The organism is Aeromonas diversa CDC 2478-85 (genome assembly GCF_000819805.1).
Taxonomy (GTDB): domain Bacteria; phylum Pseudomonadota; class Gammaproteobacteria; order Enterobacterales; family Aeromonadaceae; genus Aeromonas; species Aeromonas diversa.
This window is the reverse complement of sequence record NZ_CDCE01000034.1, coordinates 838-116,180: the sequence shown is the minus strand read 5'-3', so window position 1 is coordinate 116,180 and position 115,343 is coordinate 838. Positions and strand designations below refer to the sequence as shown.

Sequence of the window (115,343 nt, the reverse complement as noted above, 5' to 3'; positions counted from 1 at the left end):
TGGCCTCAGCCAGCGGCAGTGGCCCAGCCCCTCGAGCGGGCAGGGGATGCTCTGGGCCGCCTCGCTGCTGCGCTGGAAAGGGCTGGATCTGATGCTCGATGCCCACCGCCAGCTGCGCGATCCCCTGCCTTTGCATGTCTGCTACCTCACCCCCAAGGAGACGGGCCAACCGGTGAGTACCATTGACCCGACCCGACCCGGTATTCACTGGTATTGCGCCCCGCGGGACCTGGATATCATTCGTGCCCACTGCTCTGTGTTTATCTCGACCAGTCAGCGTGAGCCCTTCGGCCTCTCGCTGCTCGAGGCCATGGCCGCCGGCCTGTGCGTGGTGCTGCCTCGCGATGGGGCCTATTGGGATCGCGAGCTGGAGGAGGGGGTGCACTGCATCAAATACGAGGCCGACTCGCCCGACGATCTTGCCCGCGTCATCGCGGCCCTCTCGGCCGACCCGCAGCAGGCTCGCCTCATCGGGGAGAGGGCGGCACGCCTGGCCAGGGAGCGCTATCGGGCCGAGCAGACCTGGCAGGCCCCCTGCCGTTATCTGCTCCGCTTGATGGAGAGGGGGCTCGCCTGACCGGAAGGGTTATCGAAGGGACAAACGGGGGCACTTGCCCCCGTCTTGGTTTCGCTGGCGGATACGCCAGCCACAGGCGTCAGCGGGCCTACTCGAGATAAACCGAGAGGATCTCCCCCATGCGGCTCTCGATGCTGTAACCCGCCACCACGGTATGGCGCGCCCGGTTTCCCATGAGCAGTCGCGTGGCCTCGTCCAGGCCAAGCCAGTGGTTCAACTGCGCCGCCATGGCCTTGAGATCGCCCGGGGGGAGCAGCCAGCCATTGCGCGTATGATCGATGAGAGAAGGGAGGCCACCCACCGCGAAGCTGCAAAGCGGGATGCCATGGGCCATCGCCTCGAGCGCCGCCAGGGGCAACCCCTCGTAGGCCGAGGTGATGCAGAGCAGATCGATCGCTTGCCAGTGCGTCGACATCTCGCAAAAACCGTGAAACTGGACCCTGTCTGCGTATTGGCGCCTGAGCTCCCCCATCAGGGGCCCGTCACCGTAGAGGTGAAACTCCCCCTGTGGGCAGAGGGCGGCCAGTCGGCAGAAGAGGGCAGGGGATTTCTCCTCGCTCAGGCGACCCACGAAGGCGATGCGCCTTCCCAAGAGCGAGGCCCGCTGGTTGGGTAGTGGCACGAAGTTGGGGATGAGGCGGGCCTGCCCTTTGAGTTTTGCGGCTATCTCGCCGCTCACCGCGATGCATTTTGCAAGGGGAGCGGTCCAGCGATCCAGCCTGCTGTAGAAGGCGAGGCGCCCCTGACCGTCATCACCGCTGTGAAAGGTCGAGACCACGGGCACGCCGCAAAGCGCTCCAAGCAGACGCCCCAGGATCCCCGCCTTGTAGCCGTGGGTATGCAGCAGATCGACACGGCCTGAGCAGAGCAGTGGCAGCAGCCGCCGCCAGTGGGCCAGCACTCGAAACGGCAGACGCTGCTGCTCGAGTCGCCGCCGAAAGGGGCTATGACCATGGTCACCGAGCAGCACGATTTCTGCCTCGAGCCCGTGGCTTATCAGGGCTCGGGTCAGATGACAAACATGGGTCTCGATCCCCCCGACACCACTCGCATCGATCAACTGCCAGACTCGCATAGCGCCTCACTCTCACCGGTTTATCCAGATTGAGCAGAAAACAGGCCAAGTTGGTCGTCGACACGGGAGTGATTGATATACTGTATATCCATACATATACTTATCCTGTTCCCACCCTCAGGAGTCCATCATGGCAGTTGCGATTCAATACGTTGTCGTGCGTGCAGGAGTAGAAAAAATGACCTTTACCAGCAAGAAGGAGGCCGATGCCTACGACAAGCTGCTCGATCTGAGCGACGAGCTGACCGTCTTGCTCGAGCAGGCGCCGGTCGAGCTTGCCGAAATCGACCGCGAGCGGCTTGCCTTCTACCTGGCCAGCCAGCGTGAGGCCCTTGCCGCCCTGCTGCGCGGTGGCAAGGGGGCGCCCGGTGAGGAGAAAGGCAGCAAGAAACCGCTCAAGCAGGTGGCTTGAGCCTGAATTATTCACATATTTGGATATTCAGTCATATCACCCCGATATATACCCGAGAATTTTGAGACAAAAGTGAATGTGGCGTGAATAACACCACACCAACGACGGGGGCTCAGCCCCCATGACCCGCAGTCATGTCGCCGCCGCGGCATGGGGCCAGAGAGAGCCATTCATGAACCCCATCCTTCCCCCCGCCATGCCCCTGTTTGACACCCTTGCCCATCTGGAAGAGGGCAATGCCCAGGTCAATCAATACCTGGCCAGCCTGAGCCTGACCGCCATTCCGGATGCCGGGCTCGTCTATGAGTTGGCCGTGGACTGGCTGCTCGAGCAGCGCCACAGCGAGAATAACTACAAGACCTATCGCAGCGAGCTGACCACCTTCTTGCACTGGTGCTTTGAGCACGTCTGCATCAGCCCAAAGGATCTCACCCGACGCGTTATGATGCGCTATCTGGAGTTCTGTCAGGCGCCGCCACAGGATCTCATCGGTTACTTCAACGTGGCCCAGTTTGTTCAGGACAAGGAGTGGGGTGAGCGGCTCGCCAACCCGGCCTGGCGCCCCTTCCTCGGCAAGAAGGAGGATGGCCTGCCCCAGCCTTATCGCCTGAGCGAACCCGCCATGCGCACCAAGCTCGCCATCCTCTCGGCCTTCTTTCAGTTTCTGATCCAGGAGGAGTACATGGAGAGAAATCCGGCACTGCTGCTGCAACGTAACAAACGGCCGGTGGAGGGGAGTGAGGAGAGTGTGCAGGCCTTCAGCGAGTTGCAGTGGTCCTATGTAATGCAGGCGGCCGAGGAGCTGGCCCATGCCCAGCCCGAGCAGCATGAACGCACCCTGTTTCTCATCCGCCTAATGTATGCCTGTTACCTGCGGATCTCTGAAGTCGCCGCCAGGCCCGGCTTTAGCCCTGTGATGAGTCAGTTTCGCCGTGACAACAAGACGGGCGTCTGGGGCTATCACATTCCCAGCAGCAAGGGAGGAAAGCGGCGCACCGTGGCGGTCTCGGCGGCGTTGCTGCAAGGGCTCGAGCGCTATCGTGGCTTTCTTGGCTTCTCACCCTTGCCCACGCCGGGGGAGAGCACGCCTCTGTTTGTGCGCCACAAGGCGGCAGGACACGGGCGCGAGCGGGGAGAGCTCAACGCCAACTTGGGGATCCGCCAGCTCAGAGATCTGATTGGCAACGTCATCGCAGCCGGAGCCGATCTGGCCGAGCGGGCCGGGCACTGGCAGGATGCGGCCGAGATGCGAACCCTGACGGTACATGCCATTCGTCACACCGGCATCACTCACGACATCAACCTCAATGGTCGCCCGCTCTCCCATGTGCAGGCAGATGCCGGCCACGACAGCATCGAGACCACCTCGCGGTATCTGCATACCAGCCACACCGAGCGCCACGAAAGCGCACGCAGCAAGCCCCTCGATCACCTGGGGCCACTGCGTGAGAGATAACAAGGCGAGCGATAAAGGTCGCAGAGGGGATGAGTTAGTGATTTTCCGCCGTGGTCGCAGCCTTCTTTCGGAAGAAAGAAGGGCAGCGCCACAGCGCAAAAGGGTGCGTCAGGACTCTTCGCTGTAGTCGGTGATACGCTGGGCCGCCTCGAAGATCAGGGCGGCCATATGGGGGGGGAGGTTGGCACTGAGCGCCTGCAGCTGACGGATCAGCTCCTTGTCGCTCATGGCCCAGGGATGATTGGGGGGAAGGCCGGTCACGGCCTGGGTGTGCATCAGCATAGCGAGACTCCGCAAAAAACGCAGGGATGGTACTAAAGGCGAGGGCAGGGTGCCACTGTCATCAACAACAGGGCTGAGGCAGGTGAATGGATGGCTCAGCGCTTGGACAAATCGAGACGCCATAGGCGTATTGTCCCCGCAAATGGGGGTCGAGACTTGGGATGACGACGGCGAGCAGGAGAGGGCATCTCTGGATTGTCTGCTCGAGTAGGTGCATGTGGCGGGAGAGGGGGCTTTGCCGGATCAACCTGCCAGGCTGGCCGACCTCTATGTGGTCAGGCGGCAGGGAGATCGGATGGCGGGGTTGGCCGACTTGGGCGATGACCTGCTCAAGATCGCAGACCAAGAAACTAAGGAGGGCGTTTCACCTTCGACCGATTTACTGCGGGAATTGTATCGCCGTAGATAAACACATGGCGCCGTTATCTCTCACGACAGATGCCGATAAATAGGGTTATCGGCATTTTCATGACATTGGCCACTTGAATCCTTAAGTTCCAACCACCATCTTAACTTTGTCTATTAATCCAGCATGGGGAAGCGCTGAAATGGCATTTAAAGTCGGTGATGTGGTCTATCTGAATAGTGGTAGCCCGTACATGACGGTGACGTACATTAATACTCGGGATGACGATGTAAACTGTAAGTGGTTCTTCAATGGCCAGCCGTGCCATGGTAGCTACCCGACAGCAGCATTAACGTTAAAGCCTGCCGATTCTGAGGAGCAGCTTGAAGCTGGATCGGTTAAGCTATGGGATTGATTTAAAATAAGATTTCTTTCCCGCTATCTGGACCTCAATCCATTTCACTAGGTGACGTGGCATTGGGGTCACACTGTGCCAACAGTTCTTCCAGTGTATAGCTCGGCTGGCCACGCAGTTTGGCGCGAGCACGCTCCACATCATCAAACGCCGCAGTCAGCAGCGCCGGATCACCATCTTCCAGAGCGGCTTGCAGATAGGCAACCATCTCGGCTTCGCTGGTCAGGCTGTCGGCCACATCAAAACGGCTCCAGGACGCTTTCGGCTTCATTCCTTATCCTCCGCATCAGTCACTTCGCATAATATATATTATGTTAAATGCGATATCTCAAATCTCGGTAAACTGCTTTTCTAAAGATCGAACCGTGTATAATGTCAGCATTGTTACGCCCCCAGATGGACAATCATAAGTGGCTGAATTATCACCAGAAGAGCTTAAGCCTGATTTCGACAGTGCCGCGTTTCGCCCTCTTTCAGAACTCGAGCCGCTCACTTTTGCCGACCTGCAACCACGCGCCATCTCCGGCATCCACCGCCTGGCCAACTTCTCTGGCGATTCGCCTGTGATGCTGCTCAACGGCTTTCCCGGCGTGGATTATGAGGCGGTATGCAACCAGCTGATCGACAGCGTCAGCGGCCAGGATTCGGATCTCTTCGATCTCTGCTTTACCGAAAACCTCAACAACCCTTTCAAACCCATCTGGCTGCAGCTGCAACCGGGTACGGGTTACGAATTCTGTGAGATGGTGGCCGAGCTGCTCAAGCTGGCCAACCACCATCTGGATGCGGAGCGTCTGGTGACCCGCATCATGCGAAAGCAGAACGATGACCCCAAGATCGACGATTTTCTCTCGGATCTGACGGCTCACGTGGCTCTTGGGCTGGAATTTCAACATCCGATCCTCATCAATCTGCTGATCCATCACGAGCAGAAAGAGGCCCCCGTCATCTATGGGCGTGACCTCAACTGGGACACCCTGTTTGGCTCCATCAACTACCAGACGGAGCAAGGCTCGGTCTACGCCAACCATCACCTGCTCGAGCCGGGTCTGGTGCGCGAGGCCAACGGCGGCTACTTGCTCCTCCCCCTCGACGAGCTGCTGGCCCAGCCTCACCTCTGGTTCAAGCTCAAGAATGCCATGCAAAAGGGAATGCTGGACTGGAACGCCTTCCAGGAAGGCAAGACCCTTACTCCCTTCTTCTCCCCCGAGCCTACGCCGGTCAGACTCAAGCTCATACTGGTTGGCGATCGCCTCGACGTGGCCGAGTTCCAGCAGCTCGACAGGGACATGAGCGAGCGCATCTTCCTGCGCGCCGAGCTGGTCTCCGAAGTGAGCGTAGAGCTGCAGCTCGAGGAGTTCACCCGCTATCTGGCCGGGCTGATGCAACAGTGGCAACTGCTCGACTTTACGCCGGATGCAGTAGCGGCCCTCTGCCGTCATGCCTCGCGCCTGTGCGATCATCAGGAGTGGCTCTCCCTGGCCGATGTACAGATCAGTGCCCTGATGCGGCTGGCCGATGGCGTGGCCCGCGACGCAGGCGCCCCGCAGATCACCGGAGAGCATATTCGCGAGGCCCTGGGCGAGCAGGATTTTCGCCTGAACTACCTGGTGGAGCAGTCGGATCTCGGGGTCATCGACGGCCAGATCCTGCTACAGACCGACGGCGAAGAGATTGGTCAGATCAACGGCCTTTCGGTGATCCAGGTGGCCGGTCATCCCTACGACTTCGGCGAGCCGGTGCGCCTGACCGCCACCGTGCACATGGGTGACGGTGACGTGGCCGACATCGAGCGCAAGGCCGAGCTGGCCGGTCACATCCATGCCAAGGCGATGATGATCATCCACGGTTACCTCTCCAATAAGTTTGGTGCCGAGAACCCCTCGCCCCTCTCCGCCAATCTGGTGTTCGAGCAGTCGTATCACGAGATAGACGGTGACAGCGCCTCACTCACCGGTCTGTGCGCCCTGCTCTCTGCCCTCGCCCGCCAGCCCATCTATCAGCACTTCGCCGTGACCGGCGCGGTCGATCAATTCGGCAACGTGCAGCCGGTGGGCGGAGTGAACGAGAAGATTGAAGGCTTCTTCCGCGTCTGCCAGATCCACGGACTGACCGGCAAGCAGGGGATCATTTTGCCTGCCACCAACAATCTGCAGCTCAACCTCTCTGATGAGGTGATTGAGGCGGTAGAGACCGGCCAGTTCCATATCCACCCGGTCAGCCACGTGGAAGAGGCGATCGAGCTTCTGACCGGCTGCGTCGCCGGCGAGCCGGATAAGGACGACACCCTGTTTGGGCGCATTCAGGCTCGTCTCGACGAGCTGAACGGTACCCTGCCCCGGCAAGGATTGCTGCGGAGCCTGCTGGGCCGTCTATTCGGGTTGTGAGGCAGTGATCGGAGTTGTTTAGCGAACAGGTGTACGCTAAATTGGCCTCGCACTCAACGCCAACGAGAAGGATTGACCCGTGATCGAAGAAATGACTGCTCCCCGCCTCTCCCTTTGCGAACAGGGCAAAGAGAGCTTTACCCGTGAAGAGCTGCTGGCCTGCAGCCGTGGTGAGCTGTTTGGTGAGGGTAACAGCCAGCTCCCCGCCCCCAACATGCTGATGATGGATCGCATCGTGACCATCACCGACAAGGGGGGGGAACACGGCAAGGGAGAGATCCTGGCCGAGCTGGATATCACCCCTGATCTCTGGTTCTTCGATTGCCACTTCCCGGGGGATCCCGTCATGCCGGGCTGCCTGGGTCTGGATGCCATGTGGCAGCTGGTTGGCTTCTTCCTCGGTTGGAAGGGTGGTCCCGGCAAGGGCCGCGCCCTGGGCGTGGGTGAGGTGAAGTTCACCGGCCAGATCCTGCCCACCGCCAAGAAGGTCAGTTACAAGATCACCATGAAGCGGGTCATCAACCGCAAGCTGGTGATGGGGATCGCCGACGGCGTGGTCGAGGTGGACGGTCGTCCCATCTACAGTGCCACCGATCTGAAGGTGGGCCTGTTCCAGGACACCAGCAGCTTCTGATTGTGAAGCGTTACAATGACTAAGGGGCCCTGCGGGCCCCTCGTCGTTTTATCCTGTCGTTACTTCATGTTCATGAAGAGGCCTGAACCCCGTCCTTCCATGGCATCTCGCCACCCCCCCAGCCAATGGCTTCGGGCATCAAGGCACTGATAGGGACACGCCTCCTTATTCTTGCCGACAACGCCAGCCTGATAACCACGAGCATGTGCTCTTTCCAGACGGTCCCGTTTCTGTCTCTTCATCATTCTTGACCCTCTTTGCGTGGAAAAAAGTCGACCAATTTTGCACCGGTCGACTTTCATCATTATCCCAATCACGAGGGTGGGTCAAACCCAAATTTTCATCATCTCGCCACAATGTGACACAAGCGTTTGAAGTGGGTGAAGTTTCGATGACAGGTTATCAGTCGCCGTTTTTTATACCCTCTAACTCTTCCCAGCGCAGGAAGGCCTCCTCGAGACCGTTCTCGGCGGCGGCCAGGGCTTCGAGCCTGGGTTGGGTCTGTTCGCTCGGCAGAGAGAAGAAGCCCGGGGCATTGATTTCGGCCTGCAGGGTGGCGATCTCGGCCTCCAGCGCCTCGAGACGGGCCGGCAGGGCTTCGAGCTCGAGTTGCAACTTGTAGGAGAGCTTCTTGCTCTTCTTGGCCTCGGGCACTGGGGCTGGCGTCGCCACCGGTGTCGGCGCGCTCTTTTGCGCCGGTGCGGTCAGGCTGGCCTGTTGGCTACGGGTATGCATCATGTCGGCGTAACCGCCCACGTAGTCGCTGATCCGCCCGTCCCCTTCGAAGAACCAGCAGCCGGTCACGGTATTGTCGATAAAACGGCGATCGTGACTCACCAGCAGCAGGGTGCCGGGGTAGTCCGCCAGCAGCTCTTCGAGCAGTTCGAGGGTTTCGACATCGAGATCGTTGGTGGGTTCATCGAGGATCAGCAGGTTGCTTGGTTTGAGGAACAACTTGGCCAGCAACAGCCGGTTCTTCTCGCCGCCCGACAGGGCCCGCACCGGGGTGCGCGCCCGCTTGGGCTCAAACAGGAAGTCCTGCAAGTAGCCGAGGATGTGGCGGGTTCGCCCCCCGACGGTCACCTCCTGCTTGCCTTCCCCCACGTTCTCCATCACGGTCTGCTCGGGGTTGAGCTGCTCGCGGTACTGATCGAAGTAGGCCACCTCGAGGTTGGTGCCGCGGCGCACCGTGCCGTTATCGGGCTCGAGATCCCCGAGCAGCAGCTTGATGAGGGTCGACTTGCCGCAGCCGTTGGGGCCGACCAGGGCAATCTTGTCGCCGCGCTGCACCAACAGCTCCAGATCGGTGAACAGGGTCTTGTCGTCAAACGAGAGGTGCACGCCCTGGGTTTCAAACACCAGCTTGCCGGAGCGGTTCCCCTCCTCCATCTTGAGGCGGGCCTTGCCTTGCAGCTCGCGGCGCTCGCGCCGCTCCATGCGCATCGCCTTGAGGGCACGCACGCGCCCCTCGTTACGGGTGCGGCGGGCCTTGATCCCCTGGCGTACCCAGACTTCTTCCTGGGCCAGCTTGCGATCGAATTCGGCGTTTTGCAGCTCCTCGACCCGCAGCGCCTCCTCCTTGCCGGTGAGGTACTGATCGTAATCCCCGGGCCAGGAGGTGATTTTGCCGCGGTCGAGATCGATGATGCGGGTCGACAGACGGTGGATAAACTCCCGGTCGTGGGAGATGAAGACGATGGCGCCGCGAAAATCTTTCAGGAAGTTCTCGAGCCACTGAATGGCGTCGATATCCAGGTGGTTGGTCGGCTCATCGAGCAGCAGGATGTCGGGATCGCCGGCCAGGGCGCGGGCCAGGGCCACCTTGCGCAGCCAACCGCCGGAGAGGCTGGAGAGCCTCGCCTCCGGGTCGAGCCCGAGCAGTTGCAGCACCTGGTTGATGCGGGTCTCAAACTGCCAGCCCTGGCAGTGATCGAGCTGCTCTTGCAGCCGGCTCATGGTGCGGATGTGCTGATCGCTCGGATCCTTGGCCACCAGGAGCGAGGCCTGGTGGTAGGCCTTGAGCAATTCACCGACCTCGGACAGACCCTCGGCGGCGTAGTCAAACACGCTGTGCTCGCTCGAGGCGGGTGGGTCCTGCTCGAGGCGGGCAATTTTCAAATCCTGCTGGATAATGAGGCGACCGTCGTCCAGGTTCATCTCGCCGGCCAGGATCTTCATCAGGGTGGACTTGCCTGCCCCGTTGCGCCCGACCAGACAGAGGCGCTCGCCACGCTCGATCTGCAGATCGGCCTGATCGAGCAGGGGCGCATCACTAAACGAAAGGCAGGCGCCGTGCAGGGTCAACAGAGCCATCGTGATTCCTTAAGGGTGTATAGCGGTGAAGCGGCGCAGTGCCGCCAGATCGAACGGCCAGCCGAGCTCGCACCCGGCTTCGTCGCGCAGCACAGGGATGCGCACCCGGTAGGCGTCAAGCCAGGCCGGGTCGTCGAGAATGTCGCAGCGCCGGGTGATGCTGGTGAGCCCTGCCGTCTCCAGCAGGGCCCAGGCCTCCTCACAGAGGTGGCAACCGTCGGTGTGAAACAGGGTCAGCATGCGCCCTTCGCGTGGTGGATCAGCCAGCAGTTGTGGATCTGCGGGTTACGCTCGAAGTCTTTGGGCAGGGTCTGCTTGCTGATGTTTTGCACCTCGAGGCCCAGATCGGCGACGCCCTCCATGTCCATCTTGAAGTGGCGCTTGTTGTTGGAGAAGACCAGGGTCCCTTCCGGCGCCAGCAGGCGCTTGAGGTGGCCGAGCAGGATCAGATGATCGCGCTGCACGTCGAAGGTCGACTCCATCCGCTTGGAGTTGGAGAAGGTGGGCGGGTCGATGAAGATGAGATCGTACTGCCCCTGTGCCTCGCTCAGCCACTGCAGGCAATCTTCCTGCACAAACTGGTGCTGACGACCGGTCAGGCCGTTCAGACGCATGTTGTCCTGGGCCCAGTTCAGGTAGGTGCGCGACATGTCGACCGTGGTGGTCTCGCGGGCACCGCCCAGCGCCGCGTGCACGGTGGCGCTGCCGGTGTAGGCAAAGAGGTTGAGGAAACGGGTTCCCTTGGCCATCTCGCCGAGCTTGCGGCGGGTGGTGCGGTGATCGAGGAAGAGCCCGGTATCGAGGTAGTCGTGCAGGTTGACCCAAAGCTTGGCACCGTACTCGCTCACCTCGAAGCGCTGCTTCTCTTCGGCCAGCTTCTGGTACTGCTGCTTGCCTTCCTGACGCTCGCGCACCTTGAGCACCACCTTCTCCCCATCCACACCGGTAACGGCGATGGCGGCCTGCACCATATCGAGCAGGCGCTGGCGGGTCTTCTGGGCCGGGATGTCCTTGGGCGCGGCATACTCCTGCACGACCAGCCAGTCGCGGTAGCGATCGATGGCGGCGTTGTATTCGGGCAAGTCCGCATCATAGAGGCGATAGCACTCGATCCCCTCCTTCTGGGCCCACTTCTCGAGCCCCTTGAGGTTCTTCTTCAGGCGGTTGACGAAATCTTCCGCCACCTGCTTGCTCGAGGCGACCGAGTCGAGGGCGATCTGGTAGTTGCGCAGCTGGCACTCGATGCCGCCGTTAAACAGGCGGTACTGCTTGTCGGCACGCAGGCGCAGGCAGCTCAGCAGCTCCGGCGAGGCCGAGAGGATGGAGACCTTCCAGCCCTGGAACTCGCGGCGCAGGGCATCGCCAAGCGCCTGGTGCACCTCGATGAGGGCCGGGAACTCGCCCAGACGCTCGCCGTAGGGCGGGTTACAGATGAGCATGCCCACCTCGTCGGTCCCCTTGAGGGGATTGGAGAGGTTGACGGCGTCGCCGGCGGCGAACTGGATCAGGTGCCCTACCCCGGCCGCCTTGGCGTTGGCACGGGCCTTGGCCAGCACCCGTTCATCGCTGTCGCGCCCCAGGATCTTGCCACCGACGCGGCCGAGGCCGCGCTTGGCACGCACCTGGGCTTCCATCATCAGACTCTGCCACAGCTCGGGATCGTGGCCGAGCCACTTCTCGAAGCCCCAGCGCGGGCGGTTGAGGCCCGGCGCCACGTCGGCGGCCATGAAGGCGGCCTCGATGAGCAGGGTGCCCGAGCCGCACATGGGATCGAGCAGGGCCTCACCGGCCCAGCCGCTACGCAGCAGCATGGCGGCGGCCAGGTTTTCCTTGAGCGGCGCCTCGCCGGTGCCCTGGCGGTAGGCGCGCTGGTGCAGCGCAGAGCCCGACAGATCCAGGGTGATGTTCACCTTACCCTTGCCGAGGTGGCCGAGGATGCGGATGTCCGGTTGTTTCTTGTCCACATCGGGACGGGCGCTGCTGCGCTTTTGGAAGCGGTCGACGATGGCATCCTTGACCTTGAGCGCGCCGTACTGGGTGTTACGAATGGTTGAGCTGGTACCGGTGAAGTCCACCGCGATCGACGAGGTGGCCGGGAAGTGTTGCTCCCACGGCAGGGTGTGGACGCCCAGGTAGAGATCGAGATCGTCCTTGACCGCGAATTCGGCCAGCACCAACACGATACGGGAGGCGAGACGGCTCCAGAGACAGGCCTTGTAGGCCTGCTCGAGCTCGCCCTTGAAGTGGACACCGGCGACGGTCTCGCGCACGTCGGTCGCGCCAAGACCAGTCAGCTCTTCGGCCAGCAGGCCTTCCAGCCCCTTGGGGCAGGTTGCAAAAAATTGTTTCATCACGCTCACGGGGATGCCATAAAAGGGCAGCATTATACCCTATTGCCTTCTCTACACACAGACTATGCGAGCGTCGAGGGCAATTAAGGGTGGCTTGGGGTGACCACTGTGGTGTGGCCGAATGGAGTAGCGGGATTAACCCGCCTGCAGATAGCTCTGCGGTTGCCGATGACGACGACGCATCCGGTTGTTCATCACCTTGATGACCCCAAAGTGGGGCAGCGACTTGCTGGTCGTCAGTACCAGATCATCGCTCAGACAGAGACAGACGCTCGCCTGCTCGCCGGCCTCGATGACGAGAAACTCGCCGCTGGCGTGCGCAGTGACCATCTCGACCAGCTCGCCCGCCTCCGGCATATACCCTGCCAGCTCAGAAAAAAACCAGCTTTGCGGCATCAAGGGCTTATAGAAGCGGGTCACGGCAATCGCGTTGAGGACGAGTTGCACCTGATGGGGGGCCGACCAGTTCAACTCCTGGGTACGCTCCATCAAGTGGTAATAGAGTGCCGCATCGTCGACACAGAAAGGGGCATGATTAAACGCGGCGGGGACCAGTTGCTTGCCACAATACTCGGTCGCAAACAACATTTGCTCGGATAAATCGAGCATCAGACGATCCGCCTGATGGTCATAATGCCAGTGCCAGTGATCGTTTGGTGCAATGATCATGGGCGCCCCTTAAACTCGAAAATTGACTCAATATCCATTTTATGCAGAGAGTCGTGATAATTTCAATTAGCGGGGCGCCCCTTGCTTAAATATTGGTCACAATATCTTTGATTAACTCGGGTCCCTTGTAAATAAACCCGCTGTATATTTGGACCAGACTGGCTCCTGCCGCCATTTTTTCGCGGGCCGCCATGGCACTGTCAATCCCACCGACCCCGATAATCGGCATGGCCCCTTTCAGATAACCGCTCAGTTGACGGATCACCTCGGTGCTGCGCGGCTGTAATGGACGGCCGGAAAGTCCCCCCGCCTCCTGGGCATGGGGCATGTCGTAAATCATGTCACGGGCCAGGGTCGTATTGGTCGCAATCACCCCGTCCAACTTGTGACGCATAAAACAGTCGGCCACTTGCTCAATTTCTGTATCGCTTAAATCCGGGGCAATCTTCACCGTGACGGGGACATACTTCTTGTAACGCTCGGCTAATTCTTGCTGACGATGTTTCAACGATCCCAGCAGATCGTCGAGGGCATCACCATATTGCAGTTGACGTAGTCCCGGTGTGTTGGGTGAGGAAATATTGACGGCAATATAACCGGCATGGTCATACACCTTATCCATGCAGATCAGGTAATCGTCCTTGCCATGCTCAAGGGGGGTATCCTTGTTCTTGCCGATGTTGATCCCGATGATCCCCTGATAGCGCGCCCGCTTCACGTTCTCGACCAGGTGATCCACGCCCTTGTTGTTAAAGCCCATGCGGTTGATGATCCCCTCCCCCGGAATCACCCGAAACAACCTCGGTTTGTCATTGCCGGACTGGGGGCGCGGTGTCACCGTGCCCACCTCAACAAAGCCAAACCCCATGGCGCCGAAAGCGTCGATGCACTCGCCATCCTTGTCCAGACCGGCGGCAAGCCCGACCGGATTGGCAAAATTAAGCCCCATGACAGTGACGGGGCGCGGTAACAGGGTCTGACGAAAGAGGCGATCCAGGGGGGTATTTTGAAGGCGGGAGAGCTGCTTGATGGAGAGTTCGTGGGCCACTTCGGGATCGAGTTTGAACAGGAAGTGCCTGGCGAGGGGATAGTACATCGTTGCTCCTTAAAAAAGCCCCGGCATAGGCCGGGGCTTGTTCGTCTTATGCCGAGGTTCGGCAATTCAACTGGAGCAGGTTCAACTCCCGCAAGGCCACCGAGAACTTGGCGAACTCGTGTGTGCTGGTGGTCTTGAAGTCGGCCAGCATGTGGGTCCAACGGGACAGGAGTTGCTCATGCTCCGAAATCCAGTCGGCCAGTATGGTACCGCATTCCCCCTGATTTTTGCACCCTTCAAACACCACGGCGGTAAGCGCCCGTTGCTGCCAGTCGAGATCCTCACGGAAGGCGGCGCGGGCCATGGCCTGCCAATGGTTGCCCACCGGCTGGTGGTTGATCTGGGCCAGGAACCAGTGCAGCTCGAGACGGGCACCGAGGCGGTAATAGACATCGGCTACCCGCAGCACGTCGACCTGTTGCTCGGCCGCCACCTGTGCCAGATCCAGGCTGGAGAAGAGGCTGCTCATGTGCGCCAACTGACGGGCGATAGGCTCGGGCACCCCCTCACCGACCAGACGGGCAACCCCATCCTTGTGCTCCACCACCTCGCTCTCTTCCATCACCTCATAGAGGTGCTCGGAGAGCTTGAGGAAGGCCGGACGGAAGAAGGCGACGGTCTCTTCGATGCTCCAGTTGCGGTTGCGGGCACGCAGGAACCAACGGGTCGCCCGGCGCAGGATACGGCGGCTGTAGAACATCATCTCGAGTTGGGTCTCGGCGCTGACCCGGTTATCGAGACCCTCGATGCCACGCCATAGGGCATCGAAGCCGAACACCTCGCGCGCCATGGCAAAGCAGACGGCCACCTCGGCCACGCCGGCACCGGTCTCGTCGCGCAGACGATAGGCGAAGTTGAGGCCCATGTCGTTGACCAGCATGTTGGCCACGCGGGTTGCGATGATCTCGCGGCGCAGGGGGTGCTGCTGCATCGCCTCGCCGAAGCGCTGCTGCAGCTGGGTCGGGAAGCTCTTGATCAACATACGGGCGAGGAAAGGATCCTCGGTCACCTCAGGGGTATTGAGCTGATCTTTGAGCACCATCTTGCCATAGGCGACCAGTACCGCCAGCTCGGGACGGGTCAGCCCCTGCCCCGCGGCCATACGCTCGGAGAGCTCCTCATCGCTCGGCAGATGCTCGAGGGCACGATCCAGCTTGCCTTCACGCTCCAGGGCTTGAATGAAACGCTGCTGCTCCTTGAGCTGCTCGTCACCACGATAGCGAGTGACCGAGAGGGACTGGGACTGGCGATAGGCGTTGGTCAGCACTATCTGGGCCACCTCGTCGGTCATCTCATAGAGCATCTGGTTGCGCTGTTTGACGGTGAGATCGCCGGCATCGACCAGCTGGTTGAGCAGGATCTTGATGTTCACCTCGTTGTCGGAGCAATCCACGCCCCCGACGTTGTCGGTGAAGTCGGTGTTGAGACGGCCACCGTTCATGGCGTACTCGATGCGCCCCTGCTGGGTGAAGCCGAGGTTGCCGCCTTCGCCCACGATACGCGCCTTGAGCTCACCGCCGTTGACACGCAGGGCATCGTTGCTGCGATCCCCCACCTCGGCGTGGCTCTCCTTGCGGCTCTTGACATAGGTGCCGATGCCACCGTTCCACAGCAGATCCACATCGAGGCAGAGCAGCGCCTTGATGAGCTCGTTGGGGGTCATGGTGTCACGCTCGGTGTGCAGCAGGCTCTTCATCTCGGGGCTGAGCTTGATGGACTTGGCAGAGCGCAGGAAGATGCCGCCCCCTTGGGAGATGAGCGACTTGTCGTAGTCATCCCAGGTGGAGGTGGGCAGATCGAACAGTCGCTTGCGCTCGGCAAAGCTCTTGGCCGCATCCGGCGCCGGGTCGACGAAGATGTGCATGTGGTTGAAGGCGCCCACCAAGCGGGTGTGCTCGGACAGCAGCATGCCATTGCCAAAGACGTCACCCGCCATGTCACCGATCCCGACACAGGTGAAGTCGGTGGTCTGGCAGTCGACCCCCATCTCGCGGAAGTGGCGCTTGACCGATTCCCAGGCGCCGCGGGCTGTGATGCCCATCTTCTTGTGGTCGTAGCCGACCGAGCCGCCGGAGGCGAACGCATCACCCAGCCAGTGGCCATACTCGAGGCTGATCTCGTTGGCGATGTCGGAGAAGGTGGCAGTGCCCTTGTCAGCCGCGACCACCAGGTAGTAGTCGTCCTCGTCGTGACGCACCACATCCTTGGGCGGGATCACCTCGCCCTTGATGATGTTGTCGGTCACATCCAAGAGACCGCGGATGAAGAGGCGATAGCAGGCCTTGCCCTCTTCCTGAATGGCGGCGCGGTTGGCGCCAACCGGCATCTGTTTGCAATAGAAGCCGCCCTTGGCACCGACCGGCACGATGACGGTGTTCTTCACCTGCTGCGCCTTGACCAGACCCAGTACCTCGGTGCGGAAGTCTTCCTTGCGATCAGACCAGCGCAGGCCACCACGGGCCACCTTGCCCCAACGCAGGTGAACCCCCTCGACGCGAGGCGAGTAGACGAAGATCTCAAACTTGGGCAGCGGCAGCGGCATGTCGGTGATCGACGCCGGGGCCATCTTGAAGGAGATGTAGGGCTTCTCTTGGCCGGCTCCGTCTTTTTGGTAGAAGTTGGTGCGAAGGGTCGCCTCGATCATCTCCATGAAGCGACGGATGATGCGATCGTCATCCAGGTTCGCGACCTGATCCAGTCGATGGATAAGATCTCCGAGCAGCTTATCAAGAGCCTGCTCGTTGCGGGCGATGGCCGGGTTCATCCGTTGCTCGAACAAGTCGAACAGGCGCCGGGCGATCTCGGGATAACGATTGAGGGTCTCTTCGATGTAGGCCTGGCTGAAGGTCACGCCGGTCTGGCGCATGTACTTCGCATAGGAACGCAGCACCGAGACCTGGCGACCGCTGAGCCCGGCCCCCAGCACCAGACGGTTGAAGCCGTCGTCTTCGAGGCGCTTCTCCCACACGGCGGCAAAGGCCTCCTGGAAGCGAGTCTGACACTCCTCCAGATCGAGTACCTTGCCGGTGAAGGTCATGGCAAAGTCGAGGATCCAGAACACCTCACCGGCACCGTTGCGCACCTGGTAGGGGGTCTCACCGATCACTCTCAGCCCCATGTTCTCGAGCATGGGGAGCACATCGGAGAGGTGAATGGGCTCGTGGCGATGGAACAGCTTGAGGCGCACCTTATGGCTGTCACTCTCCTCCTGGGGACGGTAGAAGAGCATGCCGAGAGGCGTCTCCTCCGAGAGGGACTCGAGCTGAATGATATCGGCGACGGCAGAGCCGGGCAGCACGTCCTCTTTATAGGCGCGCGGGAAGGCGGCGCTGAAACGGCGGCGCAGGGCATTGCCACGGGTCTCGCCAAAGTGGGAGAGCAATACGGTATCGAGGCGATCGTCCCAGCTGCGGGCCGCCTCGATGAGGTTGGTCTGGATCTCGTTCACATCCACATCCACGTTGTTATTGTTGACGCGCACTATGTAGTGGGTGCGGGCCAGCACCCCTTCGGTGAAGTAGACGTTGAACTCCACCTCTTCCTCGCTGCCGAAGTACTGCTGCAACACCTGCTGTGTCTTGACCCGCAAGGCGGTGTTGTAGCGCTCCTTGGTCACATAGACCATGCAGGAGAAGAAGCGGCCATAGACGTCGCGACGCACAAACAGGCGCAGCATGTCGCGCTCTTGCATCTCGAGCACCCCGAGACCGGTATCGAGCAACTCCTCATCGCTGGCCTGGATCAGCTCATCGCGCGGATAGGTCTCGAGGACGTTGAGCAGCGCCTTGTAGGCATGAGAGCCCTTCTCGAAACCCGAGGCTCCCATGATGCGCTCCACCTTGTGGCTGATGAGCGGGATCTGGGTGGCACTGGTGTTGTAGATAGAGGAGGCGTAGAGACCGATGAAGCGATCCTCGCCCACCACCTTGCCGTGCTCGTCGAAACGCTTGATGCCGATATAGTCGATATAGGCGGGGCGATGGACCCGGGACTTGCTGTTGGACTTGGTGAGGATCAGCAGATCTTGGCTCAGGGCCGCATGACGGGCGCTGGCCGGCATGGCGCCAAGACGCATGCCGCCCTCCTTGATGGAGTTCTTCATCAGCCCGAGGCTGGAGCCTTCCACTGGGGTGATCTCGTGATCCCCCTCGATCGCCTTCACGTCATAGCGGCGATAGCCCATCAGGGTGAAGTTATGGGCAGCAACCCACTTGAGGAAAGTCACCGCAGTATCACGCTGCGCCTTGGTGTGCGGCGACGGGCGTTTGGGCAGTTCGTCGATGATGGCTTGCAGACGCTCTTGCATGGGGAGCCAATCCCCGACCGCCAGCGCCACTTCCCCGGCGACCGAGTGGAGCTCGGCACTGAGCGCCTCCATTTGGGCTTCATCGGTCAGGTGATCGATCTCGATGAGGAAGGCGGTCTCGACTGACGTCTGTCCATCGGTATTGTCGATCCCCAGGATATCGCTGATCTCGCCATCCTTGCCGCGAACCAAGTGCAGCGGCTGATGAAGCATCATGTGAGCGGTGATCCCGAGGCGCTTGAGGGCCATGCGGAAAGAGTCCACCAGGAAGGGACTGTCTTGCACTATCATCTCGACGATGGTGTGGGGAGACTGCCAGCCATGACGTGTCAGCTCGGGGTTATAGACCCGGATATGGGGGCTTGTCTCCTTGCGACGGTTGAGGGCGTTCCAGAGGCTGATGGCAGCCCCGTAGAGATCGCTGTCGTTGCGATCGACCAGGTCGTCGCTGCCCATGTTGCCATAGAACTTGGCGACGAAGCGCTCGACCAGGGTGGCACTCTTGTTGGGCAGTTTCTGATTAACGAGTTGGATGACGTTTTCGAGCAGGACGGAAACGGGTGCGTCTTTCAAAGCCATTTGTTGTTTTCCTTAGCGGACTTCACACCGCAAACGGCAGCTGGTGCCGCGCTGGGTACAAGGGTCAGCGCGAGTGTAATCCCAAGCATGTAACAAGGCGAGTCGAGGTGATAACAACTTGTTAAAAATTAGGGCGAGATCACGGCGTCGTTCGTCAGATATGCTGCCATGAGCGTTAACTGACAGGAAAAGCAACTGGCCAAACCACACTTTCGCCGCAGGGGTGTCGGCAGGAGTGGGCAAAATGTGAGCAGAGTGTTAAGAGAGACGTTCCAGGCTGAGGAAGCGGTGATCATCCTGGGTCTTGAGCAGAAAGCGACCGTAGACGCCACTCTGATTGACGAAGGGCCTGAGCTTGTCGGCGGCAAGCTCGAGCACCAAGCCCTGCTCGCTGCGCACCACCAGTTTACGGACCTCACCCCGATAGAGGCGCAAGATCTCGTCGGCGGAGAGGCTGAGGCGAAAGGTGTACTGTTTCATGGCGACTCCTGAAAAGAGCGGGCGACTGGCGCCCGCTGCATGTTCTCTTACATCTTGAGCGCTTTATCTATCTTCTCGAACAGATCCGCTGCCAGATTGGGCAGGGCGGCGAGCCGCTCCAGCTCGGCACGCACCAGGGCCTTGCGCCCCTCATCGAGCCGCTTGAACTGGATAAGCGGCGTGATCATGCGCGATGCCGTCTGCGGATTGACCTCATTGAGCACCACCAATTGATCGGCCAGGAAGCGATATCCGCTACCGTCTTTGGCGTGGAACTGCACCGGGTTACCGGCTGCGAAGCTGCCGATCAACGCTCGCACCCGGTTCGGGTTACGAATGCTGAACGTCGGGTGCGCCATGGCGCCGCGGATCTCGGCCAGCACATCGTCCGCAGGCTTGGTGCCCACCAGGCGCAGCCAGTTGTCGAGCACCAGGCCGTCGTGGGCCCACTTGGCCTCAAATTGCGCCAGCAAACGCGTCCTGCATGGCAGCAGGAAGCCATTGGCCACCTGCAGCGCCGCCAGCAGGTCGGTCATGTTGTCGCTCTGATCGGCCTGGGCCGCCACCAGGTCATCGGCCTTGTCCCCATCGCGGGCAACCCGGTAGCCGAGCAGCACGTTACGCAGAGCACGGCGCGCCGCCGCGACGTGATTGTTCTCGTAACGCTCGGCCTTGAGGGCCTCATGCAGCTCGTCGAGTCGGGAGCCGAAGGCCACCGCCAGAGACTGTTGCAAGGCGCGCCGTACCGTATGAATGGCATCGATATCGGCGGTGTCGAACAGCTCGAGCAGGGTGCCCTCACCCGGCAGGGTCAACAACTCGGCCTTGAAGGCGGGCTCGAGGGTCTCATCACCGAGCACGGCGACGAAGGCTGAGAGCAGGGTCGGCGAGAACGCGATCCCCTCCCCTCGCCCCACGCTGGCCGCATTGGTCATCACGGCCTGATTGATCAGGGTCTGGGCTGCGTCCCAACGGGCAAACTCATTGCGCGCATGGGCGATGAGGAATGCCAACGTCTCTTCCGTATAGGGATAATCGAGTCGCACCGGCGCCGAGAAGTCGCTCAGCAGGGAGAGCACGGGGCGCTGCGTCAGACCATCAAATACAAAGGTCTGTTCGCTCTCGAGCACATTCAGCACCGAATGGAGGGGCTGACCGGCCCGTTGCAACGGCAGCACGTTCCCGTCCTGATCATAGAGCTCGATTGCCAGCGGAATGTGCAAAGGGAGCTTCTCGGCCTGATCCAGCGTGGCCGGGGTATGCTGGGAGACGTGCAGGCGATATTCACCGCTGGCGGCATCGAACTCGTCGCACACGGTCAACTCAGGCGTCCCCGATTGACTGTACCAGCGACGGAAACGGCCGAGATCGACCCCAGATGCCTCTTCCATGGCGCAGACGAAGTCTTCACAGGTGGCAGCAGTACCATCATGGCGCTCGAAATAGAGACGCATCCCGGCCTGGAACTTCTCCTCGCCGAGCAGGGTGTGCATCATGCGGATCACCTCTGAGCCTTTCTCATAGACGGTCAGGGTGTAGAAGTTGTTCATCTCGATCACCACATCGGGGCGGATCGGGTGGGCCATGGGGCCTGCATCCTCGGCAAACTGGGGGCCACGGATGGTGCGAACGTTATTGATGCGATTGACCGGACGGGAGCCGACATCGGAGGAAAACTCCTGATCGCGGAACACGGTCAAGCCTTCTTTGAGGCTGAGCTGGAACCAGTCACGACAGGTCACCCGGTTACCGGTCCAGTTATGGAAATACTCGTGTGCGATGACACGCTCGATGCCGTGGTAGTCAAGATCGGTGGCGGTGGCCGGGTTGGCCAGCACAAATTTGGAGTTGAAGATGTTCAGCCCCTTGTTTTCCATCGCCCCCATGTTGAAGAAATCGACCGCGACTATCATGTAGATGTCGAGGTCGTATTCGAGACCGAAGCGCTCCTCATCCCACTTCATCGCCTTCTTCAGGCTCTCCATGGCGAAGTCGGCACGCTCGAGATTTCCTTTGTCGACGAAGATCTCGAGGGCAACCTCGCGCCCAGAGCGCGTCACGTAATGATCGCGCAGCACATCGAAATCCCCGGCAACCAGGGCAAACAGGTAGCTGGGTTTGGGGAAGGGATCTTGCCACTGAACGAAGTGACGCCCTCCCTCGAGGTCACCGCTGGCCACCTTGTTACCGTTTGAGAGCAGATACGGATACTTGCCCTTGTCGGCCGTGATCCGGGTGCTGTACCGCGCCAGGATGTCGGGGCGATCGAGATAATAGGTAATGCGCCTGAATCCTTCCGCTTCACACTGGGTACAGAAGGCATCTCCGGACTTGTAGAGCCCCTCCAGCGCCGTATTGGCGGCAGGATCGATATCGGTCTCTATGGTCAGCACAAACTCGGCCGGCAGGTTGGCCAGCTCGAGCCCGCCCGGAAGCAGGCGATAATCCCCAAAGGGACGCCCGTCGATGGCGACGGTGATGAGCTCCATTTCATCACCGTCGAGCCGCAACGGCTCGTTGTGCTCGCCATTGCGACGAACACGGGAGATGGCGGTTACCCGGGTCTTCTCTTCCCCCAGTTGAACATCCAGATCGATGGTGTCGATCAGATAATGGGGTGCCTGGTAATCCAGACGGTACTTGGCCGCAACGGCCTCACTGGTGTGTGTCATTATTGTTTGCTTCCACGCCTATAGTTGACCGCCAAAGGCTGTCACAGCCACCCCGCCCCGGTCAACGGTTTCCTCCCCTAACAGACTGCCCAACCGGGTGGTCGATGAATCAATGGAATGTTTCGTCAGTCCATGTCGGTGATTTTTTGTTTTTTATAATATTAGTGTGATGGCATATCCTGGGTTGCTCTTAAGAATATCTACCTTAGTCGTGGCCAGCAGCGCTAATAGCGCCTTATGGCGCTACGATTTGCGCCTTGGGAGCGAAGTGATAGATCCAGCCGTCATCCATACCCGCCACGGGAGCCACCAGCTTGGGTAATGCCTCACAAGCACCGGTACTGGCATGCTGTAGCGCCATCAAGGCGCACAGCGCCGCATCGTAGGGATCCGTGCCGGGGATAAGGTGTTGAGGTAGATGAGCTTGCAATTCGGGTAAGGCCACGCTCGCCCTTCCAGCCTCCTTGGCGAGCGCCGGGTAGACTTCAATCGTCGACACCCCCTCCCCCTGAGTCAGAGCCGGCAACATCGCCATGGCCAGGGTCGCGTTATTCCCCAGTCGGTCAAAGCTTGCCGAGAGCGGCTTCTTTGCATATTGACGATAGATCCAGCGATCGCAATCCCGATATGCATAGGGATTGTCTATTTCCCGCTCAGGAATACGACTCGGGCCACGACCCGAGCGTAGCAGCTCGACAAAGGCCGACGGAAACGTAAGCGGCGCATCAATGCCCAGACTCACGCTAGGATGTGCAAGCACGCGCGCGAGCATCTTGGGATCGGTCAAGGCCGGAGCCAGGAGTGCACGCAAATCTGGCTCACGGCGAGAGCTCAACCGAAAGAGCGGCGAAATACCCAGCCAACTGAGTGGGCGACCCGGTGTCCAGCCAACCACGGCAACCGCCTGGGCCTTGCTCTGCCAACCCCGCACATCCCAGCCAATACCGATGGCTTGCCACTCGTCGTCTCGTTCTCTCATACCCTCTCCCCCGTCAAGAGCGGGAAGGGTAGCGAAGGGCACGATGCTTTAGAAGGATTTCTTGATATTGACGAGGGGGAGGAGCGGGAAAATACCGTTCTCGGCATAGTTGGCCAACCCAATCTGCACGCCGTCGAGATGCTTGGTTGCATTGATGAATCCAAGCTGGAAAGTCGTGCGTTCGGCATAATTGACAAACCCGACGTTGGCAAGGGCATTCCCCTGAGCGATGTTGACGGCGCCCCAGTTAAGTCCCTGCACATTATTGGTCAAGTTAACAAAGCCAATATTAACCCCGCTATCTTGCCCTTCATGCCAGTTGGCGAGGGTCAATGCCACCCCTTTGAAGTCGTGTCGCACGCGCGCCGCACCGAAAAACAGGCCAAGTTGCACCCCGGCAAAGCTATCGGTGTCAGATAGCCCGATGAAGGAGAGATCCACCCCTTTAACCTGGCTGGTACGACCGTAAAGAGCGGAGATCCTCCCCCCCTCAACCCGACTGTCTGAAGGCAGATTGACGCCTGGCAGCGAGACCTGAATGGGAGTGGTGGCGAGTGCGGGTAGCGGTGCCAACAGGGGAAGCAGAGTCCAGAGGGCTTTCATCGGGTGATCCTGATAATGATGGGGCCCTTACTTTAATGGGATTACCGTCAAAACCAAGAGGCCGACAATCCGGTCACGACAGCAACCGTCCTATTTGAAAGTGACACCACAGAGGCCTAAAATGGCGCGCTTTGTACTCACTCGGATAGAAAAAATGGAAACGTTCAACCTTGAAGGCCACCCTCACGTCGAGCTCTGCGATCTGCTCAAGCATCTGGGTTGGGCTGACAGTGGCGGCCAGGCCAAACAACTTATCGCCGAAGGCCTGGTCGAGGTAGATGGTCAGGTCGATACCCGTAAACGGGGCAAGATCCGCGCCGAACAGGTCGTCAACTTCAATGGTATGAAGGTGGTGATCAAGCCGTGATCAGGCAGCTTTGAGCGACAACACCAGCTCGAAGCGCGCCATCGGCTCATCGCCGTCCCGCTCCGGACAGGTGGCCACCACCTCGATGGGGCGGTTGATCCTCTGCCCCGTCGCGATGGACTCCTCGATCATGGCATCGATCTGTTCACCCGCGGCGCTGTAAAATCGCACATCCGCCTCGGGGCGGCGAATAAACTCCCCCGCCACGCTCTTGAAGGCGAAATGCACCTTGCGCTTGCGCTGCTTCCCCTTCTCCATGACCAGCAAGCCTCCGGCCAGATCGGCTCCGGTGGCGAGCGCGCCAAAATACATGCTGCCCAGATGGTTACGCGTGCGCCATCCGAGAGGAATTCGGATCGCCAGCTCCTTGGCATTCAGGGTTTCTATGATCGGGGCGCAAAAACCGATGAGCGGAATGTAGCGCCACACGAAGAGGCGTAAGGCCAGATTGGCCTTGAAACGTTGCAGGTCCATGGCAACTGATCCGATGAGTTGATGTTATGGAGATGTTGCCTGTATCCAATCGCGAATGCAAGCCGCCATCCATGGCGGCTGTTCACATCAGGCGCGCCGTTCTACCTGCTCACGCCAGGCCCCCTGACTCTGCATATCGAACAGATGAGCGTAGTGCCCTCCCCTTGCCATCAAGGCCGCGTGAGAGCCTCTCTCTTGCACGTGGCCGCGTGAGAGCAGCAGGATCTCGTCGGCATCGACAATAGTTGAGAGACGGTGCGCCACGGCTATCGTGGTACGTCCGCGCCGGGCATTTACCAACGCCATCGAGAGGGCGGCTTCGGTCTGGGAGTCGACGCTGGCCGTGGCCTCATCGAGGATGAGGATACGCGGGTTACAGGCCAGAGCCCTTGCAAACGAGAGCAGCTGCCGCTGGCCGGCCGAGAGATTCTTGCCCCCTTCGTCGAGCTCGCTCTCGAGCCCGTTGGGCAAGCTGCGCACAAAGTCGGCCAGCTGCACCTCGGAAAGCACCTGCCAGAGACGCGCCTCATCAATACCCTCGCGCCCCAAGCGAATGTTCTCGGCCAGGGTACCGGCGAAGATAAAGGGATCTTGTTGCACCAACCCCATCTCGCTTCGCAGGCTCCCCAGTGCCAGGTCTTCAAGCCCATGGCCATCAAACAGAATGCGCCCGGCGCCTAACGGGTAATAGCCCATCAGCAGGCTGATGATGGTGCTCTTACCGCTTCCGGTATGCCCGACCAACGCCAGCATCTGGCCCGTCTTGACCTCAAAGTCGATATCGGTCAGCACGGGTTGCTCCCCGTCATAGGAGAAGCTCACACTCTCGAATCGCACGTGCCCGGCCAAAGGGATACGTTGTCCCGCCGTCGGTTCACGGGTCTCATCCAACAGTTCGAAGACACGCTCACCGGCGACCATGGATTGTTGCAACTGCCCCAGCTGGTTGGTGATCTCGATGATGGGCTCGATCATGCGTCCCAGATAACTGATGAAGGCATACAGTACCCCGACCTGTACGGCGCCGCTGCCCTGCCCTTCCCAGGCAAACAGGCTGAGCAGTCCCACCAACACCAGCATGTAGAGCAGGTCAATGAGCGGGCGCAGCAGCAGGCCGTTGATCTTCAGACCCCGCAGACGCGCCTTCTGGTGCTCGCCGTTAAGCTCGGAAAAGGCCGCGGCAAAACGACGCTCCTGCACCAGCGTCTGGATCACTGTCATCCCCTGCAAGGATTCATTGAGACGGCTGTTGATATCCGAGAGGAGGCTGCGAGTCGCACGCACCACAGGCACGCTCCAGCGCTGATAGAGCCACATGATGGCGGCCACCGCAGGAACCAGCGCGGCACAGACCAGCATCAGTCGCAGATCGAGCAAGGCCATGGAGCAGAGAATGGCAAACAGCAGCACCAGCTTTTGTACAAACTGACCGATCACTTGCACATAGAGGTTCATGATCGCCTCGGTATCGTTAGTGATACGCGAGATCAGCGCGCCGGAGCGATGCTTGTCAAAGTAGGTGGCAGGCAGCCGGATCGCCGTGGAGAACACCTGCTCGCGCAGACGCTGAACCACGGCTTGGGCAATGTGATTAAAGTGGAGTGACTGTCGATAAAAACCCAGTGCCGATAACAGTTGCAGCGACAGATAGCCCACCGCCAGTGTCACCAGCGCCGAAGCCACCAGCTGACGTGGCGCCAGGTAGTCATCGATAAACAGCTTGATAAGCAATGGGCCTGCGACCTCGGCCGCGGTGGCCAGCAATAACCATCCCAGACCACGAATGAGCCATCCTTTGTGATCCAGGGCATAGCCAAGTAGACGCCTAACGGTTGAATTCATACTTCTTCCTCTTCCAGCCGCTGATAGCGCACCATCTCGGCATACCACCCCCCTTCCGCCATCAAGGCATCGTGAGTACCACGCTGTATCACCCGCCCTTCATCCAACACCAGGATCTCGTCAGCCTGCTCGACAGCGGTCATGCGGTGAGAGGCGATGAGCAAGGTCCGCTTCTGCTGATGCAGTGCGTGCAGGATGTATTGCTCGGTATGGGCATCCACCGCCGAGAGGGCGTCGTCGAGCAGCAGAATTGGGGCCTCCATCAGCAATGCCCGGGCAATGGAAATACGCTGTTTTTGTCCACCGGAGAGGGTCACCCCCTTCTCCCCGACCTCGGTCTCATACCCCTTGGGAAAACGCAGGATCTCGTCATGGATACAGGCTATCTTCGCCACATTCTCTATCTCTGCGACGGTGGCATCGGGCCGACCCAAGGCAATGTTGGCCCCTATGGTGGTCGAGAAGAGAAAAGGCTCCTGAGGAACATAGGCTATGTGGCGGCGTAACTCGGCCAGGGCCAGCTCGGGTAACGGTAGGGCGTCCATGGTAATGCGCCCCGTGTCGGGGTCAGCCAGACGCAGCAACAAGCGAATGAGTGAACTCTTGCCCGCACCGGTTCGGCCAACCACGCCAATCATGCCTCCCTCATCCAGGGAGAAGTGAACATCATCAAGCAGGATGCGCCCTTCCCGCGTCCAGCCGACCTGCTCCACGGTTAACGGCAAGGCACGGTGAGATGGTTGCGGTGACGCCGGCTCACCAATTGCCCCTTGCTCGGCCAGCAGCGTCTCGATGCGGCTGTAGGCGGCGCTGCCACGCTCTATGATGTTGAACAGCCAGGCAATCGCGAACATCGGCCAGATCAATTGACCTAGGTACATGGTAAAACTCGTCAACTCACCCAGAGTGAGCCGCTCCTGCACAACCAGATATCCCCCTCCGGCCACAGCCAGAAAATAGGAAGCACCGATACACAGGTAGATGACGGGATCAAATTTGGCATCGATGCGGGCCACCGCCATGTTGCGAAGACCTGCTTGGCGCGTCAGCTCGGCAAAGGCACGATCTTCCAGCGCCTCCACGGCATACGACTTGAGCACTCTGACTCCCGAGAGCGCCTCCTGGGTCTTGTTATTGAGCCGTGAGAAGGCGGCCTGCGCCTCTTTGAACTCACGATAGATCTGCTTGCCAAAGCGATTCATGCACAAGGCCATGATGGGCAACGGCAGCAGTGAGAGCAGCGTGAGCTGCCAGGAATACTGGGTCGACATGATGCCAAGCACCAAAGCCCCGACAATAAAGGAGTCCACCAGCGTGAGCACCCCTTCACCGGCCGTCATCTCGACCGCCTGAATGTCATTGGTCGCATGAGCCATCAGCGCCCCCGTGCGATGACGCTGGTAAAAATCGGGACTCATCGAGAGAAAGTGGTTAAAGAGACGATTTCTCAGCACATAAGCCAGTCGATAGGAGGCACCAAACAAGGTGACGCGCCAGACGTAGCGCAGGGCATAGATACAGAGCCCCAATAGCAACAACAGCGCCAGATAACCCCAGAGATCAGACAGACCGACGCCATCTTTGGTGACCCTGTCCACGACTGTCCCCACGATCTTGGGAGGGATGGCCGTCAACAGCGCCACCAGCATTAACAATACGATGGCCGCCGCATAACGGCGCCACTGTTCGCGAAAAAACCAGCGAAGGCGAAGAAAAACAGTCACGACAACCTCTTGGGCAACCCGGATGGGAAAGGCTCTATTGTAAAGCGTCGGAAATAAAAATCAGTTTCATTCTTTTCCCAGGCCGGCGAGCCATTGCGGCTCGGCGTGACGCTCATAGAGATCGATACTCTCCTGAGTGGACAGATAACTCTCAATGGCGCTCAAGGTTTGTGCGAAAATCTCGTGCAGTTCGTCAAACTGGGGCAGCTCCCGCTCATCCAACACGGCATGCATGAGCTTGGCACAGGCGTTTTGCAACCGTTTTGCCATGAGATTCGCGGCCAACCCTTTCAAGGACCCCAACAAACGGCACAGATGCTCCCTGTCTCCCTTCTGCCGCGCAGTCTCAAGCTGGTGCATGGCGTTCCTATGCTCACTGACAAACTGGCTCGCCATCACCATCAAGGCTTCTTCATCCTGACTGACTCTCACTAGCGCCGTAGCGCGATCGAACAGAGGCAGCGTCTGCGTCGGCATCATGGCCTGCTTGGTGCGGGTTGAAACCAACTCAGTGATGGCCTTATAGAGCTCCGTCTTGCCCACCGGCTTGGTCACATAGCCATTCATGCCGGCGTCGAAGCAGTGACCCCTGTCCTCAGGCATGGCACTGGCCGTCAGGGCAATGATGGGCAAGACGTTCGACGACCGATAACGCCGGATCCGGCGTGACGCCTCCAGCCCATCCATGACGGGCATCTGCAAATCCATCAGCACCAGATCAAACTCATCTTGCAGTACCCATTGCACCGCTTCGGCCCCATTATCGACCACCTCGGTGTGCACCTCGACGCGCCTCAAATACTCGACGATCAACTGCTGATTCACCCGATTATCCTCTGCCAGCAAGATCTTGAGTCCGGCCAGCTCACCCGCCCAATCGACCCGCTCTTCAGGCGGCGGGGCAACTTGCTGTGCACTTTGGGTCAAGAGGGATACCACTTTTTCGAGCAGCTGCGGCTCTGTCACGGGCTTACTCAAGAAGTGTTGCAGCCCCAGTGAGTCCATTCGCTGATGCAAGCCATCCCGAGACCAGGCACTGACCACCAGCGCCGGCAGGGTTGACAGGGCCGGTTGACCACGCAGCACCGGGATCAGATCAAGACCATCTTCATTTCCGAGGCGCCAGTCGAGGATCACCATGGAGAGGCGCTCACCGACCAATCGGACCTGCTCCCTGGCTTCGTCCAGGGTGGTCGCCCCATGGACAGTGGCACCGGCACGCTGCAGTATGTTGCATAGCAACGCCATCACCAGTGGATTGTCCTCGAGCAGCAGGATCTCGCACCCCTTGGGTAGTCGATGCTCGCCACTCTCACCTCCGTACACGGCGGGCGAAAAGGGAATGTCAAAGAAGAAGCGCGCCCCCTGACCGGGCGCACTTTCCACTCCTATGGTCCCCCCCATTAGTCCAACCAGGCGTTGCGAGATGCTCAACCCAAGGCCGGTACCGCCATATTTTCTGGTGTAACCGGCATCAAGCTGCGAGAAGGGCTGAAACAGCCTTGAGCATTGCTCGGGATCGATACCTATACCGGTATCGCTCACCATAAATGCCAACCGCCCCTGCTCATTGATACAGATAGTGAGGGTAACCATGCCCTTCTCGGTAAATTTGATGGCATTGCCAACCAGATTGATCAACACCTGACCCAACCTGAGGGTGTCGCCACGCAGCCTGTCGGGAACCTCTGGAGCCTTGTCTATCACCACCTCGAGCGCCTTGCGCTCACTCATGTCGGCAAACATGGCGGCCAGCGAGGCAAGCAGGGCATTCAGGCTGAAGTCGCTCTCCTCGAGCGTCAAGTTACCCGACTCGAACTTACTCAGATCCAGAATATCGTTGATGAGCAGCAACAGGTTATCCGAGGCGACCTTGATCTTGCTCAGATAGTCGCGCTGGGTCAGCGTCAGCTCGGTTTGCAGCGTCAGCGAGGTAAAGCCGATCACCGCATTCATCGGTGTCCTGATCTCATGACTCATGTTGGCCAGGAAATCACTGCGGCTCTTGGCCAGCATGTGTGCATGACGCGCCAGGGCGCGCAGGTGCTTGTCTCGCTGCAGTAAAATCCCGCCAATGGTGATACAGGTGAGCAAAACCATGAGGGCGGTTCCGATATAGAGCACCTGTTTCAGGCGATTGATCTCCATGCTCTGCGCCATCTTCCACTCGAGAAGCGTCGAGAGCTGGGAGTTGGCCGCCAGTTGATCACGCATCTGATGCATCCGATGATCAGCTTGCTGCCATTCGTCATAGAGGGGAGCCAACTTCTCGGCCTGGGCGGGGGTGACCATGGACAGCAGCCGCTGTGGGTCGGGGGCGATCGCCTCTGCGCCGCCGTGTCGATGCGCCGCAACAGGTTTCACGCCCGTCAAGGTGCCCATTTGCTGCTCATAAGCCTCGCCAAGGCTTCGAACTTGCTCTATCTGAAAGCCAAGCGCGGTCAGCTCGCGCATGTACTGAGCCAAGATAGCGAGGATGGTATCGCGCTGGATAGCAGCCGGCTCGAAAGACGAATCGCGATAGAAACTCACAAACGCGTCGGTCTCTTGATGCAGCCGCTCCAGCCGCTCACCTACCTTGACGTCCATGGGATGACCCAAGACCGACACAGTGCCCACGCTGATATTGTGGAAGAGTTCATCGGCGCGCTGAACCAGCGCGACGGCACGCTCAAGCTGCCTGATTTGATAGATGCCGCCTCCCACCAACAGCAGAATGGAGAGCACCAGACCGGCCCACAGCCAGTTATAGCTTCGTTCCGTCATGTTCATCCCGTGTTATTCTCATTGTTTTCGAATCATCGAGGAGACGGCATGTCTTCCATCATCACCTATTGTAGCCGCTGCTATGCCAAGAACCGAATGAAGCTTGATAGCGCCCCCCAAGAGGCGCGCTGTGGTCGTTGCCATCAGCCACTCATCGAGCATACTCCGGTCACGGCCACCGAGGCCAACTTTGAGGCTCTTATCGCCTCCGATCTGCCGGTGGTCATCGACTTTTGGGCTAGCTGGTGTGGCCCCTGTCTGCAATTTGCTCCCGTCTTCAAGAGCGTTGCCATGGAGCTCGAGCCCACCTTCCGCTTCGCCAAGCTCGATACCGAGAAAGAGAGCGCCATCGCCGCCCGTTTTGCCATCCGCAGCATCCCAAGCTTGCTGGTCTTCCAACGCGGCAGGGTGATCGCCCAGCGTAGCGGAGCCCTGCCCGCGCCACTATTCACACAGTGGCTCCAGAGTCTGCCCAGAGAAACCTGAACCAGTGATGCATCCTGCATAATGCAGAGGGGCAGGATGCATCGCCGTTGATTATTGTGAGTCGCACCATATTTTCAGCAGGGTTGACTGTTCGAAAACGGTTACCACGATGTAACATGCCTGTCACCAATAAAACAACAACCCGACGGAATCTCATGAGCGACATACACTTTTCTTCGAGCCTGCCACAGAGCTCGACCCGACGCTGGCTGGATATCAAATCCGGCATCCTCATTGCTGACGTACTGCTGCTGGTCGCCATGCTGGCCTGGCTGCCCTTCGACCCCAACGTCAACAAGGGGCTGGCCATCCTGGTGTTTATCGCCGTCCTCTGGCTCACCGAAGCGGTGCATATCACCATCACGGCTCTGGCGATTCCTGTGCTGGCGACCCTGCTCGGGGTGTCAGACATGACCAAGTCGCTCACCAGCTTTGCCAACCCAGTGCTGTTTCTCTTCTTCGGTGGCTTTGCGCTGGCGGCCGCCTTGTCAAAACAGCATCTGGACACCCAACTGGCCGGCAAGATGATGCAACTGGCCAAGGGGCATCTGGGATGGGCGACCGTGGTGCTCTTCTCGGCGACGGCCGGCCTCTCCATGTGGATCAGCAACACTGCCACCGCCGCCATGATGATGCCGCTGGCCCTCGGCATGCTCAAAGGGCTGGATGTTCATAAAGAGCGTCGCACCCTGGTGTTTGTCTTGCTTGGCGTCGCCTACAGCGCCAGTATCGGCGGGATCGGCACCCTGGTCGGCAGCCCCCCTAACGCCATCGCCGCAGCCCAGATGGGGCTCAGCTTCACCGATTGGCTCAAGTTTGGCATCCCCGTTGTTGCTATCTTCCTGCCCGTCGGCATCGCCCTGCTCTATCTGGTGATCCGCCCGACCCTCTCTCATCAGGTCAAGAGCGAGGAGGTGAACATCGTCTGGAATAACGAGCGCAAGACGACGCTCGCCATCTTCCTCACCACCGTAGTCCTGTGGATCGGCTCGCAGCCTCTCTCCGATGCGCTCGGGGGGATCGCCCAGCTCGATACCCTGATCGCCATGGGCGCCATTCTTGCCATCGCGGTCAGCCGCGTCGCCAGCTGGGATGACATCAACCAGAACACCGACTGGGGGGTGCTGATGCTGTTCGGCGGTGGTCTCACGCTGAGCATGATCCTCAAAGACACCGGGGCCAATGCCTTCCTGGCCCAGCATCTCTCCGCTGTCTTGGCTAACCAGCCTCTGTTCCTGGTGCTGCTCTGCCTGGCCACCTTTGTCATCTTCCTGACCGAGCTGGTCTCCAACACCGCCACTGCGGCCCTGCTGGTGCCCCTGTTCGCTGGCGTGGCCGAGGCCCTGGGCGTTTCCCCCGTGGTTATCTCGGTTCTCATTGCGATCGGTGCCTCCTGCGCCTTTATGCTGCCGGTTGCCACCCCCCCGAACGCCATCGTCTTCGCCAGCGGCCACATCCGGCAGCGGGAGATGATGCGCGCCGGCCTGGTCCTCAACCTCATATTCACTGTCATCATTACCCTGCTGGCTTACTTCGTGGGTGACATACTCCACTAAGCCCGCCATAACGACGAAGGCCAGTCTGATGACTGGCCTTCTTGCTTTTAGCGCAGAGTAAGATTCAGAGGGCTTGCACCACCTGGATCAGTGGGCTCATATCCGCCGGGAAGGCGCGAGCACGAATCGCCTCCTGCACCTTAGCTTCATCGTAGCGAGCGGCCGGGTAGAGCACCACGCAGCTCAGATCCCCCGGGGCCAGGAAGTTGCGTTCACCAAAGTCGGTGTAGCGGGTCGCCCCTATGCTGATGAGCAGACGCGATGGGTAACCCGCACCCTCGAGCAGCCCCAGCAGATATTCGGCAGGGCCCTCATCTTCCTGATGATTGAGCTTGTCGCTCATCCACTCCACCAGACGATCGTGAAAATAGCTGTAATCCACCACGGCACTGTCCACACCATAGGGGATCAGCTCGCCGTCGCGCTCCAGGTAGCAGGCAATGCGATAACCGTCGAGCAGACCACCGGCCTGCAATCCATCGATGGGGATCAGGGTCGCCGAGAGCCCCTTGCTGCATGCCCCCCAGTTTTTCTTCTCGCTGATCTTGCGCGCATTGGGCCGGCGAATGGAGCAGTCGTTATAGGCACCGAACGCCACCGGTTGCAGCGCACTCACCTTGCCATCACGATACTCGACCTGACACAAGAGGGCCACTTCCGGCTCAATCTGGACTTTCTCATCCCCCGATACGGCCGCCTCTGGCAGTAACAGGGTATCGCTACTGAGGGGATAGACCCCCAGCTGGCCATCACGGCCCGGCACATAGAAGGGGAACATCGCCTTGGGGGCCAACTTGTCGCGGACCATCACGGCCACGAAATCGGAAGCCTCCCCCGCCTGCTCCAGGTGCCCGGCGAAATTACCGGCAACCCCCAGTCCCATGATCTGATGCCACTGCGTCTCTTGCATTGCTCAACTCCACTGCTTACCAACCCACCCAGGGTCGCTGATGAAGATCACTCGAAGGAGGCTATTAGAGCACAGGCAACCCATGCCGCCCAGCGACGCGTGGGCAAGGGTCGATAAGCCCCTTTCCGCCGGGACAGCGGTTTCCCGCTCGCCAAGGGAACGGCACAAGGATAAAATGCGCGGCAGCCTCTGGCTGCGTCACCCTCATCCGGCTCACGCCTCTTTATGGACCCGATTGATGAACGATCATATGCAACTGCTCGACACCGCCATGGAGCTCTTTCTCGAGCTGGCTTCCGACAACCTTCCCGCCGACGAAATTGCCCGCTTCAACGCCCTCTATAACGAACAGGGTTTGATGGCCGAAGTCGAGCTCGGTGATGACTGGGAGGCCGACGTGGGTTTTGTTGCCAATGAGGAGGAGTATGCCGAAGTGTGGATCGGCCTGGTCAATGAGGCCGAGGAGTTTACCCATCTCTTCGCCCGCCTGCTGCTGTCGCGCTCGGATGAAGAGAAGTTCTGTCATATTGAATGGCTGCCGTGAGTGACGTTATTGCCCTCACACTGCCTCGCCCTCGCTGGCACTGGCGTCGCCTGCCGCGTTTTCTGGTGATCCTGCTGCTGTGGGGGCTGATGCTCTCGATTATCTCTGTCGGGGTGCTGCGCTTTGTCGATCCCTTTATGTGGAGCTGGCGCGTATTGCGCGCCATCGACCCACCAGCCCCGGTCAAGCAGGTCCAGCATGAGTGGGTTCCCCTCGAGGACATTGCCGGCTCGCTGCAACTGGCGGTGATCGCGGCCGAAGATCAGCGTTTCACCCAACACAACGGCTTCGATATGCAAGCCATTGAAGCCGCGCTCAAGCACAACGAGTCGGGGCGCACTGTGCGCGGGGGCAGTACGCTCAGCCAGCAGACCGCCAAGAATCTCTTCATGTGGAGTGATCGCAGCTTCCTGCGCAAGGGGCTGGAGGCCTGGTTTACCCTGCTGATGGAGCTCGGCTGGGACAAGGCGCGTATCCTCGAGGTCTATCTCAACATCGTCGAATTTGGCCCCGGCATCTATGGTGCCGAGGCCGCCGCGAGGCACTACTTCCACAAGCCAGCCCGCCGTCTGAGCGCCTATGAGGCCTCCCTGCTGGCGGCCGCACTCCCCAATCCCTGGCGTTATCGGGTCAATCCTCCCTCTCCCTATGTAGCAAAACGCTCGGCCTGGATCCGGCGTCAGATGCAGCAGCTGGGCAGTGTAACGCTGCAACAGGTGCGCCAGGCGCCTTAAGCCCGCGCATCATCGATAAGGGGTCCTCTCACGATGACCCCTTTTTTCTGCCCTGCTCCAGCTGGGGCAAAAAATGCCACCACCATACCTCTCGCCTGCGTCGCACGCTCAGCCTGTACCGCCGTATCTTCATCACGCCTCCTGCTGCGGCTTCAAGCATGGTCTTCCCCTGCCATCGGGGCAAGGTGGTTCTCAGACGGGATTGCTGCTAGAGTTGGGCCGCTTTGATGGAGGAGTTATGACACAGAGAACCCCGGACCAACTGGTTGAATTGGCCTACGATCGCTTCCTGGAAGAGGCGGCGGATCACCTGACCGCAGAGCAGGTGGTCGACATCACCCTGGAGTTCGAGCAACGCGGCGCGGTCGAGGCCACCCTGCCCGCCGAAGATTGGGCCAACGAGCTGGGCGAACAGGTGAGTCTGACCGACTGGGCCGAGGTATGGGTCGGACTGCTCGATCATCAGGACGAGTTCGAAACTATCTACGCCAAGTTTCTGGTCCCGCTCGAGAGCCGCGAACAGACGCTCCATGTGCGCTGGTACCCAGCCCAATAACGAAGAGGCCAGTCGTCACCGACTGGCCTCTTCGCATTAGCGTCCCGCCTGCTGCTGAGCCAAAGCGTGGCAGCGGCGGCACAGACACTGGGTAGCATCGGGCGCCATGGGCAGTGGCCGGGTCTGGTTGCACCAGCAGGCCTCGATCCCCTCACCCGCCGAGACGGCGCAATAGAGGGGCTCACCGCAGCGTTCGCAGCGGGCCGAGCTACGCTCGCCCTGGAGCTCCTGTATCACGGCGACCTGCTGCGCCTCGTCCATGGCACTCCAGCGCCCGATCTCGCCGAGGGTGCGACCGCAACCGAGGCAGATGCCGCCGACGGCGCGGCAATCGCCGATACAGGGTGAGGGCATCAGGAGGGCTCGTCCTCTGAGCTCACCAGTCGGATCCCTTCCGCTTCGATCTCGATGCGCCCCTGCTTGTAGAGCCCACCGATCGCCTTCTTGAAGGTGCCCTTGCTGATGCCAAAGAGCTGATAGATGAGCTCGGGATCGCTCTTGTCCCCCACCGCCAGCCAGCCTCCCTGGCGCTCGAGTCGGGCGATGATCTTGCCACTGGCATCATCGGCTTTCCCCATGCCGGGCTGATTCAAGGTCAGATCGAGCTTGCCGTCGTCGCGCACCTGCTTGACCCAGGCCCGGGTGGGGCGTCCAGTCTGCAGGCGACCGAAGATCTCGTTTTTAAACAGCATGCCGGGCCAACGACCATTGACCACGACCTTGGTGCCGAGGGGCGTGTGATCGCCGCTCTGAACCGATACCTCGTCGCCCGCCTTGAAGGGAGGACGGTCAGTGGCGAGGTGGCGATCGATCTTGCTGGTGCCCACCATGCGGCCCTCGTGATCGAGGGAGAGGTAGACCAGATAGGTACGCCCCACCTGCATCGCCTTGGCCTGCTCGCGCTCGGGCACGAAGAGGTCTTTTTTCATGCCCCAGTCGAGGAAGGCGCCGATCTTGTTGGCACTGACCACCTTGAGACCGGCAAACTCACCCGCCATCGCCTTGGGCTGATCGGTGGTGATCACCGGCTCGCAGTCCGCATCCAGATAGAGAAACACCTCTATCCCCTGCCCTACCGCCGCCTCGGGCGGCAGTTGGCGACGCGGCAGCAACAGCTCGCCGTAATCCCCTGCCTCAAGCCAGGCCCCCTTGGGCTCGAGCTCGACGACGGTCAGGGTATTTTTCTTGCCAATCTCAATCATCATCTCAATTCCGACACCTAAATCGAGGGCGCATCTTACCGCAAACTGCCGCCAGCGGCATCGTCCCATTGCACACAATTCCAGCAAACAGGCAAGGATTGGCTGCTAATGACCCTACTTTTAGGTAGACTTCGCGCCAATTTTCTTCATGAGGATCCGCTGATGACGCCATCCGTTCGCACTCGACACCTCAATGCCTGGCTGGAGCAGGCGCTGCCAGGGCTGGGTTATGCCGGCCTGCACGGTTTTCTGTGTGCCCGCCTGACCGGGCCCGAACTACCGGACTGGCGCCAGCCCCTCGCGGGACTCTGGCAAGACGCGCTGGATGAAAAAACCACCCAGGCGCTCGCCAGCCTCATCAATGAGCTCGAAGCCCTGGCCGACGAAGGGCAGCTCGCCCTGCCCACCCAGTGCCGACTGTCCAGCGAGGATCCCGAGTCCGTCTTTGCCGATGAGCAGCCCCTGCGCCAGTGGAGCCATGGCTTTAGCCTCGGCTTTGCCTGCTGGCCGCGCCCGACCGACCTCAACCATCCGAGCACCCAGCTGCGCTTTAGCCTGGCCGCCGAGCTCTGCCTGTTTCGTGACCGTCACATGGCCCAGATGCTGCACCAGGCCGCCCCTGACGCCCCGGCCCTGCCCGATTTTCTCAAGCGCAGCCGGCAAAGCATGAAGAGCGCCCTCAATGGCCTGCTTCAGGCAGAGCATGCGGAGGTGGTGACGCCCCGGCGCCATCATGCCACCGAACTGGCGATCCCGGCAGAGCAGGCCGAGCGCTGGCAAGGCTGGTTCGAGGCGGCAGCCCAGAGCAGGAGCCAGCAGGAGCGGGCACGCCTGTATGGCCTCATCGTGGACGATGCCTCGACCCTGTTTGATCAAGCCGCCCTCGAGGCGCTGGGTGGCTATGCCTGGAGCGAGCCGGCCGCACGCCCCCTGCTGGCCGCCCGGGCGAGCCTGGCCGATTGCCTGCGCGAGCAGGGGCGCTTTGCCGAGGCGGAGGCGCACTATCTCGCCTTGCTCACCCTGTGCCAGGACGATCCCCTTGGCTGCCGCTACCTCCTCTCCAGCCTCTATGCCCTGACGGGACGCTGGGAGGCACTCGCCGCCTTGCTTGAGCGCTTCGACGAGGCCAGCAGCTGGCTCTGCTTCAACCGCGCCCTGATGATCTTCGCGACCCGGGGGGGAGAGGCCGCCGCCCCGGCACTGGCCGAGGCGTGCAATGCCAACGCTCACGTCAAGGCCAGCCTGCTCGGTAGCCGCAAACTCCCCAAAGAAGCACCCGAGAGTTACAGCCCCGGCAGCCGGGACGAAGCCGCCAGCTATGCCATCGCCACCCGTGAGGCCTGGCTCAAACACGGGGCCTTGTTCTGGTTACGCCAGGGCTGAGACGACAAAGGATGACGCAGGCCATGGAGCAGGCCTTATAAATGGCGTATCATGAGCCAGTATCATTAGAAACCGCCTTGCGGGGCGGTTTGCCTGCAGGAGACGTTATGCACAAACCCATCGGCCTGCTCCAACACTATCCCCCCTACCAGCTGGTCCACGCCGCTGAGATGGTGCGGGAGACTTTCGAGCAATTTTACCAGCAGCGCTACCAGCTGACCGTTCCCCAGTGGCGCCTCATGATGGTGCTGGGCCCTCAATATCCCATCAGCCAGAAAGAGCTGGTCGAGGCGAGCGGCATGGACAAGGTTCGCATCTCCCGCGAGATCCACCGCCTCGGCGAAAAGGGGATCGTCTCCACCGAGAGCCACGCCCACGACAAACGGATCAATCTGGTCTCCCTCACGGCCTCCGGTCTCAAGCTGTTTCAGCAACTCAAGCAGGACATCGCCAGCTGGGAAACCACCCTGAGCCAGCATCTGCCCGATGACGCTCGCCTGCAGATCAACAGCCAGCTCAAGACGCTGGATGAGGCGATCGACAAGCTGCACATTCTCGACAAGGAGTGATCATGGGTCTCGAGCGTTTCGCCACCATGGACATCAACATGCTGCTGAGTCTGGTCAACATGCAGCTGCGCGATAACTATGCCGATCTCGACGACCTGGTGCGCGCCCACGACATCGACCGCGCCGCCCTCGAGGCCCGTCTGGCCGAAGGGGGCTTTATCTACCAGCCCGAGCAGCGGCAGTTTCGTTAAGCCTTCTTCAACACGAAAAAGGGCCGGCAATATGCCGGCCCTTTCTTATGGAGCACGTCTCAGGCAACCAGCTCGGCCACCCGAGCCCGCGCGGCTTCCAACCCCTTGGCCACGGCGTCCGGCCCCATTCCCATGCCCTCGGCATAGATGAAGTCCACATTCTTGATACCGATGAAACCCAGAAACACCTTCATGTAAGGGGTGACCAGATCGCTCGGCTGGCCCAGATGCATGCCGCCGCGCGGGCTCACCACCACGGCACGCACGCCGTCCACCAAGCCGACCGGGCCGGTCTCGGTGTACTTGAAGGTCACCCCGGCACGGGCCACCAGATCGATCCAGTTTTTGAGCTGGGTCGGGATGTTGAAGTTGTACATGGGGGCGGCAATCACCACCATGTCACTCGCCTTGAGCTCGGCCACCAGCTCATCGGAGAGCGCCACCGCCTGACGGGCCCGCTCGCTCAGGTTGTCGCCGCCGCGCAGGGCGCCCGCCAGCTCGCCATCCAGTACCGGCAGATCGAGCTCGGCCAGCTCGCGCACCGTCACGCTGTCGGCCTCTCCCCGAGCCTGACGTTCGGCCAGGAAGTGATCGATAAGGGCGCTCGATTGTGAGTAACCGCCGAGTATGCTGGACTTGAGAACGAGGATCTTGCTCATGATTGTGCTCCTGATGTGTCTGGCTCCCACGAGCCGATGGAGAGACTCTAATCGCCTCGGCGTTTCCATCACAGCGAAAAAGTTGACTCTACTTATTCAAAAAAGTTGAACCAACACTTCTCTCTCAGCCCATCCTATCCCTGACCGGGTCCATAAGACTTGGCAGAACAAACGATTGCCGCTATCATTCGCCGCACTTTTTTGACAGTTATCTCATACCATGCACAGGCACTCCCCTCTGGCCGGTGCAGTCTGGATGATGGTCGCCGGTCTCTGCTTCGCCGCCGTCAACAGCCTGAGCCAGTATGTCAGCTTCAAGCTGGGCTTCCCCTCAACCCAGGTCGCCTTTCATCAATATCTCATCGCCCTCGTCTGCCTGCTGCCCTGGCTGGTTCGCCATGGTCTGCGACAATCCCTGCTGACCCGTCAGCCGCGTCTGCACCTGCTGCGCGTCGCCTTGGCCGTGGTGGGTATTCAGTTCTGGCTCTGGGCCCTGGCCGTACCCGTGCCCATTTGGCAGGGGATTGCCCTGTTGATGACCTCTCCCCTCTTCGCCACCCTGGGCTCGGCACTGTTTCTGGGCGAAAGGGTGAGCCGCGCCCGGCTGCTCGCGACCCTGGGAGGCTTCACCGGCGCCATGGTGATCCTGGCCCCCTGGCGCGATGACTTCACCCTGGCCTCCTTACTGCCGGTCGCCGCAGCCCTGTTTTGGGCCGGCTACTCCCTGATGGTGCGCTACCAGTCGGCCACCGAGTCGCCCCACACCATCGTCGTCTATCTGCTGGTGCTGAGTACCCCCTTCAACGCCATGCTGGCCCTGCCCGAGTGGCAGTGGCCCACCCTGGAGCAGTGGTGGTTGGTGGCCGCCGCCGGCGCCCTGTCGGCCCTGGCCCAGATGGCCATCGCCCGCGCCTACAGCGTGGCCGAGGCCTCCTTCGTGCAGCCCTTTGACTTTGCCAAGCTGCCCATGAACGTGGCCGCCGGCTGGCTGGTGTTTGGCTGGGCACCACCGGGCCGGCTGTGGCTCGGCGCCGCCGTCATCATAGGCGCCGTGACCCTGCTCACCCATCTAGAGCAGCGTCAACACCGTTGAGATCCCGAGGCACGCCATGCGTGCCTCTTTTTTTACCATCCGTGACCGAAAAGGAGTGAGATCATGTTGGGAACCGCAACCCGCCCCTCTGCTACCCGCGCCCTGCTGCTGGGTTCAGGTGAACTCGGCAAGGAGGTGGCCATCGAGCTGCAGCGGCTCGGGGTCGAGGTGATGGCCGCCGATCGCTACGCCGATGCCCCCGCCATGCAGGTGGCCCACCACAGCGCCGTCATCGACATGCTCGATGGTCATGCCCTGCGTGAGCTGGTGGAGACGTTCCGCCCTCACGTCATCATCCCCGAGATAGAGGCCATCGCCACCGACACCCTGCTCGACCTGGAGGCCCAGGGGCACAGGGTGGTGCCAACCGCTCGGGCCACCCGCCTCACCATGAACCGGGAGGGGATCCGCCGTCTGGCCGCCGAGGAGCTCTCACTGCCCACCTCACCCTACCGCTTCGCCGATGACGAGTCCGGCTTTCGCGCCGCCGTGGCCGAGGTTGGCATGCCTTGCGTGGTCAAACCCGTGATGAGCTCGTCGGGCAAGGGGCAGAGCGTGGTGCGAAACGACGCCGATCTCGCCCACGCCTGGCGCTATGCCCAGGAAGGGGGGCGCGCCGGGCGCGGCAAGGTGATCGTCGAGGGCTTCGTGGACTTTGACTACGAAATAACGCTGCTCACCGTCAGTGCCGTGGACGGTATCCACTTCTGCTCTCCCATCGGCCACCGTCAGGAGGAGGGCGACTATCGCGAGTCCTGGCAGCCCCAGGCCATGAGCGAGCTGGCCCTGGCACGCTCGCGCGAGGTGGCGGGTCAGGTGGTCCAGGCCCTCGGCGGCCACGGACTGTTTGGGGTCGAACTCTTCGTCAAAGGGGATCAGGTGTGGTTTAGCGAGGTCTCTCCGCGCCCCCACGACACCGGCATGGTGACCCTGATCTCTCAGGATCTTTCGGAGTTTGCCCTGCACGTGCGCGCCATCCTGGGGCTCCCCATCGGTCGCATCACCCAGTACGGCCCGAGCGCCTCGGCCGTGGTGCTGCGCGATGGCCACAGCCAGGATATCCGCTTCAGTGGTCTCGCCGAGGCACTTGCCCTGGTGCCCGGCGCCCAGTTGCGCCTGTTTGGCAAGCCCGAGATCCAGGGACGCCGTCGCCTCGGGGTCGCCCTGGCCCGGGGCAGTGACACCCTGGATGCAGTCACCCAGGCCAAACGGGTGGCCGACGGCATCACTATGCACCCTTGATGCCTGACAGGCGTGGACGAGGGCGCTATTATGCGCCCTTCTCTTTTTTGGATCGCCGCCTCAACTGGGGGCGTCTTACCCATCATCCTGTGCGTCACAGCGGGACGCCGCGTTAGGAGCCATCATGATCAAGGCAGTGATTTTCGATATGGACGGGGTCTTGCTCGACTCGGAGCCCTTCTGGCAACAGGCCCAGAGCCAGGTATTCGGCGAGCTGGGGCGCCCGATGAGCCAGGCCGACTGTGAAGCCACCATGGGCCTTCGCATCGATCAGGTGGTGGCCCTGCGCTATCCGGATCTTATCAATCCGCCGAGCCAGCCTGAGGTGGTGGCGCGCATCGTGGCCGAGGTCAATCGCCTCATCCGTCTCGAAGGCACCCCCAAGGAGGGGCTCGATCACGCCCTGGGGCTCATTCGCGATCAGGGGCTGCGAGTCGGCCTTGCTACCAGCTCGCCCATGACCATGGTGCATAACGTGCTGGAGATCCTCGGCATCGCCCATCACTTCGAGGCCCTCCACTCGGCCGAAGTGGAGCGCTTTGGCAAGCCCCACCCGGATGTCTACATCCACGCCGCCGAGAAGCTCGGGCTGGCGCCCGAGGCGTGCCTGGCGGTGGAAGACAGCTTTAACGGCCTGCTGGCCGCCAAGGCGGCACGCATGAAGGCGCTCATCGTGCCCGATCCCGCCCTGGTGGGGGATCCGCGTCTGGCCATCGCCGATCTGGAGCTCCCTTCCCTGGCCCGCCTCGAGGCCGCACATCTGCGCTAGAACGTGCACTCTCTCGCGGTTTTTCCTGACATGGACGGGCTAGACTCAAGGTATACGAGGAGCCCCAATGGGCCGGGAGGAGAGCATGATCACCTACACCAGCAAGCGCATCGTCTGCCCCCACTGCGGCCACCACACTGTGGTGGAGCTCGATGCCAGTCAGGGGGATCAGGATTACTACGAAGATTGCATGGCCTGCTGCAACCCCATCCACCTGCGTCTGCACAAGGATGAGGAGCGCGATCGCCTGCAGCTCTTCGTCGACGCCGACGACGAGCAGATCTTCTGATCCAGGAGCGGGGCCATCAGGCCCCGCTCTCTTTGCTGTCGATGGGACGGCATCAGCCGCGCAGACCCTCCAGCTGCGGCGCCGTCATGCTCGGTACGAACTCGGTCACCTCATACTCGGCGGCAGCGGCCTGCCGAAAGGGATCGCCCGCCAGCACCCGATCGAGCGCCTCACGAGTCATACCATCGGCCAGGATCACGCCGCCGTTGCGCGGTACCCGCCGACCGGAGGCGAGAAAATGCCCCGCCGCATAATGTGCCTTGAGCCACTCCACATGAGCCGGGATCAGCTCATCGATCACCGCGATCGGTTTTACGTACGTTAAGGTCACCACAAACACGGGGTCACTCCTTCTGGGTTATTGCCGCGCCGCCAGCACCCGCTCCACCGTATCGACGATGGCCTGGGTCTGGGGATCGATCTCGATATTGGCCTGCCAGCCTGGCGTGACCCACCCCAGGTTGGTGCGGGCCAGGGTCTCGGGGATCAGGTTGACGCAGAAGCCTTGATCACGCACCTCGCCGATGGTGAGGCTGATCCCATCGATGCCGATATAGCCCTTGGTCAACACGTAACGCATCAGCTCAGGGGCAAGCTCAAACCACACCTGGCGGTTGTTGGGGCTGTCCTGCACCTCGCTCACCCGCGCCGTGGCCATGATATGCCCCGACATGGCATGGCCGCCAATCTCGTCACCGAAGCGGGCCGCCCGCTCCACATTGACGCGATCGCCAACCCCCAGCAGCCCCAGGTTGGTCAGGCGCAGGGTCTCGCGCATCAGATCGAAGCTCACCGCCTCTCCCTCGATACGAGTGACCGTCAGACAGCAGCCGTTGTGGGCCACCGAGGCGCCGATCTGCAGCCCCTCTCCCCACTGCGCTGTTGGCATGCGAATGACGTGGGTGCGAAATGCCTCTTTCTCCTCGATGGCCAGGATCTCGGCCACCCCCTGAACGATGCCTGTGAACATAGGGCTCTCCTCGTTTGCAATGGCGCAAGGGTACCCCCGCCGGCAAGGGGTGGGCAAGGGCGATACAACCCGCTATAGTCCCGTCGCTGTTATGAAAGGAGAGCACCATGAAGGTCTTTGAATGCTGTGAAGCCGTGCGCGCCGCCTATAGCCAGATAGGCTCCGGCGAGCAGGGTTATGTCCCCCGGGCGATCGCCGCCGCCGTGCGCGCCCTCGATGCGGTGGCCAGTGACGAGCGGGTTCCCGCCGAGCTGCGTCAGCAGGCCGCCTTTGCCGCCGCCAACCTGCTCATCAGCGATCACGAGGACGCGTAACGTTTTCTTTCGGCGCCACAGCCGTTACACTCCCCTCTCGGGCCGGCTCGCCGGCCCCCCTTCCCCGTCCTTTCTCTAGGCTCTTTATCGATTGACCCGTCGGAGGTGTCAGTGCAGTCCTATTGGTCTGAGGCTCGTAATCTGGTGCGCCTCGCCACCCCCATCCTCATCGCCCAAGTGGCCCAGACCACCATGAGTTTCGTCGACACCGTGATGGCCGGTCAGGTCAGTGCGCTGGATCTGGCCGCCGTGTCGGTGGCCGCCAGCTTCTGGTTGCCCATCATACTGCTGGTGCAGGGGGTGATCATGGCCCTCACCCCCATCGTCGCCCAACTCAGTGGCGCCCGTAAGCACGACGAGGTGCGCCCCGCCGTCCATCAGGGATTCTGGCTCACCCTGATGGTGATCCCCCTTGGCATGCTGGCCCTCTACTTCAGCCCACTCGCCCTGAAGGTGATGGAGGTCGAGCCCGCCCTCGCGGCCAAGACCACCGGCTATTTGCACGCCATCCTGTGGGGCCTGCCCGCCTTCGCTCTCTTTCAGGTGCTGCGCAACTTCAGCGAGGGACTCTCTCACACCATCCCCACCATGGTGATCGGCTTCGTGGGGCTAGCGGTCAACGTGCCAGCCAACTGGATCTTCATCTACGGCAAGTTCGGCATGCCGGCCCTGGGCGGCGTCGGCTGCGGCGTGGCCACCGCCATCGTGCTCTGGGCCATGCTGTTTGCCATGATGGGCTATCTGCATTTTTCCAAGCTGTTCAAAGGGTTTGCCCTCTTTGGCTCACTCTCGCGCCCCAATGGCAGCCGGATCTGGCGCCTGTTTCGCCTGGGCTTTCCCATCGCCATGGCGATTTTTTGCGAGGTCACCCTCTTTACCGTCGTCGCCCTGCTGCTGGCCCCGCTCGGTGCCGAAACAGTGGCAAGTCACCAGGTGGCCCTCAATTTCTCGAGCCTGGTCTTCATGCTGCCGCTCTCCATCGGCATCGCCGTTACCATCCGGGTCGGCCATAACATAGGCGATGGTGATGGCATGCAGGCCCGCCGCTCGGCCCGTACCGGCCTGATGCTGGGGCTCAGTGCCGCCGCCTGCACCGCCCTGTTTACCGTGCTGCTGCGCCACCAGATAGCCGGGATCTACACCGATGACAATCAGGTGATCACCCTGGCCGCAGCACTGCTGTTGCTGGCGGCCGTCTACCAGCTCTCCGATTCGGTGCAGGTGATTGCGGCGGCGGCCCTGCGCGGCTACAAGGATACCAAGGCGATCTTCTACCTCACCCTGATCGCCTACTGGGGTCTGGGGCTGCCCACCGGGGTGGTGCTCGGCATGACGGATATGGTGGTGCCGCGCCTCGGGCCACAGGGCTTCTGGATAGGCTTCATCGTTGGTCTGACCGCGGCGGCCCTGATGCTGGGCCTGAGACTCAAGGTGATCTATGGGCGCACTGCGCACGGCTAGCCTGCTACTTCTCTTGCTCATGGCGGGCTGTCAGCCCGCCATGGAGCCCTCTTTCGATACCTATCTGACCCGCCTCGGCGCTATTGTGGATGCCAAGCCCCCTTCGCTCGGCGCCCCTGATCCCATCCCACTGCCCCGCCAGCGGGATCTGATGCTCCCCCTGCCCGAGCTGAAAGTCGAGCTGCTCGATATCCTGACCCTCAGCCGCTGCGGGCTGGGGCAGGAGATCGCCGAACGCAACGGGCCGCTGGGCATGAGTGCCGATCACCTCACCCTGCTCGACTACGAGCTGAACCTGGTACGCCGGCTCGAGGGGTGTGACAGTCAGGATCCGGCTACCCGCCAATGGCTCGCTGAACTGGCCCAGACCAAGCGAGCCATGCTGCCCCTGCGCGCCTGGAATGCCCTGGCCTCGGATCCCGTCTTGCGCCGCCAGCTCTCGCCGCGCCCTCCCCTGAGCGAGCCCGATCCCGCTTCCGATCAGCCCCTCGAAAGCCTGCTGCATCGTTGGCTGCAGCTGCGCCAGAGCGCCGCCGGCACCCTCGACTGGCGTGAGCAAGCCGATCTGCTCGCGCGCTCGGCACAACTGCGCGGCTCGGGGGAGCTTGGGCGTCTGCTCTATCGCATGGAGAGCGCCACCCTCTGGCTCGACACCAGCACCCGCTGGCTGACCCCACTCCTGGAGGCGTTGCCCTGTGGCCCCGACCCGGAGCGGGTAGTGCGTCTGCGCGGCGCCCTGACCCACTACTATGGCAAGGGAGTCCAGCCCGAGCTGAGCCTACTCGAGCGCCGCTTCCTGCGCCTGGCCCCCCTCCTGCAGCAACTGATGGCGCCCCCTGCGCCACTCCCGGCCATCACCCCCTGGCGCCTTCGCTACGGACAGGGGCGCGAGAGCGGCCTCTACCTCGACTTTCGCCGCTCGATTGGCGACCACACCCGCCTGTGGCAACGGCTTCTGGCACGCTGCCAAGTGGGGATACGCCCGTAAAATCAACAAGCTGCACAAGAACTCGGCAAACGATCAAGGAATGCGATGGGATTGGTTGACAGCCTTGGGGGGCATGGGTAGTATGCCGCCTCGTCAGCACGACGACGTGGGTTTATAGCTCAGTTGGTTAGAGCACTACCTTGACATGGTAGGGGTCGTTGGTTCGAGTCCAATTAAACCCACCACGATTTACTATGATGCGCTCTTAGCTCAGTTGGTTAGAGCACCACCTTGACATGGTGGGGGTCGGTGGTTCGAGTCCACTAGAGCGCACCATCACAATTTGCGTCCTTAGCTCAGTTGGTTAGAGCACCACCTTGACATGGTGGGGGTCGGTGGTTCGAGTCCACTAGGACGCACCAGATTGCGGGTTTATAGCTCAGTTGGTTAGAGCACTACCTTGACATGGTAGGGGTCGTTGGTTCGAGTCCAATTAAACCCACCACAATCTGCGCTCTTAGCTCAGTTGGTTAGAGCACCACCTTGACATGGTGGGGGTCGGTGGTTCGAGTCCACTAGAGCGCACCATTATGCCGAAAGGCCCGCATCGCTGCGGGCCTTTTTGCTTTTATGGCCTTGGGCCTGACAGCGCGCCGGATTATACTGTATATAAACACAGTTAACGGCTTGCACCTATGATACGCCCCCTGACCGATCCCCCTTCCCTCCCCCTGCCCTGTTTCGATAGCCGGGTGCCCTGCGGCTTTCCCTCCCCGGCCCAGGATCACGCCATCACCCCCATCGATCTCAACACCCTCTGCGTGCGTCATCCTGCCGCCACCTACTTCGTGCGCGCCTGTGGCGAGAGCATGACGGGGGCCGGCATTCACGACGGGGATCTGCTGGTGGTCGACCGGGCCCTCACGCCCCGTCACGGCGATGTGGTGATCGCCTGCCTCAATGGCGAGTTCACCGTCAAGCGGCTGCAATGCCACCCCAGACCTGCGCTGCTCCCTGCCAATCCGGACTACCCGGCGCTTCTTCTTGAGGCCGATGAGCCTCTCGAGCTGATGGGGGTAGTCACCTTCGCCTTGCACACCCTGGAGCGGGGCACCTCATGAGCGCCTATGCGCTGGTGGACGTGAACAACTTCTACGCCAGCTGTGAGCGGCTGTTTCGTCCCGATCTGAAGGGGCGCCCTCTGGTGGTGCTCTCCAACAACGACGGCTGCGTGGTCTCGCGCAGCCCCGAGGCCAAGGCCCTCGGGATCAAGATGGCGGTGCCTTTCTTTCAGATAAGAAGGGAGTTCGAGGCGCAAGGCGGCGTCTGGTTTAGCTCCAACTATGCCCTCTATGGGGATCTCTCCCAGCGAGTGATGAGCCTGCTCGAAAAGCACTCGCCACGGGTGGAGATCTACTCCATCGACGAGGCCTTCCTCGAACTGGGTGAACGCTGGGCCGGGGATCTGGAAACCTATGGCCGACAGCTGCGTGATCGGATCCAGCAGTGGACCGGCCTCACCGTCGGGGTGGGGATCGCCCCCACCAAGACCCTGGCCAAGCTCGCCAACTATGCCGCCAAACGCTGGCCAGCCACAGGTGGCGTGGTGGATCTGCGCGATCCGGATCGCCGCAGCCGCCTGATGGCCATCACACAGGTGGACGAGGTCTGGGGCATAGGGCGGCGACTCGGTGCCCGCCTGCATGCAGAAGGTGTCGAGACCATAGCCCAGCTGCTGACTCACCGGCCTGCCTACTGGCGCAGCCGCTACGGTGTGGTGCTCGAGCGTACCGTGCAAGAGCTCAGTGGTCGGCCCTGTCTCGAGCTAGAGCCCCCCGAGCCACGCCAGCAAGTGCTCTGCAGCCGCTCCTTCGGCCACCCTGTCGACACCCAAGAGCGCCTCAACCAGGCTCTGGCCACCTTCATCGAGCGCGCCGCCGAGAAGCTGCGCGAGCAGTCGCTTTGCGCCGCCCACCTCACCCTGTTTGTGCGCGCCAATCCGTTTCGTGCGCCCGAGGTGCCGGCTCTGCATCTCTCCTTGCCACTGCTCCCCCCCAGCGATGATACGGGTCATCTGCTGACCCTGGTGCGCCCCCATCTCGGCAGACTGTGGCAGCCGAGCCTCAACTATCAGAAAGGAGGAGTCATCCTCACGGATCTGCGGCCACGCGACCAATGTCAGGGGGATCTCTTCAGCCGCCCTCAGGACCCCAGGCGTCAGGCCCTGATGCAGACGATGGACAAGATCCGCACCCAGGGGCTCGGCCAGCTACACTTCGCCGCTCAGGGGCTCAGAGAGCCCGAGTGGATGATGCGCCAGGAGCACAAGAGCCCCAACTACACCCTCTCACTGGCAGATCTGCCCAGGGTCAGGGCCTAGCCTCCCCTCATGGACTTAGGAGTCCCCAAGCAAAGTGATCACCTGAGCCTGTCACATATGGCAATTGGCCTCATATAGCACTCAATGTAGAGTGCTCCTGCGTAGTTGTGCAGTTCCTCACATACGCTAATCGCCAGTAGTCCCTTCCTTGAAGCGTTTCCATACTCCTTCCCACCGTCTCCATGCGGGGCTTTTTTTTGCCGCCACCGCCCAGTAGCGGAGCGGGATCTTGCCCAATAAACCAGCAGGCACACCTCCCTCCCTTCGCCTCGCCTGCGCTATGGTTTACCATGCAGCCCATGACGGAGCCTGTCTCCACCCACTCGCCGCGCGCCGACGATCCCGGAACCTATGAGCAAAACAACATCAGCCACTGAGCCCACCCTCTATTTTCACGACTACGAGACCTTCGGGATCAGCCCCTCTCGCGATCGCCCGGCCCAGTTTGCCGGGGTCCGTACCGATCTGGACTTCAATATCATCGGCGAGCCGCTGGTCATCTATTGCAAGCCGCCGGCCGACTACCTGCCCGAACCCGAGGCCTGCCTTATCACCGGCATCACGCCGCAAAAGGCGATGAAAGATGGCTTGTGTGAAGCCGACTTTATCCGCCACATCCACGAGGAGTTCGCGGCCCCCGGCACCTGTGTGCTCGGCTACAACAGCATCCGCTTCGATGACGAGGTGACCCGCAACACCCTCTATCGCAACTTCCACGACCCTTACGCCTACGCCTGGCAAAACGGCAACTCCCGCTGGGACATCCTCGACATGGTGCGCGCCTGTTATGCCCTGCGTCCTGAGGGGATCACCTGGTGTTTCGATGATGAAGGCAAGCCGAGCTTCAAGCTCGAGAACCTGACCCGCGCCAACGGCATCGGCCATGAGCAGGCTCACGACGCCCTCTCCGACGTGCTGGCCACCATCGCCATGGCCAGACTCATCAAAGAGGCGCAGCCACGTCTGTTTGACTACCTGTTCGATCTTCGCAGCAAGCACAAGGTGAAGGCGCTCATCGACGTGGTGAGCATGAAACCCCTGGTGCACGTCTCGGGCATGTTCTCCCCCTGGCAGGGGTGCGCCAGCTGGGTATCCCCCGTGGCCTGGCATCCGACCAACCAGAATGCGGTGATCGTGATCGATCTCACCCGCGACCCCCAGGTGTTGCTGGATCTCGATGCCAATGCCCTGCGCGAACGCCTCTATACCCGTAAAGACGCGCTCGGCGAACTGGACACTGTGCCTTTGAAGCTGGTGCACATCAACAAGTGCCCCGTGTTGGCGCCGGCCGCGACCCTGACTCAGGAGCGGGCCGATGAGCTCGGCATCGATCGTGAGCAGTGCAGAAAGAGCCTGGACCTGCTGCGACAACACCCGGAGATCCGCGAAAAGGTGGTGGAGGTATTCAACCAGGAGTGGCAGGGTGAAGAGAGCCGCGATCCGGATCTGATGCTCTACAGTGGCTTCTTCGGGCCGGGCGACAAGGCCACCATGGAGATGATCCGCGCCACTGCCCCCGACTTGCTCGGGGATCGCAGCTTCTCGTTTAGCGATCCCAGGCTGCCCGAGATGCTGTTTCGCTACCGCGCCCGCAACTGGCCCCACACCTTGAGCGAAGAGGAGACGCGCCGCTGGCGCAGTCACTGCGCCGACTATTTCGGTGCCCGTCTGCCCGACTATGCCAGCCGCCTCGACGCCCTGGCGAGCCAATATCAGGACGACGAGGCGCGCTTTAAGGTGCTGCACCAGATCTATCGCTATCTCGAGGATCTCTAAGCTGTGACACGTCTCTCACCCGCCGGCTTGCCCGGCGGGTCATAATCCTTGCATACTCAAGGACTCACGCGGCCGGATGCCGCTCAGACGACTCGGAGCCCAGATGCGCTCACTCCTGTTATCGCCCCTGCTGCTTGGCCTGCTCACCGCGCCGCTGGCCGCGTCGCCCTTGGTCAGCGTTCCCGACTATCTGCAGCAGCTCCCCGCCCAGGCTTACGGTGAGCTTAAACGCAGCTTCGACGACTTTTACCGTGCCACCAATTTCACTCCGGCCATCACCAACAGCTACTTTCGCGACTCCGAGCTCTATGATTTCGTGGGCGTGCCCTTGGCGGTGACACCGCGAAGCGGCTTTCAGCTCGAGTTATTCGCCCAGGCTTACAGCCTCTCAAACCAGAGCTATCTGCACCTGAACCAGGATCAGTCTCTCTACGGCATACTGCGCGCCGACTTGATGGGTCGCCAGAAGGATCAGCTGGCCGCCGGTATTGGTGTCGGCATTCCCCTCACCGCCTCGCTCTCCCTGCGCGCCATCGCCTCGACCCATGAGCTGCCCGGTTATGGCTCCGCCCGCTACGCCATCGGCATGGAGTGGCACTTCTAACCAAGCGCACAGCGCACAAAAAAGAGAGGCCTTTATGGCCTCTCTTGGTTATTGGGGGATGGGGTTATTGGGGATGCACTAGCGGAGCGAGTAGCAAACGACACGCCCGTCCGAGGGCGCGAGAATAAGCCGCTCGCCCAGAGGGCGATGGTCCCAAAAATCCACGGCGCCGGCCGGCAGCATGATCTCTCGCGGCTCGCTCGACCAGTTGAAGAGGCAACGCAGGATCTGCCCCTGCCACATGATCTCGCCCTGTGAAAACCCGAGATCGTCGAAGCGAGCCGGTGAGCTATGGCCCTGGCACAGGACCAACAACTGCCTGAGTGCCGCCGCCTGCCCCTCGTCGAGATCCTGCAGGCGATCCCCTGCCAGCATCATGCCGCCACTGGCCACCATGGCCGCCAGATGAAAGGCGTACTCTTGTGCACTCGCCTGTTGGCCGGGAATGTCACGCAGGCAGACACAGTCCGGATCCAGGGCCCAGAGATGCTCACCCTGCCAGGCGCGGCAGAAGAGTTCACGGGCGATCTGACGGATACGCGTCCCCTTGCGCTCCACATCGTCGCCGACACGCATCCCGTCGACCAACCCAACGCTCGGCCAGATGGGGGCATTGCAGCCGAGCAGGAAGGCATCTTCGCCGGCGCCGCGGCGCACCGCCGCCATGCCACGTCGGTAGGCCTCGATCCGGGTCGCCAGCGGATCATGAAAATGCCCGCCGTGGATGGCGCCCCAGAAATTGGCGTCGAGCTTGAAGTAATCGATCCCCCACTGCGCACGCAGGATACGAAAGAGTGACGCCAGATGGCGCTGAACCTCGGGATGCGTGCCGTCGAGCACATACCAGGGGGTGCAGCGCCAGCCGCCATAGGTCACCAGCTCGGCCGCCAGGGGCCGGCCCTGCTCATCTTTCACAAACCAGTCGGGATGGTCACGAAACAGGGCTGACCCCGGCTCGGCGATAAAGGGCGCCACCCAGAGAGCGGGCTTGCGATGGGCGGCTTGTATCTCCTCGACCAGGGCAGGCACGCCACCGGCGAAGCGCTCGGAGGGGTCTAGCCAGTCCCCCATGAAGGCCTGATAGCCGTCGTCGATCTGCACATATTCAAGGTCGGTGAAACGGGTGCCCATCTGGGCCAGATTTTCACGGATATCCGCCTCGCTCACCTCGGCGTAGTAGTGATACCAGGAGCACCAGCCACTCGGGCGACGACCGGCGCGCCCCCCATGCTCCCGGGCCAAGCGCTGGCCCAGCTCGCTGAGCAGCGCCCCCCTGTCACTCCCTTCGAGGCAGATGAGGGACTCGCTGAGCCAGTACTGGCCGGGCATCAGGGCGCGCCCTTCGGTGCGCATCAGGATCTGTAGCCGCCCGTCCGGATAGAGACGAAACTCGCCGCCAAAACGGTGGCACGAGCCAAACGCCAGCAACAACCAACCCGCCTGTGTCTGAACCAGCAGCAGGTTATGGACGGTATGAAAGCCCTGATCACGGGTGATGCGATAATCGCCCGCATCGGGACAACGCCCCACAGCCTCGGGGGCAGACCAGGTGCCCAGGGTCTGGGCCAGCATCTGAAACCCTTCGCCATAGATGGGCGCTTCGGCCAGGCCAAACTGGCCATCGAAGAGGGACCAATAATCGGGGCAGACCTGGCTCCCCCCCACATTGTCGAGGCGAATCCGGCACTCACGCTCCTGCCACTGATGTGTGACCAGCAGCCCCGGCAACGGTAGCTGGGTCACCGCCGACTGACGAAGAGAAGAGAGAAAATGTCCCACTGAGACTCCTTATTCTTGTTTATTGTTTCATTGGAAATTATTTATCACCCGCCTGCTGTTTGCAGTGGCGGCTTCTGCTAGACTGCGAGCCTGCTCACATTTCATGGGGAACCGACGTGTCCATTCCCACCCTGATGCGCTACCTGCGCGATTTTCTGGTGATCCTGGCAGCCCTGATGCTGGGCAAAGGGATATCCGCGCTCCTGCCCTTTGCCTTCCCGGGCAGCATCATAGGACTGGTTATCCTCTATCTGCTGCTCTCGCTGCAACTGGTTCGGCTGAGCTGGGTCGAGCGTGGCGCCGGACTGCTGCTGCGCCACATGGGGGTGCTGTTTGTGCCGGTGGCGGTCGGTCTGGTGGCCTGGCTCGAGCCACTGCGTAGCGCCCTTCCCCTCATCGTTACCGCCATCCTGAGCGGCATAGTGTTGATCCTGGCCTGCGTTGGCCACCTCTATCAGAGGATGAACAAACAATGATCTGGCTTGCCCTGCCCCTGACTCTGGCCCTCTATTTCACAACCCGGGCACTCTACCGGCGCCTCCCCTGGCCCGTTATCAACCCCGTCTTGATCCCGACCCTGGTCATCGTCGTGCTCATCTTGCTGCTCTCGCTACCGCTCGATCAGTACCAGCGGGGCACCTCGCCCCTCACCGCCCTGCTCGAACCCGCCGTGGTCGCCCTGGCACTGCCACTCTATCAGCAGTCGCGGCAGATCCTGGCCAAGCTTAAACCCATAGTGATCTGCTGCCTGCTCTCGGTCCTGATCTCGGTGGGCACCACCCTGGTGATCGGCCATCTGCTGCACGCCGATCCCGCCATGCTCGCCTCTGTCGCCACCAAGTCCATTACGACGCCGCTGGCCATGAGCGTCAGCCAGTCCCTCGGCGGTATTCCGGCCATCTCGGCCGCCATCGTCGTCATCGTCGGCGTGGTCGGCGCCATCATCGGCTTCCCCCTGCTCAAGATGCTGGGCGTCACCGACCCCGAGGCCCAGGGGCTCGCCATGGGGGCATCGGCCCACGCCGTCGGCACGGCCGCCAGCGCCGAGCAGGGGCTTACCCAAGGAGCCTTCTCTTCGCTGGCCATGGTGGTCTGCGGCATCCTGACGGCCGCCGTCGCCCCCCTGCTCTTTGCCCTCTATTCTGCCCTCTTCGGGGCATGAGTGCAGTGAGACGAGGCCCACACTTTTAAGCTGTCAAACGTTTCGTCCGGCCCTTCAACCCCATCGGGCGCGAGCCTCGTGATCGCGCTCACACTCTTTGCGCTTGTACCTCCCTACAATGCCCTCCCAATTGGCCCATGAGGAAGAGTCATGCATCCCCGTTTTGCCAAGCCTTTCAGTAACCTGTCCACCGAGCTGCAAGATGCGCTCGCGCCCATTCTCAATCAGGATTCCTTTCAGGCTCGCCTGACCCCGGACCAAGTGGCCACGCTCAAGCTCGCCACCGGTATGGAGGATCGCGCCCTGCGTCTGGCCCTGCTGCCGCTGGCGGCGGCCTGCTCGGTGGCCCCCATCTCCAACTTCTATGTAGGGGCGATTGCCAGCGGCCAGAGCGGTGCCTGGTACTTCGGCGCCAATATGGAGTTTGCCGGCCAAGGTTTGTTCCACTCCATCCATGCCGAGCAGTCGGCCATCTCCAACGCCTGGCTCGGCGGCGAAACCGGGATCAGCGAGATCACCGTCAACTACACCCCCTGTGGCCACTGCCGGCAGTTTATGAACGAGCTGACCACCGCCAAGGTGATCAAGGTGACCCTGCCCGATGACCACAGCCCGCTACAGGCCTTCCTGCCACACTCTTTCGGGCCGGCCGACTTGCAGATCACCGACGCCCTGATGAGCCATCAGGAGCACGGTCTCACCCTCACGAGTGAAGATCCCCTGACTCTGGCGGCACTGGCCGCGGCCAACCGCAGCTATGCCCCCTACAGCCGAGGGTTTGCCGGGGTGGCCCTGGAGTTTGCCAACGGCCGCATCATAGAGGGCCGCTACGCAGAGAACGCCGCCTTCAACCCCAGTCTGCCCCCCATGCAGATGGCCTGTACCCACGCCGTGCTGGCAGGGGAAGATCTCGCGACCCTGCGCCGCGCCGTGCTGGTCGAGAGCAAGGATGGGCTCATCAGTCAGGTCGACAGCGCTCGCTCGGCCCTCAAGGCGGTCAGCGGCATCGCCCTCGAGACCATTGCAATCTGATCCCCTCACCATCGCGAACAGAAGCGGGCCCCTGGGCCCGCTTGCTTTTTCAGGGTAACCTACCCAGAATACTGTTTATTTATACAGTCAAGGTAACCCTATGGCCGGACGTGGCGCCAGTGGCAACGTGGATCACCGCTTCACCCAGCAGCACATTGAGGCGGTCGACGACGGTTGGTGGCAAGAGACGGTGAGTCCATCCCCTACGACCCAGATAAGTCAAGTTGGGGCGCGCACCATCATCAGCCGCAACCGATCACCAGACGTCCCCTTTAACGCCTCCATCAATCCCTATCAGGGGTGCGAGCACGGCTGCATCTACTGCTACGCCCGCCCCAGCCACGCCTACCTTGAGCTCTCCCCCGGCTTCGACTTCGAGACGCGGATCTTCGCCAAACGCAACGCCCCCGAGCTGCTGCGCGCCGAGTTTGCCCGCCCTGCCTATCAACCCGAGGTGATCTGCATCGGCGCCAATACCGATCCCTACCAACCCGCCGAGCAGCGGCTGCGGCTCACCCGCGAGTTACTGAACGTCATGCGCGATCACGGCCATCCGGTGACCCTGATCACCAAGAGCGCCATGGTGCTGCGCGATAGGGACATACTGGCCGAGCTCGCCGCTGAAGGGCTGTGCCGCGTCATGGTCTCGGTCACCACCCTCGATGAGACCCTGCGCCAGCGGCTCGAGCCGCGCACCGCCCCGGGCAAGGGGCGCCTTAGGGTGATCGAGCAGCTCACCCGCGCCGGCATTCCGGTCGGGGTGCTGGCAGCCCCCATGATCCCGCGCCTCAACGAGCACGAGCTGGAGCGGATCCTGGAGGGCGCCGCTGCGGCGGGGGCCGACTGCGCCGGCTATATCCTGCTGCGCCTGCCCCGCGAGCTCGCACCCCTGTTCGAGACCTGGCTCGGCGAGCACTATCCGGGGCGGCGTGAGGCGGTGCTCTCGATCCTGCGCCAGAGCCGCGAGGGGGCGCTCAATAGCCCGCAGTTTGGTGAACGAATGCGCGGAGAGGGGGAGTTTGCCAACCTGCTCGCCCAGCGCTTTCGTCTGGCGGTGCGCCGCCTGGGGCTCGATGCCCCGCGCCTGGCCCTGCGGCTCGATGCGTTTCGCCGGCCAGGGGAGCAGCTCACCCTCTTCTAACGCCCCCCACGCAGGCGCTGACCGCGCGACGCCTCATCCCCATAGGGGCTCAGTTCGGGACGGGGCTCATCGCCCCACATCAGGCACCACAGATCCCAGAAAATCCAGCAGCTCATCGCGTCTTCTCCTCATGGCGGTCGCTATCGAGCAGCGTGCCGATCCGCCGTGACAGCCCCATGACGGCATAAAAAAAGAGCGCCATCAGGCGCTCTTTTTCACCGTGCCAGTCTGGCACTCTTTACCGGGCTTACTCGGCACTATCATCGGTCGCCGAGTCGGCTTGCGGGCCATCGGCGGCCGGGCTCACGCCCTCACCGTCCTCGCCCAGCGCAACCAGCTCGTCATCGTCATCGCTCTCGGCGATCCGCTGCAGGCCGACCACGATCTCGTCTTCACCGGTACGGATCAGACGCACGCCGCCGGTGTTACGACCGATGACGCTCACTTCCGCCACCCGGGTACGCACCAGGGTGCCACCGTTGGTGATGAGCATGATCTGATCGGTTTCATCGACCTGGATAGCATCGATCACCTTGCCGTTGCGATCGTCCACCTTGATGGAGATAACGCCCTGAGTGGCACGGCTCTTGGTCGGATACTCGTCCAGCGCGGTGCGCTTGCCGTAGCCATTCTCGGTCGCGGTGAGGATGGCGCCATCGCCACGGGGCACGATGAGGGAGACCACCTTGTCACCGGCGCCCAGCTTGATGCCGCGCACACCGGCCGCGGTACGGCCCATGGGACGCACGCCCTTGAAGCTGCCGCCCTTGCTCTCGCCTTCACCGGCCTCGTCATCAGACTCGGCCTCGTCACCCTCTTCCACCAGGTCATCGGCACGGCCGCTGCCTTCGTGGAAGCGTACAACTTTGCCCGCGTCGGAGAAGAGCATGATCTCGTTGCTGCCGTCGGTGATGTCGACACCGATGAGCTCATCCCCTTCCTTCAGGTTGATGGCCCGGATCCCGGAGGAGAGCGGACGACTGAAATCGGAGAGGCTGGTCTTCTTCACGGTACCGTTGGCGGTGGCAAAGAAGACGTACTTGTCCGCATCGTACTCCTTGACCGGCAGGATGGCGGTGATGCGCTCTTCCTCTTCCAGCGGCAGCAGGTTGATGATGGGACGACCGCGGGCGCCACGGGACGCCTCCGGCAGCTGGTAGACCTTGAGCCAGTACACCTTGCCGCGCGTAGAGAAGCACAGGATGGTGTCGTGGGTGTTGGCCACCAGCAGACGCTCGACGAAGTCCTCTTCCTTGATACGGGTCGCGGACTTGCCCTTGCCGCCACGACGCTGAGCCTCGTAATCGGAGAGGGGCTGGTACTTGACGTAACCCTGGTGAGAGAGGGTCACCACTACGTCTTCCGGGGTGATCAGATCTTCGATGTTGATCTCGGCGCTGGAGGCGCTGATCTCGGTGCGACGCTCGTCACCGTACTGCTCGCGCACGGCCAGCAGCTCGTCACGGATCACCTCCATCAGGCGCTCCGGACTGGCCAGGATGTGCAACAGCTCGGCGATGAGATCGAGCAGAGACTGGTACTCTTCCAGGATCTTCTCGTGCTCGAGGCCAGTCAGCTTGTGCAGACGCAGATCGAGGATCGCCTGGGCCTGCTGCTCGGTCAGGAAGTAATGACCGTCGCGGATACCAAACTCGGGCTCCAGCCACTCGGGACGAGCGGCGTCGTCGCCGGCCTTCTCCAGCATGGAGGCCACGTTGCCGAGCTCCCAGCCCTTGGCCACCAGGCCGGCTTTCGCCTCGGCCGGGGTCGCGCTGTGGCGGATGAGCTCGATGATGGGATCGATGTTGGCCAAGGCAACCGCCAGACCTTCAAGGATATGGGCCCGGTCACGCGCCTTGCGCAGTTCGAACACGGTGCGGCGGGTTACCACTTCGCGGCGATGCAGCAGGAAGGCTTCCAGCATCTCCTTGAGGTTGAGCACCTTGGGCTGGTTGTTGTCCAGCGCCACCATGTTGATACCGAAGGTGGTCTGCATCTGGGTGTGCTTGTAGAGATTGTTCAGCACAATCTCGCCAGACTCGCCACGCTTGATCTCGATCACGACCCGCATGCCGTCCTTGTCGGACTCGTCACGCAGGGCGCTGATCCCTTCGATCTTCTTCTCTTTGACCAGCTCGGCGATCTTCTCGATGAGACGCGCCTTGTTGACCTGATAGGGGAGCTCGTGAACGATGATGGTCTCGCGACTGCTCTTCTCGTCCACCTCCACTTCGGCCTTGGCACGCACATAGATGGAGCCACGACCGGTACGGTAAGCCTGGATGATGCCGGAGCGCCCGTTGATGATGCCACCGGTGGGGAAATCGGGGCCCGGGATGTACTCCATCAGGTCGTCGATGCCGATGCTGCCATCCGCGATCAGGGCCAGACAGCCGTTGATCACCTCGGTGAGGTTGTGAGGCGGAATGTTGGTCGCCATGCCCACCGCGATACCGGAGGAGCCGTTGACCAGCAGGTTCGGCACCTTGGTCGGCAACACGGCCGGGATCTGCTCGGTGCCGTCATAGTTGGGCACCCATTCGACCGTCTCTTTGTCGAGATCGGCCAGCAGCTCGTGGGAGATGCGCGCCATGCGCACTTCGGTGTATCGCATGGCGGCGGCGCTGTCGCCGTCGACCGAGCCGAAGTTGCCCTGGCCGTCGACCAGCATGTAGCGCATGGAGAAGTCCTGCGCCATGCGGACAATGGTGTCATACACGGCACTGTCGCCGTGGGGGTGGTACTTACCGATTACGTCACCGACCACACGGGCCGATTTCTTGTAGGGCTTGTTCCAGTCGTTGCCGAGCTCGTTCATTGCGAAGAGCACACGGCGGTGAACCGGTTTCAAGCCGTCACGCACATCCGGCAGGGCTCGTCCCACGATGACGCTCATGGCGTAATCGAGATAGGAACTCTTGAGCTCTTCCTCAATGTTGACCGGCGTGATCTCTCTGGCCAGATCGCTCATAGAAAGCCTTAATCCCTAATAAGTTGTTCTTTGGCTTAAACAGCGCGTCATGGTAACACAGGGCGCGTAAATCCTTAAGCCAAAAACGGTTCTGGCCTGTCAGAGGGTGTCCGTTATAATGCCGCCAACCAAAAGAACATGCCCATGAGGAAGCTGCGCGCATGAACGCTGAACAGATTGCCACCAATGGTAACGTCGACCCGTCGGAAATCGCCAAGTTTGAGGCCGTGGCCTCCCGCTGGTGGGACATGGAGGGCGAATTCAAGCCCCTGCACCAGATCAATCCGGTGCGCCTGGAGTGGATCGACACCCAGTGCGGCGGCCTGTTTGGCAAGAAGGTGCTCGATATCGGCTGTGGTGGTGGCATCCTGGCCGAAAGCATGGCCCGCCGTGGCGCCGTGGTGACCGGCATCGACATGGGCAAGGAGCCCCTGGCGGTGGCCCGTTTGCACGCCCTGGAGCAGGGCGTCGAGCTCACTTACAAACAGATCACCGCCGAGGCGCACGCCCTGGAGGCCGCCGGCCAGTATGACGTGGTCACCTGCATGGAGATGCTCGAGCACGTGCCCGATCCGGCTTCCGTGCTACGCGCCATCGCCACCCTGGTGCGCCCCGGTGGCCGGGTGGTGATCTCCACCATCAACCGCAACCCCAAGTCTTATCTCATGATGATCGTCGGTGCCGAGTACCTGATGAAGATGGTTCCCAAGGGCACCCACGATCACAAGAAGTTCATCACCCCGGCCGAGCTGTGCCGCATGGCCGAGGCCAGCGAGCTGGTGGTGCGCCAGATGAGCGGCGTGCACTATCGCCCCCTGCTCGGGGACTTTCGTCTCGGCGCCAACGTCGACGTCAACTACATGGTCTCCTTTGACCGCCCGGAGGCGCGATGAGCCCCCTGCATGCCGTCCTCTTCGATCTCGACGGCACCCTGCTCGACACGGCGCCGGATCTGGGCGCCGCCGTCAACCACGTGCTGGTGCAAGAGGGCTTTGCGCCGCTCAGCGAGGCGGTGATCCGACAGACCACCTCCCACGGGGCGCTGGGGCTGCTGCGAGCCGGCCTCGGTGACGAGCTGCTCGAAGAGCTCGGCGCCAGCCGCCTTCGCACCGCCCTGCTCGATTATTACTCCGCGCACCTCTGTCTTGGTACCCGCCCCTTCGACGGCATGATAGAGCTGGTGCATTGGCTCGAGGAGCAGGACATGCCCTGGGGCATAGTGACCAACAAGCCCGGCTTTCTCACCGATCCGCTGCTGGCGCAGCTGCCCGAGCTCAAGGGGTGCGCGGTTGCTGTGAGCGCCGACACCCTGCCGGTGCGAAAACCCGACCCCGCCCCCATGTTCTACGCCTGCGACAAACTGGGCGTGGATCCCGCCCATACCCTCTATGTGGGGGATCATGTGCGCGATATCGAGGCCGGCCGCAATGCCGGCATGGTGACGGCCGTGGCCGGCTGGGGTTATCTCGATGAGCGCGACGATCCCGCCCTGTGGCAGGCAGATCTGCACTTCGACACCGTCCAGGCCCTGCATCATTGGCTGCGTCTGAGCCGATAACCCCGAAGGCGCCCCGTTGGCGCCTTCTCTTTTGACCCCTTTTTCCCTCCTCTCTGAGATCCTTTTCACACTCCTGGAACGCCACACTGGCGTCTGCCCCCCCTTGCTCCTATCCTTCGACGCAACCGGTTACGCAACCGGTTGCGTAACTGAGAGACAAAACAGGGCCCCAGGGCCGAGAGGTGTTGTATGAAACGTGGCAAGTTGCTCAATGCGCCCCTGAGCGCACTCATCGCCCGGGTCGGTCATACCGACGAAATCGTGGTCTGCGATGCAGGGCTCCCCATCCCGGACGGTCCCGAGCGCATCGATCTGGCCCTCACTGCCGGCACCCCCTCCCTGTTGACCACCCTCGACGCCCTCTTGTTCGAACTCACCGTCGAACGCGTGGTGCTGGCCGAGGAGATCAAGAGCGTGAGCCCGACCTGCCACCAGCAACTGCTCGCACGCCTCGAGCGTCACGCCGACGAACAAGGCAAGCCCATCACCATCGATTACGTGAGCCACGAGGCCTTCAAGGCCCGCAGCCGCCGCAGCCGCGCCATCGTGCGCAGCGGCGAAACCACCCCCTACGCCAACCTCATTCTCTGCGCCGGCGTTGCCTTCTGATGGGAGCGAGCATGAACCCGATTTCCATTCCCCTGCTCGAGCTCACCGGGATCGTCAAGACCTTCCCGGGCGTGCGTGCCCTCGACGAGGCGGGCCTGCGCGTCTATCCAGGCCGGGTCATGGCCCTGCTCGGCGAGAACGGAGCCGGCAAGTCGACCCTGATGAAGGTACTGACCGGTATCTATCAGGCCGACAGCGGCACCCTCACCTATCGCGGGGCGCCAGTGGCGTTTCGCGGACCGCGCGAGTCCCAGGATCAGGGGATCAGCATCATCCACCAGGAGCTCAACCTGCTGCCCGAGCTCTCCATTGCCGCCAACATCTTCCTCGGGCGCGAGCCGCGTACCCGTTTTGGCAGCATCGATCACGCGCAGCTGCGCCAGCGCGCCGCCGCCCTGCTGACGCGCCTCGGCGTCAGGCACGGCCCGGATACCCGGCTGGGGGACCTCTCCATCGGTGAGCAACAGATGGTGGAGATCGCCAAGGCCCTCTCCTTTGACGCCAGCGTCATCATCATGGACGAGCCGACCGACGCCCTGACCGACACCGAGACCGAGCAGCTGTTCACCGTCATTCGCGAGCTGCGTGCCCAGGGCTGCGGCATCGTCTACATCTCCCACCGGCTCAAGGAGATCTTCCAGATCTGCGACGACGTCACCGTGCTGCGCGACGGCAAGTGGATTGGCGAGTGCCCGGTGAGCGAACTCGACGAGGATCGCCTGATCGAGATGATGGTGGGTCGCCGCCTCGACGAGCAGTACCCGCGCCTGGCACGCGAGCCGGGTCCGGTCTGCCTGCAGGTCTCGAATTTAAGCGGCCCCGGCGTGCGCGGCGTGAGTTTCACCCTGCACGAGGGGGAGATCCTGGGCTTTAGCGGCCTGATGGGCTCCGGGCGCACCGAGCTGATGAAACTCATCTACGGTGCGGCGCGCCCCAGTGCCGGCAGCATGGCCCTCGGCGGCGAGCCGCTCATCCCGCGCTCCCCGGCCGATGCCCTGGCCGCCGGTATCGCCTACATCTCGGAAGATCGCAAGGGTGACGGCCTGGTGTTGCCCATGTCGGTGCGCGAGAACATGACCCTGTGTGCCCTGGGCGAGTTCGTGCGTGGCATCCACATCGACGGCAACGCCGAACGCCAGGCGGTCAGCGACTACATATGCCTGTTCAACATCAAGACCCCGGGCGCCGAGCAGCCAATCCGCCTGCTCTCGGGGGGTAATCAGCAGAAGGTGGCCATCGCCAAGGGGCTGCTCACCCGCCCACGGGTGCTGATCCTCGACGAGCCGACCCGCGGGGTGGACGTGGGGGCCAAGAAGGAGATCTACCAGCTCATCAACGAGTTCAAGAAAGAAGGGATGAGCGTCATCATCGTCTCCTCCGAAATGCCGGAGGTGCTCGGCATGAGTGACCGCATTCTGGTAATGCACGAAGGGCGCGTCAGCGCCGAGATGAATCGACAAGAGGCCAACCAGGAACGCCTGATGGCCGCCGCAGTAGGAAAACAATGGCAAGAGGTGCCGGCATGACATCCCAAATTGCAGCCCGGACGGGCTTTCTGAGCAAACGCTGGTGGATTGACAACAAATCCCTGGTCGCCCTGTTGGTGCTGATCGCCGTGGTGTCGCTGCTCAACAACCAGTTTTTCACGGTCGACAACCTGCTCAACATCCTGCGCCAGACGTCAGTCAACGCCATCATCGCCGTGGGCATGACACTGGTGATCCTCACCGCCGGCATCGATCTCTCTGTCGGCGCCGTGCTGGCCCTGTGCGGTGCCTTTGCCGCCAGCATGATCGGCATGGAGCTGCCCATCTATGTCGCCGTGCCCGCCGCCCTGCTGGCCGGGGGCGCCCTGGGGGGCCTGAGCGGCGCCATCATAGCCAAGGGCAAGGTGCAGGCCTTCATCGCCACCCTGGTCACCATGACCGCCCTGCGCGGCGTGACCATGGTCTACACCGAGGGGCGCCCCATCTCCACCGGTTTTAGCGACGTGGCCGACCAGTTTGCCTGGCTCGGAACGGGATATCTTCTCGGCATTCCGGTGCCCATCTGGCTGATGGCGCTCACCTTCCTGTTTGCCTGGTACCTGCTCAACCACACCCGCCTGGGGCGCTACATCTACGCCCTGGGGGGCAATGAGTCCGCCACCGCCCTCTCCGGCATCAACGTGGCGCGGGTCAAGCTCGCCGTGTACAGTCTGTGCGGCGTCTTCTCCGCCCTGGCGGGGCTGATCGTCACCTCTCGCCTGTCGTCGGCCCAACCGACCGCCGGCATGGGCTACGAGCTCGACGCCATCGCCGCCGTGGTGCTCGGTGGCACCAGCCTGATGGGGGGCAAGGGCCGCATCATGGGGACCCTCATCGGGGCCCTCATCATCGGCTTCCTCAACAACGCCCTGAACCTGCTCGACGTCTCCTCCTATTACCAGATGATTGCCAAGGCCAGCGTGATCCTGCTCGCCGTGATGATCGATAACAAAAGCAAGTGATGACACACACAAGGAATGAAACGATGAAAAAGCTCAATACCCTGCTCGCCGCCGCCGTTCTGTCTGTCATGGGCACCGCCCACGCTGCCGATCAGACCCTGGCTCTGGTGGTCTCGACCCTGAACAACCCCTTCTTCGTCACCATGAAGGAGGGGGCCGAGGCCAAGGCCAAGGAGCTGGGCTACCAGATGATCGTGCTGGACTCCCAGAATGACCCGGCCAAGGAGCTGGCCAACGTGGAAGATCTCACCGTGCGCAAGGTGAGCGCCATCCTGATCAACCCGACCGACTCCGCCGCCGTCGGCAACGCCATCGTGCTGGCCAACCGCGCCGACATCCCGGTGCTGACCCTCGACCGCGGCGCCGCCCAGGGCAAGGTCAAGGCCCACATCGCCTCCGACAACGTGGCCGGCGGCAAGATGGCCGGAGACTTCATCGCCGAGAAGCTTGGCAAGGGCGCCAAGGTGATCCAGCTCGAAGGGATTGCCGGCACCTCCGCCGCCCGCGACCGTGGCGAAGGCTTCGCCCTGGCGGTCAAGGCCAACGACTTCAAGGTGCTCGCCTCCCAGCCAGCCGACTTTGACCGCACCAAGGGGCTCAACGTCATGGAGAACCTGCTGGCCGCCCAGCCCGAGGTGCAGGCCGTGTTCGCCCAGAACGACGAGATGGCACTGGGCGCCATCCGCGCCGTGCAGGCCGCCGGCAAGGAGGTGATGATCGTCGGCTTCGACGGCACTGACGACGGCAAGGCCGCCGTTGCCAAGGGCAAGCTGGCCGCCACCGTGGCCCAGCAGCCGGCACTGATCGGTGCCATCGGGGTCGACACCGCCGACAAGGTGCTCAAGGGCCAGGAAGTGGAAAGTGCCATTCCGGTACCGCTGCAAGTCGTCACCAAGTAAACTCCGCTGCGGGGGCCCAGGCCCCCGCATGGTGCTGCCTGGCGTGCGGCCGCTACGCGACCTCACCCCAAGCCGTATCGAAACAGGATTATCTATGAAGCAACTCGTCGTCCTCGGCAGCGTCAATGCCGATCATGTCCTGCGCGTCCCCCACTTCCCCCGTCCCGGCGAGACCCTGCGCGGCCACAGTTACCAGGTGCTGCCCGGCGGCAAGGGGGCTAACCAGGCGGTGGCCGCCGCGCGCCTGGGTGCCGACATCGGCTTTATCGCCCGCATCGGCGATGATGCCATCGGCCGCCAGATGCGTGACGGCTTCGCCGCCGACGGCATCGAGGTGAGCGCGGTCGAGTGCGATCCAAGCCTGCCCACCGGCATTGCCATCATCTACGTGAGCGATGAGGGGGAAAACAGCATAGGCCTCTCGGCCGAAGCCAACGGCGCCTTGACACCCGAAGTGGTCGAGCGCCACGCCGCACTGATCCAGGACGCCGACACCCTGCTGCTGCAGCTCGAGGTTCCCCTCGAGAGCGTACTGCGCGCCGCCACGCTCGCCCATCAGGGCGGCACCCGGGTGGTGCTCAACCCAGCGCCGGCCCAGCCCCTGCCTGCATCGCTGCTCGCCCAGGTGGATCTCATCACCCCGAACCAGACCGAGGCCGAGCTCCTGACCGGCGTGGCGGTCACCGACGAGGCGAGCGCCCGCGCGGCGGCCGAGCGCTTCCATGCGATGGGGATCGGCAGCGTGATGATTACCCTGGGCGCCCAGGGGGTCTACTGGAGCGAGCAGGGGCAAGCGGCCCTCATCCCCGGTTTTCGCGTCACCGCCACCGACACCACGGCGGCCGGCGACACCTTTAACGGGGCCCTGCTGGCCGAGCGGCTGCGTGGCGCCTCCATGGCTGAAGCCATTCGCTTTGCCCACGCGGCGGCGGCCATCTCGGTCACCCGCTTCGGGGCCCAGAGCTCGATCCCGACCCTGGCCGAGGTGCGCGTTTTCCTCAAGGAGCATGGCTGATGGCCAACATCCGGGACGTGGCGCTGCGGGCGGGGGTCTCGACCACCACCGTATCCCACGTTATCAACGAGACCCGCTTCGTCGCCGAGGAGACCCGCGCGCGGGTGTTCGCCGCCATGCTTGAGCTCAACTACGCGCCGAGCCTGGTGGCGCGCAGCCTCAAGGTCAAAGAGACCCACAGTATCGGCATGCTGGTGACCACTTCGAGCAACCCCTTCTTCGCCGAAGTGGTGCGCGGGGTGGAGCGCTACTGCTTCGAGCAGGGCTATAACCTGATGCTCGGCAACACCGAGGGCGAGGCGGCGACCGCCCTCTCCTACCTCAAGATGATGCTGAGAAAGCGGGTCGACGGCCTGCTCATCATGTGCAGCGAGGGGCAACAGGAGGTGCTGGGACAGCTCGACTGGCTCAAGGGGCTGCCGGTGGTGCAGATGGACTGGGGCACAGGGGGAGATGGCTGCGATCTCATCGCCGACAACTCTCGCCACGGGGGCATGCTGGCGACCCGCCACCTGATTGCCCTGGGTCATCGCAAGATTGGTTGCATCACTGGACCCCGTTCGCGGGCACCGGGGGCTGACCGGCTGGCCGGCTTTATCGATGCCCTACAGGAGGCGGGGCTGCCCCTGCACAACGAGTGGATCGTCGAAGGGGCGTTCGACTGCGCCAGCGGCCATCGCGCCATGCAGACCCTGCTGGCGCTGCCCGAGCGGCCCACCGCCCTGTTTGTCTGCAACGACATGATGGCGATGGGGGCGATCAGCGCCGCCACCGAGGCGGGACTGCGCATTCCGGAGGATCTCTCCCTGGTCGGTTACGACAACGTGGAGCTCGCCGAGTACCTCTCGCCGCCGCTCACCACGGTCAACCAGCCCAAGGAGGAGCTCGGCCGCCTCGCGGTCACCACCTTGCTGGCACGCATCAACGGCAGCCAGGGCGCCTCACGCCTGATCACGCTGGAGCCTGATCTGGTGATCCGTCGCTCCTGCGCCCCGCCCCGCTCGTGAGCACCCGCAGGCCCAGCTGGGACGCCAGGGCCTGCAACGCCTCCCGCCCCGGCCCCTGGTAGCCGCACAGCCAGTAGTGCACCGGCCACCCCTGGGCGATCAGCAGGGCGGTGCGACTACCGATCTCCTCAAGGGCCAGACTCACCCCGGCTGCCAGCAGCCGCGTTTTAAGCTGCTCATCCCACTCCCCCACGTCCTGCAGCGCCACGATGAGGCGCCCCTGCTCCCCATGACAACCGTCGAGCAGGTGCGACAGGGGGGTGACCCCGGCCAGCCGCACCACCAGCGGCAAGGGCAACTCGCGCCAGAGCAGAGCCACGTGCGGCAGCACCACCCGCTCCAGCATGCCCGCCTCGTCGAGCCAGGCGGGCTCGCAGCGCTCGCCTTCCGGCATCCAGCGCAGGTGCAGCAGGCGCGCCGTCAGACGCTCCTCCTCCAGCAGGGGCTCGCACTCGGGCTCCAGGGGGCTGCGCCCCCCCTGATCGAGCCACACCAGCAGGGCGCGGCTGCGGTGCTGGCGCTGCAACAGACGCTCGGCCAGCCGGCGCTGGAAGAAGACCACCTCCCCCATGTCGCCTCGCTTGGCCTGATCCAGCGCCAGGATGGCGTGATCGAGCAGGCTGGCGCCGTCGTCCCCCGTCTGGGCCAGGGCGATGCCAAGCCGACAGCGCGGGGTGATCCGATGCTCGCGGGTGAGAAACTCGCCACCGATCACCTGGGAGATGCTCTCGGCCCACTGGGCCACCTCCTCACCGTTGCCGCCGCGCTGCACTATGACGGCGAACTCATCCCCCCCGAGCCGAAAGGCACTGCCGTGAGGCCAGGCGGCAAGCCGGCGCGCCACCGTCTGTAGCAGTCTGTCCCCCACCTGATAACCGAGCTGATCGTTGACCTGCTTGAAACGCTTGAGATCGAGAATGACCAGAGCCCCCACATCGCTGCGCCGCCACCCAGGCCCGAGCGCCTCATAGAGGGCACGGCGGTTGCCGAGCCGCGTCAGTGTATCCATCAGGGCGAGACGGCGGTTTTGCCAGTTGGCGCGGATCAGCGCCAGCATCAGCCCCACCCCGGCCAGCACCAGCACCTGCTGGCAGAGTTGTAGCCACAGGAGGTCGCGCCGGATCTGCTGCACCGAGGCCTTGTACTCATCCCCGGTCAGCACCCGCACCTGAACCGCTTCGATGCGCCTGACGTCGACGCCGATGCGCTCGACGAGATCGCCAAGCAGGGCCGGCTCGGGCAGCTGACCCGTATCCATGCCGCGCTCGAGGCGCTTGAGGTTGGCAAAGAGCGATCTCACCACCTCCGCCAGCCCCTCCTTGGTGCGCAGCTCGGCGGTCTCCTCGCTCACCAGAAAGATATCGATGCGGTTCCACAGCAGATCGTACTGCAGCCCCAGGGTCGCCAGATCGAGGCCGCCACTACGATAGAGGCGCAGATCGTCGTAGAAGCGCTGAGACTCGAGCAGCAGCTGGATCATGTTCCAGTAGGTGGTGCGATAGAGGTAATCCACCACCCGCTCGTGTTTTTGCTCGAGGTAGAGGGTCAGGGCGGAGGAAACCAGAAACAGCAGCACGGTGAGGCACAGTAGCAAGTTGTAGAGCTGGCGCCTCACTCCGTCACCTCGATGGTGATGAGCTGCCACACCATGGCCGCCTCGTTCTCCGGCGTCTTGAGGGCGGGTAGATCGCTAAAGGGGAGCAGCAGCCAGAGCGGCCCCTTGTTGCGCCGGGTCAATGGGGTATCGTTCTCGCTCATGGCCAGGATAGCGGGAAACTGCTCGAACGGGGCGATGGTGAGCTCGTGGCGGTAGCCGTTGAGGGCCACCAGCTGCACCCGATGCGCACCCGTGCCTTCGAGCACCCGGGCCAGGGCCGGCCCCCGGTAGCGGTTGCTGCCCTGGGTCCAGGCGGTGATGGTGGAAAAACTGTGCTGGGGCAGCGCGGCGAGCTCGCTGCGGGTGAAGCTTCTTATCACCTCGCCGTTGCCGTGCACCAGGCGCAGCAGCACCTCGTCACCCCAGACCCAGCAGGACGCCAGGAGCAGCCAACCCGACAACAGCAGACGACACACTTGCATGGGGACCTCCACGACACGCCCTATCCCCTACAGTGTGGGAGGGAATGACGGCAGCGGCAAACCCCAGCCACCACGATCAGCGGTGGTGGATGGCCATCCAGTCGTATTCGGGTTTAAGCGGCTCGGACTGCACCCCGTGCGCCACCAGCAACCCATCCACAAAGGCGGGGACCAGATGGGTGGCGAGGCCATAGTGCTTCTCGTCAAACTGGCTGTCGACCTCGCTCGGCTCGAGATTGAGCTCCACCGAGTGGGCTCCGCTCAGGCTCGCTTCATGGACGAAGCCGGCGGCCGGATAAACCGCGCCCGAGGTCCCGATGGAGATAAAGAGATCGCAGCGCGCCAGGGCCGAATAGATGCGATCAAGCCCGATCGGCATCTCGCCAAACCAGACCACATGAGGGCGCAGCGGGTGTGGAAACTGGCAGCAGGAGCAGAGATCGCTCTCGGTGATCGGCCCCTTCCACTCGATAGTCTGCCCCGACTGGGGGCAGCGCGCCTTGAGCAGCTCGCCGTGCATATGGATGAGGTTCTTGCTGCCGGCACTCTCGTGCAGGTTGTCGATATTCTGGGTCACCAGGGTCACAGTGCCTGGAAAGAGGCGCTCGAGGCGAGCCAGGGCATAGTGGGCGGGATTGGGATGAATGCTGGGCTGCTGCAGCTGGGCCCGACGCGCATTGTAGAAGCGCTGCACCAGGGCCGGATCCCGGGCATACCCTTCCGGGGTCGCCACGTCTTCGACACTGTGCTCCTCCCACAGGCCATCACTGGCACGAAAGGTCTTGATCCCCGATTCGGCCGAAATGCCTGCGCCGGTGAGGATCACGATGTGCTGGTAGTGTCGTTCCATAGCCTTACTCCTTTTTCCTTGACCCTAGCATGCTCGCCCACGTCCGCCTATTCGCCCTTGGTCTGATGGATAAGCCAGGGATCGAGGGCGGTCAGATCGAGGCGCACGAACACCATGGCCCGCCCGGTCACCAGTGACACCGGCAATCCGAGGCGCTGCACCAGGGCGATCATGGGACGATTCTCCGCCAGGATCTCGGCCATCCACTCCCGAACCCCCTCCCCCCTGGCGAGCAGGGCGAGGGCCAGCAGGATGTGGCGGGCCGCACCGCGGCGCTGGAAATGATCGGCCACCACACAGGAAAACTCGGCCCGCAGGGGGTGACGACGGCGCCGGATCGACTGGGCCTGTGCCACCGGGTAGCCCCGCTCGTCACACAGCAGCAGCGACAACTGGGTATCGCGCGGATAGTCGGTGAACCAGGCCACCTGCTCCTGGCTCGGCGGCTGCTTGGCGCGCATAAACCTCAGATAGACGCTGCGCTCGCTCAAGTCATGAAAGGCTTGCACCAAACGCCCCTTGTCGCTGTGCAACACCTCGCGCAGCAAAACCCGCTCCTCTCCCAGGGTCAACCACAGGGGCAGATCGCGACGGCAACGGGGCCAGGGGCCTTGATCGAGCAGGCGGTGTAACAGGGCAAGATCGGTCCCTTTGCAGCGGTAATCGATGCCCACTTACCAGCGCCCCTGAAAACCGCGTCCCTGCCACATATCGTCATCGAGCAAGCCGTAGGGGTCATCAAGATAGAGCTGGCACCCCTTGGCTCGGGCGCGCTCAATAAAGTGCTCGATAAGCCCGCCTTGCTCTATCAGGGGCAACAGGTGCGCGCCTACCAGGATGGCATCGAGGGGAAGCCGCTCGAGCAGCTCGAAGGAGAGGGTCTCCCGACTATCGACGAAGAGGGCCAGCGAGGCGCCCGCCAGGCGAGCCTGCAGGGCGAGCGAGAACCGCTCGGGTCGGGCAAGCAACTCATCCTGAGGCCGGATAACCAGTGTCCAGCGGCCCCCCTCACCCTCGGCCTGCTGACGCAGCGCCGACCACTCCTTGTCGAGAGAGGCCAGCAGCAACCAGCGCGACAGGGGCGCCGGCACAGAGGCGTCCGGTCGCCCCAACACCCCGATCACCTCACCCCCCCAGGTTCGTACCCGGCGTGACTGGGATGGTCTCAGGTGGGGTGCAGGGGCCCCTTCGTAACCACGCAGCAGCAAGGGGAGCAGACGATGCATCTCGAGAGGCTTGGTGAAGGCGCCCACGACCTCGACGCCACGCAGCGATAACAGCTGGGCCGCCCCGTCGACCAGAGCTTGATCGTGCCCTGACAGCAGGATCACCGGCGCCGCGACCCGGATCTGGCGTCCCAGCACCCGGATGGCATCATCGTGCGCCAGGGCCAGATCGCTGACGACCCAGTCCACCGGCTCGGCCTCCAGCGCGGCAGACAACTCCCGCTCATCCCGTACCAGCGTCACCTTGGGACCCAGCGCCCGGATCTGCTCGGCCATCTGAGCCCCCTGAAAGGGTTGATCCTCCAGGATAAGCACCCGCTGACGCCCGAGCCACTCCCGCCAGGCGAGCAGGGCGTGTTCGAGTCGGGGCATCCAGTGGGTATCGAGGCTGAGGATCCCCTCATTCTCATTGAGGGCGTCCCAATAGACACGGCCCAGATGGAGCTCGGGGCTAAAGAGCAGGAACTGGCTCTTGCCAAACCAGCTTCCCCATTGCCAATCGTTCGAGGGCTCGGTACGCAGCAGGGCGATGTCGGCAGGAAGTCGGCTCGCCAGCGCTGCGCGGTAGCTGCGATCATCGAGGGCATAGAGGGTGACGGGTTGAAATCCCGCCGACTCACCCTGAGCGCCGCCCAGCAGCGCCGTCAGCTCTTCATCCGTGATGATGTTGATCATGGTCGCCACCTGCCCGCAAACTGCATATCGCCCTCTCCAGCGCCGCGCCGAAGGCGGCGCCACCATCCCAGTCGGGATCCTGCTGCCACTGATCAGCCAGTCTGACCAGTTCGACGGCCCCCACCATTTTTGCCGAACCTTTCAGCCGGTGCAATTGGGCGGCCCATCCTTTGTTATCCCCTTCACGCCACAGCTGCAACAGCAGCGTAAGATCCTGTCGGCTGCTGGTTTCGTAGAGCGCGATCAGCTCCTCGCCGAGCAGCTTTTGCAAAGTGCGATCATCGCCCCTGGGACGGCAACCTTGCAGCAGGTTCGCCAGCTCCTGACGGCGCACCGGCTTGTCCAGGTGGCCATCACAGCCGCAGGCACTGAGCCGCTCGGCCGCCTGCACGCTCAGATCGGCGGTGATCACATAGACGGGGAGCCCCTGCCAGCGTGGCTCCCCCTTGACCCGTTCACACAGCTCGGCCCCGTCAACCACGGGCATCTGCAGATCGGTCAGCACCAGATCGACCCCTGCTCCTTGCTCCAGGTGTTGCAGGGCCTCGGCGCCGTCGGCCGCCTCGACAACCTGAGCGCCCAACTGCCCCAGTTGCATCGCCAGCACCCGACGGTTGAGGGGATGATCCTCAACCAGCAGCACCCTGAGCCCGGAGCCAGTCTGGCTCGGCTGGCTCACCTCCCCTTGAGGCGCCGTGGTCACGGCCGTCAAGATGGCACCAGGCAGCAGACGCTGGCCTCGCCACCACCAGTACGGCAGGCCCAGCTCATCGCGCTCCTGGGCCAGCGGCTCGCCTTGCTCGGCGATCCCCAGTTGCGTCAACCAGGGTCGCCAGCGCGTGGCTTCATCGGCGGGCATCAACAGGCTGACCCCGGTGACGACGGGCACCCGGGGCAGCGACCGGGGCGAGGCTTGCAGTGGCAGGCGGCACCAGAAGCGGCTGCCCGGTTGGCACGCCTCAACCCCTATCTCGCCCCCCATCTGCTGTACCAGCTGCCGGCAGATGGCGAGCCCAAGCCCGGTCCCCTGCCCCTGGCGCCTGGCCTCTTCCCCCTGTTCAAACGGTTGGAAGAGACGGGTCCTGAGCCCCTCTTCGATGCCTGGCCCTTCATCCTCGACCGACAGACAGAGGGTCTCCTCACGGCTATCGACGCGTACCGTCACCCGCCCATGGGGAGTGAACTTGATGGCATTGGAGAGCAGGTTGTGGACTATCTGGGCGAAGCGGTGAGGATCGAGCCACAGGGTCCCCGGCAGGGTCGGATCGACCGACAGGCTCAGGGCAATCCCCTTGTCTCTGGCCTTCGGCCAGTGGATGGCCGACACCTGCTCGCACAGGAGGGCCAGATCCACCCGCTGAGGGGTCAGAGCCAGCTGGGTGCTCTCGTTACGGGAGAAGTCGAGGATGTCGTTGAGCAGCCCCAGCAGCTCGTCGCTCGCCTGGCGCACCCCTTCCAGTGCCCGCCCCTGCTCTGCCGAGAGCGGTGTGCCGGAGAGCCACTCCAGCAGGCCGATGATGGCGTTCATGGGGGTGCGAATCTCGTGGCTGATGGACGCCAGGAAACGCCCCTTGGCCTCGACCGCCGCCTCCGCCCGCTCTCTGGCCTCCGACAGACCCTTCTCCACCTCGCGCCGGCGCTCGACTTCAAGGGCCATGTGGCGCCTCGAGCGCCAGATAAGCAGAGAGACGCCCCCACCGATGAGCAGCAGCAGCAGGGAGGAACCAATCCAGAGTCCATAGCTGACCCCCTCAACCTGGGTCACCGACAGTCTCAACCAACGCTGGCGCAACTCATCTTGCTGAGACGGGGTGATCCGCATCACCCCCTGATCCAGCAAGGTGGCCAGATGGGGAGAGTGGGGCGAGACGGCAAACGCAAGGCCCCAACGCTCGGCCACCAGATCGTTGATCCTGAGATCATGCAGACGGTTGAGTCGCAAGGGGTATTGCAGCTGATAGAGATCGGCCAGCAGCGCATCCCCCTCACCCAACCGCAGGCGCCGCGCCCCTTCATCGAGGCTCTCGACCCGCTGCCAGTGCGCCGGGGCGAGCGTGGTGAGCAATTCGCTGTCCCACAGACTCTCGGGTACCAAGACCCGCTTGCCGGCCAGTTGCGAAAGGGCGGCGACCTGGGCTCCCGGCGTGACGACGGCCCAGTGGCTACGCACCATGATGCGGGTAAAGCGCATCGCGCGCGCCAGCCCGGGCGACTCGGGCAAGCCCAGGATCAGGTCTGCCTGCCCCGCCTCCATCCGGCGCAGCGCCTCTTCCCGGCTTGCCACCGGGATCCAGTCAATGCCAATTCCGTGCGGTCTGAGCAGCGACTTCAACACGTCGACCGCCCACCCTACCGGCTCACCACTGCTCCCCATCCCCGAAAAAGGGCTGAGCCCCGGGTTAATCACCACCCGAATATCGCGGGTTCGCGCCAACCAGGAGAGCGTCTCGTCACTCCATTCGGGCGGATTGATCGCCTGCGAGGCGTGCGGGACATACTCCTCCGCCACCCGATACACCCGGGTGGGAGGCAGGTAACGAATGGCGGTCTCCACCGCCTCACGGAGGTTGGGCTCGTCTCTCATCAGCAGGCGCATGGACATCAGCAAGGCCCCGTCATCCAGGGTGCGCAACCTGGCATCGAGGTCGGGGTGCTGGCGCAGGGTATCGCGCAGGGAGAGGTAGTCCCCGAAGTAGGCCTGCGCCTTCCCCTCTTGCAGCAACCGATAGGGGGAAGAGCCGGGCGGCGCAGGTTGCAGCGCGATCTCGGGCAGCAGCTCGTCCATGGCCTCTGGGCTGAGCCAGGCGGCAGGCACCATGGCGCTCCCCTGCTTGGCGCCAGCCTTGTAGAGCAGCGCCGAACGCACCGTGAAGAGGGGCAGGCTCTGCTCTGCGGGCCGGGTCTCGATACCGGTCGGCGCCATGATGGGCAACAGATCGCAGGCGCCCTCCCGATAAGCCGCTTGTGTCGCCTGCCAGGTCGGGTAAGAGCGGTAGGTGACACGCGTTTCCAGCGAGTCGGTCAGCTGCTTGATGAGATCCCGCGCCAAACCACCCCCTTTCACCAGATAGGGAGGGTAATCGATGGCCGGATAGCAGAGGGTTATTTCGGGGTGGGTGGCCAGCCAGGCCCGGGTCGGTGCACTGAGCGGCAACGGCTCGGACCAGACGGGCGCACTGAAAACACACAGTGAAAAAAGCCAGGCTAGGCCTGGCTTTTTGTTACTCCTTGAGCGGTTCGACATTCTCGACTCTCGCCTTGAGCTTCTGCCCGGGTCGAAAGGTCACGACGCGCCGCGCCGTGATGGGAATGTCCTCGCCTGTTTTCGGGTTGCGACCCGGTCGCTGGCTCTTCTCTCTGAGATCGAAGTTGCCAAAGCCGGAGATCTTGACCTGTTCGCCCCGCTCCAGGGCTTGCCGGATCTCCTCAAAGAAGGCTTCCACCAGCTCTTTGGCCTCGCGCTTGCTCACCCCGAGTTGGGTGAACAGGTGCTCTGCAATGTCGGCTTTGGTCAGCGCCATAGATCAATCCCTCAAGGATGCGTTCAACTCTGCCGAGAGTGCCTGAACCACGCGATCGACGGTCTCGGCAATCTCTTTCTCCTCCAGGGTGCGCTGGGTGTCTTGCAACACCATGCTGATGGCCAGGCTCTTCTTGTCCTCGGCCATACCAGCGCCCTGGTATACGTCAAACAAGTTTATTCCAACTACCTGATTTCCGCCAACTTTTTTAATTACGGCGAGCACATCACCGGCCAGAACCTGGCGATCGACCACGACGGCGATATCGCGACGGTTGGCCGGGAACTTGGAAACTTCGGCAGCAACCGGCACCTTGGCCGGAGTCAGCTTGTCCAGCTCCAGTTCGAACATGACGGCGCGGGTCTTCAGACCCAGGCTCTTCTCGAGGCTCGGGTGGATCACACCGATGTGACCGATGACCACGCCATCGCGCAGGATGGCGGCGCACTGACCCGGGTGCAGTGCACTGTGCTCGGCACGCTCGAAGGTAAACGCAGCCCCTTCGGCGGTCAGATCCAGCACGGCTTCCAGATCGCCCTTCAGATCGAAGAAGTCGACGGCACGGGCCTTGGCATCCCAGTGCTCGTCACCCTGGTTGCCGGTGATGATGCCAGCCAGCATGGGCTCCTGACGGATGCCGTTCTCGGCGCTTTCATCCTTGATGAAGCGCAGGCCGTGCTCGAACAGACGGACACGCGGCTGCTGACGGTTCTGGTTGTAGACGACAGCCTGCACCAGACCCGGGAACAGCGACACGCGCATGGCGGACATCTCGACCGAGATAGGGTTCGGCAGCACGATGGCGTCGCTCTGCGGGAATAGGATCTGCTGGGCCTTGGGATCGACGAAGCTGTAGGTGATCGCCTCCTGGAAGCCGCGATCGACCAGCAGGTCGCGCACCCGCTTGAGGGTCACCTGCCCTTCGGCCTGCTCCACCATGGCCAGAGAGGCTACGGGTTTGAGGTTAGGGATGTTGTTGTAGCCGTAGATGCGAGCCACTTCCTCGATGAGGTCTTCCTCGATGGCGATGTCAAAACGCCAGGAGGGGGCCAGCGCGGTCCAGCCGTCGGCGTTGGCGGTCACCTGCATGCCGAGGCGGGTCAGGATCTCGACCACCTGCTCGTCGGCGATCTGGATGCCGATGACGCGCTCCATCTTGCTGCGACGAAGGGTGATGGGCTGGGCCTTGGGCAGGTGCTCGTCGGATTTGACCTCGATAACCGGGCCCGCTTCGCCGCCGCAGATATCCAGCAGGAGACGAGTGGCACGGTCCATCACCTTGGCCTGCAGCTCAGGGTCCACCCCGCGCTCGAAGCGGTGGGAGGAGTCGGTGTGCAGGCCGTAGGCGCGGGCACGTCCTGTGATGGAGAGCGGCGCGAAGAAGGCGCATTCGAGCAGGATGTCGGTGGTGGTCTCGGATACACAGGTGCGATTGCCGCCGAAGATACCGGCCATGCAGGCAGGACCCTGGGCGTCTGCGATAACGAGCGTGGTCTCTTTGAGCTTCACTTCGTTGCCATCGAGCAGGGTCATGGGCTCGTCGGCACGGGCGCGGCGCACCACCAGTTCACCTTCAAGCGTCGCCAGATCGAAGGCGTGCATCGGCTGACCGTATTCCAGCAGCAGGTAGTTGGTGATGTCGACGATGGCGTCGATGGAGCGGATGCCGCCACGGCGCAGCTTCTCTTGCATCCAGAGTGGGCTCTGGGTGTGCAGGTTCAGCCCCTTGATGACGCGGCCGAGATAACGCGGGCAGTCAGCCGGCGCTTCAACCCGGATCGGGAAGCTGGCGTCAATGGTGGCAGTGGCTGGCGTCCAGGTCGGCTCGATGACGTCGGCGCGGTTGAGTACGCCGATTTCACGGGCCAGACCCGCGATGCCGAGGCAGTCGGCACGGTTCGGGGTCAGATCCACGTCGATGCTGACGTCGTTGAGTGCGAGGTAGTCGCGGATATCGGTGCCGATGGGGGCGTCCAGCGGCAGCTCGATGATGCCGTCGGCCTCGACGTCGATACCCAGCTCGCTGAAGGAGCAGAGCATGCCGTGAGACGGCTGGCCACGCAGCTTGGCCTTCTTGATGGTGAAATCACCCGGCAGGGTGGCCCCGACCTTGGCCACGCAGACTTTGAGGCCGGCACGGCAGTTCGGGGCACCGCAGACGATGTCGAGCAGCTCTTCTTCGCCCACGTTGACCTTGGTCACGCGCAGCTTGTCTGCGTCAGGGTGCTGGCCACACTCGACCACTTCACCCACCACCACGTTGTTGAACTGGCCCGCTACCGGCTCGATGGCGTCCACTTCCAGGCCGGCCATGGTGATCTGCTCGGCCAGCGCGTTGTCACTCAACTCGGTGCGGACCCACTCCATCACCCAGGATTTGCTGAATTTCATGTTCTCTCGCCCTTACTTGAACTGCTTGAGGAAGCGCAGGTCGTTTTCGAAGAAGGCACGCAGGTCGTTGACCCCGTAGCGCAGCATGGTGAGGCGCTCAACGCCCATGCCGAAGGCAAAGCCGGAGTATTTTTCCGGATCGATGCCGACCGAACGCAGCACGTTCGGGTGCACCATGCCGCAACCCAGCACTTCCAGCCACTTGCCGTTCTTGCCCATCACGTCGACTTCGGCGCTCGGTTCGGTGAACGGGAAGTAGGAGGGACGGAAGCGAATGGTGAGATCTTCCTCGAAGTAGTTGCGCAGGAAGTCGTGCAGGATGCCCTTGAGTTCGGTGAAGCTGGCATGCTCGTCTACCAGCAGGCCTTCGACCTGGTGGAACATGGGGGTGTGGGTCATGTCGTAGTCGTTACGATAGACGCGGCCCGGGGCGATGATGCGGATCGGCGGCTGCTGCTGCTGCATGGTGCGGATCTGCACGCCCGAGGTGTGGGTACGCAGCATCAGATCCGGGTTGAAGTAGAAGGTGTCGTGATCGGTACGCGCCGGGTGGTGGGCCGGGATGTTCAGGGCGTCGAAGTTGTGGAAGCCGTCTTCGATCTCCGGACCGCGCGCCACGGTAAAGCCCATCTCGCCAAACAGGCGCTCGATGCGTTCGATGGTGCGGGTCACCGGGTGCAGACCACCGTTTTCGATGCGGCGACCGGGCAGGCTGATGTCGACGGTCTCGGCGGCCAGCTTCTGGTTCAGCACGGCGGCTTCCAAGGCGTCACGACGCAGGCTCAGTGCATCCTGTACCGCCTGCTTGGCCTGGTTGATCACGGCACCTGCGGCGGGACGCTCTTCCGGCGACAGGGCGCCAAGGCCCTTCATCTGCTCGGTAAAGAACCCTTTTTTCCCCAGATACTTGACCCGGACTTCGTCGAGCGTGGCGATGTCGCTCACACCCTCAATTTCGGCCTTCGCCTGGCCGACCACTTCTTCAAGCTGCTGCATGTCTTCCTCGTCACCACTCCCCTTGGGAGCTGCTCCAGCAAAAAATAGGAAAGGGCATGATAGTACTAAAAAAAGCGGGATCCTGCCTAGGGTAAAGCGCGTCTTGTCACGTTTTTCCCATTCAGGGGGTCAGCACAGGATTAATGCGAAGTCAAATGACCCTCCTCTCTCGCATTTTTGATGTTCCCGCCCCTCACGGACCTATGTCTCAGACGCAAAGGGCATCACAACAACCATCAGCGGGCCTCCCACATCCGGCACCACAGAGACCCTTATTTGGCAGCCTGATATGCTCCCTCGCCCTCTCTCCCTCCTCCAGGCGTCATTGATGACCACCCCTTATGGTGACCGACTTGCGGCTAAAGCGAGGCTCGGCCGCCTCAGGATCCATAAAAAAACCGAAACCCGGCTGGGTTTCGGTTGTATTTATATCGCTAACGCTCTAGCCGGGATCAGCCTACCTTGCAGCTCTTGAGACCCCAGATGCGCGCCACATAGTCTTCGATGGAGCGATCGGAGTTGAACTTGCCCATGGTGGCCGAGTTGATGATGGCCTTCTTCGCCCACAGAGACGGGTCACAATACCAAGTATCGATCTTGCGATGCGCCTCGGAGTAGGCCGCAAAATCGGCCAGCGCCAGGTAGGTGTCACCACCGTCAAGCAGAGCCCGCTTGATGGAGGAGAGCTCCCCCGGACGGCCCGGCGTGAAGTAGTCGGTATCGAACCAGTCCAGCACCGCCTTGATCTCGGAGTTGGCGTAGTAGAAGTCGTACGGGTTGTAGCCGCGCGCCTTCAGTGCCTTCACCTCGTCCACCGTCAGACCGAAGATGGCGCAGTTCTCTTCACCCGCCTCTTCGGCGATCTCGATGTTGGCGCCATCGAGGGTACCGATGGTAATGGCACCGTTGAGCGCCATCTTCATGTTGCCGGTACCGGAGGCTTCATACCCTGCGGTGGAGATCTGCTCGGAGACATCGGCCGCCGGGATCAGTTTCTCCGCCAGGCTGACGCGATAGTTGGGCATGAAGACCACCTTCAGCTTGCCCTTGATGCGGACATCGTTGTTGACCCGCTCGGCCACCTTATTGATGGCGTAGATGATGTCCTTGGCCAACTTGTAACCCGGCGCCGCTTTGGAGCCAAAGATGAACACCCGCGGATGCATGTCATAGTCCGGATCAGCCAGCAGACGGCGGTACAGGGCCATGATGTGCAGCAGGTTGAGCTGCTGACGCTTGTACTCGTGCAGACGCTTGATCTGGATATCGAAGATGGCCTCGGCGCTGACGTCGATCCCGGTCTCGGCCTTGATCACCTCGACCAGCTTCTCCTTGTTATGACGCTTGATGGTCATGAACTGCTTCTGGAACGCCTTGTCGTCGGCAAACTTGACCACAGAGCGCAGCAGATCCAGTTTGAGCGGCCACTCCTTACCCACCACCTCATCATAGAGGGCGGCCAGCTCGGGGTTACAGGCCAGCAGCCAGCGGCGGGGGGTGACGCCATTGGTCACGTTACAGAGCTTGTCCGGCCAGATCTGGTCGAACTCGGGGAAGAGATCTTCTTTGACCAGACGGGAGTGCACTTCGGCCACACCGTTGACCTTGTTGGAGCCGATGACGCACAGGTTGCCCATGCGCACCTTGCGGACATCCCCCTCTTCGATGATCGAGAGCTTGGCCTTGATGGCATCATTGCCCGGCCACATGGGCTCCACTTTCTCGGAGAGGAAACGGCTGTTGATCTCGTAGATGATCTCGAGATGACGGGGCAGCACGCGTTCGAAGAGGTAGACGGCCCACTTCTCCAGCGCCTCGGGCAGCAGGGTGTGGTTGGTGTAGGCAAAGACCCGGTAGCAGATGTCCCACGCCTTCTCCCACTGCAGATCCTCTTCATCCACCAACACCCGCATCAATTCGGGGATAGCGATGGTGGGGTGAGTATCGTTGAGCTGGATGGCTATCTGATCGGCAAAGTGACTGAAGTCATTGCCATGGGCGCGCTTGTAGCGACGCATGATGTCTTTGATAGAGCAGGCACAGAAGAAGTACTGCTGGATGAGACGCAGCTCCTTGCCGGCTTCGGTTTCATCGTTGGGGTAGAGCACCTTGGAGATGGTCTCGGCCTGGGCCTTTTCAGCCTGGGAGTCGAGGTAACCACCGGCGTTAAACACATCCCAATCGAAGAACTCAGAGGCGCGAGACTCCCACAGACGCAGGATATTGACGGTATGACCGCCAAACCCGACCACGGGGATATCCCAAGGCACCCCTTTGATCTTGCGACCGGCGTGCCACACCTTCTTCATGTGGCCATCATCGCAGAACACGGTTTCGACGTAGCCGTAGAGCGGGATCTCCTGCACCGACTCGGGGCGGCAGATCTCCCAGGGGTTGCCGTACTCACGCCAAGAGTCCGGACGCTCAATCTGGCGACCATCCTGGATCTCCTGACGGAACAGACCGTGCTCATAGTGGATACCGTAGCCGATGGCCGGGTAGCTCAGGGTGGCCAGGGAGTCGATGAAGCAGGCGGCCAGGCGACCCAGACCACCGTTACCGAGCGCCATGTCGGGCTCGCACTCACAGAGATCGCTGAGGTTCAGTCCGAGATCGGCCAGCGCCTCATCACAGACTTTATAAAGAGAGAGGTTATGCAGGTTGTTCGAGGTCAGCCGCCCCATCAGGAATTCGGCAGACAGGTAATGGATGGCGCGGGTGTCTTGCTTGAGGTGGGTCTGCTGGGTGCGCGTCAGGCGCTCATAGACCTGTTCGTTTACTGCGGCCGCAGTCGCCTTCCACCAGGACTCTTGAGAAGCCTTCTCTTCGCTGGTGCCGAGAGTGGAGCGCAGGTGACGAATGATGCTTGCCTTGAGCTGCTCCTTGTCCAGGAGAATATCGGTCTTCTTCTTGGTTGCCATAAGCTGTTCCCTTCGTTACTGAAATGCGGGGCCAATTTCCCGGCTCAAGCGAGTGAGTCAGTTATTATGTTCATCATGAAAACTGGCTGCGGGCATACTAACGAAACCAGTACGATGAAAAGTGAATCCAAGTCACACTTTAAGGGCCGAAAATGACAGGAAAATGATGAAAACCCTTTCTTTTCACCTCTCTGGTGGATTCTTTTTAATCCCTTCCAATTCAATTAGATATGAAAGCATTTTCGAGTGATTCGGCTGAATAGGTTTTCATAAAAACAACCCTAAAGGCCATTAATAAAACAGACAGCACCAATGTTAAAAAATGGTGCTGTCTATCCGGGTCATACTAGCGTCCCTTGAACTGGTTGCTGGCTGGGTCATAACGATACCCAATCTCCTGTAACCGACCGCTGAGCATCTCTTCATTCATACCGTAGTAGGAGAGCAGCTCCTCCAGGGAGTCGCACTCCAGCCTCAGCTTCTCATTGACGATCCCGAGCAAGATATTGGCATCCAGATGCCTGAGTTGACTTGCGTCCATGATGGCCCCTCCTGGCGTTACATGCGTCTATAACCATGGACACTCTCGGCGGTAGCAGCAAGCCGCTCATCCCACAGCGCTCACATTTTTAGCAATAGAGGTTGATCGAAGCGAAAGGACGAACTACTGTATGCACATACAGCTTGTTTTTATATACAGGTGAGATATGACCCAGTTTGCAGCTACCCGTCCCCTCTTCAATGCACTACAGCGCTGGCCCCTTAGCGGACGTTGCCAGCGCCAGGTCTCTCCCACAGAGCAAGCCGATATCGCGGACTTGCTCAAACGCACCCAGTTACATACCGGATGGATCCTGTTGCTGGCGCCACCCGGTGCCCCCAATAGCGCCGACCTGAAGTCGAAAGGCATTGACCCAACCCGCGTCCTGCACCTCCCACGCAGCCGGATAAAAAATTGGCAGGTCATCTTGGAAAAGAGCCTCGGCAACGGCTGCTTCAGCGCCGTATTAGGCTGGTTGCCCGAAGACATCAACCTCGATTTTCAACGCCTGGATCGCTCACGCCAGGCCACAGGCACCCTGATGCAGATCTTTGCTCCCCGCTTTGCTTCTCCGTTTGGGCAAGATATTTTTCAAAATCACTGAGAATTGGGGCGCCACTGGTCGCCCCTTTTTTAGCGCCAACGCCCGGCCAGCGCGCTGCTTCTGTGCAGCAGATCGACAATTTGCTCAGTAAACACCCACCACGAAAACAAAGTGTTAACAGTTCGTTATCTCTTGTGTATTCTCCCACTACTGGTCTGATTTCTTACCTCCTACCAGATCATTAGAATCATGCCGGTATTCAATGGGATATGAAGCTAAAAAACTAAGATCATGCCGCCATCTGAGCTGCACAGGCCCCTCATCGCCTGAAAAGATCAAAACCAAGAGAGACGAACATGACTAATGCCTCCTTCAAGAAGAGCCTGCTGGCCGCCGCCGTCGCCCTGGCCAGCACCCAGGCCCATTCGGCCGCGTTCCAGCTTAACGAGCACTCTGCTTCTGGCCTTGGCCGCGCCTACGCCGGTGAGGCTGCGGTGGCCGATAATGCCTCCGTTCTGTCCCGTAACCCGGCAGCCATGACCATGTTTGACAAAATGGCGGTCTCCGTCTCGGGTACCTATATCCATCCTGATGTGGACGTTGAGGGCAAGATCAACGGTGTGATCCCCGCAAGCGAGAAAGGCATTGCTCCGGACGCCTTTGTGCCGGCGGCCTACTTTATCCAGCCCCTCAAAGAGGATCTGGCCTGGGGTATCGCCATGTTCTCCAACTATGGCCTCTCTACCGAATACCCGGAGGCTTACCATGCCGGCTCTGCCGCAGGCAACACCGAGCTGCTGACTTTCAATATCAACCCCAACCTGGCCTACCGCGTCGCGCCGGGCTTTAGCCTCGGTGCCGGCATCAACCTCGTGTACGCCAAGGCAGAACTCAACCGCTTTGCCGGTGTACTCGCCCCGGTACTCTCTCAGAAAACCGGAATGCCGATCTCTGCCGACACCAACATCAGCCATATGAAGGGTGATGACTGGGGCCATGGCTGGAACGTGGGCGCCCTCTACGAATTCAACCAGGATAACCGCCTGGCCCTGACCTATCGCTCTCAGGTCAATATCAAGTTTAAGGGGGACTATAAGGGTCTCTCGACCATCGCCGCTGGCAAGCCGGGTAAAACCGTCGACGGCGAGCTGAATATGGAGCTGCCGGCTCAGGCCGAGTTTGCCGGCTACCATCGCCTCAACCCCCAGTTCGCAGTGCACTACTCCGTCAACTGGACCGACTGGAACGCCTTCCAGGAGCTGAAGGCCACCAGCGACAGTTGCGTCAGCAGTGACGGTGTCGGCGTATGCCTCAACAAGCCTGAGAAGTTTAAAGACTCCATGCGCTACGCCATCGGTGGCACCTGGTATCTCAACCCGAGCTGGGAAGCCCGCGTCGGCTTTGCCTACGACAACAGCCCGATCGAACCCGAATACCGCAGCCTGAGTATCCCCGACTCCGATCGTCTCTGGTACAGCGCCGGTGCCACCTACCATATCGATCAGGATATGAGTGTCGACTTCGGCATGGCGTATCTGGATGGTAAGGAAGTGGACGTCAACGAAGGGCTCGTCTCTCATGAAGATCAGTCCCTGCGCTGGAAAGGCACCTCCCACGGCAACGCCTTTATTGCGTCGGCCCAATTCAACATGAAATTCTAATTTCATGACTTTATCGAGGCGCCCTTAGGGGCGCCTTTTTTATGCACGAGATCCCGATTTCGGCGTACACATGTAGCGCACAAGTGTTCTCTTTTTCTTTTTTATCAAACTGTTAAGCATGCACTGAGCAGCAGTTGCTACTGTTTTGTGAGCCTCCTCACCGTTTTTGTTGCGATACTTGTCAGACCAGATAAAATCCCGCCGCAATAAAAACCACAATAGAAATGTCAGGGAGAGCTATGCGCACTTATATCAAACCGTCGATGATTGCCCTTGCCTTGGTGGCGAGCCAAGCCAACGCAGCCGGCTACCAGTTGGCCGAGCAGTCTGCCACCGGTCTCGGCCGCGCCTACGCCGGTGAAGCCGCCATCGCGGACAATGCCAGCGTCTTGGCGCGTAACGCCGGCGCCATCACCCGCCTCAACGCCCCCACAGTGTCAGGCGGCGTCATTTACCTGCGCCCCGATGTCAACATCAGCGGCCAAGTGCAGGACATTACCGGTACCAAGGGTGCAAACGCAGACGACATCGCCGATGCAGCCTGGATCCCGAACCTCTATTTCGTCACCCCGATCAACGAGCGCCTGAGCCTGGGTCTCTCCGCCGCCTCTCAGTACGGGCTCGGGATCGAGATGCCCCAAGGCTATGATGCCGGCCATTTTGGTAACATCTCCGACATCAGAACCGTGGACCTTGGTATGGCGCTGGCTTATCGCCTGAGCGATATGCTCTCTGTCGGCGCCGGACTCTCTCTCGTTCAGGGAGAGGGGGAAGTGGGTGGAACCTATCCCACCACACTGACCAACGGCCAGAGCGTGATTGCCAAACACGTCAAGGGCGATGGCAGCGAGCTGGGTTGGAATGCCGGTATCTTGCTGACGCCAACCGAACAGACCCGCATTGGTCTCTCCTATCGCAATGGGGTCAATCTGAAGCTCAAGGGTGACGCCACCGTCAGCAAACCGGTCGCACCGGGGAAATTTGTCACCATTAACGACGAAGGCAGCCTGGTCCTGCCGCTGCCGGCGACCTCCGAGCTGGCCTTCTACCACGCATTGAATGAGAGCCTGGCCCTGCACGGTAGCCTCAGCTGGACCGACTGGAGCAAGTTTGAATCTCTGACTGCCAATCTCGACCGCCTGGGCACCCTGCCCATCAAGGAGGAGCATTGGGAAGACAGCTGGCGCTACTCGCTCGGGATGACCTATCAACTGGCGCCCAAGTGGCAACTGCGGTCGGGACTGGCCTACGATCAGAGCCCGGTGCCGGCCGATCGCCGCACCATCTCCATCCCCGATGCCGATCGCATCTGGTATAGCGCCGGCCTCGGTTATCGCTACAGTGACGCCCTCACGGTGGATCTGGGTCTGACCTTTATCGACGGCAAACGCGTCAGCGTGCATGAGAGCCTGAGCCAGCCGGTGGTGATCAATGGTCAACCGATGACCTATCGCTCCGATTTCAACGGCTACTCCGAGGGTGATGCCTGGTTGGCCGGGGTACAGGCCAGCTATCGGTTCTAACCACTCCTCATACCAGCGCCCGGTCGGGCGCTGGTACACTCCCCTGCTACGCCATACAATCTGTGTGACTCTTAGTGCGGAGGCACCATGTACTCCTATGTCGCCAGGCAGCCAATCCTCGATGCGCAGCAGCGCACCCATGCCTACGAACTGCTGTTTCGAGACAGCCTCAGCAATGTCTTTCCCGATATTTCGTCCAGCACGGCCACGACCCAGCTGGTCGTCGAGCAGTTTCTGCATCAGAACATTGACCAGCTATTGGCTGGCAAGGTGGGACTGATCAACTTTACCCATGAGCTTCTGCTATCCGGACTGGCCGAATGTCTACCGCAGGACAAGGTGATCATTGAGATCCTGGAAGATACGGCCCCTGATGAGGCCTTGTTGCAGAAGGTGATCGAACTCAAGGGACTCGGCTACCATCTTGCCCTTGATGACTTCACCCTGGATCCGGGCTGGGAGCCATTCCTGCCCTATATCGAACTCATCAAGTTTGATCTGCGCTCCACCTCCATGCTGCAGATCCGCCGCTTCATCCACCAACACCGCCACCTTGCACTCACCTACCTGGCCGAGAAGGTCGAAACCCAGGAAGAGTTCGAACGGGCCAAGGCGGCAGGCATCTCCCTGTTTCAGGGTTACTTCTTCAGCCGCCCCGAACTGGTCAAACGTGCCAGCCTCAAGCCCTCACAGCTGGTGGTCATGCAGCTGTTGCACGCGGTCAACCAGCCAGAAATCGACCTCAACCGGGTCGAGCGACTGCTCAGTCAGGACATATCTCTCTCGCTCAAACTGCTGCGTTATGTGAATTACCTCAAGCGAGGTGCCGGTGCCATCTCCTCATTCAGGCAGGCGGCCATCTACCTGGGGAACGCCCAACTGCGCCGTTTCGTAGCGCTGGTGGCGGCCGGTAATGCGGGGGTGGGTAAGAGTGACGAGCTCTATCAGATGTCCCTTATCCGGGCTCGTTTCTGTGAACTGTTGGCCGAGAGCCAAGGCCAGACGGGCACCTCGGAAGCCTTCATGGCGGGGCTATTTTCGTTGCTCGATGTGTTGATGGAGCAGCCCATGGTCAGCCTGCTGGAGTCAATCCCGCTCGCTCCAGCGATCAAAGCCGCCTTGCTGGAGCGTCAGGGGCCGCTTGGCATCTATCTGCAGACCGCCGAGGCGTGTGAGCAGGCCGATTGGCCTGCTCAGGCTCGCTATGCCACCACCCTGCGGATGAGCGATGAAACTCTCTCCCAGAACTATCTCACCTCGACCATCTGGGTCAGTCAGTTGATGGCCCCCGACTAGAGCAGCTCAACCGCCAGCGCCGTCGCCTCACCGCCACCGATACAGAGTGATGCCACACCGCGGCGAGCACCCCGGCGATGCAGGGCATGGATCAGGGTCACTAGGATCCGCGCCCCGCTCGCTCCCAGGGGATGACCTAGTGCACAGGCTCCCCCATGCACGTTGACCCTGTCATGGGTGAGATCCATCGCCTTCATGGCCAGCATGGGCACCATGGCAAAGGCCTCGTTGATTTCAAACAGATCCACGTCGTGACTGCGCCATCCCAGTTGTTCGAGCAGTCTGGCCATGGCACCGATGGGTGCTGTCGTGAACGCAGCCGGCGCGGCAGCATGGGTGCAGTAACCACAAATCTTCGCCAGCACAGGCAGACCCCGGCGCTTTGCCTCATCCCGGCTCATCAGAAGCAGCCCCGCCGCACCGTCGGAAATCGAGCTGGCATTGGCCGCCGTGATGGTCCCACCGGCCCCGAATGCGGGCTTGAGATGGGGGATCTTCTCCGGCTTGGCCTTGCCGGGTTGTTCGTCCACCTCGAGCAGGGTCACGCCCTTGTCGTCGGTGACCCTGACCCACTCAGAGGCAAACGCCCCCTCTTCGATGGCCTGACGAGCCCGCGTCAGTGAGGCGATGGCATACTCGTCCATCTCGGCACGCCCCATGTTCTGCTCATCGGCCACTCGCTGGGCATAGTGTCCCATCAGGTGCCCCTCATAGGCATCCTGCAGTCCGTCGAGAAAGAGATGATCGAGCAGGCTCTGATGACCCATGCGAAGACCGGAGCGCGCCTTGTCGATGAGATAAGGGGCACGGCTCATGCTTTCCATGCCACCGGCAAGGGCAATCCGGCTCTCGCCGAGACGGATCTGATCGGCTGCCACCATGACGCTTTTCATCCCCGAGCCACACACCTTGTTGATGGTGGTACAAGGCACGCTCTCGGCTAGCCCGCCCAACAGGGCCATCTGACGGGCAGGAGCCTGACCCAGTCCCGCCGAGAGCACATTGCCGGCATAGAGCTCATCGACGGCATCGGCGCGCAAGCCACACTGCTCGAGCAGCGCCCGCACCACGGCAGCCCCCAACTCGGGAGCACTGAGGGCCGACAAGGCCCCCATAAAGCTGCCCATCGGTGTACGACGGGCCGCAACGATCACCACTTCCATGTTTGCACCTCCATGTTTACATTCTCACAACATTACCATTAATCCCTTGCCAGACAAGCGGTTGCGCCAGCATGTCAGTTTCGGTAAGGTGCCATGCAAAATTGACACACCGCGAACATCATGGGAAAGAAGGAAGAGAGCTACACCATCAGCGAGCTGGCACGGGAGTTTGATATCACCACCCGCAGCATTCGCTTCTACGAAGATCAGGGGTTATTGCAGCCAACCCGGCGCGGCCAGAGCCGCATCTACAGCCGTCAGGACAGGGTTAGACTCAAGCTGACCTTGCGCGGCAAGCGTTTGGGCTTCAGCCTGGCCGAGATACGTGCCCTGCTCGATCTCTACGAGACCGACAAGAGCAGCCGCACCCAGCTCACGACCATGCTCACCATGATAGAGAGCCATCGCGTTGGCCTGCGTCAACAGATGGAGGATATCCGGCAGGTATTGCAAGATCTGGAGGCGGCCGAGCAGCGCTGCAAGAGCGCGCTGACGGCACTCGGTGAAGAGCCGGAGCCGAAATAGAAGAAGGGGCCATCAGGCCCCTTCTCTGTTATGCCGCCTTGTTCCAGCGATTGGGATCAAACTCCGGACTGTACTTGTCGACGATCACGGCGCAGGCTGCGTCACCCGTGATGTTGAGTGCGGTGCGCACCATGTCGAAGATACGGTCGAGAGCAAACAGCAGGGGCAGACCCTCGATGGGGATCCCCGCAGCCAGCAGCACGGCCACCACCAGGAAGGTCGGGCCCGGCACGCCAGCCTGACCGATCGCCCCCAGAGTGGAGGTAATGATGATGGCCGCCCAGGCCCCCATGCTCAGATCGATTTGGAACACCTGAGCGAAGAAGATGGCGACCAGACCGTAGTAAATGGCGTTACCGCTCATGTTGATGGTGGCGCCAAGGGGCAGCACGAATGCGGCGGTAGCATTGGTCACCTTCAACTCCTTCTCGACCACTTCCATGGTGACCGGCAGGGTCGCCATTGAGGAGGCGGTGGAGAAGGCCACGACCTGGGCCTTCTTCATGGCGCTGATGTAGCGCATGACAGGGGTATCCGAGAGCAGGGCCACCAGCGCCGGATAGACCACGAAGCCATAGACAAGGATGGCCGCCACGTAGACCACAAACAGCTTCATGACGATGGTCAGCACGTCAAAGCCATAGGTACCGATGGCATCGGCCATCAGGCCAAAGACCCCGAGTGGAGCTATCAGCATCACCTTGTTGATCATCCAGACGAAGGCATCGACCAGGGTGTTCATCCCGTCGATGAGCGGCTTGGACTTCTCACGCGGCTGCTTGGCGATGGCAATCCCGAGGAAGAGGCAGAAGACCAGGATCTGCAGAATGTTGGCCTGGGTCAGCGACTCAAAGACGTTGGTCGGGATCATGCCCAGCAGGGTACTGACCGCATCGGGCAGCACGCCTTTATCGGCATACTCGGCCGAGAACATGCCCTCGACGCTGGAGAGATCGACGCCCACCCCCGGCTGGAACAGCTGCCCCATCACCAGCGCCAGCAGCACGGCCAAGGCCGAGGTGATGAGGAAGAAGGCCAGGGTAGTGGCTCCGATCTTGCCTGCCGCCGGGCTGGCACCCAAGTTCGCCGCTCCCGAGATGATGGCGACCGCCACCAAGGGGATCACCAGCATCTTGATGAGCTGAATGAAGAGGTTACCCAGGGGGGCAAAGAGTGTCGCCTGCTCCCCCATCGCCGCCCCCACGGCGGCCCCCAGCACCATGGCGACCATTACCTGGAAGCCGATATTCTTAACAAGCCCTTTTGATAACACAGGATGTTCCTTGCTACTTGTTATTAACATTAATAGATGTATTGACTGACAAGGGCGTTGAACTCCTGTCCAACGCCCCGCAGCGGTGCTTTATCGCACATTTAAATGCTAAATAAAATGGAGGGTTTCGAATAAACGCGCTATTGATTTTACGAACAGTTTAAACAGATTCGTTCGCATCGTTATCGCGTCTTTCGACCGCCATCAGGCCTCACCCACCACCTCGGTGGATGACTCGAGCAGCGACTTGTCTTCGGCCATGCAGGTGGCTGCGGTGAAGAGCACATCGGTGGAGCTGTTCAAGGCAGTCTCTGCGGAGTCTTGCAGCACACCGATGATGAAGCCGACCGCCACTACCTGCATGGCGATGTCGTTGCCAATCCCAAACAGGCTACAGGCCAGCGGGATCAGCAGCAGAGATCCACCCGCAACCCCTGAGGCACCACAGGCGCTCACGGTCGCGACCACAGAGAGCAGCAGGGCTGTGGCAATATCCACCTCGATCCCCAGCGTGTGCACGGCGGCCAGGCTGAGCACTGTGATGGTGATAGCAGCGCCGGCCATGTTGATGGTGGCACCCAGGGGGATGGAGACCGCATAGGTATCCTCCGGCAGGCGCAGCTTCTCACACAGGGTCATGTTGACCGGAATGTTCGCCGCTGAGCTGCGGGTAAAGAAGGCGGTCAGGCCGCTCTCGCGCAGGCAGGTGAATACCAGCGGATAGGGGTTGCGACGGATCTTCAAGAAGACGATGAGCGGGTTCACCACCAAGGCGATGAACAGCATGCTGCCGAGCAGCACCGCCAGCAACTGGGCATAACCGAACAGGGCATCGAAACCGGTCTCAGCCAGGGTGGAAGAGACCAGCCCCAGGATCCCCAGCGGGGCACAGCGAATCACGGCCTTCACAATCCAGGTCGTGGCGTGGGAGAGATCGATGATCACCGCCTTGGTGCTCTCACTGGCGTGACGCAGGGCGATACCCAGGGCGATGGCCCAGGCCAGGATCCCGATGTAGTTCGCCTCAAGCAGCGCCTTCACCGGGTTGGTCACCACGTTGAAGAGCAGGGTCTGCAGCACCTCGGTGATCCCGCCCGGGGGGGAGAGCTCGGCACTGTTGGCCACCAGATGGAGGTTGGAGGGGAAGAGGAAGCTTGCGATCACCGCCACCAGCGCGGCGGAGAAGGTACCCAGAATATAGAGCACCAGAATGGGTTTCATGTTGCTCTTCTGGCCCTGCTTGTGGCCAATGATGGCCGACATGACCAGCACGAAGACCAGCACGGGCGCTACCGCCTTGAGACCCCCGACGAAGAGGGAACCCAGCAGACCGACAGACTTGGCCAGTTCAGGGGCGAAGGAGGCGAGCAAGATACCTAAGACCAGACCGACCAGGATCTGGCTAATGAGGCTGGTGCTGTTGATAAGCCTCAGCAGGGGGTGTTGTTGTTTTGTCATCGTCATCGAATCCATGAGCACAGACAGGCGATGTCCTTGCCGCGACCCAGGCATTGCGCTGCAAGTGGACAGAGGGGGCGCTCCCGCCCCCCTACGCACCGTCTGAGCGATATTATTGTGTCACTTCAGCCTGAGCCAAAGCACTATCCCACCAACTTGGTGGGATTTCCACAAGAAAAAAGCAGGTTCGACTAATGGAGATTAAAAAACCAGATTGTTATCTCAAAATAACAACAGCAACCAGATTGCAACAATCCTATCTCGAGCCCCGGAAACGAACCAGGGCCCCGATGGGGCCCTGGTGCTTAGGCGGCTTCCACATGCAATCGGTCAATCATCTCGTTGACCTCCTGCACCGTGAGTCGGTGGGGTTCATCGGGCCGGGGCGGCATGAGCAGATGCCCCCCCTCGAAGTCAAAACGCCCTCGTCCGTGAACATAAATCCGCCCCTTGAAAAAGGTTTTGACATGCTTGGCAATCATCAAAGGCAGATACTTCTTAAACACGCGCATGCGATATCACCCTCGTTAGTTCTACTCAGTTGACCACAGCGTCTGCGATAAAGTTCTGATTGTTTGGTTTTAAATTCTAATTATTTTAATCATGCCAAATTTGCAACCGAATGTTACGAATTTGTTTCCTTGATTGTATGCGGCCCTTCGAGCCAACGCAACACCCCTCGTCCCTCATCAAACTCGATGCACGCCAGCCCAGAGGTGGCAAACAGGGGGGCCTCGTGGCCGGGGCAGAGGGCATGGACCAGATAGCCGACCAGCGGAAGGTGGCTCACCACCAGCAGGCTCTCGACCTCACCGGACAAGGCCTCCAGATAACTGGCGACCCGCACCGCATCCCCATAGGGCGTGATCTCGTCACTCTCTTCGACAACCGAGACCTCGGGGAGTTCGCTGCATATGGCGAGCCACGTCTCCCTCGCTCTCAGATAGGGGCTGTGGATCACGCGATCCAGACGGGAAAGTTGGGGAGCCAACCAGCGAGCCATCTGCACAGACTCCTGGATCCCCTGCTCGGTGAGAGGACGGGTTTCATCACTCTTGGCGTTCATGCCGGCCTGGCCGTGACGCATGATGTAGATTTTCATTACTACCTCGCCCATCGGGCCTATGGAATGCGCGGGGGATCTTACCCTGCCTCATTGAGTGAAACAATTGCACCAAGTCGCAGAAAAGGGTTTGCCTCACCTTGGGCAGAGGTCAATAATTGTCTTTAGTTCCCAAACACTTGCGTATCGGATCCCACTATGACGCCCCTTGTCAGCCCCAATGACGACCGACTCTACCGCTACCTTGTGCTCGACAACGGCCTGAGGGTGCTGCTCATCGAAGATCCGGACGCCGACAAGTCGGCGGCGTCGATGGCCGTCAATTGCGGTCACTTCGATGATCCCGCCGATCGGGAAGGAATGGCCCACTTTCTCGAGCATATGCTGTTTCTCGGCACCCGGGATTTTCCCAAGGCGGGGGAGTACCAGCAATTTATCAGCCGCCACGGGGGCAGCAACAACGCCTGGACCGGGACCGAATACACCAATTATTACTTCGACATCGACGATGATTACCTGGCGCCGGCGCTTGAGCGCTTCGCCCAGTTCTTCATCTCCCCCACCTTCACCCCCGAACTGGTGGACAAGGAGCGCAACGCCATCGACTCCGAGTATCGCCTCAAGTTGCAAGACGACGTGCGCCGCAGCTATCAGGTACACAAGGAGACGGCTAACCCCGCACACCCCTTTGCCAAGTTCTCGGTGGGTAATCTGGAGACCCTGGCCGATCGACCGGGGCGAGCCCTGCGTGGCGAACTGCTCGATTTTTACGAGCGCCACTACAGCAGCGACCGCATGGCGCTGGTGCTGCTCGCCCCCCGCCCCCTCGATGAGTTGCAGGCCTTTGCCGTTGACCTCTTTACACCCGTCTTGAATCGCAATCTGGGCGCCCCGGCGATCGCCGAGCCCCTCTATCGCCCCGACGATCTGGCCATCCGCATCGAGATAGCCCCGGTCAAGGAGAGCCGCCGCCTCTCGGTGGTCTTCCCCCTGCCGAACCTGGATCACCTCTATCGTCAAAAGCCCCTCACCTTCCTGAGTCACCTCATCGGCGACGAAAGCAAGGGGAGCCTGCTGGCCCTGCTCAAGCGGTTAGGCTGGTGCAATCAGCTCTCGGCGGGTAGCGGAGTGAGCGGCAGCAACTTCAAGGACTTCTGCGTCACCTTTGCCCTCACCCCCCAGGGGCTCGAGCGGGTGGACGAGATAGTCGAGCTGCTGTTTGGCTATCTGGCGCTGGTGCGCCGCCACGGTCTCGAGCCGTGGCGCTACGAGGAGAAGCGCTGGGTGCTCGAATCGGCCTTCCGCTTTCAAGAGCGTGGACGCCCCATCGACACCGTATCGGGGCTGGTGCTGAACCTCTTCGTCTATGCCCCCGAGGATCTGCTCTACGGGGACTACATGATGACGGGATGCGATCCGGCGCAGCTCGCCGACCTGATGGATGCCTTTACCCCGGATAACATGAGGCTGGTCGTCACGGCCCCCGAGGCGCGGGTCGACCGCCACGCCCCCTGGTATCACACCCCTTATGGCGTGACTGCCCTGCCTGCGGACCAATGCCAGATCTGGCGCGAGGCCCTGCCCCACCCCGAGCTGGCCCTGCCCGAGCACAACCCCTTTATCTGTCAGCGCCTGAGTGCCCGGCTCCCGGCCCTCTCCACCGATATTCCGGTCCCCCTCATCGATCGCCCCGGGTTTCGCCTCTGGCACCTGCACGATGGCCACTACCGGGTGCCCAAGGGTAACCTCTATGTGGCCTTCGATAGCGAGCATGCGGTCAAAAGCCCGCGCCATATCGCCATGGCGCGTCTGGCGGTGGAGCTGCTGAGCGATCACCTAGGCGCCCTCACCTACCAGGCAGAGCTGGCCGGCCTCTCATACCAGCTCTACGCCCACCAGGGGGGCTTCTCCATCGCCATCCAGGGGTTCTCGGAGCATCAGCTCGCCCTGCTCGACATGATTCTCTCCAACCGCACCCTGGGTTACCCGGATCCCGAGCGTTTCAAGGAGATCAAGGAGGCGCTCATCCGCAACTGGGAGAATCAGGCCCACAGTCGCCCAATAAGCCAGCTCTTTAACCAGCTCACCTCCTTGCTGCAGCCCAACAATCCCCCCTTCGAGCAGCTGTTGCCCCACCTCAGGGCCACCGAGCTTGGGGACATGCCCGAGTTTGTCGCCAGCCTGTTTCAGGAGATCCACGTGGAGTGCCTGGCCCATGGGGACTGGCTCGAGGATGAGACGATGGCCCTGGCCGCCCTGCTCGAGCGTCACCTCGCCCCCTACAGCCAGCCGAGCCGCGAGACCCGCCGCCGCCTGATCGACATCGGCGGGCGTGGCACCCTCATTCGCGAGCACGGCTGCGAACACGCCGACTCGGCCTTGCTGGTCTACTACCAGTCGCGCACCACCCGCCCCAGGGATATCGCCTGCTTCACCCTGGCCAACCACATCATGTCGTCCACCTTCTTTCACGAGTTGCGCACCCGTCAGCAGCTCGGCTATGTGGTGGGTAGCGGCAACCTGCCCTTGAATCGCCACCCGGGCCTCATCTTCTATATTCAATCGCCGGTGGCCGGACCCCAGATCCTGCTCGATGCCATCGAGGAGTTTATCGATCTCTTCCCGCTCGCCATGCTCGAGCTGACCGAGGCCCAGTGGCAGGCGAGCAAGGTGGGATTGCAGGCGCAGCTCTCCGAGCGCGACGCCAACCTGCGTACCCGAGGACAGAGGCTGTGGGTCAGCATCGGCAACAAGGATTGGGGATTCGATCAACGCGAGCGGGTACATGATGAAGTCGGGCAGCTCACCCGTGCCGATCTCATCCGCTTTATCACCCGGCTGCGCTCACGCACTTCGGATCGCGTGATCCTCTGCAGTTACGGCCAGGGGCATCAGCACGACGAGCGCATCGAGGGGCGTCTCATCGACGATACTCGTGCGTTTCGCTTGAACGCCCGCAAGTTCTATAACCTCTGAGTGTATGGACACGCCGCCTGCGCGGCGTTTTCTGGACGAGCACCCAAGAAAAAGCCGACCCTTTGGGTCGGCTGGAAATACCACATTAAATACGGCTTGGCCGCAAAGTGAACATGAGCGTGAAAATCAGACACCGATTGTGTCGGGCAGCCTGGCTGCCACGATGCCAACAGTGATTGAGAAACAGGCTCATCATAGGGAGTTGGGGCGGCAGCGGCGTTGATCTATATCAAAGGTGGTAGCGTCTTGTTGGCACGCCGCACCAGGCGATAACAGACCTCATCGAAATAGGAGAGCTGACCGCTCGCTACCCTGGGGTGATCCCCCTCGCGCTGACGCCCCAGCACGGTGACCGCGAAGTGAGGCTCAAACAGGCGACGCACCTCGAGCTCGCTCACCGAGAAGGGGGGCTCTCGCTGAGGATCGGGCTGATATTCCACCGTCACCAGAAGGATCTCTCCCCCCTCGACCACCATGCGGGCCAGCTGCTGGGCGTATTGCAGGCGCAGCGGGGCTGGCAAGGCAATCAGCGACGCCCTGTCATAGACCAGCCGATAGCGCTGCTCCAACTGCCAGGCGGCGAAGAAGTCCCCCTGATAGAGGTGCAGATCCCCGTGGGAGAAACGGCGATAAGGCCCCTCTTCGGCGCACGCAGGGGTCCACCCCTGCTCGCTGAAAAACTGCTCGACGGCGAGCGGCGAAAGCTCGAAACCGTGGACCTCATGGCCCTGCTCGCACAGCCACACCATGTCGCGGGACTTGCCGCACAGGGGCACCAGCACAGGCTGATCCATGCGCTGGGCCGCCCACCAGGTCTTAAGCCAACCGTTAAAATCGCTCTGATGGAACCCGATCCGGTTCTCTTCCCAACGCTGATGCCAGAACGCAGCTTCCATCGTCTCTCTCCATCGCAGTGAAACGCCAGCGAAATGGCGCCAAAGGTGTGTAACGAATACCACTATGCCCAAGGGGCTTGGGATCATGCAAGGGGCAATCGGCTCCCCACCGGGCGGGCCAGGGTGGCTAGCCTGGCCGCCAGCTCGGCAAACACAGGGCGATCGCCCCCTGACTCGGACAGACACGCCAAGGCCAGCTGCGAAAGCGCGCTCGCCGTGGCGTCCTGCCCGGTGCTTCGGGCCAGCAGCTCCTCGATGAGACAACCGAAGGCACGCACCTCGATACGCTCGAGCGCCAGCCCCAGAGCCGATCCCGGCTCATAGCAGGAGGCCGCGCCGAAGTCGCCGAGCAGGGCACGGCCCGCCCCGTTGTGCAGGATGTTATGGCCATAGAGATCCCCGTGCAGGATTCCACGAGCGTGCAGGTGCGCTCCCACCGAGGCGATGGCCCACAGAAGCTGGCATACGGCCGGTAGGCTCAGGCAAAACGCCTCGGCGTAGACATCCCGGGTGCAGGAGTCCAGGCTCGGCGGCCCCGCCAAGGCGGCAAATGCAGGCTCGATGAGATCCATCACCAGGGCCGGCACCCCTTGCGGGTGATCCACCACCTCACCGAGCAAAGGGATCAAGGCGCGGTGCCGGCCCGCCGCCAACGCGGCCCCCATCTCGCTCCGGGGCAGACCGTCGCTGGTCATGGCGCCCTTGAAGAGCTTGACCGCCACGGGGCGCTCACCCGGGAGCCTCGCCGAGAAAATCCGGCCCGAGGCCCCCTCCCCCAACAGCTCCCCGAGGTGCAAGGCATCCCAGGGGATCGCCGGACTCTCCCCTCGCGCCGGCTCGACGCAGCAGGGGTTGCCGGCAAAGGCGAGCCAGCTCAGGCGCGGCAGGGCCAGCAGCGACGACGGAAGCTCGCCCAGGCGATTGGCCGACAGCCGCACCAGCTCGAGGCGCCGGCAGCGGGCCAGGTCCGGCAGTGTGGTGAGCCGGTTGCCCGCCAGCATCAGTTTTTGCAGACCATGGCACAACCCCAGCGCATCGGGCAGGCTCTCAATCTCGTTGTCGGTCAGGATCAACCAGCGCAAGGCGGCCGGCAGTGACGCCTCGCTGACCCGGGCGATCCGGTTGGCCTTAAAGCCCACCATGGTGAGCGACGGGCAACGCCCCAACACCTCGGGCAGCTCGGTGAAGCGGTTCTCCGAGCAGAAGAGGATGCGAAGCCGGGCGCACTCGGCCAACTCATCGGGCAAGGTGCTGAGCTGATTGCCGGTGAGATCGAGCACCTCAAGCGTCTCCTTGAGGCTCAGGATCTCGGGCGGGAAGGTCGTCAGGTTTTCACTGAGTTTCAGATGGCGAGCGCCGCCGAGTTCGCCTGCGCGTAGCTGTTCCAGGGTGTGCATGAGAGGGTCTCTATCGGGCGGCCGGCTATCGGCCATCGACACCACCGGACAACCACCCGGCAGACATAAAGGAGCCGCATTATAGAGGCTGGCGACCAAAGATCGCCTCTTTTGTTGCAGCCGCCGCGCCTTCGCAGAGCACTGATGCAAGAGCGCAAGATCCGGGTCGTCGCTGCCGCAGTGCATCGGCATAGTGAATCCGAAACCACCCGGCATCGAGCGCGGCTGATGGCCAGCGGCGCCGCCATAACAAGGAGTCCACCATGCCCATACTGTCTAACAAGGTCGCCATCATCACGGGTGCCAGCTCTGGCATCGGCCGTGCCAGCGCCAGGCTCTTTGCCCGGGAAGGCGCCCAGGTCGTCGTCGGAGGACGGCGCCAGGCGGAGCTTGACGACCTGGTCGAGGAGATTAGTCTCTCAGGGGGTCAGGCAGTGAGTCTGGCGGGCGATGTCAGAAGTGAGGCCTATGCCAGGGCCCTGGTCGCGCTTGCGGTTGATCGCTTTGGGGGGCTGGACATCGCCTTTAATAATGCCGGCACCACGGGGGCCGTGGGCGGTGTGGAGACACTCGAGATGGCGCAGTGGCAGGAGACGCTCGAGACCAATTTGACCAGCGCCTTTGTGGGGGCCAAGCACCAGATCCCCGCCATGCAGGCCAGAGGGGGCGGCTCGCTCATCTTTACCTCGACCTTCGTGGGCCATACCCTGGGATTGCCCGGTATGGCTGCCTATGGGGCGAGCAAGGCGGGTCTTATCGGCCTGACCCAGGTCCTCGCCGCCGAGTTCGGGGCGCAGGGGATCCGGGTCAACGCCTTGCTGCCGGGCGGAACGGACACCCCCATGGGGCGAGCCTTTACCAATACCCCGGAGAGCCTGGCCTTTGTGCAGAATCTGCATGCCCTCAAGCGCCTGGCCCAGCCAGAGGAGATAGCCCAGTCGGCCCTCTATCTGGCCTCCGATGCCGCCAGCTTTACCACGGGCATTGCCCTGCTGGCCGACGGTGGCGTATCGATTTGTCGCCACTGAATCTGCCAGCCGTCACAGTGAGAGCGCTTCATGTCAGACTACGCACGCATCGCCGCGGCGATCGCCTTTATCACCAGCCAGGTTGAGCGCCAGCCCAGCCTGGACGAGATAGCAGCGCACGTTCACCTAAGCCCCTTTCACTTCCAGCGGCTCTTTAGCCGCTGGGCCGGGGTGACGCCCAAGCGCTATTTGCAGGTGCTGACTCTGGAGCGGGCCAAGGTGCTGTTGCAAGAATCCAGGCCCTTGCTGGATGTGGCCGATACCCTGGGCCTGAGCAGCGGCTCGCGGCTTTACGATCACTTTGTACAACTGGAGGCGGTGACGCCGGGCGAGTACAAGCAGCGCGGGGCCGGGCTGACCATCGCCCACGCCGTGCACGACACCCCCTTTGGCCGCGCCTTTATTGCGCTCACGCCCAGAGGGGTCTGCAGCTTTTCGTTTCAAGATGGGGCCGAGCCGGATGAGGCGCTGATCGCGCTTGGGCGCACCTGGCCCTTGGCCCAGCTAGAGGAAGATCTGCCGCGCACCCAGGCGGTGATCGACGCTATGTTTGACGGCGCCAAGACCCCGGACCGCCCCATCTCCCTGCATGTGAGTGGCACCAACTTTCAGATCAGCGTATGGAAGGCGCTGCTGCAGATCCCGCCGGCCAGGGTCGTGAGCTACGCCCAAGTGGCAAGCGCCGTCGGCAACCCCAAGGCCGCCAGAGCCGTCGGTCTGGCGGTCGGCGCCAACCCCGTCGCCTTGATGATCCCCTGCCATCGCGTTATCCAGCAAAACGGCAGGCTCGGCGGCTATCACTGGGGAGAGACCCGCAAGCAGGCGATCCATGCCTGGGAGGCTGCACGCTATGAGTAAGGCCCTGTCTCTGCACCGGCACAGAGGCAGGACCATATCCGCAGGCCTTCTGCCAGATTCTTCACCACCAAGGGGGCTAAGAGGCAGGGGCGGCTCTCACGGGGCTAGGTTGTCATCGTATACACCGCGCCTCATCGCCCTATTTATTGGTCATCGGCAAGCGCAACCGCGAAACACGACGCTCAAGTCCTTTAAATCTGTCAACGTTTACTGCCTCGAGCTGACGTTGAGCAATCAGAGGCGTGCTTGTGGCGCTGGCCGGGAATCGATAGGCTGCTGATTGCGAAGCAATGGCCATCACTTGCCTGTCAACGTCGATGAGGAGCGCCATGAACACAGAGCACGCCGAGCGGCTCGACGCCGTTTTCGCGCGACTGGTCCGCCGCCCAGCCCTGCATCAGGCGATCTGCCGGATCGAGAGCCTGGATGGCCACTTCATCTGGCAAGGGAGCAAGGGCGATGTCACATTCGATTCTCCCTTTCTGATAGCCAGCATCACCAAGCTCTTCACCTCGGCCTGCCTGTTTCATTGCGCTGACCAACAGCGTCTCTCCCTCGATGACCCCCTCTTACGCTATGTAGAGCCTGAGCTGATAACGGGGCTGTGCGTACATAGAGGTCATGATGACAGTCTTCGGCTCACCCTCGCGGATCTTCTGGCACAGAACAGCGGGATGGAGGATGTCTATGAGAAAGGGGGCTTCAAGCGCCGCATGCTAGAGGGGGATTTTTCCTATACCTTGCGGGACCTGTGCGATGAAACCAGACGATATGCGGCGCCACTCCCCGCTCGTCATCCCCACAAGGCCTATTACTCGGATATTAACTTCGAGCTACTCGGGGCTGTGCTAGAAAAGTTGACGGGTGAGCCCTTGGCGCAGATCTATCGACGCATCATTGTTGACCCGTTGCGCTTGCGCGATACGCGGCTGGCCACCGGCCAGGGGCCTGTTCCCATCGTCTATGCCGGGGACAAGGCGCTGCACACTCCCCACTTTCTGGCCAGTGGCAAGGCCAGCGGCGGCATCATCTCGACCGCCAGAGAGCTGATGGTCTTTATACGGGCGTTTTTTGGCGGTCGCCTCTTTTCCCTCACTAACCTGGGCGCTGAAGAACGGGCGAGGTCGTTACAGTTCAGCATGTTTCCGCTGCGCTATAACCTGGGGTTTATGGAATTTAGCCTGCCGCGCTGGTTGAGCCTGCTCGCACCGCTGCCCAGAACCATGGGTCACAGTGGATCGACGGGCTCGTTTGCCTTCTATTCGCCGCACAAGGGGTACTTTATTGTCGGCAACCTCAACCAGATGCTGCTCCCCCAGTTACCGTTTCAACTGATGGCACGCTTACTCTCCCCCCTTCCCACGCGTACCGCCATGTAAGATCAGGTGCCGTCTCAGGCGCGGGCAGTCACCGTATCGCCCCTGTGACTGGCGCTCCCGGGGCCACCGGGGCCCCGGAGGCCAAACGCAGTGGCGCAAGCCCTTTCCCCTAGTTTGCTGCACTCGGCAGACGCAGCTCTCCTTTGAGGATCACATGGGCCTGACCCAGTATGGCAAGCCGCCCGTTGGGCTTTCGCTCCAGACGCAGCTCGCCGCTGCGGTGGGAGGCCTGACGGGCCATCAGCCGGGTGCGCCCGAGTCGCTCGCCCCAATAGGGGGCCAGGATGCAGTGGGCCGAGCCGGTGACCGGGTCTTCCTCGCACCCGACCCAGGGGGAGAAATAGCGCGAGATAAAATCGAAGGCCGGGTCAGCGGATGGCGCGCTCACCACCACACCGCGCCCGGGCAGACGGCGCAGCGCAACGTGATCGGGCGCCAGCGCCTCGACCAAGGCAGGCTCATCGACCACCACCATCACCTTGGGACCGTTCATGGCGTAGCATTGCACTCGACTGCGTTCAATGCAGAGGGCCGCCAACAGCGCCGAGTCAGGCTCGCACGGCGTCGCGGGCTGCTCGGGAAAATCAAGGGCAAGCCACTCACCCTGCACGCTCACCGACAGGGGCCCGGAGAGGGTCTCGAAGGTTTTCCCCTCCCCTTCGCCGAGCATCCCCTGCTCGCGCAGCACGGCCCCCACCGACAGGGTGCCATGGCCGCACAGCTCGACCTCTACCTCGGGGGTGAACCAGCGCAGGCGCCCGGTATCGAGCGCCAGGAAGGCGGTCTCCGAGACCGCCATCTCGGCGGCGATGGCCTGCATCAGGGCCGGAGTCAGCCCCTGATCCGTGATACAGACGGCGGCGGGATTGCCCCCAAACGGGGTCCGGCTGAAGGCATCGACCTGATAGACGGTGAGATTCATATTGCGCTCCTTATGTCGGCTGAGCGCTAGTGTACCAGAGCACCAACGGTGCCGATATTGGCCATAAGGGGCCGTTACACGCCGAGGCATTGCCATCGAGAGGCATTTTTCCGCCTCCTATACTTCTGGATTGCACGAACTGTTGTATGAAAACATACGAATTTCATCTCTAGGATACCAATCCAGCTTGGTATAAAAATCCTGCGCAGCTACATTCTCGATCAATACAAACAAATGCGTCTTGGAAATACCAACCCCAGACAAAGCATCTGTCGCCTTTTTAATTAAAGACTGACCAATCCCTTGACCTCGAAAATCGGATGAGACAGCCAAGTGCTGTACATATCCTCGCCTACCGTCTGTACCAACCAAGACAGCGCCGATCACAACAGCGTTGGAAACTGCGACGAAACTTAAACCGTGATTTCTTTTCAAATAAGCATCAATGCTTTGGCGAGAGTCGGCATCTCGTAACGATAAGTTTTCAGTGGCAGCCCACAAGGCCATCACGTCGTTGTAATCGGCAATCTCCATTTCCCTGAATGTAACCACCACATCTCCTTGGTTTGTAACGCTGCGCTGAGGGGGTGGCCATCTAAACCAACTTACCTAAAGACACCTTCACCACAAAAACACAGAGTGATAAAGCCTCATGTGAAATCAACCTAACTTGAACATCTTATAATATGCGTGTTACCTAGTTTTCACCAGAGAAAAATCATTCCATTCATACACTGTTTTTAGCATGTAGACTTTTTTACTACTCGAGCATCCCATTAACTGAGATGAGAACTCATCGTTCCAGCATGTCGGGCATAATTTGAGTGTTCTATCGCTGTGTAGCGTGACGTTTAATATTGAACTCCCATCAGGCCGACCTTCTGGCTTTATAAATAGTCCTTTCAAAAAGTGCTTAGTCACGAACCAGTAGCTAACCGAGTAGGGGAGAACAATATAGACGAGGGTATCTGCTGCTGCCTGAATCGCCCCTACTTTCCTCACCGTTACGCCTCCTCTTTCAGACTTTTGACGAAAACGTCGATCTCACTGGCAGTTCTGTGCTTCATGTCACATTCCGTCGACTCGAAATTAGAGTTAAAGCACTACACTTTACGTGTGCACAGGAAGCAATCATGGTGGTGAGCTCTCGCGGCTCTGCAGTCCCCATATATAAATGGAGAATGCAATCATGGAAAAATTTCCCTCTCTCATTCTGGCGACCTGTATGGGAGCCCTTGCAGGTTGTTCGGCTATCCCTGACAGGGTGGCAGAGTCTACCTCTATCGACTGGCCATGGCCTGATAACAAAGTAGGTTCTGATGCTCACGTCGAGTATCTAAAAGCCACCGCATACTGCGTTAAACTTCAGCAGTTTTACGCTGCTGGCGGTAGCTCAGGCAAAGCGGCCAAGTTTGGTTTGGCTGCCTTAGGTACATTAGCTGGTGCCGTCTTTGCGCCAATCGCCACAGGCACTGCGGCTACGGCATGGGCAGGCTTTGCAGGTGCGACTAACGCCTTGCAGATATCTTATGATCAGTCTTTTGACTATGCCCTTGTCATGGCCAGACGGGCCCAAATTCAGAGAGAACTGGAAGCGGGGCAGACCGATTTTAATACTAACCCATCCGTCATAAACGCCATTAACTTGGCCTCCAGATGCGCGATGGCTCCGGCCCGAGTCGACCAAGCGTTTATGGAGACGATCAAGAATATGAAAAGCTATGAGGCTGACCAATCACAACCAGGTTCACAGCCTTCACAACCTGGGTCGTAGCTGTTGTATGTGTGGGACCTAATAGAAAACGGCCAAAAAACGCCGTTTTCTATTCCTGTGATGACCACATTTAGCGTTCACCTTTCCTGAGCCCCTGCCCATCATATCCGCCGCCGGGCAGGATATTGTGCTCCCGGATTTGGCAGGCTGAGAACCTGGCTTCAGTGCGTGAACAGGTATGATCGATGTGGACTTCAGCCGATACGATGAATGACCTAGCCAAAAGGTGCATCGGTCTGTACCGGACAGCCAAAGTTCAGTCGGAGGAAACGAGCGAACCGGGCGTGTGGATGACGTGGCTGGTCGTGGCCACGACCCTCATTACAGATATAAAAAGACGCCGCAGGGGCGTCTTTTTCATTGCTGGAATTGAGGAGGAAGAGCTTGATGTTGGCTCTTCTCCCCTACCCCATCACTACACGCAATTAGATGGGAGTGATGGAGGTGATATGGGCAGAGCCGTCCAGCGACTGGAAGATCTGTACCACGGCTTCGCCATGGATCGGAGTCGGCAAGGGTACCGTGGTCTTGCACTTGTAGCGGTAGTTCATACCCGCTACCACCTGGGTGGAAACTTCAAAGGGCTTATACTCCACCCCAACAAATCCTTTCAGCGCTTCCTGAAACACCGCTTGGTCTTCCGCAGTCAGCCTGTGATATGCAGTCCATCCGCCAACCAGCACAGCTTGATCCGACATAACAAACCCTCCGTGATGACTAATCCCTACTCATATGGCTGTTCGGGTTCCGCCCCGTTGATTTAGGTGGTTGCTGGACTCCACCTGAGAGATGCCGAAGACTCGGCGGTATGACGATGTGCAAGCGAGATCTAATTCATGCAAGGGCTTGCACTCCCTCTGCCATAACAGCCCCTCTCGGCACCGACCTCAATCGGCACCAAAGAGCGTAGAGCAGGCTCCCGAAAACACCGCCTGTCATAAATGACAGGGGTTACCTACCGGATGTCGCCCTCGGCCCTATCACTCCCCCAATGGGCAGAGGTATCCCTCTCTCTGATCCTCCGAGGCGAGGTAGCAATAGATCTCGCGAGACAAGAAGACGTTAAGCGGGTTTTAGCCACAGCAGTGGATGGCGTGGGCCAAAGGCACGCCGCTACACGCCGACGGTTTGGTGAGCGAGAGCGACAAAAGAAAGTGAAGGTGCAGGGGAATATGAGCCCAGGCGAAATAGATAAAGAGCGGGTCTTGCCAACTATGCACGCCCGCTCTCACATCGGTGCGACATCCCTTGCGAGGGCCGTACACTTCACCCCGACCAGATACCCAATTTTTTCGCAAACGATTGAAAAATGAAAAGACGCCACAAGGGCGTCTTTTTAACACTTTTGGCTGCGCTCGGGACGCGGCCGCTTATTCCCACTCAATTATCAATTAAAACAAAAAATCATTATATTACAACAACTTAATTGGTGACAACTTTTCAATACCATAAAGAACACCATATCCAGAATGGATGTATACTCGCAGAGTTGCTTTCGTAATAGTACAAGCTGCAGCTTAATAACGACCGGTTTCGCTAGGGCGAGATCTCGCATAGAAAGTCCAAGTGCGGGATCAGGTGGAGTACCGTCTTTCCCTGACACTATGCCCCAAAATAAGTTGCCTTAATGTCGCCCCTACTAGACTGTTACTCCATTACAGCGGGTCAACAGCAAGTTCCAACGCTTCCATGAAGTCCAACAACCTGGTGTCGTCAGTTGTCGCTGCCATCTGCTGAACTTGGCCACGAAGTTTGTCCATTGCGGCAGAAAACCTTGGGTTGGCACTTTCCGCGAGGGTTCTCTCCGAGGATTTGCTCAGTAGCTCAACACAAAGATGCCGTCCCTGGGGAGTCAAGCCAACGTAGACGCTGATTGATGCACCATTCGTCTCCAAATGAAAATATCTGACATGGGAGTCATAATCATGGAGGCGAGCATGAAAAAAACCGTTGCAGCTCTTTTCATTGATGTACCGCCTACGATTTTGTGGCCAAGTTGACCAATTGGCTTTGCTCTTGACAAGATTACAGTCGAAGCATGCTACTGCAAGATTACGGTATGTAAAGGTGTACTGCCCGTAGGTGTTCTTGGGCAGGATATGCTCAATGGGCCGCGCATAAGCAATCCCAACAAGGCGACGTCGACAGTAACAACAGCGTTCAGCTTGCAGAGCAGCAAGGTGGGATCGAAGTGCTGATATGATCTTCATACCTGAACCATCTTTTTGGCCCTCCACCGTAAATGTAGCAGCACGTATGGCAGACCAGGGGTTGGCTCTGCTTGATGCAAGTTTTCGCCATTCACGATAGAAAGCTCTAGCCTCGACCGAGGTCAATACGTTCTTCCCGAAATCTTTCTCTGCGGTCACTAGTTGATTCACGATCTGGCCTCCTCAGACTTATCGGAGCTAGTCAGTTCCTCTATCGCGAGAGTAGCTCTTCGAATGAGATCAAGGTGCCGCGCAGGTACCTCGGAGCCAAGCGCAGGGACAGCTCTAGTAACCTTCTCCTCCATCTGTTGCAATTCATCAAAGACGCTCTGCAACATTTCAGTTTGCTCCGTGTTGGCAAACTCGATAGCCCGCGAAACCAACTCAGCACAGCGTTCGTGAACCTCTCGGTTGTTGCCTGTGTAGGTATCGAACCCCTGAAAAAGCACTCGTTCGACACTACTTGCAGCTTGCTCCCCAATTACTTCTAGCACACCACCATCAGCCATAAATCGGTATGTGTCGTCCCCACGCGAGGTAGAAATTAGAATCGGTGAGTGCGTAGCGATAACCATCTGACAATTGAAGTCTCGGCTGATAGTCTGAAAAACCGATGGCAGTGCTCGCTGCCAAGCGACATGCAAGCTAGTTTCGGGCTCATCGATCAGGAAGACAACACCGGGCCGGGCGTATTCAACAAGCCTTGCCGTCAGAAGCAGTAGCTGCTGTTCGCCGGTACTAAGATGATCAAAGGGAACTATCGAATTCTCATGGTTTTTTCGAAAGCCGAGCTTCCACCCATTCATGTTACTTGGAGCCTCATCGACACCAAGTTCACGCACAGACTCCAGGACATCGGAGGTAGCGGACTCCGGCAATAGATAATGTTGACCCGCAAAAGACAGTTGTTCGAGAACTCTGCTTACCGCGGCGATCTTGTCGCGGTCGGCATGGATAGCAACCATCAACTCGGCTAACTTACGTCCAAGCCTTCGCGGCTGTGTGGACATATTACTAGTGCGCGATCCTAGGTAAACGTAGTCGGCTGTTGCCCCCATTTTGGCCTCGAATCTGTCACTGGTTGCAGAAGCGATAGCACGCACAGGCCGCCCAGACGTCACATATGCCTTAGCAAGCTGACGTAAGAGCATGCTTTTTCCCGCTCCGTTGTTTCCGATGACGTAAACGCAGCAGGGTCGCTCTCGTTCCTCCAACAGCTTGTAAACAGGGGAACCATCCAGCAGATCGCTAGCGACCATAGGATCACGCTCGGAAATCCACTGAGATGGATCGAGAACCGCGTTCTGGTTGTCCAGAATTTCTTCTAACTGCACATAGCGAAAAAATCCAGGCACCTCGTGTAACTTCGCCCCGAACATCTTCCGAGCACGATTTAATAGCGCATCACCCAGGTCGGCCTCATAAGGCAACCTACGCAATGTATCCCCCTTCATTGCGTCTAGGAATGGGGCACAGAGAAATCTAGCCAAGCGATCCAGAGGCTCATCCCGTAATCCATCTACCGCGCGACCGTTCATCAGCAGGACTGATTCATCGTTACTGGACCGCTCCTTCGCCATTATCAGCATCGAAAGTCGTGTACGCCCAGACACTCGAGCAGGTATCTCTACTACACCTAGAACACACCTACGCTGTAGCAGATAATGCCGAATCTCGGTCCCCCGACCTTTGCCTCGTAAATCAGCTGTGGGAAGGACTACAATCGTGATACGTTGGCCATGTCCATGGTCAAGGAACCATTGAGCGAACTCAAGACCGTTGAGCTCAAAGGGACGCACCTCATTTGTCCACTCCGAACGATAGCGACTCGGCCAAGCAAATTTGTAGGCTGCCCCCACGCCGCGCCAAGAACTGTCTGCCCTCTGTTCTGCTAATAACTGGAATTGCACGTCATGAGCATGAAGACGAAGACAGACCTCGAAAAGATGGGGCTGAAGCTCAGCCGGCAATACGTAATCGTCACCGGCCTGAACGTCTTTTAGACGAACCCCTAGCTCACCTGTCGTCATCGTGTTCATGTCAACGACTGCTCGACCGCTAACGGACCAGCCATGTGCAAAATCGGCGACGAAGCTTTCGACTTTCCGAGCCCAGTTGTTTGAAAATCCCCTGGCGCACAAACTTTTGACAAGAAAATCCAATCGATGCAAGTTTGCCGTAGAGTTACCGCTATAGCTAACAAGATGACGTAGCTTTTCCAGCACATATGGTGACTGACGTGCCCATTCACGCTCTGTTACATCAGAGTCCTTGAGTCTTAACCAGTCGTCAGCACGACGCTTGGCATCTATCAAGCCATAAATCGTCTCTGTATCGGCCCATGACCAAGGAAGCACTATGTGTTTTGAGTTCTGCTCAGTAAATAGCAGAAATATGGCAAGCTTGAGTCCCCCCTCAGGCGTCTGATTAGGCTCTCCTCGCCAGATATCTAAAATCTGCCTCTCAAAGCGCGCAGCATCTATATCGCGTTCGTCTATATTTTCCATTATCCAAGCAAACTCCCGTAGCTCTGACCTAATAAAACTGGCCCTTTCCTGAAAACTACAGCCTCACGATTTACACGCTCATTCGATTAGCAAGCTTCCAGAAGCTGATATAGTTTAATCTGTAGCGATACTGTTAGGAGCATCACGCTTATGGTCTCGCCAAATATGTGGTGGCACAGGCATGCGATAATGACGGCATGCCATAAGGAATATAGGGGTCAAACCCATTTTCACTGCGCTTACTCGCTCATGTAATGGGTGAGCCTTCATTACCCGATTGATGAGCTCAAAGACGGCTTCGATAGACTTATCGAGCGGTAAACCTGGCACTGACAGGCCATGTTCTCGATTACCATCCCAGAAAATCTTATCTGTTTGACCGTCAGGAACCCAGGTCTGGTGTGTCATATGTGGGGCGTGTTCCAGCAACGTGCTGCGTAACTGCTCTGCACGTTCCTTATCTCCGATCATCACAAGCCAAGCGAGCACAAAGGTGTATAGAATCCCAGCTCTTGTATTCTCTTCAAAATATGTGTCGCTACGCTCTCTGGGATGGGAAATAACATCTCGATAATCTGTCATAGGTGTTGGATAGTGCTGCCGACTCATCAGCCCGTTGCACAGAAGATCTGACATGCCACGGATATAGTTAGCGACATTAGAAAGACGGCCGCGCACATCTGCGAGACGCATAAATAGAGCTAGTTCGATCGCGAAATCATCACGAACAGGGGTGGCAAGCGTAGGGTTCGCATTTATCATTCCGATCGTTATATTGAGTACTTTATCCGCCTCTTCATGCATCGCTCTCGCAAATGCTTCGTCCTGCCCGACACTGAGGACATCCAACCATAGTCCATGAAGAGACAACCTCCCCAGCATCTCAAATAGTGTGAGATTGATGTCAACCGCATTGCGTGAATTGACGGCCATTGAAAGCGCAAAACGCTTATCAGCGAACAGCCCTATCTTATCGACGAGAAGAAGGCGAGCGATGATGATATGAAGCTGCACGACCTGATCAAAATGAACCAGTCGCTCCTGTTGCGTCTGCCCCTTGCGCAGATGAGTGCTATCGCAGTGTGGCCAGCTGCGCAACAACACTAGTTCAGATGCTCGATACGCAGCCTCAAGGTTATCGGCATCGCGAGCCCATACAAAGAGTATCCAAAGACACAGATAGGCCTTTCGCAGTTGGCGTGTGCACTCTGCCTGGTCCTTCGGCTTAGTGAAGATTGCATTGAGCAAGTGGGAGAAATACCGATAGGCGACATCAGGCTGATCAAGCATCGCTAGCGCCTTCTGAAACAGTCCCCGGTTCTCGCTCTCAATTAATTCCGCGCGTAACATACCGCTGAGAATCAGATCTGCAAGGCGATCTCCGTTCCACTCGGCGAAATGAATGTTAACTGTCTCGTTCTTCCGGCAAAAACCGCTCCACTGAGCGCGAACGTCTTCGCGCATTTCTCCCCCCATGCAAACACATATAACGACCGGCAGACTCGCTAAATGGGGCGGGATACGATTCGGGATGTAATCATCCAATATCTCGTTAAGCGATGGACGCACGGCTTGTTGGCCAGTATCCCAATGCTCTCGTGTCAGATCGCCGGACTTGATTGTAAACAGAAACAGGCTGCGATCACCGCCACTGTCACGATTGGGACCCACAGCAGCGACATCAACTCCGGCTTGCCGCGTACCACGGCGGGGGCGGGTGAGAACTTCGAACCCACTCTCAGCCAAGAGATCGGGCAAAATGGCGTCGAGTTCGTCACGTTCCCGAAGCGAGCGCAAATAGTGCAACACGACAAGTTTCATCGAGATTCCCGTTGCTCCAGTCTGAAATTAAAAAGCATGTGGTCAAGGCCAATTGGGTCAACAATATTGAGCAGGGGCAACTCAGACGTAATGGAAAATGATGTCATCTCTATCTCAGTGAGATTAGTTTTGCCCTCACCGGTATGGACCGAGGTCAACGACGAGCGTCCGTAAAGGATGTATTGATTGGTGAAAATATCATCAAATATTGATTTCCGACGCCCCTGCGGGATACTACGCTCCATCTGTTCGTGCCATTGAACTCGCTCCACTTCACGCTGCATTTCGTTGGGGTGTAGTTCAACCAAACGTTCAATGCCTTCCAGCGCGTCATCAAGCGCAGTCTTGCGTGCGAGCAATTCGGCAAGGCCTGAGCTGTTTCCCCCCCCTTCGACGACACACTGCTCAAGATAACTCTTCAACTTGCCGCCATAGCTCAGTAGTAAGGGATCATAGATAAGCTCGAGGACATCATTTTTGATGTCCGGAGATCCATTGCGAAGCACCGCTAACAATATGGTAACCACAGCTAGAGGATCAATGAAGAACCAACCAATAGCCTTACGACAAAGGAATAGCTGATCCGATGGGTCTGATGGCAGTGACGACGAGGGTATAGAGAAAGATGGTACATCGTTCCCAACCCCGCACACTTTGTACGCCAAACATTTGCGAGTGTATGCTCCTGCATTAAGCAACCAGTACACCACTGCACTACCAAGCACATCATAGCCTGCTTGATTAAGCGCATGATATGTACTCTGAAGCGAATCAAACGTAATGCGTCCTTTTGAACGATCGATCAATTCACTAAGTAAAGGAATCACCTGTTCAGTACGCCCAACGCTCACGAGTTGGTATAAGGCATGGTCGATGAGAGAGAGTGTGCTGGCGTTATCTGGATCAACGTGGGCCGCAGCGCCAAGACACAGAACAATGGCATCTTCTGTGAGGCTCTCTCGGTGACGCGTCAAGAGGTTTACCGCAAAGTGAATAGTAGATGGGCTAAGTGTAAAAAGGATTTGTTCGAGCCGCTTTTCGAAACCAACTGGTGCATATGCTTTTCGCTTTGCAGCAGCACGATAGCCGGCTTCTATTGATCGAAGGCAGATGTCCTCATCCTCGCTAGACGCACACTGGAACAGGATGTCGATCACCTCAGAGTAGCGATCTCCTAGCTCCATAGACCCCAAAGCCGATATAGCCGCGAGCTTTGCCTCCTGCTTATGAGCCTTCGCGAAAATGATGCTTTCATCCACATCAGAATTTATCAGGAGCACCGTGGATAACAGACGCAGCGCGAGGTTATCACCATTACGTGCTGACTTATAGACTTTTTCAGACCGCTTTGAGTCTTTTTTCGTCCACTCCCCAAACGAGGCAATCAGTGCGCCATCACAACCGGCATCAAGCAAATGCATGATGAATAGGTGAATGATGTCCTGTTCTACGTTCAGAAGGGGAATCAAATCGCATAGAACATTCTCGACAAGGAAAAGTCGCGATCTATCCAACTCCTCAAGCGCGTCTTCGATATAAAAAACAATCGGCGGCGCGTCTGTGGTATTTAATATATGTGCGATCGTCTCAATCAACTCGGAGGCGTTACCATTCAGATGCCAACACTCCAGATCCACAATAGTACGCACCAAGCCGCGAGTACGGAGCTGCGTTGCCAATTCCGTCGCATCTACCTGTATCCCCTCATTAGCCATTGATCTACTCATTGGGTTTTGTCCTCACAAATTCACTTATAATCCTACCGAAATCGCAGACATCTCCCAATCGATTTAGTACTCACGGGGGCCTTGTTGCTCAAATCGGGGAACTATCTGTCATCTCGGTGATCTGATCCTGTAGCGCAGTCTCCGAGAGCATCTGATGGGCAAGTCCAAGCACAAGACCAGCAACTGGCAACAGTACAACCAAGCCCTGGTGCAACACGGTTCGTTGACCATCTGGATGGACGAACAAGCCATTAAGCAGTGGCATTGCCTGGTCCACCATGGCCGCCGAGGGAGAGGTTTCCACTACAGTGACACCGCCATTGAGACGGCCCTGATGCTAAAAGGCTTGTTCAAGTTGCCGCTGCGGGCGCTAGAAGGCTTCATTAACTCGTTGTTCCAACTGATGGCGGTGCCTTTGCAGTCGCCGGACTATAGCTGTATCAGCAAGCGCGCCAAGACCGTCGACATCAAGTACCGCCTCCCCAGCCAAGGCCCGGTAGCTCACTTGGTCATTGATGCCACCGGCCTCAAGGTCTATGGCGAAGGCGAAGGCGAATGGAAAATTCGCAAACACGGCAAGGAGAAGCGACGAGTGTGGCGCAAGCTCCACTTGGCGGTGGATGCCACAACCCATGCGGTCATCGCTGCCGAAGTCAGCCTGGAGACGGTGGCGGATAACGAGGTGTTACCGACGTTGCTCAACCCCTTACAACGCAAGATAAAACAGGTCAGCGCCGATGGCGCGTATGACACCAAGGCCTGTCATGCGCTACTGAAGAAGAAGGGGGCGAAAGCCATCATACCGCAGAGAAAAAACGCGGCGCTGTGGGAGGAGGGGCATCCCCGCAACGAAGCGGTGACGGCGCTCAAGGCCGATGAACTGGAGCAATGGAAGAAAGACGCCGGCTATCACCAGCGCTCGATAGCCGAGACCGCCATGTACCGGTTCAAGCAACTCATCGGGCCAAAGCTGAGCCTGCGGAACTACAACGCCCAGGTGGGCGAAATCCTGGCTGGCGTGAAGGTGATGAACAAGCTGATAGGGCTTGGTATGCCTGTTCGCCAGCCAGTGAATTGAGTGGTATCAATGGGTTGGGGAACGGCCATCCAGCGACGGATTTGATCAACAACGCCACTCACGGGGCTAGATAAGTGCTTAATACCATTCACGTATTTGTGACCAAGCGTAACGCTAGCCACATTTTCGTTATCAATAAACGTATTTTTGAGAACTAAGGGTCAAAGGTGAAACATGGGTAGAAAAAAATGCGCAAAAGCTGGCAATGGCTCAGACCAAGCCTTGCTACTCGAAGCCAATACTACAGGCACAGGTGCTCGGAAACTAACCGCCCATGAACTCGCTGCACTTCGTCGAGATATGGCCGAGTCATCAGCCAAGATGCGAGCAGAAGTGGCGCGTAGAGGGAACAAAGCCTGATGAGCTCGGAGCTATAACCGCGCGATTGCCCGATTAAACAAAGTTTGTGATCACCAGCTTAGAGATGACAAGGGCCTTGTTGCTCAAATCGGGGAACTATCTGTCATCTCGGTGATCTGATCCTGTAGCGCAGTCTCCGAGAACATCTGATGGGCAAGTCCAAGCACAAGATAAGCAACGGGCAACAGTACAACCAAGCCCTGGTGCAACGTGGTTCGTTGACCATCTGGATGGACGAACAAGCCATTCAGCAGTGGCATTGCCAGCGCCACCATGGCCGCCGAGGGCGGGGGTTCCACTACAGTGACACCGCCATTGAGACGGCCCTGATGCTAAAAGGCTTGTTCAAGCTGCCGCTGCGCGCCCTGGAAGGCTTCATTAACTCGTTGTTCCAGCTGATGGCGGTGCCTTTGCAGTCGCCGGACTACAGCTGTATCAGCAAACGCGCCAAGACCGTCGACATCAAGTACCGACTCCCCAGCCAAGGCCCGGTGGCTCACCTGGTCATTGATGCCACCGGCCTCAAGGTCTATGGCGAAGGCGAATGGAAAATTCGCAAACACGGCAAGGAGAAGCGACGAATGTGGCGCAAGCTCCACTTGGCGGTGGATGCCACAACCCATGCGGTCATTGCTGCCGAAGCCAGCCTGGAGACGGTGGCTGATAACGAGGTGTTACCGACGTTGCTCAACCCCTTGCGACGCAAGAGAAAACAGGTCAGTGCCGATGGCGCGTATGACAGCTACTGAAGAAGAAGGGGGCGAAAGCCACCATACCGCCAAGAAAAAATGCAGCGCCGTGGGAAGAGGGCCATCCCCGTAACGAGGCGGTGACGGCGCTCAAGTCTAGTGAACTGAAGCAATGGAAGAAAGACGCCGGCTATCACCAGCGCTCGATAGCCGAGACCGCCATGTACCGGTTCAAGCAACTCATCGGGCCGAAGCTGAGCCTGCGCAGCTACAACGCCCAGGTGGGCGAAATCCTGGCTGGCGTGAAGGTGATGAACAAGCTGATAGGGCTTGGTATGCCTGTTCGCCAGCCAGTGCATTGAGTGGCCATCGACGGGATGGGGAACGACTATCCAACGACGGATTTGATCAACAACGCCGATGACAAGCCCCGCAGGGCAGGAAGTACGTTGAGCGCCGCAGGTGCGAATAAGGGACAGTGAAGAGAGTTAACCGGCTTGCCGGTTAGCTAACTTCACACATCCTGCCCTCAGATCAGCCTTGCATCTCTCGTGGAGACTCAATAGGAAATGGCTGTTATCGCCATACATAGGGTTAAGTAATGAACTTACGCCAGGAAAAGATCTAAAAACAGATTAAAATACATATGAAACAGCGCATTACACCTCAAGAACACATACTTTACTTTGCTAAACCCAATAACTTTACACATAGTTTCCGTGCACTTTCCTACGAGCTCCCCCTCAGTCAGCTTAAGGGGCTAGATCCTTCCCTGGCGTTCAATCATCGGCCTCTGGCCGAATGCGTAGCATGGCAAGGTGTAACCGTCCGCATAAAGCGGATGGTTACACCGACTGGGGATCCTGAGATATCCTGAATATCCTGCCAAAACAGTAAAAAATCGGGCGGGTGTGAGACGCCATCGGGCGGGTG

Annotated in this window: 100 protein-coding genes, 5 tRNA genes and 1 pseudogene (1 of these 106 running past the window's edge); 55 read left to right on the top strand and 51 right to left on the bottom strand. The window is 60.5% G+C overall.

The features are described from left to right. Nucleotides 1-577: the 3' portion of a glycosyltransferase family 4 protein gene (locus BN1121_RS14840; protein WP_005359540.1), read on the top strand. Its footprint begins 479 nt before the window's first position; 577 of the gene's 1,056 nt are visible here — the last part of the coding sequence; its start codon lies off the left edge, out of view; it ends in the stop codon at nt 575-577. Between the two features lie 88 nt (nt 578-665). Here BN1121_RS14840 and BN1121_RS14835 read toward each other — a convergent pair whose 3' ends face one another. Next, on the bottom strand, nt 666-1,652 hold the full coding sequence (locus BN1121_RS14835; protein WP_005359541.1) for a glycosyltransferase family 4 protein: 987 nt from the start codon (nt 1,650-1,652) through the stop codon (nt 666-668). Between the two features lie 130 nt (nt 1,653-1,782). Between BN1121_RS14835 and BN1121_RS14830 the strand changes: the two genes are divergently transcribed. Further along, complete coding sequence (locus tag BN1121_RS14830) at nt 1,783-2,064, top strand: YebG family protein (protein WP_043158093.1); 282 nt, start codon at nt 1,783-1,785, stop codon at nt 2,062-2,064. Nucleotides 2,065-2,236: 172 nt separating this feature from the next. Beyond that, nucleotides 2,237-3,520 carry a tyrosine-type recombinase/integrase gene (locus tag BN1121_RS14825; RefSeq protein ID WP_005359543.1) on the top strand — a complete coding sequence of 428 codons (1,284 nt, stop codon included), beginning with the start codon at nt 2,237-2,239 and terminating at the stop codon, nt 3,518-3,520. A 108-nt stretch (nt 3,521-3,628) separates the two neighbouring features. Here BN1121_RS14825 and BN1121_RS19820 read toward each other — a convergent pair whose 3' ends face one another. Next, nucleotides 3,629-3,802 carry a hypothetical protein gene (locus BN1121_RS19820; protein WP_156139404.1) on the bottom strand — a complete coding sequence of 58 codons (174 nt, stop codon included), beginning with the start codon at nt 3,800-3,802 and terminating at the stop codon, nt 3,629-3,631. A 548-nt stretch (nt 3,803-4,350) separates the two neighbouring features. Between BN1121_RS19820 and BN1121_RS19520 the strand changes: the two genes are divergently transcribed. Beyond that, complete coding sequence (locus BN1121_RS19520; RefSeq protein ID WP_043158095.1) at nt 4,351-4,563, top strand: YodC family protein; 213 nt, start codon at nt 4,351-4,353, stop codon at nt 4,561-4,563. Nucleotides 4,564-4,597: 34 nt separating this feature from the next. Here the strand turns inward: BN1121_RS19520 and BN1121_RS14810 are convergent, their stop codons facing one another. Then, complete coding sequence (locus tag BN1121_RS14810) at nt 4,598-4,834, bottom strand: hypothetical protein (protein ID WP_005359547.1); 237 nt, start codon at nt 4,832-4,834, stop codon at nt 4,598-4,600. A 139-nt stretch (nt 4,835-4,973) separates the two neighbouring features. Here BN1121_RS14810 and BN1121_RS14805 point away from each other — a divergent pair, with 139 nt between their 5' ends. Further along, nucleotides 4,974-6,950: a Lon protease family protein gene (locus BN1121_RS14805; RefSeq protein ID WP_005359548.1), complete on the top strand. Its 1,977-nt coding sequence runs from the start codon at nt 4,974-4,976 to the stop codon at nt 6,948-6,950. A 91-nt stretch (nt 6,951-7,041) separates the two neighbouring features. Then, nucleotides 7,042-7,584, top strand: coding sequence for a 3-hydroxyacyl-[acyl-carrier-protein] dehydratase FabA (fabA, locus tag BN1121_RS14800; protein WP_043158103.1), 543 nt, complete (start codon nt 7,042-7,044; stop codon nt 7,582-7,584). 59 nt (nt 7,585-7,643) lie between these two features. Here the strand turns inward: fabA and rmf are convergent, their stop codons facing one another. The 11 genes from rmf to BN1121_RS14745 all read right to left on the bottom strand — a co-directional run bounded on the left by rmf (nt 7,644) and on the right by BN1121_RS14745 (nt 23,632). Then, nucleotides 7,644-7,829 (bottom strand): ribosome modulation factor, encoded by a 186-nt coding sequence (rmf, locus tag BN1121_RS14795; protein ID WP_407921524.1) that lies wholly within the window; start codon nt 7,827-7,829, stop codon nt 7,644-7,646. A gap of 157 nt (nt 7,830-7,986) precedes the next feature. After that, entirely contained in the window at nt 7,987-9,897 is a 1,911-nt protein-coding gene (uup, locus tag BN1121_RS14790; RefSeq protein ID WP_005359560.1) for an ATP-binding cassette ATPase Uup, read from the bottom strand. A 9-nt stretch (nt 9,898-9,906) separates the two neighbouring features. Next, nucleotides 9,907-10,137 (bottom strand): glutaredoxin family protein, encoded by a 231-nt coding sequence (locus BN1121_RS14785; protein WP_005359562.1) that lies wholly within the window; start codon nt 10,135-10,137, stop codon nt 9,907-9,909. Continuing rightward, nucleotides 10,131-12,281 (bottom strand): bifunctional 23S rRNA (guanine(2069)-N(7))-methyltransferase RlmK/23S rRNA (guanine(2445)-N(2))-methyltransferase RlmL, encoded by a 2,151-nt coding sequence (rlmKL, locus tag BN1121_RS14780; protein WP_005359573.1) that lies wholly within the window; start codon nt 12,279-12,281, stop codon nt 10,131-10,133. Before rlmKL ends, BN1121_RS14785 begins: the two co-directional genes overlap by 7 nt. 102 nt (nt 12,282-12,383) lie before the next feature. Next, a complete protein-coding gene (locus tag BN1121_RS14775; RefSeq protein ID WP_005358212.1) occupies nt 12,384-12,917 on the bottom strand; it encodes a cell division protein ZapC in 534 nt (177 codons plus the stop codon). An 85-nt stretch (nt 12,918-13,002) separates the two neighbouring features. Next, complete coding sequence (pyrD, locus tag BN1121_RS14770) at nt 13,003-14,013, bottom strand: quinone-dependent dihydroorotate dehydrogenase (protein WP_005358210.1); 1,011 nt, start codon at nt 14,011-14,013, stop codon at nt 13,003-13,005. Between the two features lie 46 nt (nt 14,014-14,059). After that, nucleotides 14,060-18,898: an NAD-glutamate dehydrogenase gene (locus tag BN1121_RS14765; RefSeq protein WP_005358207.1), complete on the bottom strand. Its 4,839-nt coding sequence runs from the start codon at nt 18,896-18,898 to the stop codon at nt 14,060-14,062. Between the two features lie 258 nt (nt 18,899-19,156). Beyond that, complete coding sequence (locus BN1121_RS14760) at nt 19,157-19,378, bottom strand: DUF2835 domain-containing protein (protein ID WP_005358204.1); 222 nt, start codon at nt 19,376-19,378, stop codon at nt 19,157-19,159. A gap of 47 nt (nt 19,379-19,425) precedes the next feature. Then, nucleotides 19,426-22,050: an aminopeptidase N gene (gene pepN / locus BN1121_RS14755; protein ID WP_005358191.1), complete on the bottom strand. Its 2,625-nt coding sequence runs from the start codon at nt 22,048-22,050 to the stop codon at nt 19,426-19,428. A 235-nt stretch (nt 22,051-22,285) separates the two neighbouring features. Further along, nucleotides 22,286-23,029, bottom strand: coding sequence for a DUF429 domain-containing protein (locus BN1121_RS14750; protein WP_005358188.1), 744 nt, complete (start codon nt 23,027-23,029; stop codon nt 22,286-22,288). 48 nt (nt 23,030-23,077) lie between these two features. Next, nucleotides 23,078-23,632: a VC2662 family protein gene (locus BN1121_RS14745; RefSeq protein ID WP_005358184.1), complete on the bottom strand. Its 555-nt coding sequence runs from the start codon at nt 23,630-23,632 to the stop codon at nt 23,078-23,080. Nucleotides 23,633-23,786: 154 nt separating this feature from the next. On the opposite strand from BN1121_RS14745, the gene ybcJ reads away from it, so the two are divergent. Next, nucleotides 23,787-23,999 carry a ribosome-associated protein YbcJ gene (gene ybcJ, locus BN1121_RS14740; protein ID WP_005358181.1) on the top strand — a complete coding sequence of 71 codons (213 nt, stop codon included), beginning with the start codon at nt 23,787-23,789 and terminating at the stop codon, nt 23,997-23,999. Here ybcJ and BN1121_RS14735 read toward each other — a convergent pair whose 3' ends face one another. From BN1121_RS14735 to BN1121_RS14720, 4 genes are all read right to left on the bottom strand, one after another. After that, nucleotides 24,000-24,473, bottom strand: coding sequence for a DUF4442 domain-containing protein (locus tag BN1121_RS14735; protein WP_005358177.1), 474 nt, complete (start codon nt 24,471-24,473; stop codon nt 24,000-24,002). A gap of 87 nt (nt 24,474-24,560) precedes the next feature. Next, a complete protein-coding gene (locus BN1121_RS14730) occupies nt 24,561-26,315 on the bottom strand; it encodes an ABC transporter ATP-binding protein (protein WP_043157965.1) in 1,755 nt (584 codons plus the stop codon). Continuing rightward, the gene (locus BN1121_RS14725; RefSeq protein ID WP_043157964.1) at nt 26,312-28,039 is read right to left on the bottom strand and encodes an ABC transporter transmembrane domain-containing protein; all 1,728 of its coding nucleotides are present in this window, start codon (nt 28,037-28,039) and stop codon (nt 26,312-26,314) included. The genes BN1121_RS14730 and BN1121_RS14725 overlap by 4 nt, the downstream gene beginning before the upstream one ends. A 66-nt stretch (nt 28,040-28,105) precedes the next feature. Further along, a complete protein-coding gene (locus BN1121_RS14720; RefSeq protein ID WP_161624307.1) occupies nt 28,106-30,805 on the bottom strand; it encodes a hybrid sensor histidine kinase/response regulator in 2,700 nt (899 codons plus the stop codon). 48 nt (nt 30,806-30,853) lie between these two features. On the opposite strand from BN1121_RS14720, the gene trxC reads away from it, so the two are divergent. After that, nucleotides 30,854-31,291 (top strand): thioredoxin TrxC, encoded by a 438-nt coding sequence (gene trxC, locus BN1121_RS14715; protein WP_005358165.1) that lies wholly within the window; start codon nt 30,854-30,856, stop codon nt 31,289-31,291. Nucleotides 31,292-31,446: 155 nt separating this feature from the next. Beyond that, nucleotides 31,447-32,847, top strand: a complete 1,401-nt coding sequence (locus BN1121_RS14710) for an SLC13 family permease (RefSeq protein WP_005358162.1) — start codon at nt 31,447-31,449, stop codon at nt 32,845-32,847. A 64-nt stretch (nt 32,848-32,911) separates the two neighbouring features. Here BN1121_RS14710 and BN1121_RS14705 read toward each other — a convergent pair whose 3' ends face one another. Then, nucleotides 32,912-33,757 carry a DUF5718 family protein gene (locus BN1121_RS14705; RefSeq protein WP_005358158.1) on the bottom strand — a complete coding sequence of 282 codons (846 nt, stop codon included), beginning with the start codon at nt 33,755-33,757 and terminating at the stop codon, nt 32,912-32,914. 238 nt (nt 33,758-33,995) lie between these two features. Here BN1121_RS14705 and BN1121_RS14700 point away from each other — a divergent pair, with 238 nt between their 5' ends. The 3 genes from BN1121_RS14700 to BN1121_RS14690 all read left to right on the top strand — a co-directional run bounded on the left by BN1121_RS14700 (nt 33,996) and on the right by BN1121_RS14690 (nt 35,591). Then, a complete protein-coding gene (locus BN1121_RS14700) occupies nt 33,996-34,301 on the top strand; it encodes an HI1450 family dsDNA-mimic protein (protein ID WP_005358156.1) in 306 nt (101 codons plus the stop codon). After that, the gene (gene mtgA, locus BN1121_RS14695; RefSeq protein ID WP_005358153.1) at nt 34,289-35,035 is read left to right on the top strand and encodes a monofunctional biosynthetic peptidoglycan transglycosylase; all 747 of its coding nucleotides are present in this window, start codon (nt 34,289-34,291) and stop codon (nt 35,033-35,035) included. The genes BN1121_RS14700 and mtgA overlap by 13 nt, the downstream gene beginning before the upstream one ends. Nucleotides 35,036-35,273: 238 nt before the next feature. Beyond that, on the top strand, nt 35,274-35,591 hold the full coding sequence (locus BN1121_RS14690; protein WP_005358151.1) for an HI1450 family dsDNA-mimic protein: 318 nt from the start codon (nt 35,274-35,276) through the stop codon (nt 35,589-35,591). 36 nt (nt 35,592-35,627) lie between these two features. Here BN1121_RS14690 and BN1121_RS14685 read toward each other — a convergent pair whose 3' ends face one another. Together BN1121_RS14685 and BN1121_RS14680 are read right to left on the bottom strand one after the other, a co-directional pair. Beyond that, complete coding sequence (locus tag BN1121_RS14685; RefSeq protein WP_005358148.1) at nt 35,628-35,945, bottom strand: DUF1289 domain-containing protein; 318 nt, start codon at nt 35,943-35,945, stop codon at nt 35,628-35,630. Beyond that, a complete protein-coding gene (locus BN1121_RS14680) occupies nt 35,945-36,793 on the bottom strand; it encodes a CvfB family protein (protein ID WP_043157968.1) in 849 nt (282 codons plus the stop codon). The genes BN1121_RS14685 and BN1121_RS14680 overlap by 1 nt, the downstream gene beginning before the upstream one ends. Nucleotides 36,794-36,955: 162 nt before the next feature. Between BN1121_RS14680 and BN1121_RS14675 the strand changes: the two genes are divergently transcribed. The 3 genes from BN1121_RS14675 to BN1121_RS14665 all read left to right on the top strand — a co-directional run bounded on the left by BN1121_RS14675 (nt 36,956) and on the right by BN1121_RS14665 (nt 38,936). Then, on the top strand, nt 36,956-38,176 hold the full coding sequence (locus tag BN1121_RS14675) for a UPF0149 family protein (RefSeq protein WP_005358137.1): 1,221 nt from the start codon (nt 36,956-36,958) through the stop codon (nt 38,174-38,176). A 107-nt stretch (nt 38,177-38,283) separates the two neighbouring features. Then, nucleotides 38,284-38,745, top strand: a complete 462-nt coding sequence (locus tag BN1121_RS14670; protein ID WP_005358136.1) for a MarR family winged helix-turn-helix transcriptional regulator — start codon at nt 38,284-38,286, stop codon at nt 38,743-38,745. Nucleotides 38,746-38,747: 2 nt separating this feature from the next. Further along, nucleotides 38,748-38,936, top strand: a complete 189-nt coding sequence (locus BN1121_RS14665; RefSeq protein WP_005358134.1) for a DUF4250 domain-containing protein — start codon at nt 38,748-38,750, stop codon at nt 38,934-38,936. Nucleotides 38,937-38,995: 59 nt separating this feature from the next. On the opposite strand, the gene BN1121_RS14660 is transcribed toward BN1121_RS14665, so the two are convergent. Further along, entirely contained in the window at nt 38,996-39,595 is a 600-nt protein-coding gene (locus tag BN1121_RS14660) for an FMN-dependent NADH-azoreductase (RefSeq protein WP_005358132.1), read from the bottom strand. 256 nt (nt 39,596-39,851) lie between these two features. Between BN1121_RS14660 and BN1121_RS14655 the strand changes: the two genes are divergently transcribed. The 4 genes from BN1121_RS14655 to BN1121_RS14640 all read left to right on the top strand — a co-directional run bounded on the left by BN1121_RS14655 (nt 39,852) and on the right by BN1121_RS14640 (nt 42,988). Next, nucleotides 39,852-40,688: a DMT family transporter gene (locus BN1121_RS14655; RefSeq protein WP_005358130.1), complete on the top strand. Its 837-nt coding sequence runs from the start codon at nt 39,852-39,854 to the stop codon at nt 40,686-40,688. 63 nt (nt 40,689-40,751) lie between these two features. Continuing rightward, nucleotides 40,752-41,930 (top strand): formate-dependent phosphoribosylglycinamide formyltransferase, encoded by a 1,179-nt coding sequence (purT, locus tag BN1121_RS14650; protein ID WP_005358128.1) that lies wholly within the window; start codon nt 40,752-40,754, stop codon nt 41,928-41,930. A gap of 124 nt (nt 41,931-42,054) precedes the next feature. Continuing rightward, complete coding sequence (gene hxpB / locus BN1121_RS14645) at nt 42,055-42,699, top strand: hexitol phosphatase HxpB (RefSeq protein ID WP_005358126.1); 645 nt, start codon at nt 42,055-42,057, stop codon at nt 42,697-42,699. Nucleotides 42,700-42,784: 85 nt separating this feature from the next. Next, nucleotides 42,785-42,988 carry a CPXCG motif-containing cysteine-rich protein gene (locus tag BN1121_RS14640; RefSeq protein WP_043157967.1) on the top strand — a complete coding sequence of 68 codons (204 nt, stop codon included), beginning with the start codon at nt 42,785-42,787 and terminating at the stop codon, nt 42,986-42,988. 52 nt (nt 42,989-43,040) lie between these two features. Here the strand turns inward: BN1121_RS14640 and BN1121_RS14635 are convergent, their stop codons facing one another. Both BN1121_RS14635 and BN1121_RS14630 read right to left on the bottom strand, forming a co-directional pair. Next, nucleotides 43,041-43,328: a YciI family protein gene (locus BN1121_RS14635; protein ID WP_005358120.1), complete on the bottom strand. Its 288-nt coding sequence runs from the start codon at nt 43,326-43,328 to the stop codon at nt 43,041-43,043. Nucleotides 43,329-43,346: 18 nt separating this feature from the next. Beyond that, nucleotides 43,347-43,958, bottom strand: a complete 612-nt coding sequence (locus tag BN1121_RS14630) for a riboflavin synthase (RefSeq protein ID WP_005358117.1) — start codon at nt 43,956-43,958, stop codon at nt 43,347-43,349. Between the two features lie 107 nt (nt 43,959-44,065). On the opposite strand from BN1121_RS14630, the gene BN1121_RS14625 reads away from it, so the two are divergent. The 12 genes from BN1121_RS14625 (at nt 44,066) to BN1121_RS14570 (ending at nt 51,421) form a co-directional block, all read left to right on the top strand. After that, nucleotides 44,066-44,272 carry a YaeP family protein gene (locus BN1121_RS14625; RefSeq protein ID WP_005358114.1) on the top strand — a complete coding sequence of 69 codons (207 nt, stop codon included), beginning with the start codon at nt 44,066-44,068 and terminating at the stop codon, nt 44,270-44,272. Between the two features lie 111 nt (nt 44,273-44,383). Next, the gene (locus tag BN1121_RS14620; protein WP_005358112.1) at nt 44,384-45,733 is read left to right on the top strand and encodes an MATE family efflux transporter; all 1,350 of its coding nucleotides are present in this window, start codon (nt 44,384-44,386) and stop codon (nt 45,731-45,733) included. After that, nucleotides 45,711-46,721 (top strand): DUF3080 family protein, encoded by a 1,011-nt coding sequence (locus BN1121_RS14615; protein WP_052450257.1) that lies wholly within the window; start codon nt 45,711-45,713, stop codon nt 46,719-46,721. Before BN1121_RS14620 ends, BN1121_RS14615 begins: the two co-directional genes overlap by 23 nt. Nucleotides 46,722-46,829: 108 nt before the next feature. Beyond that, nucleotides 46,830-46,906 (top strand) — tRNA-Val (locus BN1121_RS14610). 14 nt (nt 46,907-46,920) lie between these two features. Further along, nucleotides 46,921-46,997 (top strand) — tRNA-Val (locus BN1121_RS14605). A 9-nt stretch (nt 46,998-47,006) separates the two neighbouring features. Further along, nucleotides 47,007-47,083 (top strand) — tRNA-Val (locus BN1121_RS14600). A gap of 6 nt (nt 47,084-47,089) precedes the next feature. Further along, nucleotides 47,090-47,166: transfer RNA gene (locus BN1121_RS14595), tRNA-Val, on the top strand. A 6-nt stretch (nt 47,167-47,172) separates the two neighbouring features. After that, nucleotides 47,173-47,249 (top strand) — tRNA-Val (locus BN1121_RS14590). A gap of 107 nt (nt 47,250-47,356) precedes the next feature. Beyond that, nucleotides 47,357-47,782 (top strand): translesion error-prone DNA polymerase V autoproteolytic subunit, encoded by a 426-nt coding sequence (umuD, locus tag BN1121_RS14585; protein WP_005352084.1) that lies wholly within the window; start codon nt 47,357-47,359, stop codon nt 47,780-47,782. Next, on the top strand, nt 47,779-49,041 hold the full coding sequence (locus BN1121_RS14580; protein ID WP_005352081.1) for a Y-family DNA polymerase: 1,263 nt from the start codon (nt 47,779-47,781) through the stop codon (nt 49,039-49,041). Before umuD ends, BN1121_RS14580 begins: the two co-directional genes overlap by 4 nt. A gap of 351 nt (nt 49,042-49,392) precedes the next feature. Beyond that, on the top strand, nt 49,393-50,817 hold the full coding sequence (gene sbcB, locus BN1121_RS14575; protein ID WP_005352078.1) for an exodeoxyribonuclease I: 1,425 nt from the start codon (nt 49,393-49,395) through the stop codon (nt 50,815-50,817). 103 nt (nt 50,818-50,920) lie between these two features. Beyond that, nucleotides 50,921-51,421 carry a hypothetical protein gene (locus BN1121_RS14570; protein ID WP_005352075.1) on the top strand — a complete coding sequence of 167 codons (501 nt, stop codon included), beginning with the start codon at nt 50,921-50,923 and terminating at the stop codon, nt 51,419-51,421. Between the two features lie 78 nt (nt 51,422-51,499). Here BN1121_RS14570 and BN1121_RS14565 read toward each other — a convergent pair whose 3' ends face one another. Continuing rightward, a complete protein-coding gene (locus BN1121_RS14565) occupies nt 51,500-53,200 on the bottom strand; it encodes a glycoside hydrolase family 36 protein (protein WP_005352070.1) in 1,701 nt (566 codons plus the stop codon). A 134-nt stretch (nt 53,201-53,334) separates the two neighbouring features. Here BN1121_RS14565 and BN1121_RS14560 point away from each other — a divergent pair, with 134 nt between their 5' ends. The 4 genes from BN1121_RS14560 to BN1121_RS14545 all read left to right on the top strand — a co-directional run bounded on the left by BN1121_RS14560 (nt 53,335) and on the right by BN1121_RS14545 (nt 56,535). Then, entirely contained in the window at nt 53,335-53,676 is a 342-nt protein-coding gene (locus BN1121_RS14560; protein WP_043157434.1) for a CidA/LrgA family protein, read from the top strand. After that, on the top strand, nt 53,673-54,362 hold the full coding sequence (locus BN1121_RS14555; RefSeq protein WP_005352064.1) for an LrgB family protein: 690 nt from the start codon (nt 53,673-53,675) through the stop codon (nt 54,360-54,362). The genes BN1121_RS14560 and BN1121_RS14555 overlap by 4 nt, the downstream gene beginning before the upstream one ends. Before the next feature lie 150 nt (nt 54,363-54,512). Continuing rightward, entirely contained in the window at nt 54,513-55,394 is an 882-nt protein-coding gene (gene cdd / locus BN1121_RS14550; protein ID WP_005352061.1) for a cytidine deaminase, read from the top strand. Between the two features lie 100 nt (nt 55,395-55,494). Then, complete coding sequence (locus tag BN1121_RS14545; protein ID WP_005352058.1) at nt 55,495-56,535, top strand: PA0069 family radical SAM protein; 1,041 nt, start codon at nt 55,495-55,497, stop codon at nt 56,533-56,535. A 247-nt stretch (nt 56,536-56,782) separates the two neighbouring features. On the opposite strand, the gene gyrA is transcribed toward BN1121_RS14545, so the two are convergent. Then, the gene (gene gyrA, locus BN1121_RS14540) at nt 56,783-59,506 is read right to left on the bottom strand and encodes a DNA topoisomerase (ATP-hydrolyzing) subunit A (RefSeq protein ID WP_005352055.1); all 2,724 of its coding nucleotides are present in this window, start codon (nt 59,504-59,506) and stop codon (nt 56,783-56,785) included. Between the two features lie 161 nt (nt 59,507-59,667). Between gyrA and ubiG the strand changes: the two genes are divergently transcribed. The 8 genes from ubiG (at nt 59,668) to BN1121_RS14500 (ending at nt 67,082) form a co-directional block, all read left to right on the top strand. Beyond that, nucleotides 59,668-60,399: a bifunctional 2-polyprenyl-6-hydroxyphenol methylase/3-demethylubiquinol 3-O-methyltransferase UbiG gene (gene ubiG / locus BN1121_RS14535; RefSeq protein WP_005352052.1), complete on the top strand. Its 732-nt coding sequence runs from the start codon at nt 59,668-59,670 to the stop codon at nt 60,397-60,399. Beyond that, nucleotides 60,396-61,064: an HAD family hydrolase gene (locus BN1121_RS14530; RefSeq protein WP_005352048.1), complete on the top strand. Its 669-nt coding sequence runs from the start codon at nt 60,396-60,398 to the stop codon at nt 61,062-61,064. Before ubiG ends, BN1121_RS14530 begins: the two co-directional genes overlap by 4 nt. 189 nt (nt 61,065-61,253) lie before the next feature. Further along, nucleotides 61,254-61,673 carry a D-ribose pyranase gene (rbsD, locus tag BN1121_RS14525; RefSeq protein WP_005352045.1) on the top strand — a complete coding sequence of 140 codons (420 nt, stop codon included), beginning with the start codon at nt 61,254-61,256 and terminating at the stop codon, nt 61,671-61,673. 11 nt (nt 61,674-61,684) lie between these two features. Continuing rightward, nucleotides 61,685-63,199 (top strand): ribose ABC transporter ATP-binding protein RbsA, encoded by a 1,515-nt coding sequence (rbsA, locus tag BN1121_RS14520; RefSeq protein WP_005352042.1) that lies wholly within the window; start codon nt 61,685-61,687, stop codon nt 63,197-63,199. Beyond that, nucleotides 63,196-64,161, top strand: a complete 966-nt coding sequence (gene rbsC, locus BN1121_RS14515) for a ribose ABC transporter permease (RefSeq protein ID WP_005352039.1) — start codon at nt 63,196-63,198, stop codon at nt 64,159-64,161. The genes rbsA and rbsC overlap by 4 nt, the downstream gene beginning before the upstream one ends. A gap of 23 nt (nt 64,162-64,184) precedes the next feature. Beyond that, nucleotides 64,185-65,060, top strand: coding sequence for a ribose ABC transporter substrate-binding protein RbsB (gene rbsB, locus BN1121_RS14510; RefSeq protein ID WP_005352023.1), 876 nt, complete (start codon nt 64,185-64,187; stop codon nt 65,058-65,060). 94 nt (nt 65,061-65,154) lie between these two features. Then, on the top strand, nt 65,155-66,075 hold the full coding sequence (rbsK, locus tag BN1121_RS14505; RefSeq protein WP_005352010.1) for a ribokinase: 921 nt from the start codon (nt 65,155-65,157) through the stop codon (nt 66,073-66,075). Next, complete coding sequence (locus tag BN1121_RS14500) at nt 66,075-67,082, top strand: substrate-binding domain-containing protein (protein WP_005352008.1); 1,008 nt, start codon at nt 66,075-66,077, stop codon at nt 67,080-67,082. Before rbsK ends, BN1121_RS14500 begins: the two co-directional genes overlap by 1 nt. Here BN1121_RS14500 and BN1121_RS14495 read toward each other — a convergent pair. The 11 genes from BN1121_RS14495 to BN1121_RS14445 form a co-directional block, all read right to left on the bottom strand. After that, entirely contained in the window at nt 67,027-68,697 is a 1,671-nt protein-coding gene (locus tag BN1121_RS14495) for a diguanylate cyclase domain-containing protein (RefSeq protein ID WP_005352006.1), read from the bottom strand. The genes BN1121_RS14500 and BN1121_RS14495 overlap by 56 nt on opposite strands. After that, nucleotides 68,694-69,161, bottom strand: a complete 468-nt coding sequence (locus BN1121_RS14490; protein WP_005352004.1) for a putative pterin-binding protein — start codon at nt 69,159-69,161, stop codon at nt 68,694-68,696. Before BN1121_RS14490 ends, BN1121_RS14495 begins: the two co-directional genes overlap by 4 nt. A gap of 76 nt (nt 69,162-69,237) precedes the next feature. Further along, on the bottom strand, nt 69,238-70,011 hold the full coding sequence (cobB, locus tag BN1121_RS14485; RefSeq protein WP_005352002.1) for a Sir2 family NAD+-dependent deacetylase: 774 nt from the start codon (nt 70,009-70,011) through the stop codon (nt 69,238-69,240). 47 nt (nt 70,012-70,058) lie between these two features. After that, nucleotides 70,059-70,685: a GNAT family N-acetyltransferase gene (locus BN1121_RS14480; RefSeq protein ID WP_005351999.1), complete on the bottom strand. Its 627-nt coding sequence runs from the start codon at nt 70,683-70,685 to the stop codon at nt 70,059-70,061. Then, nucleotides 70,686-71,912 (bottom strand): response regulator, encoded by a 1,227-nt coding sequence (locus BN1121_RS14475; protein ID WP_005351997.1) that lies wholly within the window; start codon nt 71,910-71,912, stop codon nt 70,686-70,688. Then, on the bottom strand, nt 71,890-75,066 hold the full coding sequence (locus BN1121_RS14470; RefSeq protein ID WP_005351993.1) for an ATP-binding protein: 3,177 nt from the start codon (nt 75,064-75,066) through the stop codon (nt 71,890-71,892). Before BN1121_RS14470 ends, BN1121_RS14475 begins: the two co-directional genes overlap by 23 nt. Nucleotides 75,067-75,133: 67 nt before the next feature. Further along, a complete protein-coding gene (gene ihfA / locus BN1121_RS14465) occupies nt 75,134-75,433 on the bottom strand; it encodes an integration host factor subunit alpha (protein WP_005351990.1) in 300 nt (99 codons plus the stop codon). 3 nt (nt 75,434-75,436) lie between these two features. Further along, nucleotides 75,437-77,824, bottom strand: a complete 2,388-nt coding sequence (pheT, locus tag BN1121_RS14460; RefSeq protein WP_005351987.1) for a phenylalanine--tRNA ligase subunit beta — start codon at nt 77,822-77,824, stop codon at nt 75,437-75,439. Between the two features lie 12 nt (nt 77,825-77,836). Continuing rightward, entirely contained in the window at nt 77,837-78,820 is a 984-nt protein-coding gene (gene pheS / locus BN1121_RS14455) for a phenylalanine--tRNA ligase subunit alpha (protein WP_005351984.1), read from the bottom strand. A gap of 452 nt (nt 78,821-79,272) precedes the next feature. Beyond that, the gene (locus BN1121_RS14450; protein ID WP_005351982.1) at nt 79,273-81,741 is read right to left on the bottom strand and encodes a glycogen/starch/alpha-glucan phosphorylase; all 2,469 of its coding nucleotides are present in this window, start codon (nt 81,739-81,741) and stop codon (nt 79,273-79,275) included. Nucleotides 81,742-82,087: 346 nt separating this feature from the next. Next, a complete protein-coding gene (locus BN1121_RS14445) occupies nt 82,088-82,282 on the bottom strand; it encodes a DUF4250 domain-containing protein (RefSeq protein WP_005351980.1) in 195 nt (64 codons plus the stop codon). 166 nt (nt 82,283-82,448) lie between these two features. Between BN1121_RS14445 and BN1121_RS14440 the strand changes: the two genes are divergently transcribed. The 4 genes from BN1121_RS14440 (at nt 82,449) to BN1121_RS14425 (ending at nt 87,306) form a co-directional block, all read left to right on the top strand. Then, nucleotides 82,449-82,886: a hypothetical protein gene (locus BN1121_RS14440; protein WP_005351976.1), complete on the top strand. Its 438-nt coding sequence runs from the start codon at nt 82,449-82,451 to the stop codon at nt 82,884-82,886. 296 nt (nt 82,887-83,182) lie between these two features. Further along, nucleotides 83,183-84,487, top strand: a complete 1,305-nt coding sequence (locus BN1121_RS14435; protein ID WP_005351973.1) for an outer membrane protein transport protein — start codon at nt 83,183-83,185, stop codon at nt 84,485-84,487. Between the two features lie 239 nt (nt 84,488-84,726). Continuing rightward, nucleotides 84,727-86,010, top strand: a complete 1,284-nt coding sequence (locus BN1121_RS14430) for an OmpP1/FadL family transporter (protein WP_005351971.1) — start codon at nt 84,727-84,729, stop codon at nt 86,008-86,010. An 87-nt stretch (nt 86,011-86,097) separates the two neighbouring features. Beyond that, nucleotides 86,098-87,306 carry an EAL and HDOD domain-containing protein gene (locus BN1121_RS14425; RefSeq protein ID WP_005351969.1) on the top strand — a complete coding sequence of 403 codons (1,209 nt, stop codon included), beginning with the start codon at nt 86,098-86,100 and terminating at the stop codon, nt 87,304-87,306. Here the strand turns inward: BN1121_RS14425 and BN1121_RS14420 are convergent. Beyond that, nucleotides 87,303-88,469, bottom strand: coding sequence for a thiolase family protein (locus BN1121_RS14420; protein ID WP_005351968.1), 1,167 nt, complete (start codon nt 88,467-88,469; stop codon nt 87,303-87,305). The two genes, BN1121_RS14425 and BN1121_RS14420, sit on opposite strands and share 4 nt — an antisense overlap. 120 nt (nt 88,470-88,589) lie before the next feature. Here BN1121_RS14420 and BN1121_RS14415 point away from each other — a divergent pair, with 120 nt between their 5' ends. Further along, nucleotides 88,590-88,994 (top strand): MerR family transcriptional regulator, encoded by a 405-nt coding sequence (locus tag BN1121_RS14415; RefSeq protein ID WP_005351967.1) that lies wholly within the window; start codon nt 88,590-88,592, stop codon nt 88,992-88,994. Between the two features lie 28 nt (nt 88,995-89,022). Here the strand turns inward: BN1121_RS14415 and BN1121_RS14410 are convergent, their stop codons facing one another. The 4 genes from BN1121_RS14410 to sixA all read right to left on the bottom strand — a co-directional run bounded on the left by BN1121_RS14410 (nt 89,023) and on the right by sixA (nt 92,827). Continuing rightward, nucleotides 89,023-90,267 (bottom strand): dicarboxylate/amino acid:cation symporter, encoded by a 1,245-nt coding sequence (locus tag BN1121_RS14410; RefSeq protein ID WP_043157424.1) that lies wholly within the window; start codon nt 90,265-90,267, stop codon nt 89,023-89,025. Nucleotides 90,268-90,471: 204 nt separating this feature from the next. After that, complete coding sequence (gene sstT / locus BN1121_RS14405) at nt 90,472-91,725, bottom strand: serine/threonine transporter SstT (protein ID WP_005351965.1); 1,254 nt, start codon at nt 91,723-91,725, stop codon at nt 90,472-90,474. Between the two features lie 305 nt (nt 91,726-92,030). Then, complete coding sequence (locus BN1121_RS14400) at nt 92,031-92,237, bottom strand: DUF1107 domain-containing protein (protein ID WP_005351964.1); 207 nt, start codon at nt 92,235-92,237, stop codon at nt 92,031-92,033. 113 nt (nt 92,238-92,350) lie between these two features. Then, nucleotides 92,351-92,827, bottom strand: coding sequence for a phosphohistidine phosphatase SixA (gene sixA / locus BN1121_RS14395; RefSeq protein ID WP_005351963.1), 477 nt, complete (start codon nt 92,825-92,827; stop codon nt 92,351-92,353). Nucleotides 92,828-92,986: 159 nt separating this feature from the next. Here sixA and BN1121_RS14390 point away from each other — a divergent pair, with 159 nt between their 5' ends. After that, nucleotides 92,987-95,764 carry an insulinase family protein gene (locus tag BN1121_RS14390; protein ID WP_005351962.1) on the top strand — a complete coding sequence of 926 codons (2,778 nt, stop codon included), beginning with the start codon at nt 92,987-92,989 and terminating at the stop codon, nt 95,762-95,764. A gap of 224 nt (nt 95,765-95,988) precedes the next feature. Here BN1121_RS14390 and BN1121_RS14385 read toward each other — a convergent pair whose 3' ends face one another. Both BN1121_RS14385 and BN1121_RS14380 read right to left on the bottom strand, forming a co-directional pair. Then, nucleotides 95,989-96,660, bottom strand: a complete 672-nt coding sequence (locus BN1121_RS14385; RefSeq protein WP_043598009.1) for a thiopurine S-methyltransferase — start codon at nt 96,658-96,660, stop codon at nt 95,989-95,991. A gap of 83 nt (nt 96,661-96,743) precedes the next feature. Then, on the bottom strand, nt 96,744-98,057 hold the full coding sequence (locus BN1121_RS14380) for a leucine-rich repeat-containing protein kinase family protein (protein ID WP_043598008.1): 1,314 nt from the start codon (nt 98,055-98,057) through the stop codon (nt 96,744-96,746). A gap of 263 nt (nt 98,058-98,320) precedes the next feature. Here BN1121_RS14380 and BN1121_RS14375 point away from each other — a divergent pair, with 263 nt between their 5' ends. The 3 genes from BN1121_RS14375 to BN1121_RS14365 all read left to right on the top strand — a co-directional run bounded on the left by BN1121_RS14375 (nt 98,321) and on the right by BN1121_RS14365 (nt 101,322). Beyond that, nucleotides 98,321-99,085, top strand: coding sequence for an SDR family oxidoreductase (locus BN1121_RS14375; protein WP_005351958.1), 765 nt, complete (start codon nt 98,321-98,323; stop codon nt 99,083-99,085). Between the two features lie 30 nt (nt 99,086-99,115). Further along, entirely contained in the window at nt 99,116-99,943 is an 828-nt protein-coding gene (locus BN1121_RS14370; protein WP_005351955.1) for a methylated-DNA--[protein]-cysteine S-methyltransferase, read from the top strand. Nucleotides 99,944-100,272: 329 nt separating this feature from the next. Next, nucleotides 100,273-101,322, top strand: coding sequence for a serine hydrolase domain-containing protein (locus BN1121_RS14365; protein WP_005351952.1), 1,050 nt, complete (start codon nt 100,273-100,275; stop codon nt 101,320-101,322). 109 nt (nt 101,323-101,431) lie between these two features. On the opposite strand, the gene BN1121_RS14360 is transcribed toward BN1121_RS14365, so the two are convergent. Then, nucleotides 101,432-102,244, bottom strand: coding sequence for a PhzF family phenazine biosynthesis protein (locus BN1121_RS14360; RefSeq protein WP_043598006.1), 813 nt, complete (start codon nt 102,242-102,244; stop codon nt 101,432-101,434). A gap of 117 nt (nt 102,245-102,361) precedes the next feature. Then, the gene (locus BN1121_RS14355) at nt 102,362-102,796 is read right to left on the bottom strand and encodes a GNAT family N-acetyltransferase (protein ID WP_005351937.1); all 435 of its coding nucleotides are present in this window, start codon (nt 102,794-102,796) and stop codon (nt 102,362-102,364) included. A gap of 637 nt (nt 102,797-103,433) precedes the next feature. Here BN1121_RS14355 and BN1121_RS14350 point away from each other — a divergent pair. Then, a complete protein-coding gene (locus BN1121_RS14350) occupies nt 103,434-104,018 on the top strand; it encodes a hypothetical protein (protein ID WP_005351936.1) in 585 nt (194 codons plus the stop codon). A gap of 425 nt (nt 104,019-104,443) precedes the next feature. On the opposite strand, the gene BN1121_RS20325 is transcribed toward BN1121_RS14350, so the two are convergent. The 5 genes from BN1121_RS20325 to BN1121_RS14330 form a co-directional block, all read right to left on the bottom strand. Further along, nucleotides 104,444-104,716 carry a hypothetical protein gene (locus BN1121_RS20325; protein WP_005351930.1) on the bottom strand — a complete coding sequence of 91 codons (273 nt, stop codon included), beginning with the start codon at nt 104,714-104,716 and terminating at the stop codon, nt 104,444-104,446. A 957-nt stretch (nt 104,717-105,673) separates the two neighbouring features. Further along, nucleotides 105,674-106,399, bottom strand: a complete 726-nt coding sequence (locus BN1121_RS19815) for an HNH endonuclease (RefSeq protein ID WP_152424666.1) — start codon at nt 106,397-106,399, stop codon at nt 105,674-105,676. Then, complete coding sequence (locus BN1121_RS19510) at nt 106,396-108,735, bottom strand: AAA family ATPase (protein WP_081606421.1); 2,340 nt, start codon at nt 108,733-108,735, stop codon at nt 106,396-106,398. Before BN1121_RS19510 ends, BN1121_RS19815 begins: the two co-directional genes overlap by 4 nt. 114 nt (nt 108,736-108,849) lie before the next feature. After that, nucleotides 108,850-110,556, bottom strand: a complete 1,707-nt coding sequence (locus BN1121_RS14335) for a hypothetical protein (protein ID WP_005351927.1) — start codon at nt 110,554-110,556, stop codon at nt 108,850-108,852. After that, entirely contained in the window at nt 110,553-112,271 is a 1,719-nt protein-coding gene (locus BN1121_RS14330; RefSeq protein WP_005351921.1) for a hypothetical protein, read from the bottom strand. Before BN1121_RS14330 ends, BN1121_RS14335 begins: the two co-directional genes overlap by 4 nt. Before the next feature lie 166 nt (nt 112,272-112,437). Between BN1121_RS14330 and BN1121_RS14325 the strand changes: the two genes are divergently transcribed. Both BN1121_RS14325 and BN1121_RS14320 read left to right on the top strand, forming a co-directional pair. Beyond that, nucleotides 112,438-113,361 carry an IS5 family transposase gene (locus tag BN1121_RS14325; RefSeq protein WP_005351915.1) on the top strand — a complete coding sequence of 308 codons (924 nt, stop codon included), beginning with the start codon at nt 112,438-112,440 and terminating at the stop codon, nt 113,359-113,361. A gap of 509 nt (nt 113,362-113,870) precedes the next feature. Next, nucleotides 113,871-114,772 (top strand): annotated as a pseudogene (locus tag BN1121_RS14320) (IS5 family transposase). Nucleotides 114,773-115,343 lie beyond the last annotated feature (571 nt).

Bases quoted from the DNA above. Each gene is read 5' to 3' on its own strand.
- BN1121_RS14835 (WP_005359541.1), bottom strand. From the start codon at position 1,652: ATGCGAGTCTGGCAGTTGATCGATGCGAGTGGTGTCGGGGGGATCGAG.
- BN1121_RS14830 (WP_043158093.1), top strand. From the start codon at position 1,783: ATGGCAGTTGCGATTCAATACGTTGTCGTGCGTGCAGGAGTAGAAAAA.
- BN1121_RS14825 (WP_005359543.1), top strand. From the start codon at position 2,237: ATGAACCCCATCCTTCCCCCCGCCATGCCCCTGTTTGACACCCTTGCC.
- BN1121_RS19820 (WP_156139404.1), bottom strand. From the start codon at position 3,802: ATGCTGATGCACACCCAGGCCGTGACCGGCCTTCCCCCCAATCATCCC.
- BN1121_RS19520 (WP_043158095.1), top strand. From the start codon at position 4,351: ATGGCATTTAAAGTCGGTGATGTGGTCTATCTGAATAGTGGTAGCCCG.
- BN1121_RS14810 (WP_005359547.1), bottom strand. From the start codon at position 4,834: ATGAAGCCGAAAGCGTCCTGGAGCCGTTTTGATGTGGCCGACAGCCTG.
- fabA (WP_043158103.1), top strand. From the start codon at position 7,042: ATGACTGCTCCCCGCCTCTCCCTTTGCGAACAGGGCAAAGAGAGCTTT.
- rmf (WP_407921524.1), bottom strand. From the start codon at position 7,829: ATGATGAAGAGACAGAAACGGGACCGTCTGGAAAGAGCACATGCTCGT.
- uup (WP_005359560.1), bottom strand. From the start codon at position 9,897: ATGGCTCTGTTGACCCTGCACGGCGCCTGCCTTTCGTTTAGTGATGCG.
- BN1121_RS14785 (WP_005359562.1), bottom strand. From the start codon at position 10,137: ATGCTGACCCTGTTTCACACCGACGGTTGCCACCTCTGTGAGGAGGCC.
- rlmKL (WP_005359573.1), bottom strand. From the start codon at position 12,281: ATGCTGCCCTTTTATGGCATCCCCGTGAGCGTGATGAAACAATTTTTT.
- BN1121_RS14775 (WP_005358212.1), bottom strand. From the start codon at position 12,917: ATGATCATTGCACCAAACGATCACTGGCACTGGCATTATGACCATCAG.
- pyrD (WP_005358210.1), bottom strand. From the start codon at position 14,013: ATGTACTATCCCCTCGCCAGGCACTTCCTGTTCAAACTCGATCCCGAA.
- BN1121_RS14765 (WP_005358207.1), bottom strand. From the start codon at position 18,898: ATGGCTTTGAAAGACGCACCCGTTTCCGTCCTGCTCGAAAACGTCATC.
- BN1121_RS14760 (WP_005358204.1), bottom strand. From the start codon at position 19,378: ATGAAACAGTACACCTTTCGCCTCAGCCTCTCCGCCGACGAGATCTTG.
- pepN (WP_005358191.1), bottom strand. From the start codon at position 22,050: ATGACACACACCAGTGAGGCCGTTGCGGCCAAGTACCGTCTGGATTAC.
- BN1121_RS14750 (WP_005358188.1), bottom strand. From the start codon at position 23,029: ATGAGAGAACGAGACGACGAGTGGCAAGCCATCGGTATTGGCTGGGAT.
- BN1121_RS14745 (WP_005358184.1), bottom strand. From the start codon at position 23,632: ATGAAAGCCCTCTGGACTCTGCTTCCCCTGTTGGCACCGCTACCCGCA.
- ybcJ (WP_005358181.1), top strand. From the start codon at position 23,787: ATGGAAACGTTCAACCTTGAAGGCCACCCTCACGTCGAGCTCTGCGAT.
- BN1121_RS14735 (WP_005358177.1), bottom strand. From the start codon at position 24,473: ATGGACCTGCAACGTTTCAAGGCCAATCTGGCCTTACGCCTCTTCGTG.
- BN1121_RS14730 (WP_043157965.1), bottom strand. From the start codon at position 26,315: ATGAATTCAACCGTTAGGCGTCTACTTGGCTATGCCCTGGATCACAAA.
- BN1121_RS14720 (WP_161624307.1), bottom strand. From the start codon at position 30,805: ATGACGGAACGAAGCTATAACTGGCTGTGGGCCGGTCTGGTGCTCTCC.
- trxC (WP_005358165.1), top strand. From the start codon at position 30,854: ATGTCTTCCATCATCACCTATTGTAGCCGCTGCTATGCCAAGAACCGA.
- BN1121_RS14710 (WP_005358162.1), top strand. From the start codon at position 31,447: ATGAGCGACATACACTTTTCTTCGAGCCTGCCACAGAGCTCGACCCGA.
- BN1121_RS14705 (WP_005358158.1), bottom strand. From the start codon at position 33,757: ATGCAAGAGACGCAGTGGCATCAGATCATGGGACTGGGGGTTGCCGGT.
- BN1121_RS14700 (WP_005358156.1), top strand. From the start codon at position 33,996: ATGAACGATCATATGCAACTGCTCGACACCGCCATGGAGCTCTTTCTC.
- mtgA (WP_005358153.1), top strand. From the start codon at position 34,289: ATGGCTGCCGTGAGTGACGTTATTGCCCTCACACTGCCTCGCCCTCGC.
- BN1121_RS14690 (WP_005358151.1), top strand. From the start codon at position 35,274: ATGACACAGAGAACCCCGGACCAACTGGTTGAATTGGCCTACGATCGC.
- BN1121_RS14685 (WP_005358148.1), bottom strand. From the start codon at position 35,945: ATGCCCTCACCCTGTATCGGCGATTGCCGCGCCGTCGGCGGCATCTGC.
- BN1121_RS14680 (WP_043157968.1), bottom strand. From the start codon at position 36,793: ATGATTGAGATTGGCAAGAAAAATACCCTGACCGTCGTCGAGCTCGAG.
- BN1121_RS14675 (WP_005358137.1), top strand. From the start codon at position 36,956: ATGACGCCATCCGTTCGCACTCGACACCTCAATGCCTGGCTGGAGCAG.
- BN1121_RS14670 (WP_005358136.1), top strand. From the start codon at position 38,284: ATGCACAAACCCATCGGCCTGCTCCAACACTATCCCCCCTACCAGCTG.
- BN1121_RS14665 (WP_005358134.1), top strand. From the start codon at position 38,748: ATGGGTCTCGAGCGTTTCGCCACCATGGACATCAACATGCTGCTGAGT.
- BN1121_RS14660 (WP_005358132.1), bottom strand. From the start codon at position 39,595: ATGAGCAAGATCCTCGTTCTCAAGTCCAGCATACTCGGCGGTTACTCA.
- BN1121_RS14655 (WP_005358130.1), top strand. From the start codon at position 39,852: ATGATGGTCGCCGGTCTCTGCTTCGCCGCCGTCAACAGCCTGAGCCAG.
- purT (WP_005358128.1), top strand. From the start codon at position 40,752: ATGTTGGGAACCGCAACCCGCCCCTCTGCTACCCGCGCCCTGCTGCTG.
- hxpB (WP_005358126.1), top strand. From the start codon at position 42,055: ATGATCAAGGCAGTGATTTTCGATATGGACGGGGTCTTGCTCGACTCG.
- BN1121_RS14640 (WP_043157967.1), top strand. From the start codon at position 42,785: ATGATCACCTACACCAGCAAGCGCATCGTCTGCCCCCACTGCGGCCAC.
- BN1121_RS14630 (WP_005358117.1), bottom strand. From the start codon at position 43,958: ATGTTCACAGGCATCGTTCAGGGGGTGGCCGAGATCCTGGCCATCGAG.
- BN1121_RS14625 (WP_005358114.1), top strand. From the start codon at position 44,066: ATGAAGGTCTTTGAATGCTGTGAAGCCGTGCGCGCCGCCTATAGCCAG.
- BN1121_RS14615 (WP_052450257.1), top strand. From the start codon at position 45,711: ATGGGCGCACTGCGCACGGCTAGCCTGCTACTTCTCTTGCTCATGGCG.
- umuD (WP_005352084.1), top strand. From the start codon at position 47,357: ATGATACGCCCCCTGACCGATCCCCCTTCCCTCCCCCTGCCCTGTTTC.
- BN1121_RS14580 (WP_005352081.1), top strand. From the start codon at position 47,779: ATGAGCGCCTATGCGCTGGTGGACGTGAACAACTTCTACGCCAGCTGT.
- sbcB (WP_005352078.1), top strand. From the start codon at position 49,393: ATGAGCAAAACAACATCAGCCACTGAGCCCACCCTCTATTTTCACGAC.
- BN1121_RS14570 (WP_005352075.1), top strand. From the start codon at position 50,921: ATGCGCTCACTCCTGTTATCGCCCCTGCTGCTTGGCCTGCTCACCGCG.
- BN1121_RS14560 (WP_043157434.1), top strand. From the start codon at position 53,335: ATGCGCTACCTGCGCGATTTTCTGGTGATCCTGGCAGCCCTGATGCTG.
- BN1121_RS14555 (WP_005352064.1), top strand. From the start codon at position 53,673: ATGATCTGGCTTGCCCTGCCCCTGACTCTGGCCCTCTATTTCACAACC.
- cdd (WP_005352061.1), top strand. From the start codon at position 54,513: ATGCATCCCCGTTTTGCCAAGCCTTTCAGTAACCTGTCCACCGAGCTG.
- BN1121_RS14545 (WP_005352058.1), top strand. From the start codon at position 55,495: ATGGCCGGACGTGGCGCCAGTGGCAACGTGGATCACCGCTTCACCCAG.
- gyrA (WP_005352055.1), bottom strand. From the start codon at position 59,506: ATGAGCGATCTGGCCAGAGAGATCACGCCGGTCAACATTGAGGAAGAG.
- ubiG (WP_005352052.1), top strand. From the start codon at position 59,668: ATGAACGCTGAACAGATTGCCACCAATGGTAACGTCGACCCGTCGGAA.
- BN1121_RS14530 (WP_005352048.1), top strand. From the start codon at position 60,396: ATGAGCCCCCTGCATGCCGTCCTCTTCGATCTCGACGGCACCCTGCTC.
- rbsD (WP_005352045.1), top strand. From the start codon at position 61,254: ATGAAACGTGGCAAGTTGCTCAATGCGCCCCTGAGCGCACTCATCGCC.
- rbsA (WP_005352042.1), top strand. From the start codon at position 61,685: ATGAACCCGATTTCCATTCCCCTGCTCGAGCTCACCGGGATCGTCAAG.
- rbsC (WP_005352039.1), top strand. From the start codon at position 63,196: ATGACATCCCAAATTGCAGCCCGGACGGGCTTTCTGAGCAAACGCTGG.
- rbsB (WP_005352023.1), top strand. From the start codon at position 64,185: ATGAAAAAGCTCAATACCCTGCTCGCCGCCGCCGTTCTGTCTGTCATG.
- rbsK (WP_005352010.1), top strand. From the start codon at position 65,155: ATGAAGCAACTCGTCGTCCTCGGCAGCGTCAATGCCGATCATGTCCTG.
- BN1121_RS14500 (WP_005352008.1), top strand. From the start codon at position 66,075: ATGGCCAACATCCGGGACGTGGCGCTGCGGGCGGGGGTCTCGACCACC.
- BN1121_RS14490 (WP_005352004.1), bottom strand. From the start codon at position 69,161: ATGCAAGTGTGTCGTCTGCTGTTGTCGGGTTGGCTGCTCCTGGCGTCC.
- cobB (WP_005352002.1), bottom strand. From the start codon at position 70,011: ATGGAACGACACTACCAGCACATCGTGATCCTCACCGGCGCAGGCATT.
- BN1121_RS14475 (WP_005351997.1), bottom strand. From the start codon at position 71,912: ATGATCAACATCATCACGGATGAAGAGCTGACGGCGCTGCTGGGCGGC.
- ihfA (WP_005351990.1), bottom strand. From the start codon at position 75,433: ATGGCGCTGACCAAAGCCGACATTGCAGAGCACCTGTTCACCCAACTC.
- pheT (WP_005351987.1), bottom strand. From the start codon at position 77,824: ATGAAATTCAGCAAATCCTGGGTGATGGAGTGGGTCCGCACCGAGTTG.
- pheS (WP_005351984.1), bottom strand. From the start codon at position 78,820: ATGCAGCAGCTTGAAGAAGTGGTCGGCCAGGCGAAGGCCGAAATTGAG.
- BN1121_RS14450 (WP_005351982.1), bottom strand. From the start codon at position 81,741: ATGGCAACCAAGAAGAAGACCGATATTCTCCTGGACAAGGAGCAGCTC.
- BN1121_RS14445 (WP_005351980.1), bottom strand. From the start codon at position 82,282: ATGGACGCAAGTCAACTCAGGCATCTGGATGCCAATATCTTGCTCGGG.
- BN1121_RS14440 (WP_005351976.1), top strand. From the start codon at position 82,449: ATGACCCAGTTTGCAGCTACCCGTCCCCTCTTCAATGCACTACAGCGC.
- BN1121_RS14435 (WP_005351973.1), top strand. From the start codon at position 83,183: ATGACTAATGCCTCCTTCAAGAAGAGCCTGCTGGCCGCCGCCGTCGCC.
- BN1121_RS14430 (WP_005351971.1), top strand. From the start codon at position 84,727: ATGCGCACTTATATCAAACCGTCGATGATTGCCCTTGCCTTGGTGGCG.
- BN1121_RS14425 (WP_005351969.1), top strand. From the start codon at position 86,098: ATGTACTCCTATGTCGCCAGGCAGCCAATCCTCGATGCGCAGCAGCGC.
- BN1121_RS14420 (WP_005351968.1), bottom strand. From the start codon at position 88,469: ATGGAAGTGGTGATCGTTGCGGCCCGTCGTACACCGATGGGCAGCTTT.
- BN1121_RS14415 (WP_005351967.1), top strand. From the start codon at position 88,590: ATGGGAAAGAAGGAAGAGAGCTACACCATCAGCGAGCTGGCACGGGAG.
- sstT (WP_005351965.1), bottom strand. From the start codon at position 91,725: ATGACAAAACAACAACACCCCCTGCTGAGGCTTATCAACAGCACCAGC.
- BN1121_RS14400 (WP_005351964.1), bottom strand. From the start codon at position 92,237: ATGCGCGTGTTTAAGAAGTATCTGCCTTTGATGATTGCCAAGCATGTC.
- sixA (WP_005351963.1), bottom strand. From the start codon at position 92,827: ATGAAAATCTACATCATGCGTCACGGCCAGGCCGGCATGAACGCCAAG.
- BN1121_RS14390 (WP_005351962.1), top strand. From the start codon at position 92,987: ATGACGCCCCTTGTCAGCCCCAATGACGACCGACTCTACCGCTACCTT.
- BN1121_RS14385 (WP_043598009.1), bottom strand. From the start codon at position 96,660: ATGGAAGCTGCGTTCTGGCATCAGCGTTGGGAAGAGAACCGGATCGGG.
- BN1121_RS14380 (WP_043598008.1), bottom strand. From the start codon at position 98,057: ATGCACACCCTGGAACAGCTACGCGCAGGCGAACTCGGCGGCGCTCGC.
- BN1121_RS14375 (WP_005351958.1), top strand. From the start codon at position 98,321: ATGCCCATACTGTCTAACAAGGTCGCCATCATCACGGGTGCCAGCTCT.
- BN1121_RS14370 (WP_005351955.1), top strand. From the start codon at position 99,116: ATGTCAGACTACGCACGCATCGCCGCGGCGATCGCCTTTATCACCAGC.
- BN1121_RS14365 (WP_005351952.1), top strand. From the start codon at position 100,273: ATGAACACAGAGCACGCCGAGCGGCTCGACGCCGTTTTCGCGCGACTG.
- BN1121_RS14360 (WP_043598006.1), bottom strand. From the start codon at position 102,244: ATGAATCTCACCGTCTATCAGGTCGATGCCTTCAGCCGGACCCCGTTT.
- BN1121_RS14350 (WP_005351936.1), top strand. From the start codon at position 103,434: ATGGAAAAATTTCCCTCTCTCATTCTGGCGACCTGTATGGGAGCCCTT.
- BN1121_RS20325 (WP_005351930.1), bottom strand. From the start codon at position 104,716: ATGTCGGATCAAGCTGTGCTGGTTGGCGGATGGACTGCATATCACAGG.
- BN1121_RS19510 (WP_081606421.1), bottom strand. From the start codon at position 108,735: ATGGAAAATATAGACGAACGCGATATAGATGCTGCGCGCTTTGAGAGG.
- BN1121_RS14335 (WP_005351927.1), bottom strand. From the start codon at position 110,556: ATGAAACTTGTCGTGTTGCACTATTTGCGCTCGCTTCGGGAACGTGAC.
- BN1121_RS14330 (WP_005351921.1), bottom strand. From the start codon at position 112,271: ATGGCTAATGAGGGGATACAGGTAGATGCGACGGAATTGGCAACGCAG.
- BN1121_RS14325 (WP_005351915.1), top strand. From the start codon at position 112,438: ATGGGCAAGTCCAAGCACAAGACCAGCAACTGGCAACAGTACAACCAA.